Genomic DNA, 114,249 nt, shown 5'->3' with positions numbered 1-114,249 from the left:
GTGCAAAATTCAAAGGCTATGTTCTGAGAATCATCGCCTCAGATGAGTATTTAGCAGCGTATAGCAATGACTCCTACAGCGAGGGTTGGAAGTGGGGAATCCATCCAGGCCAAGCAAAGGTTTTCAAGGACTTCCAAAAGGCGTGCAAGCTCGCCAAACGTCATGGGCAAGCTGACGTTTTTCCTTTGGTTGATACCGGCGGACAGTTCATGGTTTTCGAGCCCCCAACTCGTTGATTGCTCAATCCAACGATTTTTTAGACGCGTCTAAAATTTCGATTTAGAAAGGGCTCTAACCGTGTTTAGCAACAAGCCTATTTAATTAAAGTTGGTGCCAAAAAAATGCTTTTTGAAAAAATCAAGGGGCTCAATAGGCCAAGCCTATTAAGTTGGATGGATTTCCTAGGGCTAATCACGGTAGTTGTGATTTCTGCAATATTCGTGACCTATGGGGTTTGCCGAATTTCCGATATTTTGGATAGCTCTGATTTAATGAAAATAAAGTTTATTGACTGGATTGGAGGTGCGGGGCAGATAGCTACCGCATGTGCTTTCGCTCTAGCTCTAGTTCAATACAGGATCAGCATACGCCAGCAACGGCAGGTTCATATTGCCTCTGAGGCCAAACTTCAAATTGAGCGGATGGTCACGGTTATTAACAGTATTTCGGTGGGTGATAACACTTGCTTGGAAAACATAAGACGATCTCTAACGCTGCTCTCTAACACTGCTGTTGGGTTTGAAGAGCTCTTTGATGCAATGGATGAAGATATTCAGAAGGCTATCGTTAGAGTTCGTTGGCAGGATATGTTTTTCAATGATTTGCGCCATGCCTTATCCGCTCTCGATGGGCGAAGTCTTCTAAAGAATATGAAGATTTTTGACGAGACTTCTCTAGCTTTGGCAATTATAAGGGCCGGAGATGCTGCTGCCCAAATTGGCCCGGCAGAGCTCTTTGCGAAATACACGTTTCTCAACAAGTTGTTCAGTGATCCATATGTGGTATCTAAATTTTCGTTGAAAGGAAGTATCGATTCGCTAGAGAGTTTTTCTCGGCAGTTTCTTGATGACTCTAATTTAAATGATCTTTTATATGGGTTGATTTCACGAGTGGATATTAGGGTCGTCGCACCACTCTTGGCAGCAGCAGAGCCAACCAACCTTAGCCAACTGCTAGTTAAACGAAAGAGCTAGCCAATTTGGTTGGGCTTGAAGCTGCGAGAGAGTGGGTGAAAGTTTAAGTGCATTCGAGGTGGAAATGGCTAATCCGTTTTTAAGTGAGTATCTCGAAAGTGTTAAGCGTCAAAATGCTAAAGGCCGGTGTCTTCACTTTGATTCTGGCGAGCGATGCAAGCAGTTTATCTCCGCCCATTCTATTCAGAAAATGGGGCAGCTTCACAGTATCGCTGAAGAAAACCATATATATAGAATGAATGCAGATATTTCGACGCTAAATAAAACTCAGGGCACTCCAATTCCGAAGCGAGTCGGCATCGGGAAGGCATCTACGTTTCTTGGCTTCTGTAAGGAACACGATAATGCTCTTTTTGAACCAATCGATAATTTTCCTTTGATTCCGGATTTGGAACAGATAGCCCTATACTCATATAGATGCCTTTGTCGTGAATATTTCGTTAAAGAAAATATGGTTCAGGTGTTGAGGAAATCCCTTAGTTCAAAGGGGATGATGCAGCACAACAAATCTTTTATGAATAGCACACTCCTAGGAGCCGATTTGGGCTTTAAAGGGCTGAGGCATCACAAAAGTTATTACGATAGAGCTATGCGAAGCAAAGATTTTGGGGAGTTTCAGTATGTATGCTTCACTTCTGCATCACGCTGCTCACTGCAGCTATCCGGGCTGCTTTATCCGGATTTTGATTTTTTAGGGCAGGTGGTCAATGATTTGAGTGATTGGTCTACGCCGCCAGGATTAATAACGTTCTTTACAGCCCCAACTCGCTCGGGATGGGCATTTGTTTTCGCATGGCACAGCTCTAGTGAATATTATTGCCGACCTTTTATTGGATCATTATTTCAGGGCATTGATAACGGTGCTAATGCGGAAGATCTTATGCTGCGATTCTCCTTCGCGGTTTGTGAGAATCATGCTATCCGGATATCTTGGTGGGATGGGTTGCCAGACTCGAGCAAGAAAGCGGTGCTTAACAAGTTTCGCTTGATGATCCATCCCGATGAGCCAGTTCCACCCGATTATCTAATGAGTGGCTGTGAAGGTTTGGCCGATTGGTCGTTTGATGGTGTGTTGACGAATTTATTTTAAACTCGGTTTTTGGGTAACCCCAACCGGCCTGAGACGGAAGAAGCAGTCAACTGCTCAACCAAACAAGTCCAGTGTAATGGGCGTGACTGCTGGTTGGAGTGGCTCCACTCTCTCGATCAAACCAGGCCCCCTGGTTTTCCGCCTTACCAACAGCTCTGCCCACTGTGTGCCAGTGGAACGATTCCGCCATTAGCACATGATCACGAATCAAGGCTTGAGCACGTTCACTCGTGGTATCTGGATCTATCCACTCACGAGCGTGTTCGGGGCAAAATACAACGGGCTTTCGATGATGCACCTCCTTTAGCCTCACGTCTGACGCCGAAGTGATGATCGCGAATCCATCGCTCTCGGCCTGAGTCAGGCCCTCTGTTACGTGGCAAAGCTCTGCGAAGAACAACGGTCGGCCATCTACGCGAGTGATGTAGTAAGGCTGCTTTTGCTTTGGAGCTGTGGTGGTCTCAAGCCATTCATACCAACCTGATGCTGGCACCAGGGCGCGGTGAGTCCAGATAGCTTTGAAGAATTTCCCTGAGGCGACGGTTTCGGCCTTTGCGTTGATGGCGTGCGGAAATCTTTCCTGAGCCCAGGTCGGTCGCCACCCCCACTTCACGCCTTCGAATTTCAGCCTACCGGCAGAGTTGTGGAGAATCTTTACCTTGTCGGAGGGCGCGATGTTGTAGCGTGCAATAGGGCCTGGCTCGATGAGATTCAGAACCTGCTGCGCAGGCCCAAGCTCAGCGAGAAATGCTGCTGCTTCTTCGATCTGGGTTATCCGTCCGCACATGGTTTCCTCACGCAGTTGGGCGCCAATTCACCGGGTTCTTTGAGCAGTGATACTTCTCTCAGTAGCTGAGAGCTGCTTTGGATACACACAACATGGGTTCAGGGGCTCTAACTCATAGAGCGACTTCTGAGCCTTTTCCTTCTCGCTCTGGAGTCCCTATCTGAGCGCTTTAAGCATTGAGAATGCGGTCGGCGCTCACTTTGCTCAATGTTTAATCCAGGTTGAGAAGAGGTTGGCTAGGCCGACTACGATTTTTATCAAGTCAAGCAGACGATCCAGCCAGGATCTCCCACGGGTATTACCGCGCTCTAAATCTGGTGCAAATTTTTCCGCAGTCTTCCGGGGCTTTTGGGCTCCACGCTGGCTCGAGTGGCCGGAACGGGGGCGACGTTTTTTAACAGGCACGAGAGATACTCCCAATCGAAATAGGTATGGTTTTTTTCGAGGGGGGATATCAGCGAAGGCGGTGCTTGTAGCCGTTCAGCTCAGGGCCATCTAAAAGCAGCGGAGTGCGCAGAATTGCTCGCAGGGCGCGAGCAAGGAGGGCATTAACTTTGGTGAGCGCGTGCAGCGTAAATTTAAGAGCAGCGTTCCAGAACAACAGATGTTGCTGTAGCTGAAAAGCAGAAATGTAGCCGTCGAGGTATTTGAGAGACTCGATAGCCTCGTGAATGCGACCAAGCGCATTACGCAGCCTCTGAGCCTGGACGCCAAAACTAGAGCTAACAGTCGTTTCCCCAAGGTCTGTGTGCACTATGGAGGCGGCTTTGTAGTGTCTTTCTCGCTCTAGCCTCGCGAATTCCACCTTGAGCTCTTCGGTGACGCTATCGAGATCACAAGGTGAATCGTTTGGACTTGCTGTCAGTGAATGATCGTCCATAAGGAGTCTCGTGGATTTTTACCCTATCAACCTTACTCATCCAGATTGATGTAAACAACGCTTTTCGTCGCCGGGTTCAGACCTGACCTTCGCAACACTCCCATCGTGGTCTTGAGCAACAACGATCTGAGGGGTGGAAACTGTTAGTAGTAGTTCCGTGTTCGCAGAGCCACCCCAGCGGCCTTCCTCAATTCAGACGTTACGGCCTTGCTCGTCAACAACGACCTGGCCGTCCTCTTTGACGAAGCGTCCGCGCTGATTCTGTGAGAGCAGGTCTAGCACGGCTTCTGAGGGGCGACACAAACGTGTGCCCAAAGGCGTCACAACGATGGGGCGATTAATCAAGATGGGGTGGGCCATCATGGCGTCGATGAGCTGTTCATCTGTGAGTGTGGAGTCCGCCAGTCCTAGCTCTTCGTATGGCGTGCCTTTGATGCGAAGCAATGCTCGCACTTCGATACCCATATCCGTGATCAGACTGACAAGCGTGGCACGGTCGGGCGGTGTTTTCAGATACTCGATAACTGTTGGCTCTTCTCCGCTATTGCGGATCAGTTCCAGGGTGTTGCGAGAGGTGCCGCACTGCGGGTTGTGGTAAATGGTGATCTGACTCATACGATGAAGCCTCGCAGAAGGAATGCGTTAAATAGAGCGTTGGTTTACCCGCTTAGATAGCTCTTCAGCGGACTCCTTGCGCTCGGAATAACGGTCAACCAGGTAATCCTGACGATCACGTAACAGCAGCGTGAACTTCATCAGCTCTTCCATCACGTCCACGAGACGGTCGTAGTACGAGGACGGTTTCATTCGGCCTGCCTCGTCGAATTCGGTAAATACCTTGGCAACAGAGGACTGGTTGGGGATGGTGAACATCCGCATCCATCTACCCAGCACACGCAGTTGATTGACTACGTTGAACGATTGCGAGCCTCCACAGACCTGCATCACCGCGAGCGTCTTGCCTTGCGTGGGTCGTACGGCGCCGATAGCTAAGGGAACCCAGTCTATCTGCGCTTTGAACACCGCACTCATGGAGCCGTGGCGTTCCGGGGAACACCACACCTGGCCCTCAGACCATTGCATAAGATTGCGCAATTCCGCGACCTTTGGGTGGGTGTCAGGAGCGTCGTCCGGTAGGGGGAGCCCAGAGGGATCGAACACTCTGGTTTCGGCTCCAAACTCTTCCAGTAAGCGAGCTGCCTCCTGAGTTACCAGGCGGCTAAATGAGCGCTCTCGGGTGGATCCATAGAGGAGAAGAATTCGAGGCTTGTGCAGTGACCGTGTGTGCGGCTCCAACTGCTCCAACGATGGAATGTCTACCAGGTCGGCATGCACGTTTGGCAAGGTATCTTGCATATTTACTCCTACTGCGATGCCGCGCGGACACCGCCTTTGTTGAGCGTCAAAGCGTACCGATACGGTTCAATTGCGCTTTAAGTTCTTCAGCACCCATGGTCTTCAGCGGCAGCTCAAGAAAAGCACTTACGCGTTCACGAATTTTGGCGAGCGTGGCTTCAAACGCGGCTGTAATTTCAGCCTCCGATCCTGAGGCTTCTGAAGGGTCGACCAAGCCCCAATGCGCCTTCAGCGCGGGCCCGAAAAAGATGGGGCATGCTTCACCCGCAGCCCGATCACAGACGGTAATCACGATATCGGGAGGCGAGCCTTCGAAAGCGTCAGACGCTTTGCTGCTCAAGCCGGCCGTAGCGATGCCCGCTGCCTCCAGTGTTTGTAGCGCCCGTGGATTAACACGGCCACTTGGAAAGCTTCCTGAGCTGACCGCCTCGACTCCTTCAGGAGCCAGATGGTTGAACAGCCCCTCGGAAAGGATGCTGCGGCAGCTGTTGTGTGTGCACATGAATAAGACTTTCATCAGGCGATCCTTGATTCAGAAACTGAGGCGTATAGCTAGTGCGCAGAGGGTGACGACGAGAATAGGCAAGGTCAGCACGATCCCGGTTTTGAAGTAGTAACCCCAGCTGATCTTGATGTCCTTCTTGGCTAGCACGTGCAGCCACAACAAGGTGGCTAAGCTGCCAATAGGTGTGATCTTCGGGCCCAGGTCACAGCCGATGATGTTGGCGTACACCATGGCTTGCTGGACGACGCCTTCGACTCCAGAGGCGTGAATAGACAGGGCACCTACCAGGACGGTCGGCATGTTGTTCATGATCGAGGAAAGGAACGCGGTCAGAAGCCCTGTGCCGAGTGAGGCTCCCCAGATGCCGTGGCCCGCGAATACGTTGAGAATTTGCGCAATGTGATCCGTCAGGCCCGCATTTTTTAACCCGTAGATGACCAGGTACATCCCCAAAGAGAAAACCACTACCTGCCACGGCGCGCCTTTGAGCACTTTGCCGGTGTCGATGGCATGGCCACGAGCTGCGATCACATACAGGATGACCGCACAGACCGCCGCTACCGCGCTGATCGGAACACCCAGTGGCTCAATCACGAAGAAACCCACCAACAGCACCGCGAGGATCCACCAACCGGCGATGAACGTCGGGCGGTCGCGGATGGCTTCTTCTGGGTGATGCAGTTGTGCAATGTCGTAGGTTCTGGGTAATTCCTTGCGGAAGAACCACATCAGCATGCCCAGCGTCGCCGCCACACTAACCAGATTCACCGGCACCATGACGGATGCGTACTCGCTGAAACCAATGTTGAAGTAGTCGGCAGAAACGATGTTGACCAGGTTCGATACCACCAAGGGCAAGCTCGCGGTATCGGCAATAAATCCTGCCGCCATCACGAACGCCAACGTTGCGGCAGGGGAAAATCGCAGCGCTAACAGCATCGCAATCACGATGGGCGTGAGAATCAAGGCCGCACCGTCATTCGCGAATAGTGCCGACACAGCGGCGCCAAGCAGGATGATAAAAGCGAACAGCTTGCGCGTGCTGCCTTTCCCCCAGCGCGCAACATGCAGCGCCGCCCATTCGAAGAACCCGGCTTCATCAAGCAGAAGGCTGATTATGATCACGGCGATAAACGTCGCCGTGGCGTTCCATACGATGTGCCAAACCTCGGGTATGTCGCCCAGTGTGACTACGCCAGTGAGCAGGGCGAGGACAGCGCCAAAGGTGGCGCTCCAGCCCACGCCTAGACCTCTAGGCTGCCAAATAACCAGGACGATAGTGGCGATGAAGATCAATACGGCAATAAGCATTGCGGTAATCCAGATAGGACGTGAATCAGTTGCAGACAGCTCGACTGCTAGGACGACCATCCATGCTGCATAAGCGCTTGGCCTCGGTCTGAAGCCAGTGCTGATTGGCGTCCACAACGTCTTTTAAAACGGCGGTCACCCACGCGGGCAGTTCAGGATGCAGTCGGTAGTAAACCCACTGACCTTGGCGGCGATCCATTAACAAACCGGCCGAGCGAAGTAGCGCTAGGTGGCGTGAAATCTTTGGCTGACTCAGGTCGAGAGCGGCGGTTAACTCGCACACACACAGCTCTCCTTCACTCACAACGAGGAGGGTGATCTTGGTGCGTGTGTCATCCGCCAGGCACTTGAACAATGCGGTGGGGGTCATGATTTCTGTCATAGATTCTCCGTGATCCACTAACATATGGATAATCGAATATATGACTTTGCAGATATTCAGTAAAGCGAATATCGTGCGGTGAGCGTTGTCTCGCGCCAGCGAGGTGCTAAGGACAAGGGTTAAGGAGGCGCTGTGACAATCCAGGCAATACCAGTTGCTCAAGGGCAATGGCCGCGTCTTCGAGACGCGTTGAAATCCAGCAATTTACCTTCGGACGATATCGAGTTTCCGGGCCGAACCTTTTTTGAGTTCCAACGGGACGGTCAAACAGTCGGATGGGGTGGGTTTGAAAAACACGGAGCTGACGGCTTACTGCGATCCCTGGTCATCGACACGGCCCAGAGATCAAAGGGCTTGGGGGTAGCAGTGCTTCAGCTGATTGAAATGATCGCCGCCGAGCAAGGAATTACTCGACTGCACCTGCTCACGACTACGGCGTCAGGTTTTTTCGAGAGATCTGGATTTGAGGTAAGGGAGCGCGGTTCCGAGCCCGAACTGATTTCGCATACGGAGCAATTCAAAGGCCTTTGCCCAGGGTCGGCTTGCTACATGAGCAAGACATTGCCCCTCGAAAATGGGCCCTAAACATGCTGTCCAAAACAGTGAAAAATCCCAAAAATTGTTAGCGGACGAATTTGTATATAAATCAGCAGCTTAGTGGTTACTATTTGTTAGCGTCATTCAGATACAACGACGGCTTTGTGATTGCTCGTAGCGCCGACGCAAAGCCATTCATCAAGATGGGCTACCCGCGCTGATCGTAGTAACTAATCGGGAAATCGCCACGCCCTGGAGCAATGGACTGAAGCAGGCACGATAAGAAAGTGTTTTTACACACTCTGGGCCGATTGCTGCCGGTCGAGTCCACAGCCAAAAGCAGTAACTGGGAATGGACTTGCTCAGCGCGTATCGAGTAGTGTCTGAAGCGAATTCGTTCGCGCACCCGCACGAGTTAACGTGGCTATCCATCCATGATGCATAACTCATCATACGATCATCCGACCCCGGCAACACCCAGACTAGAAAGGGAAGCAAAGAGGGCAAGGAATGTTATCCATCAAACCCGTGAGCGCGTTACCACACCATTTGGTGTCTGTTTATAGTTAGGCTCAACAAGGATCTTGCGCATGAGTGCACTAAATATAATCTGGACTATAATTAAAAGTTTAATTGCACTTGGAATTTACGCAGGAATGCTTAGCGTTGCAAACACATCACTTGATAAAGTGGTCGTGGCGGGACTAGGCATCATTTACACGACAATAATCTTCTACGGCACAACCATTATTAGAACACAACTGCAAATCTCATTTCAGCAGACCGAGCAATTTCATCGCCTAATCCGCACAATTGATCACTCTGGCGATCTCGAATCCGATGAAACATCCCTCAAAATATCTATCGAAGCAATCAAATCAAAAAATCCAGAATATTATATTAACATTGGCACTACTTTTTTAATTTGGCTTACTTCTGTATCAGTAATCATATTATCGCTATAAGCCTAACAAGTGGCTCAAACCGTTCGCTACGCTCTCTGGGACGGGCTAAAGCCCGCCCATTAACCAAACGTTGGACAATGACCGCTTTGGATAAATTTCTGCTCTTCATGACCGGCAGCTGTTGGCCGCTTGCTGTCTGTGGCGAAAAACGGCAATCGGCAACCAGCAGAATAGTCCGCACTAGCGTTAGGGATCATGCATTTGAGTCATTCACCAATGCGCCTCTGGATCCTGGCACCCCGCCAATATCTGGGCCTTCTCGCTCTCGGAATACTGTGGCTCAACTCCCCCATGCTGGAAGTCATCGCTTACCAAGAAGCGCCCACGCGTTCGCAGGAAATCCCTATCCAGCTCTTCGCGGACTACATCACTGAATAGGTTGGCTGCTTTTGCTAACTCGTGTACAAGCCACACGCACTCCTTTGCCCATGCTCCATGTGCAGCTTGATCTCGTGCGTAGTTAGGATTTCCTGGAATTCTCTTATACGCATGAACACCTAGGTACGCCTTCTGATTCTCTATGTACTCTGCTCTAGGTACGAATCTATCGATCAACTTGGCTGCACAATCAACTAGGTTCAAGATTGAGTGCTTCTCCCGCAGATACTCTGCCGGGTATATAAATTTCTTCGCAGAGAATCTAGCGACCTTCACGCCTTCTACGAATTGCTCTGGCAGCGAAATAAGGTGATCCCACGCAGCCCGCTGTACCCAGAAATCCCACCATTCAAGCATTAAATGACCAGCAACTTCCCTCGCGAGCTCACACAAACTCTGTGCGTCAATACGCGCTTGATCTTCCTGAAATGAGCGCGTCAGAAATGGTCTGTTTGGATCGAGTTTGAATAGCTTGTGAAGTTCTGACTTGCAGCACAGTCCAAACATATTTAGCTCTGGAATTACGACGTTCCATCCGTGCTCAGTACGACAAATTGATGAATCATTGATGCTCACCCATCGAGTTGCACCATCAGTGGGCGTATGAAACACCATAATGACTGGTAGAGAGTACTGGGCCCAGTAATCTAGATCGTCATGCTTGCCATAGTACACAAGCCCCCTTGCAGTCTTGTGTATATAAGATTCTCCGGTTTTAAGCTGCACGCCGATCATTCGGCCCGTAGCTTCAAGGCCATCAATCAACTCTATTTGCGCATCTATTCCCAAGTCGGATACTGAGGTCTCCCTGAATGCCCAGCCCAGCTCTTTTACACAAGCCAGTTGAGCGGCTGCTACGCCAATTCGCTCTGTTGGATCAAACTGCTTCATCAAGCCGCCTCAAGGTTCGTCAGGGAAAGGACTGATCTATTCAGCGCAGAGCCAGCTAAACCTTGCAACCTTCGAAAATCCTCACCCCCAAGCCTCCTTGCTACCCAAGCCCTCCCTCATGAATCTTGCTCAAGTTGTATACGGTACAGTAATATGATTTCGAGTATGCTTTTGACTTAAGCCCAGTAAACATGCGGGAATTACTTTTAACGGTAAGATCAGAGCCCCGTGAATAAAAATCAACAAAATAACTTCGATCTTGGTGGCAATAGATGCCAACCACCGGTCAAAATGCACAAAAATTACACAGAATACGTAATCCTGTAATTACTCATTTACGTAATTATTCAACTATCCAGATGCTCTACAAACGCCCGGCAGTGCAGGTACGTTGTGCTTTGAAATTTGCCGCTGGTAGAAAACTCTGAGCTAGCTATCAGAACTGGGTCTTGAGAGGATATAGGCTAAGAAGCATACAGTTGAGACTTCGGAGTATTACATTATATGCAGTTGACTGAAGACGAGATGCGCAAAGCTCTTGGCCTAGATCCCGAGGTAGAAAGCTCAGTCAAGGAAGACGTAAAGAAGGGAAAGCGGGTATTCCCCACACCCTCATCACCTACAGCGTACGCAAGGCGTCTGGCGGCCCGACCTTCAAGTTCGAATTCAAGTCGCGGTCGATCAGTACGGATATTGCGAAGATGGACGCGGAGAAAGAAATTAAGCGGCAGGGCCTGTTGGTCTGGACTCTGTTAGACGTAGAACATATCTCTTAAAGGCAATACCTAAGCGGCTCCCCCGTGGAGAGGGAGCCGAGGGCAAATCACTGCAGCCAGGATTCCACGGTGTCGGAACCGTGTTTCTCTTTCCAGGCGTTAAGAACCTTGTGGTTACCGCCTTTGGTCTCAACAACTTCGCCGGTTTGCGGGTTCTTGTAGACCTTCACTGCGCGCTCTTTGCGTTGAACGCGAGTTGGAGGAGCGCTGGATTTTGCTTTGGGATCGAGCAGAGCAATTACCGACTTCAGGCTGTAGCCGTATTCGGCCAGCAGATCACGGAGCTTGGTTTCAAACTCGATTTCTTTTTTCAGGCCTTGGTCGTTTTTCAGGCTTTCGAGAGCTGCGAGTTAAGCTCGCGATTTCGGCTTCAAGGCGTTTGTATTCTGCAATTTTGCTCATTTTTATCTCTGCTCGAAGGTAAGTGTAGTGTCGAGATGGTAGCCTATACTTTGGCATCTTTGTAGATCTAAGGTTTTTAGATAGATCCTGATTACGACGTGCTAAGTTTCGTTGGCCAACGCTCCGGAGCGATGCTTTTCTTGAAGCGACGTTCTCTCGGTTTCTAAAGCAGATGCTAATTGTGCTAGGAACTCGCCTTGTTCAGTCAATTTTTTCATTTCCACTAACAATGTATCTTTCATAAATACTGCATAAGTCGCCTTGCCAACATCCTGGCGTATCCCTCCGCGCTTAATGGGATTATCTGCGCTCTTGGTCAAAATTAAAAACATATCCGGGTTTTTCAGTTTTCTCACTACCCAGTGAGCAAAGTAGTTTCGAAACTTTCTATGCATTTCTAGCAAATCTACCAAGTTGCTAAGTGCGGCGCGTATGTCTGCACGTCCATTCCAACTCTCTCCTGAACGCCTGAGGTGTATCAAGACGTCGGCTTCATTAAGTGTAGATGCGAAGTTCTCTTTTTGGCCGGTTCCTATTTCTCGCATCACATCAATCACTCTACGAGCATTGAAATCAGCAATACAGTAGATTTGAATAAATTTTCCGATCAGTAAGAAATCCTTGTTAGAGGGGGTGGATGTACTCTCGAGCCAGTTTTCTTCATTCATGTAAGGCTCAGCAATCGCTTGCAACTGCTCCTCAGAGTATTGAGTTGCTATTTTGCTTCTGCTGGAAGTTAATTTTATGAATTTCAATGCACTACTAAATATTTTCTTAAGCATGATCATTTCTATTCCGTGCAATCAATTAGTTGGCAAATTTCCCATCTATAAAAGATAAGTGTATGTGACTTGGATTTAACTGTGCAGCCATTAACAAGCTAGTACGCGCTTAACTCGTCACCAAGTTTTATGGCCAAATATTCTGGTGCTAATATATCTTTTAAATTTATTTCACTCAGGAATACTGCTTTCAAGGCGAGGATCGTTTCGTCCAGATTGGAATTAGAAGTTTCCATTTTAATAAATACATCCACGCTTATGAGAGTCGGATCATTTTCCATCAATTGAGCTATCGTTAATAGGCTAGGTAAACCGGCTGCACAAAAACGAGGGTTTTTATTCACTGGGACGAATGCGTTACACATACTTAGGCCATCAATTGTGGTTCCTTGGGTCGCTTTCAGGATCTCAGACCTTAGAATGCAAACACCCTGCGGGCTAGGTAAGAAACTGTGTACTGCGCGCTTAATGATCGTGGCACTTTGAGAGCGACTGTTCATCCACAATATCCTTTTCTTGGTTCTATCGATCTAAAGCAGAGAGCGCCATTTGGTGCCTAAGCCATGTTTTTGGGGCCATGTCCGAGGATCGGCAACACGCCAAATGAGGTTGCTACGCTGAGTTAATCAAAACGACAAAACTTACACACCTCAGCATCGCAGGAAATCTCCGTCGAATTGGTACTAGAGATAGAGGGGAAGGCGCTTAAAAACTGTGCAAAAGCGAAAATGCATACCCAAGAGTTTTAGCTGTAGCACCCATATAGCAGCGTAATGTGCAGAAAGTTGGGGGGAAGAAAGTCCTCGGGGTGCCATTCAATATCGCCAGCTACGCGTTGCTGACTTTGATGGTGGCGCAGGTGTGCAACCTGGAGCCGGGCGAGTTCATCTGGACTGGCGGCGACTGCCACCTGTACGCCAACCACTTGGAGCAGGCCGACCTGCAGCTCACCCGCGAGCCGCTGCCGCTGCCGACCATGAAGCTGAACCCGGACGTGAAAGACTTGTTCGCCTTCAAGTTTGAAGACTTCGAACTGCAGAACTACCAGGCCCACCCGCATATTTCGGCGCCGGTTGCGGTGTAAACAGCATCGCGGCTAAAGCCGCTCCCACACATTCACTGTGGGAGCGGCTTTAGCCGCGATTGTTTTTCTACGCCGCCACGCCCGGCAAATACGGCTGCCAGCTCTCCGGCACGTGCTCCAACCGCGGGTAGTTCAGCGCATCCAGTTGCAGGTGCGACAGCACAAACGGCGTATGGCGCATGTTCACGGGCAAGGCGCGAAGCTCGCTCAGCCATAGGCTGACATACGCTGCTTGCGGGTCGAAGCGGCGCGCTTGCAGCAGCGGGTTCAGCGCCTGGCTGCGCACCGGGTCGCAGGCGATACCGGTGAGATAGGCCCAGTTGCCCCAGTTGCTCGCCGCTTCGTAATCCAGCAAATGCTCTTCGAACCAGGCGGCGCCGTGGCGCCAGTCTTGGCGCAGTTCGTTGACCAGGTAACTGGCCACCACTTGCCGCCCGCGCTTGCTGATAAAACCGGTGGCGGCCAGCTCGCGCATGCAGGCGTCCACCAGCGGCATGCCGGTACGGCCCTGGGTCCATTGCAGAAAACGTTCGTCCACGGCGGTCGGTGCTTGTTGCGTGGCCTTCAAGCCGCCAGCCTGGAACAACGCGTCGCCGCGACGCACCAGGGTCCAGCGAAAGAATTCACGCCAGAGCACGGCGCGCCACAGTTCCTGTGTGGAGTCGTTGCGCCCGTACTGCGCTTCATGGCGGCGCAGGTCGGCGACCACACGGCGAACCGACAAGCAGCCGTTGGCCAGCCACGGCGAAAGCTTCGAGGAAAATTCGCTGCCGATCAGGCTGTCCCGCGCCGCTGCGTAGTGCCGTACGTCCTGGCTCTCCCACAGGTAATCGCGTAACCGCGCTTGGGCAGCCACTTCGCCGCCAGAAAACGGGAAGGCACTGTCGGCGATGTAAACCGGCTCGCCCAAACCCAGGTGCGACAAGGTCGGCGGTGGCATCAGCAATTCATTCGCCGCTTCAGGAATCGCCGGCAAACGCTCCGGCGCCGCCAGCGGTTGAAACACCACCAGGCGTTCTTCCATCAACGCGCAGAAGTCGCGGTACACCGCCGGCAGTTGCTCAATGGCGCAGGGCAATTCGTTGGCTTGCAGCAGGCCATGGCCCGCGACTTCCAGCAGCGACGTAGCGCCGAGTTTGGCGCGCACCCGGGCCAGTTCTTCGCGCGCCTCGGGGGCGATTTCCTCGTGGGTAATCACTTCATCTATGGCCAGGCGCTCGGCCAGCAGGGGCAGAATATGTTCCGGTTGGCCCTGTACAACTAACAGGTGTGAGCCGCGCGCGCGCAAGGCGCCATCCAGCGCCAGCAAGCTTTCCAGCAGAAACCGTGCGCGGTGCACGCCAAGGCGGCGGGCGCCCAATGGGCCGGGTTGCAATAGTTTCGGATCGAGCACAAACACCGGCAGCATCCGCTCGGCGCGGGCAGCCGCGTGCAAAGCGGGATGGTCATCCAGACGCAGGTCGTGTTTGAACCACAGAAGTGAGCGGCGCATGCATGATTTCCTTTCAGTGCTAGGCAGCGGTGATCGAGAGCTGGAGCGGGGTTCAGCAACTATAGGTGGGCGTTTAGGTGGGCGTTTGCGTTCCATTGCGCCGCTTGTCTGGCGCTTTTTTCGCCGGGAAACTGACGCTTTGTCCATCCGCGCAGCGGTGGCGCGCGTAAAGCACTAAACTACCGCTCGTTATACCTAGGGCCGCGCGTGAGTGGCAACTAGTCAGCCTTGTCCAAGCGCCGAACGGGATCAACCCGGCCGCTTTTCCCGAGTCTTTTGCGGTATCCGATGAAAAATCTGTTTTTAGCCATCTTCCTTATCGCCCTCGTTGGCTGCAGCAACGGCCTGACCATCGACACGCGCCATCCCTCGCAAAATCAGGATGAGCGTGTTCAGTACGTCATCCTGCATTACACCTCGGCCAGCCTTGAGCGCTCGCTGCAATTGCTGACCCGCGGCGAAGTGAGTAGCCATTACTTGATAGGCGCGGGCCCGGCGACCATCTACCGGCTTGTGGACGAAGACAAACGCGCCTGGCACGCCGGCGAAAGCGAGTGGGAAGGGCGCACGTGGCTCAATTCCACCTCCATCGGCATTGAGCTGGTGAACGCCGGCTACGACGACACGCCGCAAGGTCGCGTCTGGTATCCGTTCAGCGAGCAGCAAATTACTGCGCTGATCGCGCTGCTCAAGGACATCACCGCGCGCAACCACATTGAGCCGCGCCACGTGATCGGCCACAGCGACATCGCGCCGCTGCGCAAACTCGACCCAGGGCCGCTATTCCCCTGGCAGCGCCTGGCCGAGGCCGGTTTTGGTTTGTGGCCCGATGCCAACGCGGTGGCCGAGGCGTTGCCCGCGTTCGAGCAAAACCTGCCTTCAATTGGTTGGTATCAACAGCAACTGGCCCATCTGGGCTACGCCACGCCGCAGAACGGTGAGTTAGACGTGGCCACGCGGCACGTGATCGCCGCGTTCCAGATGCACTACCGGCCGCACCGTTTCGACGGGCAGCCGGATGCGCAAACAGCGGCGCTGTTGGTGGTGCTTAATCGGATGAACCGGCCGAAATAATCGCCGGCTTCAGCGCTTGGGCAAACTCGCCAGCAACCGCGAATCTGCCAGGGCCGCCGTGCGGTGCACCGTCGCCGCCTTGTACTCGGGGTCGCCGATCATGCTCAGAAACGCGTCCTTGGACGGGTAACGCACCAGCAGCAGTTCGTCCCACTGCTCGCTCGCTGGCGCAATCAACGCCACTTCAATGCTCGCCAGTACCTGCACTTCACCGCCCACGCCGCGCACTTTGGTCAGTGCCGTGCGGCTGTAGCGTGCATAGGCTTCGCGGCCGCTGCAGGGGCTGTGCTCGCTGTCGGCGGTGTACTGCGCCTCGGGGTTATAGCGCAGCAGGTTGAGCATCAGAATCGGCGTATCGACCGGCAGCTTTTCGGCGAAGGCAGCCAGTTGTTCGCGGGTCGGATTGATAGCGCTGAGGGGGTTCATGGCGGACTCTCTTATTGTTGTGGTTGAAGCCTTGAGCCGTTACGCCAGCATGTCGGCAACCGTGGTGCGCAGCAGGTCGAGGCTGAACGGCTTGGTGATGGTGGCAACTTTGGCGGTGGTCACGCCCGTCTGGTAATCCTGCGCGGCGTAACCGCTGGCGAACAACACCGGCAGGTTCGGCCGGCGTTCATGGGCGGCGGCCATCAGCTGCTGGCCGGTCATGCCGGGCAGGCCGATGTCAGTCATCAGCAGGTCGATGGGCTGTTCGCTGTTAATGAAGGCCAGCGCATCGGGGCCGTTCTCGGCTTCCAGCAGCTGGTAGCCGAGCTCCTCAAGCACCTCGACGGTGAGCATGCGCACCACGTCGTCATCCTCGACCAGCAGAATGGTTTTATGGCTGTTTTCACTAAGGCTGTCGGGCATGAAACGGTCTCGAATTGGGGGGCAAATAAACAACGAAAATAAATGTGCAACTGCTTGAACGTGCTGCTGACCAAGTCTCTGGCCTTGCGTTTGTCGATCGGCCTCCGTGCGGCGCAAGACTACCGAAGGGTCGACAAACCGGCTACGGTCAGCCGGTCATTTCTCTAGCGTATGTAGGAATAAGCATGCACATTTCCTGGGCTTTACGGCAGAATCCGGAATTTTTACGCAGGGACGGCAAATGAGCGACACCACTGCAATTGACGAAAACAGCTTTCGCCGCATTCTCAGCCGCAACGTCGCGTTGCCGTTGGGCGTGGGCGTTCTCAGTGCGGTCTTCTTTATTGGCCTGGTGTATTACCTGCTTAACGTCTTGCAGTGGGTGGAACACACCGACCGCGTCATCGGTAATACCAACGAGGCGTTCCGCCTGACCGTTGACCAGGAAACCGGCATGCGCGGGTTTTTGATCACCGGCAATGAATCATTTTTGGCGCCGTTCGATATCGCCCGGCCGCGCATTATTTCCGAACTGCAATCGCTCAAAGAACTGGTGGCAGACAACCCGGCTCAGGTTGACCGGCTGCGTCGCCTGGAGGCGTTACAGCAGCAGTGGGCCAAGTTTGCCGATGCGGTGATCGATAGCCGCCGTGCCGGTGAAAACTACCAACTCATCATCTCAAGCGGCCGTGGCAAAGAACTGACTGACGAAATCCGCAAAGGTTTCGACGAAGTTATCGCCACCGAGCAGCAGCTGCGCTTCCAGCGCAACAAAGAAGCCAACAACACGGTGGTGCTGACCATCGCGCTGTACCTGCTGTTCAGTCTGGTGGTCAGCGGCATTCTGGCGTTCATGGGCCGTCGCGAATTGCTCGGCTTGTCCAACAGTTACGCCAAAACCTTGCAGCAGCAACAGCGCAGCGCCGAAGTCATCGAGCAGAAAGCCTGGCTGCGCAACGGCCAGAGCCTGCTGGCGGAGCGGGCGCTGGGCCAGCAAACCCTGGCGCAATTGGGGCAGGGCGTGTTGAGCGAGCTGGCCAGTTATATCGGCACCACCGTGGGCGCGTTTTATGTGCGCGAGCTGGGCGGCGCGTTGAAGCGCGTGGCCACCTACGGTTTCAGTGTCGACCACGATGGCTCGGAGCAAGTAGTGGCCGGCAACGAATCGATGGTCGGCCAAGCGCTGCAAGAGCGCCGCATGATCCGCCTGGACAACCTGCCCCATGCGTACCTCAGCGTGGCGTCGGGCCTGGGCGCCACCTCGCAGCTCAATATCGTGGTGCTGCCGATCATCAGCGACAACGTCGTCAACGGCGTGCTCGAACTGGCGTTTCTGCGCCCGATCACCGACACCGACATCGAGTTTCTGGAAACCATCGCCGGCAACATCGGCACCTCCATCGATGCCGCTAACTACCGTGTGCGCCTGCAGCAGGCTCTGGCCGAAACCCAGCAGCTCAACGAAGAGTTGCAAGTGCAGCAGGAAGAATTGCGCACCGCCAACGAAGAGCTTGAAGAGCAGTCGCGGGTGCTCAAAGAATCCCAGGCGCACCTGGAAAGCCAGCAAGCCGAGCTTGAGCAAACCAACGAGCAACTGGCCGACCAGGCGCAGCGCCTGGAAGACCAGCGCGACTCGCTGGACGAAAAGAACAACGCCCTTGGCGTGGCTCAGCGCGAGCTGGAAGAGCGCGCCCAAGAGCTGCAGCGCGCCAGCCTTTACAAATCCGAGTTCCTCGCCAACATGAGCCACGAGCTGCGCACGCCGCTCAACAGCTCGTTGATTCTGGCCAAGCTGCTGGGCGACAACCCGCACGGCAACCTGACGCCCGAGCAGGTGAAGTTTGCCGAATCGATCTACGCCGCCGGCAATGACCTGCTGCTGTTGATCAACGACATCCTCGACATCTCCAAAGTCGAAGCCGGCAAGCTGGAAGTGCGCCCGCAAAAAATGCCGCTGACCCGCCTGGTCGACAGCCTGCGCACCTTGTTCCAGCCGATTGCGCTGGATAAGCAGCTGGCCTTTGACATTGAGATGGGGCCGGACTTGCCGACGGCGCTGTTTACCGACCAGCAGCGCGTGGAGCAGATTTTGAAAAACTTGCTCTCCAACGCCATGAAGTTCACCGAGAAAGGCCAGGTGACGCTGAGCATCAGCGGCCAGCCAGACGGCCGCGTAGCGTTCGCCGTGAAAGATTCGGGCATCGGCATTCGCGAAGACCAGCAAACCTATATTTTCGAAGCCTTCCGCCAGGCCGATGGCACCACCAACCGCCGCTACGGTGGCACCGGGTTGGGCCTATCGATTTCCCGCGACCTGGCGACCTTGCTCGGCGGCGCCATCAGCGTGGTCAGCGCGCCAGGCAAGGGCAGCACGTTTACCTTGGTGTTGCCGCAGTCGTACGAAGAAGGGCTGGTTATTCAGTCGGTCGCCGACGTTCCGCCACCGCCGCCCGCACCGCTGGTGGTGCCGTCTGCGCCTGTGCCAGCAGCCACCGAGCCACCGGCCATTCCCCGCTTCAACGATGACCGCGAGCAGCTCAAAGAAGGCAGCCGGCGCATTCTGGTGATCGAAGACGAGCCGAACTTCGCGCGGATCCTCTACGACCTTGCCCACGAGCTGAAATACGACTGCCTGGTGGCGCACGGCGCGGATGAAGGCCTGCAGTTGGCCGCGCAGTTCCTGCCAGACGCCGTGCTGCTGGATATGCGCCTGCCCGACATCTCCGGCCTGGCCGCCCTGCAGCGCCTGAAAGACAACCCGCGCACCCGGCACATTCCGGTGCACGTGATTTCCGTCGAAGACCGCATGGAAGCCGCGCTGCAATTGGGCGCCATCGGTTATGCGGTAAAACCGACCACGCGTGAGCACCTCAAAGACGTATTCGCCAAGCTCGAAGCCAAGCTCGCCCAGCAAGTGAAGCGCGTATTGCTGGTGGAAGACGATGCCCTGCAGCGCGACAGTATTTCGCGCCTGATCGGCGATGAAGACATCGAAATCACCGCCGTCGAGTTCGGCCGCGAGGCGCTTGAGTTGCTGCGCAGCACGGTGTTCGACTGCATGATCATCGACCTCAAGCTGCCCGACATGCGTGGCAACGAGCTGCTCAAACGCATGTCTGAAGAAGACATCTGCTCGTTCCCGCCCGTGATCGTCTACACCGGCCGCAATCTGACGCGCGATGAAGAAATCGAGCTGATGAAGTATTCGCGCTCGATCATCATCAAAGGCGCGCGCTCGCCGGAACGCTTGCTGGATGAAGTGACGCTGTTCCTGCACAAGGTCGAGTCGAAGCTGTCCAGCGAGCGGCAGAACATGCTGAAAACCGCGCGCAACCGCGACAAGGTATTTGAAGGTCGGCGCGTGTTGGTGGTCGACGACGACGTGCGCAACATCTTCGCCCTCACTAGCGCCCTGGAACACAAAGGCGCCATCGTCGAAGTGGCGCGCAACGGGCGTGAAGCACTGACTAAGCTGGAAGAGGTCGAAGACATCGACCTGGTGCTGATGGACGTGATGATGCCGGAAATGGACGGCTACGAAGCCACCGCCGAAATCCGCAAAAACCCGCGCTGGCGCAAGTTGCCGGTGATTGCCGTGACCGCCAAGGCGATGAAAGATGACCAGGACCGCTGCCTGCAAGCGGGCGCCAATGACTACCTGGCCAAACCCATCGACCTGGATCGGTTGTTTTCCTTAATTCGCGTATGGCTGCCCAAACTGGAACGCATTTGATGTCACCCGACCGTGATCTTGAGATCGAGCTGCGCCTGCTGATCGAGGCCATCTACCTCAAGTACAACTACGACTTCCGTGACTACAGCGGCGCTTCGTTCAAGCGCCGCGTGCGCCATGCGTTGCAGCAATTCAACTGCAACACCATTACGGCGTTGCAGGAGCGCATCCTGCACGACCCCGGCGCGTTCATGCAGTTGTTGCAGTACCTGACGATCCCCGTCAGCGAAATGTTCCGCGACCCAACCTACTACCTGGCGTTGCGTCAGCAAGTGGTGCCGCTGCTGAAAACCTACCCGTCGGTGAAGGTGTGGGTGGCCGGTTGCAGCACGGGCGAGGAAGTCTATTCGCTGGCGATTCTGCTCAAAGAAGAAGGCTTGCTGGAACGCTCGATCATCTACGCGACGGACATCAATCCACGCTCGTTGGAAAAAGCCGAGCGCGGCATCTTTTCCCTCGACAACATTCGCACCTACACCGAGAACTACCAAAAAGCCGGCGGCCAACGCTCGTTTTCCGACTACTACACGGCGGCCTACGAAGGCGCTTTGTTCGACAGGTCGCTGTGCGAAAACGTGACCTTCGCCGACCACAGCCTGGCCACCGACAGCGTGTTTTCGGAAACCCAGTTCATTTCCTGCCGCAATGTGCTCATCTACTTCAACAAAACCCTGCAAGACCGCGCGTTCGGCCTGTTCCATGAATCGCTCTGCCACCGCGGCTTCCTCGGCCTGGGCAGCAAGGAGAGCCTAGACTTCTCCAGCTACGCCAAACGCTTTGAACCTCTGGTGAAACCCGAACGGATTTTCCGCAAATCATGAACACCGCCGCCCTCGACGACTTGCTGCTTACCCGCGCTCACGCGCTGGAAGCGGTGGTGGTCGGCGCGTCGGCAGGCGGTGTGCAGGCGCTGCTGGCCATATTCAGCGGCCTGGGCGCCGACTACCGCCTGCCCATCATCACCGTGCTGCATTTGCCCGACGACCGTCGCAGCCAGTTGGCCGACGTGTTCCAGGCGCGCCTGGGCATTCGCGTAAAAGAAGCCGAAGACAAAGAGCCCCTACACGGCGGCACGCTGTATTTCGCCGGGGCCGGGTATCACTTGCTGATCGAAAACGACCGCAGCTTTTCCCTCAGCCGCGAAGAACCGCAGCATTTCTCCCGGCCCTCCATCGACGTGCTGTTCGAATCGGCCGCCGATGCCTACGGCCCAGCATTGATGGGCGTATTACTGACAGGCGCCAACGAGGACGGCGCAAAAGGAATGGCAACCATAAAACACTGTGGCGGTCTGACCGTGGTCCAAGACCCCGCAGACGCTCAGGTTGCCACCATGCCCCTAGCGGCGCTGGCGTTGCATCCAGCCGATTTCGTCCTGCCGGTTCCCGGCATACAGGCGCTGCTCGCAGAGTTGAATAGAAGCCCATGCTGACAACCATCGAAACCAAACTGCTGATCGTCGATGACCTGCCGGAGAACCTGCTGGCCCTCGACGCGTTGATCCGCGGTGAAGGCCGTCAGGTTTTTCAAGCCACCTCGGGCGAGGAGGCGTTGGGGCTGCTGCTTCAACACGACTTCGCCCTGGCCATTCTCGATGTGCAGATGCCCGACATGAACGGCTTCGAGCTGGCCGAGCTGATGCGTGGCACGGAAAAGACCAAACATATTCCCATCGTGTTCGTCAGCGCCGCCGGGCGCGAGATGAACTACGCCTTCACCGGCTACGAAAGCGGCGCCGTCGACTTTCTGCAAAAGCCGCTGGATATCCAGGCGGTGAAAAGCAAGGTCACGGTGTTCGTGGAACTGTTCCGCCAGCGTCAGGCCATTAACGAGCAAGTGCATGCCCTGGAGAAAAGCCGCAAGGAGCAGGAAGTGCTGCTCTGCGAACTGCGTGCCGCCCAGGACGACCTCGAACGTGCGGTGCGCATGCGCGACGACTTTATGTCCATCGTCTCCCATGAGCTGCGAACGCCGCTCAACGGCCTGGTGCTGGAAACCCAGCTGCGTAAGCTGCGCCTGAGCAAGGGCGACCTGAGCGCGTTCACCCCCGACAAGCTCAAGACCATGACCGAGCGCGACGAACGTCAGATCAACAGCTTGGTGCGCTTGATCGAGGACATGCTCGACGTGTCGCGCATTCGCACCGGCAAGCTGTCCATCCGCCCGGCCCATTTCGACCTTTCCGCCCTGGTTGGCCGCGTGCTGGAAAACTACGGCGCGCAAATCGCCGCAGCGGGCTGCGAAGTCACCTTGAGCGCGGCGGAACCGGTGGTTGGCCTGTGGGATGAATTTCGTATCGAGCAGGTGGTGGTCAACCTGCTCACCAACGCGCTGCGTTATGGCAATCAGAAGCCCGTGGATTTGCGCGTTTTGGCCACCCCTGAGGGCGCGTGCCTGGAAGTGGAGGACCACGGCATTGGCATATCTGCCCCGGACCTGGCGCGCATCTTCCAGCAATTCGAGCGTGTGTCGTCCAATGGCGTGAGCCAGGGGCTGGGCTTGGGCCTGTTTATCACTGAGCAGATCATTGCCTCGCACCAGGGCACCATCGAAGTGGAAAGCCACTTGGGGCAGGGTTCGCTGTTTCGCGTTTACCTGCCGCTGGAATCTCGCACCGAACCAGACCCCGCCGCGTGAAAAAACGCCGTTTCGCTTAAGCCCCTGCGAAACGGTGATAAGCGGTCGTGCAATTTGCAACCCGGCAAAAACGGCCGTCGTGCAATGTGCAACCGGCCCTTACGAATTTGATTTCTAAGTGATTGATTTTAAAGGGAAAAAAATTCACTTTTAGTTGGCACGACGGCTGCACTTTCAGATTCAAGAAAACTTGATCTGCGATGGAGTCGCCGCCATGAATACCGTACTGAACCTGCTGAGTGCCGCTGCTGTGGTTGTCACTGGTGCATATGCTTCCGCCACGACCTCCGCCCCTGACACCGTTGCCGTTCAGGCGACTGCCAAGGTCAACCATTCCCAACTGCTGAACAAACCGCTGACCGAGCCGCAATGGGCCGAAAGCCCGTTCATGCAGCCTGAGCCGCAAATGGCCCAGACCGCTCCACAAGGCGACGTATTGCGCGGCGCCCAGTGGCTGACCGTCAGCGACGACGTGGAAACCGGCCACACCCCGCAAGCCGCTAACCAGCGCTTTGTATTCTGATTCCCTGAAAGCCGACAAATGACCGGCCGGCCCCGCGCCTGGTTGTCATGAAAGTCGGATTAGTTATGTGTGTATGAGCTTGAGGATGACTGCCATGTCTAAAGCCGCGATGGTCTTGCTGGTACTGGCCTTGGTTTGCTGCGCTGTGGTGCTTTACGCGCCGTTGAGCAATGCGATGCTGGTCGGTGTATTGAAACTGGCAACCGGCTTGCTGGTGGGTATGTTTGTACTGGCCTTGGTATTTGGCCGCCGTATCAAGTTCGACCCGGTGCTGCGCTAAGCACCGATTCCTCGCCACCCCCGCCGACCCCCGCGTACCTTGTAGGAGCGAGCTTGCTCGCGAAGCGGTATTCGCGCCGCCGTAATTCCCGCCTGTTCAACACCCTTCGCGAGCAAGCTCGCTCCTACAGTCCGTTGCAGTCCCCCGCCCAACTTTGACGCTTTCGACAATTCCCCTGTCGTTTTTGCGCGATAGCGGCCAATGCCCAAGGAATATGCTGACCCCCAAAGCGCCGGCAAACGATTCGGCGCAGGTTACTAGAGAGGGGACAGCCTGATGAGCCCAGCCGAGTTGCACGCCGACAGCATCGTTATCGACGGTCTGATCATCGCCAAATGGAACCGTGAGCTGTTCGAAGACATGCGCAAAGGCGGCCTGACCATGGCCAACTGCACCGTCTCGGTATGGGAAGGTTTCCAGGCAACCGTCAACAGCATCGCCGCCAGCCAGAAGCTGATGCGCGAAAACGCCGACCTGGTGATGCCCGTGCGCACCACCGCCGACATCCGCAAAGCCAAGGAACAAGGCAAGACCGGCATCCTCTTCGGCTTCCAGAATGCCCACGCATTTGAAGACCAGATCGGCTACGTCGAGGTGTTCAAACAGCTCGGCGTTGGCATTGTGCAGATGTGCTACAACACCCAGAACCTGGTGGGCACCGGCTGTTACGAGCGTGACGGTGGGCTGTCCGGTTTCGGTCGCGAGATCGTCGCGGAAATGAACCGCGTCGGCATCATGTGCGACCTCTCCCACGTCGGTTCCAAGACCTCCGAAGAAGTCATCCTCGAATCGAAAAAGCCGGTGTGCTACTCGCACTGCCTGCCGTCGGGCCTTAAAGAACACCCGCGCAACAAATCCGATGAAGAACTGAAATTCATCGCCGACCACGGCGGCTTTGTTGGCGTGACCATGTTCGCGCCGTTCCTGGCCAAGGGCATCGACTCCACCATTGACGACTACGCCGAAGCCATCGAATACGTGATGAACATCGTCGGCGAAGACGCCATCGGCATTGGCACCGACTTCACCCAGGGCCACGGCCAGGACTTCTTCGAATACCTGACCCACGACAAGGGCTACGCCCGCCGCCTGACCAGCTTCGGCAAGATCATCAACCCGCTGGGCATCCGCACCGTGGGCGAATTCCCCAACCTCACCGAAACCCTGCTCAAGCGCGGCCATAGCGAACGTGTGGTGCGCAAAGTGATGGGCGAGAACTGGGTGAATGTTCTAGCTGACGTCTGGGGCGAATAACGCCGTTTCCTTCGACCCTCACCCCCAGCCCCTCTCCCGCAAGCGGGAGAGGGGAGCTTAATCGCGATCGGCTCCCTCTCCCGTTTCGGGAGAGGGCTGGGGTGAGGGTAAAAACCTTACCGAATTTCTGGAGCACCACCCATGGCCAAAATCGCCCCGCAACTGCCCATCGAAGTCGACAGCGAAACCGGTGTCTGGACCAGCGATGCGCTGCCGATGCTGTATGTGCCACGGCACTTTTTCGTGAATAACCACATGGGCATCGAAGAGGTCCTGGGCGCCGACGCCTACGCCGAGATCCTCTACAAAGCCGGCTACAAATCGGCCTGGCACTGGTGCGAGAAAGAAGCCGAATGCCACGGCATTGAAGGCGTGGCGGTGTTCGAGCACTACATGAATCGCCTGAGCCAACGCGGCTGGGGCCTGTTCAAAATTCAAGACATCGACCTGGAAAAAGGCACTGCCAGCGTCAAGCTCGAACATTCGGCCTTCGTCTACGTGTACGGCAAGGTCGGGCGCAAGGTGGACTACATGTTCACCGGCTGGTTTGCCGGCGCCATGGACCAGATTCTCGCCGCCAGCGGCAGCAGCCTGCGCACCGTCGCCGAGCAGGTGTATGGCGGGTCGGAAGAAGGGCATGACGATGGGTTGTTTGTCGTGAAGCCGCTCTGAGCTTGCCCTTGTGGGAGAGGCTTTAGCCTCGATGCTTTTGATCTCAAGCACCGAGTAAAGGCCATCGAGGCTGAAGCCTCTCCCACAGTTAGAAGAAAAATATTTGGTCGCCCTTCCGTGAGGTTGCCGTAATGGCTTTTGAATCGATGTTCCAGCCAATTCAAATTGGCAAACTGACCATCCGCAACCGCGTGCTCAGCACTGCGCACGCCGAGGTGTATGCCACCGACGGCGGCATGACCACCGAGCGCTATATCAAGTACTACGAAGAGAAGGCCAAGGGCGGTATCGGCCTGGCGATTTGTGGTGGCTCTTCGGTGGTGGCGATCGACAGCCCGCAGGAGTGGTGGAGTTCGGTGAACCTGTCTACCGACCGCATCATTCCGCACTTCCAGAATCTGGCCGACGCCATGCACAAGCACGGCGCCAAGATCATGATCCAGATTACCCACATGGGCCGCCGCTCGCGGTGGGATGGCTTCAACTGGCCGACGCTGATGTCGCCGTCCGGCATCCGCGAACCGGTGCACCGCGCCACCTGCAAAACCATTGAGGTGGAAGAAATCTGGCGCGTAATCGGCAACTACGCCCAGGCCGCACGTCGTGCCATGGAAGGCGGCCTCGACGGTATCGAACTGTCTGCCGTGCACCAACACATGGTCGACCAGTTCTGGAGCCCGCGCGTTAACAAGCGCACCGATGAATGGGGCGGCGACTTCGAAGGGCGGATGAAATTCGGTCTCGAAGTGCTCAAGGCCATTCGCCAGGAAGTGGGCCCGGATTTCTGCGTCGGCATGCGCATCTGCGGCGACGAATTCCACCCCGACGGCCTCAGCCATGAGGACATGAAGCAGATCGCCAAATACTACGACGACACCGGCATGATCGATTTCATCGGCGTGGTCGGCTCGGGCTGCGACACCCACAACACCCTGGCCAACGTGATCCCCAACATGAGCTACCCGCCGGAGCCATTCCTGCACCTGGCGGCGGGCATCAAAGAAGTGGTCAAGGTGCCGGTGCTGCACGCGCAGAACATCAAAGACCCTAACCAGGCCACGCGCATTCTCGATGGCGGTTACGTCGACATGGTCGGCATGACTCGCGCGCACATCGCCGACCCGCACTTCATCGCCAAAATCAAAATGGGCCAGGTCGACCAGATCAAACAGTGCGTGGGTGCCAACTACTGCATCGACCGCCAATACCAAGGCCTCGATGTGCTGTGCATCCAGAACGCCGCCACGTCCCGCGAATACATGGGCGTGCCGCACATCATCGAAAAAACCACCGGCGTGAAACGCAAAGTGGTGGTGGTCGGTGGTGGCCCAGCCGGTATGGAAGCGGCTCGCGTGGCGGCTGAACGTGGCCACGACGTGACCCTGTTCGAGAAGAAAGACGCATTGGGCGGGCAGATCACCACCGCCTCGAAAGCACCGCAGCGCGACCAGATTGCCGGCATCACCCGCTGGTATCAGCTGGAACTGGCGCGCCTGAAAATCGACCTGCGCCTGGGCACCGGCGCCGACGTGGCGACCATTCAAGACCTGCGCCCGGACGTGATCGTGCTCGCCAACGGCGGCCATCCGTACCTGGAACAGAACGAACATTGGGGCTCGGCCGAAGGCCTGGTGGTCAGCAGCTGGGACGTGCTCGACGGCAAAGTGGCGCCGGCCAAAAACGTGCTGGTGTACGACACCATTTGCGAATTCACCGGCATGTCGGTGGCCGACTTTATGGCCGACAAAGGCTCGCAGGTTGAGATCGTTACCGACGACACCAAACCCGGTGTGGCCATGGGCGGCACCTCGTTCCCCACCTACTACCGCAGCATGTACCCCAAAGACGTGGTCATGACCGGCGACATGATGCTGGAAAAGGTCTACCGCGAAGGCGACAAGTTGGTGGCCGTGCTGGAGAACGAATACACCGGCGCCAAGGAAGAGCGCGTGGTCGATCAGGTGGTGGTGGAAAACGGCGTACGGCCGGACGAAACCTTGTACTACGCCCTGAAAGAAGGCTCGCGCAACAAAGGCCAGATCGACGTCGAAGCGCTGTTCGCCATCAAGCCGCAACCGTGCCTGGGCGAGGCGGGCGAGGGCTACTTGCTGTTCCGCATCGGCGACTGCGTAGCCCAACGCAACACCCACGCGGCGATTTATGACGCGTTGCGGTTGTGTAAGGACTTCTGATGTTTGTCTCCCCTCTCCCTCTGGGAGAGGGGCGGGGGTGAGGGGCTGTTGGGCGAGAAATCAATGTCGCCTGCAACCCTCACCCTAGCCCTCTCCCAGAGGGAGAGGGGATTGAATCGCACTGTTTCCCGGTCCCGCGAAGGAGACCAATGATGTTAAACACCCTTCTGCCCATCCTCCTGTTCGCAGCCCTGCTATTGGCGGTGATCGGCGCGGCCAAGCGCTTTTTCATGTGGCGCCGTGGCCGTGCGGCCGAGGTCGATTGGCTTGGCGGTTTGCTGGCCATGCCCAAGCGCTACATGGTCGATTTGCACCACGTGGTGGCCCGCGACAAATACATCGCCAACACCCACGTTGCCACGGCGGGCGGTTTTATTTTGGCCGCCGTGCTGGCAGTGCTGGTGCATGGCTTTGGCCTGCATAACCGCATCCTCGGTTTCGCCTTGCTCGGCGCCTGCGTGCTGATGTTTGTCGGCGCGCTGTTCGTGGCCAAGCGTCGGCTGAACCCGCCTTCGCGCCTGTCGAAAGGCCCGTGGATGCGCCTGCCGAAAAGTCTGCTGATGTTTGCTGCCAGCTTTTTTATCGCCACCTTGCCAGTGGCCGGCATTCTGCCTGCGGCCTTTGGCGGCTGGGTGCTTGCGCTGGTGCTGGCGATTGGCGTGGCGTGGGGTGTGAGCGAGCTGTTCTTCGGCATGACCTGGGGCGGGCCGATGAAGCACGCCTTCGCCGGTGCCCTGCACCTGGCCTGGCACCGCCGCGCCGAGCGTTTTGGTGGTGGCCGTTCCACTGGGCTGAAAGCCCTCGACCTGTCCAATCCAAACGCTCCTTTGGGCGTGGAAAAACCCACCGACTTCACCTGGAACCAACTCCTCGGTTTCGACGCCTGCGTGCAGTGCGGTAAATGCGAAGCGGCGTGCCCGGCCTTTGCGGCGGGGCAACCGCTGAATCCGAAAAAACTCATTCAAGACATGGTCGTCGGCCTGGCCGGCGGCACCGATGCCAAGTTTGCGGGCAGCCCCTACCCGGGCAAACCAGTGGGCGAACATGCAGGCGGCCCCCATCAACCCATCGTCAACGGCCTGGTCGATGCCGAAACGCTGTGGTCGTGCACCACCTGCCGCGCCTGCGTGGAGGAGTGCCCGATGATGATCGAGCACGTCGATGCCATCGTCGACATGCGCCGCCACCTCACCTTGGAAAAAGGCGCCACGCCGAACAAGGGCGCCGAAGTGCTCGACAACCTGATCGCCACCGACAACCCCGGCGGCTTCAACCCCGGCGGCCGGCTGAACTGGGCGGCGGATTTGAACCTCAACCTGCTCAGCGAAAAACACACCACCGACGTGCTGTTCTGGGTCGGCGACGGCGCCTTCGACATGCGCAACCAACGCACCCTGCGCGCGTTCGTGAAAGTGCTGAAAGCCGCCAATGTCGACTTCGCCGTGCTCGGCCTGGAAGAACGCGACAGCGGTGACGTGGCCCGGCGTCTGGGTGATGAAGCGACCTTCCAGAGCCTAGCCAAACGCAACATTGCCACGCTGGAAAAGTACAGCTTCAAACGCATCGTCAGCTGCGACCCGCACAGCTTCCACGTGTTGAAAAACGAATACGGCGCTCTGGGCGGTCACTACCAAGTGCTGCACCACAGCACGTTTATCGCCGAGCTGATCGCCGCGAAAAAACTCAACCTTGGCCAGCACAAAGGCGGTTCGGTGACCTATCACGACCCGTGCTACCTCGGCCGCTACAACGGCGAATATGAAGCGCCGCGCGACGTGCTGCGCGCCCTCGGTATTGAAGTGAAAGAAATGCAACGCTCGGGTTTTCGCTCACGCTGTTGTGGCGGCGGTGGCGGCGCGCCGATCACCGACATTCCGGGCAAGCAGCGAATTCCGGACATGCGCATGGTCGACATCAAAGAAACCGGCGCCGAGTTGGTAGCCGTGGGTTGCCCGCAATGCACCGCGATGCTGGAAGGCGTGGTCGAGCCTCGGCCGCAGATCAAAGACATCGCCGAGCTGGTGGCAGAGGTGCTGCTGGAGGCGCCGGTGGTGGCGGTTAAGCGCGTGGCGGAGGGAGTGGAATGATGGACCTTCGTTTGCTGTCACCCCCTCTCCCTAACCCTCTCCCGCAAGCGGGCGAGGGGACGAATCGCGCGCGAATTAACTCCCCTCGCCCGCTTGCGGGAGAGGGGCTGGGGGTGAGGGGCCTTAGGCTCTTTCCCGCCCGCCGGAGAACCGTCCATGTCTGACCTCATCCGCCGCAACCCCCACGCCGAGCGCATCGCGCGCAACCGCCTGCACCCGTTGCACGCCACCTTGCAGCGCAGCGAAACCAGTTGGATGGGCCCCAACGGCGTCATCCGCAAGAACCCGCATGCGGTCGGCTTTATCGGCCCCAACGGTATCAAGCGCATCGACCGCAGCGGCGTGCAGCAGGGCGGCACCACCAAGCGCTCCAGCCAGAGCGCCGTGGTGCAACTGCCGTTGCACACGGTGCCGGCGCCGAGCTTTTACATCGTCGTGGTGCCCGACATGGTCGGCGGCCGCCTGACCGCCCACGACCGCGACCTTCTAGGCCTGGCCCACAAGCTCGCCGGCAGCGCAGGCGCCGTGTTGGCCGTGGTATTTGGCGAGCACAAAGAAAACAGTTTCGACACCGCTGGCGTCGATCGCCTGCTGCACCTCGACGGCGCGCTTTACAGCGGCTACGCGCCCGAGCAACAGGTGCAAGCCTTGACCGCCATTGAACGGCAATTCCAGCCGCGCCATTGGCTGCTGCCCGACAGCCGTACCGGCGGCGGCGAGCTGGGGCGTCGCTTGGCGGCGCAGCTGGGCGAACGTCCGGCTACGCGCGTGTGGCAAGTAACTGACGCGCAGTGCATCGGCCGCGCCGGTGCCGGCCAGCAAGACCTGCAACGTCCGCTCGCCCGGCTGATTCTGGCCGCCAGCGAATGCGCCGAGCCGGTCAGCGAAACCCGTCACGAAGCGCAGGTCATTACGCTTGAGCACGACGTCGCCCGTTGCCTGCCGCGTATCGAAGACCTCGGCGCCGTGGCAGTGGACCCCGCGGCAACGCCGATGGCCGAGGCGGAATTTATTTTGTCTGGCGGCAACGGCGTTAAAGACTGGGACCTGTTCCACCGCACCGCCGTCGCCCTCGGCGCCACCGAAGGCGCCTCGCGCGTGGCGGTCGACGACGGCCATATGGCGCGTAACCGCCAGGTCGGCGCGACCGGCACCTGGGTGACGGCGCGGGTGTACCTGGCCGTCGGTATTTCCGGCGCCATCCAACACCTGCAAGGCATCGGCGCCTGCGACAAAGTGGTGGCGGTCAACCTGGACGCCGGCTGCGACATGATCAAACGCGCCGACCTGTCCGTCATCGGCGACTCGGCGGCCATTCTTGCCGCCCTAATCGAACGCATGGCCGCGCACCGCGCCGGAGGCAATCGCGATGCAGCCTAAGCCACTCTCAGTGTTGTGCCTGGTGTCCATCGGCGCCCACCCCACCTCCGGCCGCGCCCGCCGCGCCGAGCAGGATTCCCGTGCCGTCGAGCTTGGCTTGCGCCTGGCCGGCGAGCAGCTGCGTGTGCTGCACGCCGGCGACGCCCAGCAGGAAGCCTTGCGCGCCTACTTGGGCATGGGCCTGAACGAACTCAGCGTGCTGCAACAGCCGGACGGCGCCGACGCGCTGCCCGTGCTGCTCGACTTCCTTAAAGACAGCGAGGCGCAACTGGTACTCACCGGCAGCCAGGCCGAAACCGGCGAAGGTTCGGGCATGTTGCCGTACCTGCTGGCCGAGCAATTGGGCTGGCCACTGGTGGTCGGCCTGGCCGAAGTGGAGAAGGTTGAAAACGGTGTAGCGCAGGTGCTGCAAGCGCTGCCTCGCGGTCAACGCCGGCGCCTGCAAGTGCGCCTGCCGTTTCTTGCCAGCGTCGACAACGCCGCCCCGGTCGCCCGGCAAAGCGCCTTCGGCCCAGCCCGTCGCGGCACCTTGAGCGCCGATGAGGTTGAAGTGCTCGATGATGACTTGCTCGCCAGCGCCACCTTTCAACCGGCACGGCCGCGGCCCAAACGGCTGAAAGTGATCAAAGCCAAAACCGGCGCCGAGCGTATGAAAGCGGCCACGGCCAAGGCCGCAGGCGGGAGCGGCCAGGTCATCAAGGATGTCAGTCCAGAGGAAGGCGCCGAAGCCATATTCAAGCTGCTGCTGGAGGAAGGCGTTATCCGCTGAGTTCGATTTTTACAAATGGTTACGGTTGGCAGGATCAGAAAAAGCCCAAGTTCTTCAATGACTTGGGCTTTTTTTTTTGGGCCGCTCCGCTTAAGGCTATTAGATGCGCTGCCGATACTCGGCTAGTTGGTAAACAGGGCTTATCGCTTTTGTTTCTGGTACCTGAAGGATGCTTTTTATGACGCTTCGCTCGATGAACATAACCCCCCGCGCTTCACTCTCCTTTGGCCTCATCGCTCTGGTGATGTTCTTTCTTGGCGGCTTTGCCTTGCTGCAAATGAGCAGCATGCGTGAGCAGTCTGCGGAAGTGGACCAGTCCTGGCTGCCGAGCGTGCTGGCGCTGAACACCATGAGCGAAAGCGCCTTGCGCTTGCGAACCCTGACCTTGCGGATGCTGCTGGTGCGCGATCCTCAGGCAATCAAAGACAACGAAGCCCGTGCCGAGCAGATGAAAACCGACATGCTCGCCGCGCAGGCGCGCTATGAAGCCTTGCTCGATGGCGGCGATGAGCAGGGTTTGTATGAAACGTTCAGAACGGCGCAGAGCGGTTATTTGCGTGAGCAAGGCCGGGTGGTGGAATTGTCGCGGCAGAACAATATTGACGACGCGGTGCGCATCGTCAGCGGCGAAATGAGCGTGCAAGGCGACGCCATGGCCAAAGCCCTGCGCGCCCTTGGCGAATACAACACCCAAGGCGCCAACAAAGCCGCGGACGAAGCCAGCGCCACATTTTCCAGCGCACGCACGTGGGTCATTATCACCCTGGTCTTTGCCGCTCTGGCCACCGTCGTGCTGGCGATGCTTCTGACGCGCAGCATCGTTCAGCCGTTGACCCGCGCCTTGGGTGTGGCGGAAACCGTGGCGGGTGGCGACCTCACCGAGCGCATCGAGGTGGAAGGTTCGGACGAACCCGCCCGCCTGCTCGGCGCCTTGCGCACCATGCAGCAAAACCTGCGCAACACCATTCAGGGCATCGCCGACTCATCCAGCCAGCTGGCTTCTGCTTCCGAAGAACTGAGCGCTGTGACTGAGAATTCCACGCGCGGCCTGCATCAGCAAAACGACGAAATTGAACAAGCCGCCACTGCCGTCAACGAGATGACCACGGCCGTGGAAGAAGTCGCGCGCAACGCCGTTATTACCTCCGAAGCCTCGCGCGAATCCGACCGCACCACCCAGCGTGGTCGCGAGCAGGTGCTGGAAACGGTGAACTCGATTTCCAGCCTGGCCGACGATGTCACCACCTCCGCCGACCAGGTACTGCAATTGGCAGGCAAGGTGCGCGACATCAGCCAGGTGCTCGACGTGATCCGCTCTATTGCCGAGCAGACCAACCTGCTGGCCCTGAACGCCGCCATTGAAGCCGCGCGCGCCGGTGAAGCCGGGCGTGGCTTTGCCGTGGTGGCCGATGAAGTGCGCGCCTTGGCGCACCGCACGCAACAGTCCACCCAGGAAATCGAACAAATGGTTGGCGGCATTCGCAACGGCGCCGATCAGGCCGTTAATGCCATGCAGAACAGCAACCAGCGCGCGCGCAGCACGCTCGATGTAGCGCGCGGAGCCGGTAGCGCGTTGGACGAAATCGCCGTGGCCATTTCGGCCATCAACGAACGCAACCTGGTAATCGCCAGCGCCTCGGAAGAACAAGCGCAGGTGGCGCGGGAAGTTGACCGCAACCTGACCAACATTCGCGATTTGTCGTTGCAGTCCTCAGCGGGGGCGAATCAAACGGCGGCGGCCAGTCATGAGCTGTCGCGGTTGGCGGTGGGGTTGAATGGGATGGTGGCGAAGTTCAGGGTGTGAATCGGCGTTAAGGCGACAAGCATCGCGGCTAAAGCCGCTCCCACAGAAATTGCAAAACCTGTGGGAGCGGCTTTAGCCGCGATTTTTTTGAGCCGTACCGCAGGGACCTTGTAGGAGCGAGCTTGCTCGCGAAGCTGTTGATCGTTTGCGCACTTCGGTTGGAGATCGCTTTGCGAGCAAGCTCGCTCCTGCAGACGCAAAAACTGCGCGGGAATGACGGTGGTATTTGTCGAGACGTCCGTCATCCCCGCGTAGGCGGGGATCCAGAGTTTACCGGTAACACGCTATTTCGAACCCGAGAGATACCGTCGCCAGGGGTATTACTGGGTCTTGATCCCATACAAATACGGCGCCGGCGCAGCCCCCAAATTGCTCAGCAACCGCTCGCTATACCAGTCGATAAAATTCACCACGCCAAATTCATACGTCTTCGAATACGGCCCCGGCTGATAAGCGGTGGAGTTGATGCCGCGCTGGTTTTCTTCGGCCAGGCGACGGTCCTGGTCGTTGGTGGCGTCCCACACTTGGCGCATGCGCACCGGGTCGTAGTCCACGCCTTCAACGGCGTCTTTGTGCACGATCCATTTGGTGGTGACCATGGTTTCCTGGGCGCTGATCGGCCACACGGTAAACACGATGATGTGGTCGCCCATGCAGTGGTTCCACGAGTGCGGCAAATGCAGGATGCGCATGGAGCCCAGGTCGGGGTTTTTGATGCGGCCCATCAATTTGTTGCAGCCTTGTTTGCCGTCCAGGGTCATCGACACGGTGCCCTTGAGCAGCGGCATCCGCACGATGCGGTTACGCAGGCCGAAGCTGGCGTGGGCGTATGGAATTTTTTCGGCGTCCCAGGCGGCAGCGGAAGCGGCGACGTGGTCTTTGAAGGCCTGGTCGGCGCGCGGGTCGGTGACGTCGTCCCATTCCAGCAAGGTTTTCAGCAGCTCAGGGTGCGAGCCGTTGCAGTGGTAGCACTCGCGGTTGTTTTCGATCACCAGCTTCCAGTTGGCTTTTTCCATCAAGGTGGTTTGCACCGCCACCTTGGTGTTCTCCATGTCGTAGGGCTCCATGTAATGAGCCAGGGTGGAAAGGAATTCATCAATGGCCGGCGGGTTCTCGGCCAGCGACACGAAGATGTAGCCGCCCGCGACTTTCACATGCACCGGCTTGAGGCCGAATTTCTTCATGTCGAAGTCGTCGCCCATTTCGGTGCCCGCATACAGCAGGCGGCCGTCGAGTTCGTAGGTCCACTGGTGGTACGGGCACACCAGCTTGGCGACTTTGCCTTTCTCGCCGGTACACAGGCGCGAGCCACGGTGGCGGCATACGTTGTGGAACGCATTGACCACGCCGTCGGCGCCGCGAATCACCACGATCGGGTTTTTGCCCAATTGGAAAGTCAGGTAATTGCCCTTGGCCGGGATCTCGCAGGTCATGCCGGCGATCAACCATTCCTTGTGGAAAATCTCCTGCATGTCGATATCGAACAGGCGCTCGTCGCTGTAAAACGGCTGCGGCAGCGAATAGGTGCGCTCGCGGTTTTGCAGCATTTCGGCGGTGGCCTTGCGTGCCGGCTCCAGCGGGTCGCCCAAACTCAGGGTGGTGGTATCCATGGCTCTGTCCTCATGGCTGATCGCGGTGTGCGCGCAGCGAAAATTGGCGGTTGGTGTTCACGCAAGGCGCTTGTGTGACGCGCTCTAGATTGAGGTGGAGTGTGGAGTCGGGCGCGTTGATGGCCTTATCCATGGACGACACGGCCGAATCCGTTTCCGACGCGCCAGCCCCGATGGTTGGGGGCTGGTCGCGGTGAGCATGCCGATGTCGCAGATAGGTAAGTGAGCCACTAGGCGCATGCCCACAATCGGCGCCATAGTCCCGGGCACAAGACCCAGGCAACCCTAAGCGTCAGCGGGAGCGAACATGTCCAACACTTTCCTCAATCCGGTCAACACCCAGACCTGGGCCAACGGCCGCCATCTGGTGCGTTGCGTCAAAGTGATCCAGGAAACCTGGGACGTGCGCACCTTCTGCTTTATGGCCGACCAGCCGATCATGTTCTTCTTCAAGCCGGGGCAGTTCGTCACCCTGGAACTTGAAATCGACGGCCAGCCGATCATGCGTTCGTACACCATCTCCAGCTCGCCATCGGTGCCGTACAGCTTCTCGCTGACCATCAAGCGCGTGCCGGGCGGCAAGGTGTCGAACTGGCTGCACGACAACCTGAAAGAAGGCGACGAGCTGCCGGTGCACGGCCCGGTTGGCCTGTTCAACGCCATGGATTACCCCACCGACAAAGTGCTCTACCTCAGCGGCGGCGTGGGCATTACCCCGGTGATGTCGATGGCGCGCTGGTTCTTCGACACCAACGCCAATGTCGACATGGTCTTCGTCCACAGCGCCCGCTCGCCGCGCGACGTCATCTATCGCCGCGAGCTCGACCACATGGCCTCGCGTGTGCGTAATTTCGGTTTGCACATCATTTGTGAAAAGCACGGCGAAGGTGAGCCGTGGGCCGGCTATCGCGGCTACCTAAACCAACCGATGCTGGAACTGATCGCCCCGGACTTTCGTGATCGTGAAATCTTCTGCTGCGGCCCGACGCCTTACATGAACGCCGTGAAACGCCTGCTCGAAGCCAACGGTTTCGATATGCAGCGCTATCACGAAGAATCGTTCGGCGCGACGCCGGCCGAAGACAAAGCCGAAGCCATTGTTAATGCCGAACAAGCCGCCGAAGCGCCGGCGCCGGACGCGGCTGATCTCAATCAGGTGGAATTCACCACCACCGGCAAGAGCATCCGCGTGGCGCCTGGTGAGACCGTGCATGCTGCGGCGGCGAAGCTGGGGCTGCACATTCCCAAGGCTTGCGGGATGGGGATTTGTGGGACGTGCAAGGTGATGAAGACTTCCGGTGAGGTGGAGATGGAGCACAACGGGGGGATTACGGATGAGGATGTGGCGGAGGGGTACATTCTTTCGTGCTGCAGTGTGCCGAAGGGGGATGTGGTGATTGATTATTAAGCGAAGCCCGGCTTAGCCGGGCTGCTTTCGATCGGCGAAAAACCTTCATTAGCGCGTCTGCGCGGAGATCTGTTTCGCGCCTTACGCGCGAGCTTTTCTACCGCGCCCGTTATCAAAACCTCCGTCATCCTCGCGAACGCGGGGATCCAGAATTTCAAGCCGTACACGATAGATCGGCGTAGGTATTCATTACCGCGTGTGCTGAACGTTTTTGTTTCGCGCCTTACGCGCGAGTCACTTTTAGCATTGCCCTAAAAGTAACCAAAAGGTCTAGCTCCTACCTTGGCCTTCCGCTTCGCTCCAGGTCCCCTCATTCCACCGCCATTCCGGAGGCACGGCGAGACGGGCCATCCATGGCCCGACACGCCTCTCGCGGCTCCCGGCCGCTCAACCCCCTCCACGTCGCCTCCATTCGGCCTGCGATGAACGGGGCGGGTAGATCACAAGCCAGATCAAGATCAAACGCGTAGATCACAAACAGATCAAAACCATCGCGGCTGAAGCCGCTCCCACAGGTTGTGCGTCGTCTGTGGGAGCGGCTTTAGCCGCGATTCCTGGAAACGAAAATGGCGCGTCACACGTACGGTTTGTTCATCCTGGAACATTCACTTCAGGCAACACCTGCAATCGCCAAACCCCTGCCTCAACCACCGCAACCTGCTGCCGGTAAAACAATCGCCACTTGCCGTCCCGCTGGGCAAATTCATGTGCTTTGTCCGCCGCTGGCGCCGCCTCGGTAAACCGGCTTTCGCGCTCGGGGTTTCCCTGCCCGGGCCCGGTAATCGGCACGTACCGATTGCGCCCAAGCAAACGCAGCAGGTGCAGTTGGCCGTCGATAAATCCTTGGAAGTGCGCGTCGAGCACATCGTCTTCCAGCCAGTGCAGCGTCTCGCTGCGTGGCTCGGCAATGGCGATGCGGTGCAGGACGGCGGGCGCTTCGGCGAAGGCGATCAGGGCGATAAAGTGGCCGCAGTCGGACACGCGATGGTCGAGCGCCCATTCGCCCGGCAACTGCCAGTCACCGATGCTGCATCGGTAAGCGCGCAAGTCGCCATCGCGGCTGTCGCGCAGGGCTTGCCAGCTTAGGCGTTCACCGCTTTTAAGCGGGGCGCTTTGTAGGAGTAGCGGGGCGTCGTTGAGGGGTAGCAGTAGGTCGACTTCGGGCATTTCGGCGTAGCCCAGTGTCGGTTTGCCGCGACGGGTTTGGCCGGTCACTAGTTCGATTTGGCCGTGGGTGTACGAGGTCACGGGGCCGTGGTCGCGGTATTCCAGGCACGGTTGTGCCCAGTTCATGCGCAGGCGCAGGTGGTCGGTTTCCAGGCCGATAAAGTTCGGTGAGCTGCACAGCGGTTCACGTTCTTTGGGCTGCCAGGTGTTGCTCATCAGGCGCCAGCCGCTGCTGCGTTGCCACAGCCAGAAACCGCTGACGTCGTCGCGGCTGGCGGCGCAGACGAAGGTCTGGCCGTCTTGGCTGAAGACTATGCTCGGGTCGGGTTGCATCAGCATCAGGCCGGTGGCCTGGCCGTCGAGTATCAGTTCGCCCAGCGGGTTGCGCAGCGGTTCCAAGGGGTCGCCCAGGTCCATCAGGCGCTCGGGCAAACAGATGCGCAGTTCAAGCGTCGGCGCCTGAGGCGGCGAGGGCAGTGTGCGGTTCTGGTGGTCGGTTTGCAGGTACTGCCAGTAGCTGTCGGGCAGCCACAGGTCCTGGATGCTGACGAAGGTTTCGACCCGGTTCGCGCCGGCTATCAGCTCGTCAATGTTGGCGCGGTAGGGCGCGTCGGAGGTCAGCGGGCTGACGCGGCCGATCACCTCGGTGCTGCTGACGTGGTCCAGTTCCCAGAACAGGCTGACGCCACAGTGGTGCAGCACGCGCTGTTGGCGGTCGTAGATCAGCAGGCTCCATTCGTTGCGGCTCGGTGCCGGCGACACGAAGTAGCGGCCGTCGCTGGAGAACTGCGCCGATGGGCTGGCGCTGAAGATCACGCTGCCGTCGGGCAGCAGGTAGTCGCACACCACCGGCCCGCCCATGGCGATTTCGCTTTCGCCCAGCAGCCGCACGGGCTCGCCTTCGGGTGTCAGGCGCGGTTCGCCCCCGCCCCAGGCGCTGGCACCGCGAGCGCTGTAGGGGGCGGGCAGTGGCATCAGGTCGGCGTCGCTCTCGCGTTCGACCTGCTTTTCCAGGTTCAGACCGAGGCGTTTTTCCAGGTGGCTGATGAGCAGAATGCCGCCAAAGATCACCAGCACGCCGGCGCAAAAGGCTATCCAAAACGTGGGGATGGCGCGGCCGATGCCGATGGCCAGGCCGAGGGTCCAGAAGAAGTTGAATTGCTGGAGGCGGTAGGGCACGCCGCCGCGGATGCGGTTGGTTAGCCAGGCGATGGGCAGATAGGCCATCCAGCCGAGAAGCCCCAGGGCGAGTGGGGCGAATACGGGGATGAGGATGATGAGGGCGATCCAGCCGAGTTCGAGGAATAGTTCGAGGAACAGGCGGGGGAGGGACTGTATGGATCGGGTGTCCATGAACGTGTTCGGCTCGGGATTCTGGATCCCCGCCTGCGCGGGGATGACGGAGGTTTTTGTTGCGCGTGTGGTAAATCTCGCGGTTTTTGCGGGTGGCCTTTAAGCCTGCATCACCAAGCGAATATCCGCCGCCAATTCGCGTACGCGTTCTTCTTCGGTGTCCCACGAGCACATAAACCGCGCGCCGCCGGCGCCGATGAAGGTGTAGAAGCGCCAGTCCCGCGCGCGCAGGGCTTCGATGGCCGGTTCCGAGAGTTGCAGGAACACGCCGTTGGCTTCCACGGGGAACATCAGGCTCACGCCCGGAATGTCGCTGACCAGCTCGGCCAGCAGGCGTGCGCAGCTGTTGGCGTGGCGGGCGTATTTCATCCACGCGTCGTTTTCCAGCAGGCCGACCCACGGCGCGGAAAGAAAGCGCATTTTCGAGGCCAGTTGGCCGGCCTGTTTGCAGCGGTAGTCGAAGTCTTCGGCCAGTTGTTTGTTGAAGAACAGAATCGCCTCGCCCACGGCCATGCCGTTTTTGGTGCCGCCAAAGCACAGCACGTCGATGCCGGCTTTCCAGGTCAACTCGGCAGGCGAGCAGTCGAGAAAGGCGCAGGCGTTGGCGAAGCGGGCGCCGTCCATGTGCAGGTTCAGGCCCAGCTCGCGGCACGTGGCGCTGATGGCTTTGAGTTCTTCGGGGCGGTACACGCTGCCGATTTCGGTGGCTTGGGTGAGGGTGACCACGCGCGGCTTGGGGTAGTGGATGTCTTGGCGCTTAAGCGCGATTTCGCGAATGGTCGCGGGCGTCAGCTTGCCGTTTTCGGTGCGGGCGGTGAGCAGTTTCGAGCCGTTGGAGAAAAATTCCGGCGCGCCGCATTCGTCGGTTTCAACGTGGGCGGTCTCCGAGCAGATCACGCTGTGGTAGCTCTGGCACAACTGCGACAACGCCAGCGAGTTGGCGGCGGTGCCGTTGAAGGCGAAGTACACCTCGCAGTCGGTTTCGAACAACCGGCGAAAGTGATCCGAGGCGCGGGCCGTCCATTGGTCATCGCCATAGGCACGGTCGTGGCCGTGGTTGGCCTGCGCCATGGCGGCCCAGGCTTCCGGGCAAATGCCGGAATAGTTGTCGCTGGCGAATTGTTGGGTGGTGTCGGTCATGGCGGATTTCCTGGGGCGGCGATGGGCAACACTTTAGCGCGGGTCGGTCTTTTGTGTCGTTCAAAGAGCATCGAGGCTGAAGCCTCTCCTACAGTGGAACGTATTTCATTGTGGGAGCGGCTTTAGCCGCAATGGGTCGTTTGCCGGCTTGGTCAGTTTGAGCATTTTGACGTCGCAAACAGGCATATGGCTGTGCTGGCGATTTCGCAGAATCGCTACACGCACTACCGCTCCGCCTGCCGGAGTGGGCGCCCATAACAATGATGCGGCAGCCGCTGTCGCTGGAGACCGAGATGTTCAGCAAAAACGACCAGATCAAAGGCTATGACGATGCACTGCTGGCAGCCATGGATGCCGAAGAAGCCCGTCAGGAGCACCACATCGAGCTGATCGCCTCGGAGAACTACACCAGCAAACGCGTGATGCAAGCTCAGGGCAGCGGCCTGACCAACAAGTACGCCGAAGGTTATCCGGGCAAGCGTTACTACGGCGGCTGCGAGCATGTGGACAAGGTCGAGCAATTGGCCATCGACCGCGCCAAGGAATTGTTCGGCGCCGACTACGCCAACGTGCAACCGCACTCGGGCAGCCAGGCCAACGCCGCGGTTTACCTCGCCCTGCTGCAAGCAGGCGACACGGTGTTGGGCATGAGCCTGGCCCACGGCGGCCACCTGACCCACGGCGCCAAGGTGAGCTTCTCCGGCAAGCTCTATAACGCGGTGCAGTACGGCATCAACACCGACACCGGCCTGATCGATTACGACGAAGTCGAGCGCCTGGCCGTTGAGCACAAGCCGAAGATGATCATCGCCGGCTTCTCGGCCTATTCGAAAACCCTCGATTTTCCGCGCTTCCGCGAAATCGCCGACAAAGTGGGCGCGTACTTTTTTGTCGACATGGCCCACGTGGCCGGTCTGGTGGCCGCTGGTTTGTACCCCAACCCGCTGCCCTACGCCGACGTGGTGACCACCACCACCCACAAAACCCTGCGCGGCCCGCGTGGCGGTCTGATTCTGGCCAAGGCCAACCCGGACCTGGAGAAGAAATTCCAGGCTGCCGTATTCCCCGGCGGCCAGGGCGGCCCGCTGATGCACGTGATCGCCGCCAAGGCCGTGTGCTTCAAGGAAGCGCTGGAGCCTGGCTTCAAGTCGTATCAGCAGCAAGTGATCGATAACGCTCAGGCCATGGCCAAGGTGTTTATCGAGCGCGGCTACGACGTGGTGTCCGGCGGTACCGACAACCACCTGTTCCTCGTCAGCCTGATTCGCCAGGGCCTCACCGGCAAAGACGCCGACGCCGCCCTCGGCCGTGCCGGCATCACCGTGAACAAGAACGCCGTGCCGAATGACCCGCAGTCGCCGTTCGTGACCTCGGGCCTGCGCATCGGCACGCCAGCGATCACCACACGCGGCTTCAAAGTGGCGCAGAGCGTGGAATTGGCCGGCTGGATTTGCGACATCCTCGACCACCTCGGCGATGCCGATGTCGAGGCGCAGGTGGCCAAGCAAGCCGCTGCCCTGTGCGCGGATTTCCCGGTCTACAAGTGATTTCACCCGACTGATTTACCAACCCTCGCCAGCGGTCGGCGAGGGACGCAGCGAGGAGCACCTCTGATGCAACGTTATTCCGGCTTCGGCCTGTTCAAGCACTCGCTCAGCCACAACGAAAACTGGCAGCGCATGTGGCGCAACCCCACACCGAAACCGGTGTACGACGTGATCATCGTCGGCGGTGGCGGCCACGGTCTGGCCACGGCTTACTACCTGGCCAAAGTGCATGGCATCACCAATGTCGCGGTGGTCGAAAAGGGTTGGCTGGGCGGCGGCAACACCGCGCGCAACACCACCATCGTGCGTTCCAACTACCTGTGGGATGAGTCAGCGCACCTGTACGAACACGCCATGAAGCTGTGGGAAGGCCTGTCGCAAGACATCAACTACAACGTGATGTTCTCGCCCCGAGGCGTTTACAACCTGTGCCACACCCTGCAAGACATGCGCGACTCCGAGCGCCGCGTGAGCGCCAACCGCCTCAACGGTATTGACGGTGAATTGCTGGATGCCAAGCAAACGGCCGCTGAAATTCCGTACCTCGATTGCTCGAAAAACACCCGCTACCCGGTGATGGGCGCCACCGTGCAACGGCGCGGCGGCGTGGCCCGTCACGACGCCGTGGCCTGGGGCTACGCCCGTGCCGCCGACGCCTTGGGCGTGGACCTGATTCAGCAAACCGAAGTGATCGGTTTCCGTAAGGAAAACGGCGTGGTCATCGGCGTTGAAACCAGTAAAGGCTTTATCGGCGGCAAGCGCGTGGGCGTGGTCACGGCGGGTAACTCCGGACACATGGCCAAACTCGCCGGCTTTCGTCTGCCGCTGGAATCTCACCCGCTGCAAGCGCTGGTGTCGGAGCCGATCAAGCCGATTATCGACAGCGTGATCATGTCCAACGCCGTGCACGGCTACATCAGCCAGTCCGACAAAGGCGACCTAGTGATCGGTGCCGGCATTGACGGCTACGTCGGCTATGGCCAACGCGGCTCGTACCCGACCATCGAACACACCCTGCAAGCCATCGTCGAAATGTTCCCGGTGCTCAGCCGCGTGCGCATGAACCGCCAGTGGGGCGGCATTGTGGATACCTCGCCGGACGCCTGCCCAATCATCAGCAAAACCCCCGTGCCCAACCTGTTTTTCAACTGCGGTTGGGGCACCGGCGGCTTCAAAGCCACACCGGGGTCAGGCCACGTATTTGCCGCCAGCCTGGCCACTGGCGAGATGCACCCGCTGGCCAAACCGTTCTCGATGGACCGCTTCCACAACGGCGCCCTGATCGACGAACACGGCGCAGCGGCGGTAGCCCACTAATCAAGGGGGCGTTCCCCTCGCCCGCTTGCGGGAGAGGGTGCCCAAAGGGCGGGAGAGGGGCTTTTAGCTGCGAACGCAAAAACCCTCACCCCCAGCCCCTCTCCCGCAAGCGGGCAGAGGGGAGCCAAGCGGGAACGCGGTAGCAGAACAATCCCCTCGCCCGTTTACGGGAGAGGGTGCCCGAAGGGCGGGAGAGGGGCTGTTAGCGGCGACGCAAAACCCTCACCCCCAGCCCCTCTCCCGCAAGCGGGCAGAGGGGAGCCAAGCGGGAACGCGGTAGCAGAACAATCCCCTCGCCCGTTTACGGGAGAGGGTGCCCAAAGGGCGGGAGAGGGGCTTTTAGCGGCGACGCAAAACCCTCACCCCCAGCCCCTCTCCCGCAAGCGGGCAGAGGGGAGCCAAGCGGGAACGCGGTAGCAGAAAAATCCCCTCGCCCGCTTGCGGGAGAGGGTGCCCGAAGGGCGGGAGAGGGGCTTTTAGCGGCGACGCAAAACCCTCACCCCCAGCCCCTCTCCCGCAGGCGGGCAGAGGGGAGCCAAGCGGGAACGCGGTAGCAGAACAATCCCCTCGCCCGCTTGCGGGAGAGGGTGCCCGAAGGGCGGGAGAGGGGCTTTTAGCGGCGACGCAAAAACCCTCACCCCCAACCCCTCTCCCGCAGGCGGGCAGAGGGGAGCGAAAAACACGAATTCTGGAGGTACGGCCATGCTGCAAATTTTCTGCCCTCACTGTGGCGAGCTACGCGCTGAAGAGGAATTTCACGCGGCCGGCCAGGCGCATATTCCGCGCCCGCTCGACCCCAACGCCTGCACCGACCAGGAGTGGGGCGATTACCTGTTCTTCCGCGACAACCCCCGTGGCATTCACCACGAGCTGTGGATTCACGCCGCCGGTTGCCGCCAGTACTTCAACGCGACGCGCGACACCATCAGCTACGAAATTTTCGAAACCTACAAAATTGGCGAGAAGCCGTCGGTGACCGCCAAACCGAAAGCCAGCGCCGCAGGAGAACAGGCATGAGCCAGATTAACCGCCTGAGTAACGGTGGCCGGATCAACCGTAACCAGCCGCTGACCTTCACCTTCAACGGCACCACCTACCAAGGCTTTGCCGGTGACACCCTGGCCGCCGCGTTGCTGGCCAATGGCGTCGACATCATCGGCCGCAGCTTCAAATATTCGCGCCCTCGCGGCATCGTCGCCGCTGGTGCTGAAGAGCCCAACGCCGTGCTGCAAATCGGCTCTCGCGAAGCCACGCAAATCCCCAACGTGCGTGCCACACAACAGGCGCTGTACAGCGGCCTCGTCGCCACCAGCACCAACGGCTGGCCGAGCGTGAACAACGACGTAATGGGCATTCTTGGCAAGGTCGGCGGCGACATGATGGCGCCCGGCTTTTACTACAAAACCTTTATGTACCCGCAGTCGATGTGGATGACCTACGAGAAGTACATCCGCAAAGCCGCTGGCCTGGGCCGTGCGCCGAAGGAAAATGATCCCGATCGCTACGACCACATGAACCAGCACTGCGACGTGCTGGTGGTGGGCGGCGGCGCTGCCGGTCTGGCCGCTGCGCTGGCGGCTGGTCGTGCCGGTGCGCGGGTGATTCTGGCCGATGAGCAGGAAGAGTTCGGCGGGCAGTTGCTCGACAGCCGCGAAAGCCTCGACGGCCGTCCGGCTGCCGACTGGGTGGCCAAAGCCGTGGCCGAATTGAAAGCCATGCCCGAAGTGCTGCTGTTGCCGCGCGCCACCGTGAACGGCTACCACGACCATAACTTCCTCACCATTCACGAGCGCCGTTTCGACCACTTGGGCGAAACCGCGCCCATGGGTGAGACGCGTCAACGCATGCACCGCGTGCGCGCCAAACGTGTGGTGCTGGCGACCGGCGCCCATGAGCGGCCGCTGGTGTATGGCAATAACGATGTGCCGGGCAACATGCTCGCGGGCGCCATCTCGACGTATGTACGCCGTTACGGCGTGGCGCCGGGCAAACAGCTGGTGCTGTCGACCACCAACGACTTCGCCTACCGCGTCGCGCTGGACTGGCTCGAAGCCGGCCTGAAAGTGGTCGCCATCGCCGACGCTCGCCCAAACCCACGCGGCGCCTGGGTGGAAGAAGCCCGCGCCAAAGGCGTGCGCGTGCTCACCGGCAGCGCCGTGATCGAGACCCGTGGCAGCAAGCGCGTGAGTGCGGCGCGTATCGCCGCCATCGACCCGGTTGCCCATAAAGTCACCAGCCCCGGCGAGTGGCTGGACTGCGACACCGTGGCCACCTCCGGCGGCTACAGCCCAGTCGTTCACCTGGCCTCGCACTTGGGCGGCAAGCCGACCTGGCGCGAAGACCTGCTGGCCTTCGTGCCCGGCGAAGGTTTCCAGAAGCGCGTGTGTGCCGGTGCCGTTAACGGCGTGTTCCAACTCGGCGACGTGCTGGCCGATGGTTTCGAGGCGGGCGTAAAAGCAGCTGGCGAAATCGGTTTTGCACCTGTCACCGGTGAAGTGCCAAACGTGGCCGCGCGCAGTGAAGAGGCGAGCATCGCCTTGTTCCAGGTGCCCCACGAAAAATCCACCGCCCGTGGCCCGAAACAATTCGTCGACCTGCAAAACGACGTCACCAGCGCCGGTATCGAACTGGCCACGCGTGAAGGCTTCGAGTCGGTCGAGCACGTTAAGCGCTACACCGCCCTAGGCTTCGGTACCGATCAGGGCAAGCTCGGCAACATCAACGGGCTGGCGATTGCCGCGCGGTCGCTGGGCATCAGCATCCCGCAGATGGGCACCACCATGTTCCGCCCCAACTACACACCGGTGACCTTCGGTTCGGTAGCCGGGCGCAATTGCGGCGCGCTGTTCGACCCGGTGCGCTACACCGCACTGCACGCCTGGCACCTGGCACAAGGTGCAGAGTTCGAAGACGTGGGTCAGTGGAAACGGCCTTGGTACTTCCCAAAAAACGGTGAAGACCTGCACGCCGCCGTCGCCCGTGAATGCAAAGCCGTGCGCGACAGCGTCGGCCTGCTGGACGCCTCCACCCTCGGCAAAATCGACATTCAAGGCCCGGATGCCCGTGAGTTTCTCAACCGCGTGTACACCAACGCCTGGACCAAGCTCGATGTGGGCAAAGCCCGCTACGGCCTGATGTGCAAAGAAGACGGCATGGTCTTCGACGACGGCGTGACTGCGTGCCTGGCCGACAACCATTTCCTGATGACCACCACCACCGGCGGCGCTGCCCGCGTGATGCAGTGGCTGGAGATTTACCACCAGACCGAGTGGCCGGACCTCAAGGTGTACTTCACCTCCGTGACCGACCACTGGGCCACCATGACCTTGTCCGGCCCCAACAGCCGCAAGCTGCTCAGCGAAGTAACGGACATCGACCTGGACCGCGACGGCTTCCCGTTCATGACGTGGAAAGAAGGCCTGGTCGGCGGCGTGCCGGCGCGGGTGTTCCGTATCTCGTTTACCGGTGAGCTGTCGTACGAAATCAACGTGCAGGCCGACTACGCCATGGGCGTGCTGGAAAAAATCGTCGCCGCCGGCAAGCAGTACAACCTGACCCCGTACGGCACCGAAACCATGCACGTATTGCGGGCCGAGAAGGGCTTCATCATCGTCGGCCAGGACACCGACGGCTCGGTCACCCCGGACGACCTCAACATGGGCTGGTGCGTGGGCCGTACCAAACCGTTCTCCTGGATCGGCTGGCGCGGCATGAACCGCGAAGACTGCGTGCGCGAAAACCGCAAACAGCTGGTTGGCCTGAAACCGGTAGACCCGAAGTTCGTGCTGCCCGAAGGCGCGCAACTGGTGTTCGACACCAAACAGCAGATTCCCATGGCCATGGTTGGCCACGTCACCTCCAGCTACTACAGCGCCAGCCTGGGCTACAGCTTTGCCCTGGCGATGGTCAAAGGCGGCCTGAAACGCATGGGCGAGAAGGTGTGGGCGCCGTTGGCCGATGGCCGTTTCGTGGAAGCGGAAATTTGCAGCTCGGTGTTCTTCGATCCGAAAGGGGAGCAACAGAATGTTTGACTCCCTGAATCACACCCTTAACGCAATGCCGGACGTTTTATTCGCGAGGTCTGTATGACAGCTATCAACGTGTACCAGCAGCGCCCCGAAGCTGGCAAAGCCGAATCGCCGTTGCACCATGCCGGCCTGGCGGACGCCGCCGGCAAAGGCAAAGCCAGCGCCGGCATTCAGCTGCGCGAGCGCAAACTGCTCGGCCACCTGACCCTCCGCGGCGACGGCCACGACGCCGCGTTTGCTGGCGCCGTACACAAAGCCACCGGCCTGGAACTACCCGGCGCGCTGGCGGTAATCAGCGCGGGCGAAACCTCGCTGCAATGGATGGGCCCGGATGAATGGCTGCTCATCGTGCCAGGCGGCACCGAGTTCGACGCCGAGAAAAAACTGCGTGAAGCGCTGGACGGCCAGCACATACAAATCGTCAACGTCAGCGGCGGCCAGACCGTTCTGGAACTGACCGGCACCCACGTACGCGAGCTGCTGAAAAAATCCACCAGCTTCGACGTGCACCCCAACAACTTCCCGGTGGGCAAAGCCGTGGGCACCACCTTCGCCAAGTCGCAACTGGTGATCCGCCACACCGCCGAAAACACCTGGGAACTGCTGGTACGCCGCAGCTTCAGCGACTACTTCTGGCTGTGGTTGCAGGATGCGAGCCAGGAGTTTGGCTTAGCGGTAAAAGCATCGTAGCCCCTGTGGGAGCGGCTTCAGCCGCGATGCTTTTCAAGAGCATCGCGGCTGAAGCCGCTCCTACGCGATTGTCGGTATCTCCCGGAGAACAGCATGAGCCGCACCCCCGATACCTGGATTCTCACCGCTTCCTGCCCGAGCATTCTCGGCACGGTGGATGCGGTGACGCGTTATCTGTTCGAGCAGGGCTGCTACGTCACCGAGCACCACAGCTTTGATGATCGCTTGTCGTCGCGGTTTTTTATTCGCGTTGAATTCCGCCAACCGGAAGTATTCGCCGAGCTGGACTTTCGCGACGGCCTGGCAGCACGCGTGGGCAATTTCGGCATGGACTTCGAGCTGACGCCACCGAACTACCGCAGCAAGGTGGTGATCATGGTGTCCAAAGCCGACCACTGCCTGAACGACCTGCTCTACCGCCAACGCATCGGCCAGCTGCCGATGGACGTGGTGGCCGTGGTGTCCAACCACCCCGACCTCGAACCGCTCGCCCGCTGGCACGGCATTCCCTACCACCACTTTCCCCTCGACCCGGCCGACAAGCCGGCGCAAGAGCGCAAGGTGATGCAAGTGATCGCCGACACCGGCGCCGAGCTGGTGATTCTTGCCCGCTACATGCAAGTGCTGTCGCCCGAGCTGTGCCGCAAGCTGGACGGCTGGGCCATCAACATTCACCACTCGCTGTTGCCCGGTTTCAAAGGCGCCAAGCCGTACCACCAGGCCTACGAAAAGGGCGTGAAGCTGGTCGGCGCCACGGCGCACTACATCAACAACGACCTCGACGAAGGCCCGATCATCGCCCAGGGCGTCGAGCCGGTAGACCACAGCCACTACCCCGAAGACCTGATCGCCAAGGGCCGTGACATCGAATGCCTGACCCTGGCCAAAGCCGTGGGTTTTCACATCGAACGGCGCGTGTTTTTGAACGCCAGCCGGACGGTGGTTTTGTAACCCCATCCGAAGAGGGCATTCCGCTCTGCCTATAGCGGCCTCTTTCGCTTCACCCAACAACCTCCAGTGCAGGGCCGCGCAGTGCGTTTTGGCTGCGCCTTTGTAACCACAACAACAAACGGAGAATCACCTATGTCTGGTAATCGTGGCGTCGTTTATCTCGGCGCGGGCAAGGTCGAAGTGCAGAAAATCGACTACCCGAAAATGCAGGACCCGCGTGGTCGCAAGATCGAGCACGGGGTCATTCTCAAAGTGGTGTCCACCAACATTTGCGGCTCCGACCAGCACATGGTCCGTGGCCGCACTACCGCGCAGGTCGGCCTGGTGCTGGGCCATGAAATTACCGGCGAAGTGATCGAGAAGGGCAGCGACGTCGAGCACCTGAAAATCGGTGACTTGGTGTCGGTGCCGTTCAACGTGGCGTGCGGCCGTTGCCGCTCGTGCAAAGAACAGCACACCGGTGTTTGCCTGACCGTAAACCCGGCGCGCCCTGGCGGTGCTTACGGTTATGTCGACATGGGCGACTGGGTCGGTGGTCAAGCCGAATACGTGCTGGTGCCGTATGCCGACTTCAACCTGCTGAAGCTGCCGGACCGCGACAAGGCGATGGAGAAAATCCGCGACCTGACCTGCCTCTCCGACATTTTGCCCACCGGTTACCACGGCGCCGTCACCGCCGGCGTGGGCCCAGGCAGCACCGTGTACGTAGCCGGCGCCGGCCCTGTCGGCCTGGCGGCGGCTGCCTCGGCGCGCTTGCTGGGTGCGGCGGTGGTGATCATCGGCGACGTCAACCCGGTGCGCCTGGCCCACGCCAAGGCCCAGGGCTTCGAGATTGCCGACCTGTCGACCGACACACCGCTGCACGAACAGATCGCCGCATTGCTGGGCGAGCCGGAAGTGGACTGCGCCGTCGATGCCGTGGGCTTTGAAGCGCGCGGTCATGGTCACGCCGGTGCGCAACATGAAGCGCCGGCCACGGTGCTCAACTCGCTGATGGGCGTGGTGCGAGTGGCGGGCAAGATTGGTATTCCTGGCTTGTACGTTACTGAAGACCCGGGTGCTATCGACCAGGCGGCGAAGATGGGCAGCCTGAGTATTCGTTTTGGTTTGGGCTGGGCGAAGTCGCACAGTTTCCATACTGGGCAGACGCCGACGATGAAGTACAACCGACAGTTGATGCAGGCGATTATGTGGGACCGCATCAATATTGCTGAGGTGGTGGGGGTGCAGGTAATCAGCCTGGATGACGCACCGCGTGGGTATGGCGAGTTCGATGCCGGGGTGCCGAAGAAGTTTGTGATTGATCCGCATAAGACGTTTAGTGCGGCGTGAAGGATGAGGCAGCCTAAGGGCTGCCTTTTTTGTTTTCGGGCGCTTACAGATCGCGTGAATCTGCCCACACCTCCGTCATCCTCGCGCAGGCGACGGTCCGACGATTCGGGATCCAGAGTTTCAAGTCGAACGAGGTGGTCGCACAGACCTCCGTCATTCCCGCGCAGGCGAAGCCCAACGTTCCGCGATCCGAATCCAAACCTCCGTCATCCTCGCGCACGCGGGGATCCAGTATTTCCAGTCGAACGCGGTGGTGGCGCAAACCTCCGTCATTCCCGCGCAGGCGGCGGTCCGACGATTCGGAATCCAGAATTTTGTGTCGAGCCTCAATTTTTGCAGCAGCATTCATTACCGCGGGTGCTGAACGTCTTGTTTCGCGCCTTACGCGCGAGTTTCTTTTGTCAGTCGACACAAAAGAAACCAAAAGGTCTGCCCCTACCTTGGCCTTCCGCTGCGCTCCAGGTCCCCTCCCTCCGTCGCCACTCCGGGGGCACGGCGAGACGGGCCATCCTTGGCCCGACACGCCTTTCGCGGCTCCCGGCCGCTCAACCCCCTACGCGACGACTCCACTCGGCCTGCGATAAACGGGGCGGGTAGATCACAAGCGGTAGATCACAAGCGGTAGGTCACAAGCCAGATCAAAAGCGGTGAATCAAAAGCCACATCAACATCTCGCGGCTAAAGCCGCTCCCACAGGGTGGTGAGCGGGTCTGTAGGAGAGGCTTTAGCCTCGATCTTTTGATCTGGCGGTCCGCTCCAGCCCTCGCCTTAACCACGCCCCTTTTGCGGCATAATCCGGCCCCCCGGGAACATCACCGGTTCCCTCCAGTCCAACCGCTTTCTATTCCCCGCTGAGGTTTTGCCGATGTCTGCTCCCCGTCGTTTGGTGTTGCTGGCTGCGTTGTCTGTGCTGAGTTGCCAGGCGTTTGCGTTCAATTTGAATGATGCGGCGGCGTTGTATTCGGCCAGTCAGGGTGGCAAGGGCGGTGATGCCTCGGCGTCGTTGTTGAGTAATCCGGAGAATTTGCAGTTACTGGCGGCGCTCAAGCAGTTGAAGGTCACGCCGGAGCAGGCGGTGGGTGGCACCGGGGCGATGTTGGGCTTGGCGAAGAATCAGTTGCCGGGTAATCAGTACGGCGAGCTGACGCAAACCGTGCCGGGGTTGCAGAAGTTCGAGGGGGCAAATGGCCTGGCGCAGTTGGGTTCGTTGAGCAGTTTGCTGGGCAAGTCGGCCAGCAAGCCGGTTAGCCCGGATGCCGCAGCGGCGGTGGCGAATGTGAATAACCCGCAAGATCTCAGCGCCGCGTTTGGTGCCTTGGGCATGGACAGCGGCATGATCGGCCAATTCGCGCCGCTGCTGTTGCAGTACCTCGGCCAGCAGGGCGTGGGCAATTCGCTGTTGGGTAATCTCGGCAGCCTGTGGAAGCCAGCCGGCTGATTACGCGGCGGTCTGTTCCTTTTTCATGGCGCTGAGCCGGGCGTCTTTCTCGGCCCAGCGTTCGGAAATCCAGGTCTGCATGTACACGCGAAAGTGCGGGTCGTTCTGGTAGTCGCCTTGCCACAGCGCCGGGTCCATGGGCAGGGTCTGAATGTCGACCACCACCTTGGGCACGCGCCCGCAGAGCAAGTCCCAGAAGCCTGGAATGCGCTCGCCGGGGTAGAACACGGTGATGTCGAGAATGGCGTCCAGTTGCTCACCCAGGCTCGCCAGCACGAAGGCGACGCCGCCGGCTTTGGGTTTGAGCAGGTGCCGATACGGTGATTGCTGCTCGGCCTGCTTGGCCGGGGTGCAGCGGGTGCCTTCCAGGTAATTCACCACGCTCACCGGCAAGTCGCGAAATTTCTCGCAGGCTTGCTGGGTGATGAGCAAATCCTTGCCGGCCATCTCCGGGTGTTTGGCCAGGTAGGCCTTGGAGTAGCGCTTCATAAACGGGTAGTCCAACGCCCACCACGCCAGGCCCAGCAAGGGCACCCAGACCAGTTCCTTTTTCAGGAAAAACTTGAAGAACGGCGCCTTGCGGTTGAAGGCCTGCATCAGTGCAGGAATGTCGACCCAGGACTGGTGGTTGCTGATCATCAGATATGACCGATCCATGCGCAGCTCGGTGTCGCCGCGAATGTCCCAGACCGTGGGCAGGCACAGGGCGAAGATGAATTTGTCGATGTCGGACCAGGTTTCGGCAATCCACACCACCCCGGCCGAGCAGGCGGCGCGCAGTTTTCCAGGCAGGATGAGTTTGAGCAGGGCAAGTACGGTTAACGGGCCGATCAACACCAACGTGTTGAGCAAAAGCAGCAAGGCGACGGTCATACCGGTGAGCAAACGGCGCATGAAGGCTCCTAACTTAGCGCGAGCGGGCCATGATAATCAGGCCTGGCGCGCCGTCCAATACGCCGATTAGAAGTTTGGACCGTCGTACTTTTTGCTGCGCCCGCTACAGTTTCTTCACCTGAACCGGTGTATGAAGGGCCGTTGTCTGCCCTGATGCAGCGCCCCCTTAACTGCCTGGAGTGACCTGATCTGTGAAACCTGTTCTCGCCCTGTTAGCGCTGATGGCGCTGCCGGTTATGGCCGCCGAGCCAACCGTGTATGGCCGCTACGAATACATCAAGCTGCCGGAAATCGACCAGACCTTCAAAGCCAAAATGGACACTGGCGCGCTGACCGCCTCGCTGTCGGCCAAGGACATCGAAACCTTCAAAAAAGACGGTGACGACTGGGTGCGTTTCCGCCTGGCCACCAAAGACGCCAGCGACAAGGTGTACGAACACAAACTGGCGCGCATCAGCAAAATCAAAAGCCGCGCCGACGAAGACGAAGGCGAAGAAAGCGCCGAAGTGGTGAAGCGCCCGGTAGTGGCCATGCGCATGTGCCTGGACGGCACCAGCCGCATCATCGAGGTCAACCTCACCGACCGCAGCAGCTTCAACTACCCGCTATTGATCGGCGCCAAGGCACTGCGTGAATTCGACGCCGCCGTGAACCCGGCGAAGCGGTTTACGGCGGGGCAGCCGAAATGCTGAGGTAAGGGGCTTTATCCGAGATTCTGGATTCCCGCCTGCGCGGGAATGACGGTGATCTTAGAAACCTCGTCATTCCCGCGCAGGCGGCGGTCCGACGATTCGGAATCCAGAATTTTCGTCGTTACGCCTATCCCTCAATGCTAAATTGAGCGCCTTGCCTTCCCGCTGCAGGACGCACATGCCCACCATTCTGTTGGTCGAAGACGAAGCCTCGATCGCCGACACCCTGATCTACGCCTTGCAAAGTGAGGGCTACAGCACCCACTGGCTGACCCTGGCCGGCGAAGCGTTGGCGTATCAGCAAACTAACCCCGCCGACCTGCTAATTCTCGACGTCGGCCTGCCCGACATGACCGGCTTCGAAGCCTGCAAACAGCTGCGCCGTTTTTCCGAAGTGCCGGTGATTTTCCTCACTGCGCGCAACGCCGAAATCGACCGCGTGGTGGGCCTGGAAATCGGTGCCGATGACTACGTCACCAAACCCTTCAGCCCCCGTGAAGTGGCGGCGCGGGTCAAGGCCATTCTCAAGCGCGTGCAACCGCGCGCGCCGGCCGCGCCCGTCAGCGCCTGCGTGTTTTCGGTCGATGCCGAGCGCTTTCAGATTCACTACCACGGCCACCTGCTAGGCCTGACCCGCCACGAATTTCGCCTGCTACACACGCTGGTTGCCCAGCCGCTGCGGGTGTTCAGCCGCGAGCAGTTGCTGGACGCCGCTGGCGTACCGGCCGAAGCCGGCTACGAGCGCAATATCGACAGCCACATCAAAAGCCTGCGCGCCAAGTTGCGCCAGGTAACGGCAGATGCCGAACCGATCCAGACCCATCGCGGCCTGGGCTACAGCATCAAGGTGGACTGATGCCGCTCGGGATCCGGATATTCCTCGTCTACTTCGTGTTCGTCGGCTTGTCTGGCTGGTTTGTGCTGAGCACGGTGATGGACGAAATTCGCCCCGGCGTGCGCCAGACCACCGAAGAAACCCTGGTGGACACGGCCAACCTGCTCGCCGAGTTATTGCGCGATGACCTGCACAACGGCCGCCTCGATCAACAATATTGGCAGGCGCAATTTCAGGCCTACGGGCAGCGCCAACCGCACGCGCAGATCTGGGGCCTGACCAAACGCGAAGTCAGCCACCGCATCTACGTCACCGACGCCACCGGCAAGGTGCTGGTCGACTCCACAGGCGTGGCCGTGGGCCAGGATTATTCGCGCTGGAACGACGTGTTCCTGACCCTGCGCGGCGAGTACGGCGCACGCTCTACGCGCGAGGTCGAGGGCGACCCGGAAACCTCGGTGATGTACGTGGCCGCGCCGATCAAAGACGACGGCAAGATTATTGGCGTGGTGTCGGTGAGCAAGCCGAGCCGCACCTTGCAGCCCTATATCGAGCGGTCGCAGAAGCGCCTGGCGTGGTTTGGCGCCGGGCTGATTCTGCTGGGCTTGCTGGTGGGCGGGCTTCTGTCGTGGTGGCTGAGCGCGTCGCTGCGTCGGCTTACCGACTACGCCCAAGCGGTGTCGGCCGGCGAGCGCAGCCCGTTGCCGGCCTTGCAAGGCGGCGAGCTGAAGCAGCTTGCCGAGGCGCTGGAACACATGCGCAGCGAGCTGGAGGGCAAGGCCTACGTCGAGCGCTACGTGCACACCCTGACCCACGAATTGAAAAGCCCGCTGGCGGCGATTCGCGGCGCCGCCGAATTGCTGGAAAGTGACATGCCGGCGCAGCAGCGCGAGCGTTTCGTCACCAACATTCAAACCGAAAGCGCGCGCTTGCAGCAGTTGATCGAGCGGCTGCTCAACCTGGCACTGGTCGAGCAACGTCAGGGCCTGGACGAGCGCGTGCCGCTGCCGCTGCGTGCGCTGGTGGAGGAGCAATTACAGGCGCAGGCGGCGCGCATCGTCAGCGCTCGATTGCAGGTGGAAAACCAGGTGCCAGATGACGTGCAGGTGCGCGGCGAGCGTTTCCTGTTGCAGCAGGCGCTGGCCAATCTGCTCGACAACGCCCTGGACTTCACCCCGCCCGGCGGCCAGTTGCGTTTTACCGCCGAGCCGCACGACGACACCCTGACCCTGATCGTTTTCAACCAATGCGCGCCGATTCCCGAGTACGCGTTGGCGCGTTTGACCGAGCGTTTTTACTCTTTGCCGCGCCCAACGAGCGGGCGCAAAAGCACCGGCCTGGGCCTCAACTTTGTGCAGGAAGTGGCCAGCCTGCATGGTGGTGCTATAACAATTGGCAACGTCGACGAAGGCGTGGAGGTTCGCTTGAGCCTGCCGCTGGTGCACTAGCAGAAGCCGTTTTCAGCGCTGTAACCGCTCTGCAAAGCCTGTTCAATAGTGTCCAAACAAGCGCGCAAGGCCCGGCGGCCTTGCAGGTGGCACTAAATGTGAAAGCCACTGCGACAACAAGAACGCCACAGGAGTCAGGGTATGAAAACGGTTGCGGAAATCCTCAAGTCAAAAACGCGGAACACCATTTTCAGTGTCACGCCTGACACCTCGGTGCTCGACGCCGTGAAGCTCATGGGCGAGAAAGGCATCGGGGCGTTGGTGGTGATGCAAGGCGAGCAATTGGTCGGCATCGTCAGTGAGCGCGACTACGTACGCAAAATCGCCATGCTCGAACGCGCCTCCCCGGCCACGGTCAGCGAAATCATGACCTCCAAGGTCATTACCGTGAGCCCCAAAGAAGGCAACCGCCACTGCATGCAACTGATGACCGACGGCCACCTGCGCCACCTGCCGGTGATGGACGAGGGCAAGTTGATCGGCTTGTTGTCCATTGGTGACTTGGTGAAAGACATCATTTCCGAGCAGGAGAGTTTGATTAATCATTTGGAGCAGTACATTCGCGGGGAATAGGGGGGGAATAGCGGGGCGGCTGGCCCTCACCCCCGGCCCCTCTCCCGCAGGCGGGAGAGGGGAGCAGAGCAGCTGAGTTTGTTTCCGCAGGCGGGAGAGGGGAGCAGAGCAGTTGAGTTTGTTTTCGGGAGAGGGGAGCTTAATCGCGGTAGTCGCCCAATTCCCTCGCCCGCGCGCGGGAGAGGGTGCCCGAAGGGCGGGAGAGGGCCGCTTTTCGCTTCTCCACACACTCTCCACATTTCCCCCATAACCCCTCCACCGCGCCTCCCCACACTCTCTCCATCCCAACCACATGGAGAGCACCGCGATGAACCGCAGCCTGGGCATCAAACTCGGGGCCATCGGCCTTTTGATTCTGTTGTTGTTAATTCCCCTGTTAATGATCGACGGCCTGATCGGCGAGCGGCAGTCGGCGCGCAATGGCGTGCTCGACAACATCGCCCGCAGCTCCAGCTACAGCCAGCAAATCACCGGCCCCATTTTGGTAGTGCCCTACCGGCAGAAAATTCGCGAATGGAAAACCGCTGAAAAAACCGGCGTGCGCTATCAGGAAGAACGCACGATTTCGAGCCGTCTGTACGTGCTGCCGGAAACCTTCAGCCTCGATGGCGACGTCGGCACCGAGCTGCGTGCCCGTGGCATTTACCAGGCGCGGCTGTTCAAAAGTGACAACCAGATCAGCGGCCATTTCGAAGTGCTGGCCAACTACGGCATCACCGAAGACCTCGCCGACTACCAGTTCGACGAGCCGTTCCTGGCGGTGGGCATCAGCGACATCCGTGGCATCAGCAACGCATTGAAGCTCGACCTCAACGGCCAGAAGCTCGACTTCGAACCCGGCTTCGGCGACGACATGCTGGCCAACGGCGTGCACGCGCCGCTGGGCAAAGTCGACACCACCCGCGACATGAAACTCAGCTTCGGCTTCAACCTGAAGCTGCAAGGCACTTCCAGTTTCAGCGTGGTGCCGGTCGGTCGCGACAGCCAGGTGCAGCTGCATTCGGACTGGCCGCACCCAAGTTTTATGGGCGAGTTTCTACCGGTGGAACGCGAGATTACCGCGCAGGGTTTCAACGCCACCTGGCAGACCAGTTTCTTCGCCACCAACATGGAGCAAGTGCTGCGCGATTGTGTGTCCACCACCAATTGCAGCAGCTTTGATGCGCGCACCTTTGGCGTGAGCTTTGTCGACCCGGTCGACCAGTACCTGAAAACCGACCGCGCGATCAAATACGCCATGCTGTTTATCGCCCTGACGTTTGCCGGCTTCTTCCTGATGGAAGTGCTCAAGCGGCTGGCCGTGCACCCGGTGCAATACGGTTTGGTGGGCCTGGCCCTGGCGATGTTTTACCTGCTGCTGCTGTCGCTTTCCGAACACCTGAACTTCGCCGTGGCGTATGCCGTATCGGCGGCCGCGTGTGTGGCGCTGGTGGGGTTCTACGTGTGCCATGTGCTGCACAGCTGGGTGCGCGGCGCCGGGTTTACGGCGGGGTTGGGCGTGCTCTACGGCGTGCTGTACGTGCTGCTCAGTGCCGAGGATTACGCGCTGTTGATGGGCTCACTGCTGGTGTTCGGCCTGCTGGCTTGCGTGATGCTGCTGACCCGCAAACTCGACTGGTATGGCGTGGGTAAAACCCCCGCTGCCGAGCCGACCCTGACCCTTGAACCTGGCCTGTTGGGGGAATAACGCCATGCGCATCGTCCTGCAACTCGGCGCGTGTCTGGCCTTGGGTATGTTCGTCGCCCTGCTGATTCTGGTGGGCCTGATGTTTGCCCAGCGATTTGACCTCATCAACTTCATCGTTTTGACCGGCAAGCCCCTGGCGCACCTCGCGCTGGCGGTGTTGCCGGAAGGCTTCTGGGTCAGCCTGACCGGCGCCCCCGACGCCATTGAAAACGCCTCGGTGCGCTCGTTTTTGCAAATGTGCGCGGCGCTGGGGCAAGTCGCCCTGCTGGTCGGCGCCGGGCTGTTCCGCATGAGCATGAGCAAATGAGCGGGCATGTGGGGTTGCGAGAAGATGCGCAGGTTGGGCACCAGTTGGCCCGGAGAATCGCGATGCTTTTCGTAGGTTGGGTTGAGCCGCAGGCGAAGCCCAACGATCCGCGTGGTTGTGTACGGCGATAGTGCCGATCAAACCGGCGGCTGAGTCGCCAACATCGAGGGGCGCTGGCTGACGTCGGCGTACCAGGTGGCCAGGGTTGGGAATTGCTGGCGCCAGGCGAATTCGGCTTGGCGGAAGTCGAGGTAACCGAGGGCGCAGGCGATGCCGATGGCGGCCACGTCGAAGCGACTCGGTAACTCGGCGCCAGCCGCTTCTTCGAACTCGGCCAAGGCGCGGACGATTTTTGCCTGCTGAGCGTCGAGCCATTCCGCCCAGTGTTTGTCTTGCGGGCGGGTGGCGAGTTCGTAGCGGATCAGCACCGCCGCATCCATCACCGCATCGGCCAGGGAGGCCAACGTCAGCCGCCGCCAACGGCTGGCACCGTCGCGGGGAATCAGCGGTTCGCCGACGTGCTGGTGGTCGAGGTAATCGACGATCACGCGGCTGTCGTGCAGCAGCGAGCCATCATCCAGACGCAACGCCGGAATCTTGCCCGCCGGGTTATGGGCGATAACGGCGGCGTTGGGGTTAGTCGGGGTGAGCAACACGGTTTCCAGCTCGACACGCTCCTGCTGGCCGGTCTCGTGGAGAACCACCCGCACCTTGCGCACGAACGGCGAGGCGGGGTTGTGGAACAGCTTCATGGTGGCAGCGGACATGGCGCGATTCTCAAGTTAAAGGCAAGGCGCTAACCCTACAGCGCCACGCCGCCAGGCGCCAAGCGCAGGCACGACAGTTGTCGGTTCTGGCCGCAAACGCATCGAGGCTAAAGCCTCTCCCACAGGAAACGAGAAACCTGTAGGAGAGGCTTTAGCCTCGATAGCGGTGGTGCATGTCACGGGCGCCCAAAAGGCCTAAACGCATCGAGGCTAAAGCCTCTCCCACAGGAAATGAGGAACCTGTAGGAGAGGCTTTAGCCTCGATAGCGGTGGTGCGGATAACGAGTGCCTAAGCAGGCTGCTTAAAACTCCAACTGCGCAGAGAACGTCAGGGTGCGTGGGTCGCCCAGGTAGTAGCTGTTCAGCCAGTATTCCTTGTTGGCCAGGTTGCTGACGTTGGCGCGCAAGGTCAGCTTGTTGTCGGCCACCGGCATGGCGTAGCGGGCGCCGAGGTCGAAGGTGGTGAAGGACGGAATGTCGTGGCGGTTGGCTTCATCGGTGTATTGCTTGCCGGTGTAGTAAGCACCGCCCGTCACCGCTACGCCGGGAGTGGCGGTGACATCGTACTCGGCGTACACCTTCGCAAGGCGGGAAGCGACGTTGGTAGGTTTGTTGCCATCATTGGCGGCGTTATTGGTCTTGGCTAACTCAGCGTCCAGCACGGTGACGCCGCCCACCACTGTCAATTCAGGCAGCACCTTGCCGGTGATACCAAACTCGACACCGCGATTCTTTTGGCGTCCGTTTGGCGTGTAGACGAAGTTGGTGATGTAGTTCGGCTTGTCGATATCGAACAGCGCCAGGGTAAACAGCGCGTCGCCCCACGTCGCTTTGGCGCCGATTTCATATTGCTCGCTGACCTCAGGCGGCAGGGCTGTGCCCGGCGTAACACCTTGGGAACCGTTCGGCGCCATGCCACCGCCTTCGAGACCTTCAATGTAGGTCGCGTACGTGGTCAACCACGGCGCCGGTTTGTAGATAAGGGAGATGTTCGGTGAGGTCTTGCTCTTGTCGTATTCGGTAATTCCGCCGCCGTAAATGAAGTCGTTGGCAAAGGTCTCAATGCTGGAATGAGTAACGCCCAGAACAGTCGACCATTGCGGGTTCAGGGTAATTACGTCGCCGATCAGCACGCTGTTGGTTTCACTGGTGGAAGCCAGGCGCTGATCGCCATTGCCGATGCTGTAGCCCGGTTTGGAAACCTGAGGTGTTTGACTCAGTGGCGGTGTGCCGACCACTGATTGCCACTGGTAGGCAAAGTCGATGTGGTCGGTGTATTGGCGAGTGCGGACGTTGTTGCCTTGATAGCCCACGGTAACCTTGTGGTTAAGCGGGCCGGTGTCGAACATCGAGTCGAGGAACAGGTAGGAAGAGGTTTCCTCATTTTCAACCGGAGCGAACGCATACAACGGCTGCGAGTAAGTACCACGCGTGGGTGCGTTGAATGCGTCGATGGTCGGGCCGGTGTAAACGTACTCTTCGGTGTATTCGGCATAAGCAACCGCACCGCGCAGGGTGAAGATGTCATTGATACGCCAGTTGAAGCGCGAACCAACGCGGTCCTGCTCGGTGTCGGAGAATGCCCAGCGTTGGCTGTACAACTTGTCATTGCTGAGGTCGCTGGCGTCCGGGCGACGGCTGTTGCCGTTGGCGTCGTCGGCGATGTACCAGTAGCTATTCAACCCACGGGTTTCGCTCTTCTTGTGCGAAGCATCGAACTGCACCAGCAAGTCATCGCTCACGTTCCAATCCAGCGCCAGGGTGATCATTTCACGCCGACGCTTCTGCATGTCGATGGCGGTCTCGCCGTCTTGCGTCAGCACGTTCAAGCGATAACCAAACACGCCCGCGTCATCGATTGGACCACCAAAATCCCCATGCAGGTAGTAGTTTTCGCCGCCGGCATTGCCCAGGGTCACGCTGTTGTAGCGCTCGGCAGTGGGGCGTTTGAGCACGTAATTGACCAGGCCGCCCGGGTTGCCGGGGCCGTAAAGGAAGCCGCTCAGACCGGTGAGAATCTCGATCTGCTCCATTTCCTCAACGTAGTTGCCAGCGTCGTAGCCGGTGCTAAACCGCAACCCGTCGTTGGCAATGCTCAAGTTCCCCGCGCTGCTGAACCCACGAATGGCCACCGCGCTCGCGTAGCCGGCGTTCTTGGGCGAATACAGCTGAGTAAACGGGTTGCGCTTGAACACGTCGTCGGTGGAGGTGGTTTGGGTGTTTTGCAGCATTTCTTTGGAGACGACGCTGATGGAGTACGGCGTGTCTTGCAGGCTCATGCCGCCGAGCGCGCCGACGTTTTTGATCGATTCGGTGCGGTAGCCGGAGTCGGCGCTGCCATCGAGAATGCCCGAGGCATTGATGTCGGTGGCAGGCAGGGTCATTTCATCGGTCGCAGCCGGCGCCAGACTAAACGTGCCCGCACTATTGGCCACCAACGTCAGCCCACTACCACGCAACGCCTGACGCAACGCCGTTTGCGCGTCGTACTGGCCTTGCACCGGCTGCGCGGTTTTGCCGGCAGTCAGGCTGGGGTCGATGCTCAGCACTACGCCGGCTTGGCTGGCGATCTGGTTCAGGGTGCTGGCCAATGGCGCGGCCGGCAGTTGGTAGCTGCGCACGGCGGCGGTGTCGGCGGCGAGGGCTGGCAGGCTGGCGAATGCCAGGGCAGCGGCCAGTAACGTGGGGCGGAACAAGGTGACGGCGGACTTCGACATTGCGAGCGGCTCCCAAGCAGGAATTAATCTCAATGCCCCTATGCCGAAGCAAAATCAAAAAGTGATAGGGCTGCCTGAAAATATTTTCAGCAGCCGGTTTTTCAGGGTTTTTCCGCGATGGGCGCTGGCACCACGCGCACCCACCAGTCGGTGCGCCGCTCGATTTGCACGGGCAGGCTGGGCGGCAACGCGGCCAGGGCCAGGTCGGTATTGCGCAAGGGGAAACTGCCGCTGATGCGCAAATCGGCCACGCGCGGGTCGGCGCTGAGAAAGCCTTCGCGGTAGTCGCCCAGTTGGTCGAGCAAGTCGGCCAGGCGCATGTTTTCCACCACCAACATGCCGTGGGTCCAGGCGTCGGCGGTGGCCGGTGCGGCGTTCACCTGGCCCAGCGTGTCGGTGGCCATCAGCACTTGCTGGCCTTGCTGGATGACATCTGTTTCAGCTGCCGCTTGCGCAGGGCGCGCGGCTACCGCCGATTGCAACACGATCAGGCGCGTGCCGGTTGGCTCCTGGCGCACCAGAAAGCGCGTGCCCAAGGCGCGCAGTTCGCCGTTGCGGGTGGCGACGATAAAAGGCCGGGCGTCGCCGTGGGCGGTCTCCACCAGAATTTCACCGCTGCGCAGAAAGAGGCGGCGCTGTTGCCGGTTGAAGTCGATGTCCAGCGCGCTGCGGCTGTTGAGGCGCACGGTGCTGTGGTCGGGCAATTCCACTTGGCGCTGCTCGCCCGGCGCGGTGCGCTCGTCGGCCAGCCAGTCACCCAGCGGGCGCTGATGGTGCGCCAGGCTCAGGCCCAGAACCGCGCCGAGCAGAACCCCGAGAATGCCGCCGCTGCGCAGGCGACTTTTGCCCGCACTGGCGGCGCGCACCAGGGCGCGGCGAGCCGGCTGGCTGCTGACGTTGGCGAAGTGTTGATCCAGGCCACTGAGTTGCGCCCAGGCGCGGGCGTGTTCGGCGCTGGCGGCCTGCCACAAATGAAACTCAGCGCGTTCAAGCTCGCTGGCTTCGCCGGAGCCGAGGCACAGCTGCCAGCTGATGGCTTCATCGAGCACCTTGGCCGATACGCTGCTGCGGTTCATGTCGGCTCGCCATACAGCGCGATGTAGCACTGGCGCAAACCCTGCGCGAGGTACTGACGCACGCGCGGTACCGACACCCCGAGGCGCTCGGCGATCTCGGCGTGGCCGAGGTTGTCGATGCGGTTGTAGAGAAAGGCCGCGCGCGCATTGCTCGAAAGCGTGCCGAGCAGGCGGTCGATGGCGCGCAGCGATTCGAGCACCAGGGCTTGTTCTTCGATGTCGGGATGCACGCTTTCCGGCAAGGCGGCCAGTTCATCGAGGTAAGTGCGTTCCAGGGCGCTGCGGCGGAAATAGTCGATCAGCAGGCCTTTGGCGATGGTGGTCAGCAGGGCACGAGGTTCGCGCATCTGCAGGGCTTCGGGTTTTCCGAGAATGCGCACGAACGTGTCCTGGCTGAGGTCTTCGGCCCGGTGTGGGCAGCTCAGGCTTTTACGCAGCCAGCCGAGCAGCCAATCGCGATGATCGCGATACAGCACCCCCGCCAATTCGTGGTTTGTGGATTCCCCAACCGACACAGCACTCACCGCCCAAAAGCAGAACAAACGCGAAATCGAGAATTATTCGCATATGATTGCAGAGAGTGGCGGTGCCTCGCAATTGTTCGCGATCGGTTATTTATGTGGGTCGCTTTGCAGCGCGGTTACAGAGAGGGTCGCTGCTGGCGCCGTTGCCAACGGCTGAGCGCATCGGCCAGCGCGGCCGGGCTGTGCAGCCCTTGCTGGCGGGCGCGGCTGAATAGAATCAGCGCCAGTTCTGCGGTTACCAGCGCGTCGGCACTGGCGTGGTGGCGTTGCTGCACTTGGAGGCCAAAGTGCCCGGTCCAGTCATCCAAGCCGGCCTGACGCAGGGTGATGTCGGGGCAAAGCATCGGCGCCAGGTCGGCCACGTCTAGGAAGCGGTGTTCCAGGCTGTAGCCCAATTCCTGCTTCAACGCTTTGCTCAGCATGTGCTGGTCGAACGGCGCATGGAACGCCAGCAACGGGCTGTCGCCGAGAAACTGCATAAACGCCAGCAAGCCGTCGGCGGGCACCACGCCAGCGGCCAGGGCGCTGGGCGCGATTCCGTGAATGAGCACGCTGGGACTCACCGGCTGCGCATGGCGTTGCAGGGTGCATTCGAACTGCTGACCGAGGTTGATCGCGCCGTCTTCAATCACCACGGCGCCGATGGACAGCACCTGATCGCGCTGCAAACTGAGGCCGCTGGTTTCCAGATCGAGCACCACAAAGCGTTGCTCGCGCAGCGGCACGTCGCGCCATTGGCCCGGCGCGGGCAGTTGCGCGCAGGCGTCCAATAACGGTTGGGCGATGGGCTCGGCGGGGCGGCGGCGCAGCCAGTCGAACGGCATCATGTGTGCAGGCTCACAGCTGATACCGCAGCGCCAGGCTGCTTTGCAGGCGCTGCGCCTGGCGGAACGACTCGCGCAAAATGCGCCGGTCGAGGTGGTTGAGGCTGTCGGGGTCGAGTCGATTTGAATAACGCTGTTGCTGGCGCGCCTGCTGCTGGTGCTGCTGCATGCGGGTTTGCTGAATAAAGTGATAGGCCTCTTGGTACGCGGCGCCGTCGAGTGGGTCGATCACTTCCTTGGCGATTAACTCACGCAAGCGCTGCACCGTATTGCCCGCGCTGATGCCATGGGCCAATGCCAACAGCCGCGCGCCATCCACGAACGGCGTGAGTCCCTGCACTTTTAAATCCAGCGTGTGTTTTTCGCTGCCGCTGCGCGTCACCACAAAATCGCGGAAGCGCCCCACCGGCGGGCGATTGCGCAAGGCGTTGGCGGCCATCATGCGCTGGAAAATTTGGTTGTCCGCCACCTCGATCAGAATCTGCTGGCGCAGCACTTCGCAGCCTTCCACCGGCCCCCACACCGCGCGCAAGTCGAAGTAAATGCTCGAAGCCAACAAATGTTCCGGGCTGGCATCGCGGATAAAACTGCTAAAGCGGCGCGACCATTCCAAGTGCGACAAACACAGCTGCGGGTTGCTGGCCATCACCCCGCCTTTGCACAGGCTGAAGCCGCATTTATCCAGGCTGTGATTAATCCGCTCGGCCAGCGGCAGCAGCTTGCCGCGCTTGATCGCCGCGTCGGCCGCATCGCTGGCCTCGAACAGCATGCCGTTGTCCTGATCGGTGTGCAGCGTTTGCTCGCGGCGGCCTTCACTGCCGAAACACAACCAGGTAAACGGCACGCCCGGGTCGCCCAGTTGCTCGATGCTCAGCTCAATGACGCGGCACACGGTGTGGTCGTTGAGCAGCGTGATGATTTGCGTGATCTGCGTGGACGACGCGCCATGGGCAAGCATGCGCTCGACCAACTGATGAATATCACTGCGCAGCGCCACCAGCGTCTCCAGCCGGTTGGCGTGGCTGATGGTGCGCGCCAGGTGGACCAGGTCGACCCGTTGCAGGGAAAACAGATCGCGCTCGGACACCACGCCGCGCAGCTCGCCGTTTTCCACCAGGCAGACATGGGCGATATGGCGCTCGGTCATGGCGATGGCGGCGTCAAAGGCGCTAGCCATGGGCGGCAGATGGAAGGGAGACGGAATCATCACATCGGCAATCGGCCCGCCCAGGTTTTCCGCCCCGGCGGCGACTACCGAACGCAAATCGCGCAGGGTGAAAATGCCGGTCGGGTGGTGCGCGTTATCGACGATCACAATGCTGCCCACTTGCAGCTCATGCATCAGCCGCACGGCCGCGCTGATGGGCGTGTCGGCGCTGCACGTCACCGGTTGGCGCATCGCCAATTCGCGCAGCGGCGTATCCAGCGAATACTGCGCACCCAGCGTGGCGACAGCCTGGCGCTGCACTTGCTGATTGACCTGATCGAGCAGACTGCTGACGCCGCGCAAGGCAAAATCACGAAACGGCGCAGACAAGGCAAACACCTTGATAAAGGCGTCTTTGCCCAGCAGCAAACAGAAGGTGTCTTCGCCCGCTAAGTGCTCCGTGCGGGTTGCCCGTTCACCCAGCAGCGCCGCCAGCGGAAAGCACTCGCCGGTGGTGATCTCAAACGTGGTCTCCGTACCGCGCCGCGCCGTGTGCGGACGCTCACCGACCACCAGGCCTTGCTTGACGATATAGAAATGCTGAACCGGCCCGCCGCTGGGCTTGAGGATGCTTTCGCCCGCCCCATAAAACCGCAGCTGGCAGTTCTCAAGCACATAGCCCAAGTGGGCGTTTTCCATCTGATTAAACGGCGGAAACTTCTGCAAAAACTCCATCAACCCGAGGATGTTCTGCTGCACCGCCACCTTGCCCGCCTGGGCGAATTCACTGGCCTTGCTCATAACGCTGCGTCCGGACCGTGGCCTTGAATTCATCGGAAGGCCATCGTCGGGAAAATCGGACGGGGGGGCCATGGGACATAAGTCTAGTTGGCGGACGGCTGAACGGCTCGGTGAAAGAACCCCGATTCTCCGAGGTTTTCCCACTCGCATTTTGCGTTTTCGACGCGGCTTAGCGGAACAGAGCTGCGCGAAATGGAACCGCAACCGCTTGGCGTAGCGATCGGTATAGGCGCACCTTTCTGCTCAGACATTTTCCTCAAACAGCCCGTTGGACCACTGATGATCACTAACGCATTCAGCATCGAAGCGCGCTCTTTCAACATTCTGAACGCGGGTGTGGCGAGCCATAATTTTTGGGTGTTGAAAAATGCCGCCGGGGAAAAAATTGCCGAGTTGCATGGCTTGGCGACCGACAGAGTTACCGGAAGGCCGCTGGCCATAGGCACCACCAAACAGCATTCGCTGCGGGCCTGGAGTTTCGTTGAGCCCGATTGGGTGGCGGCCATCGGCGTCGACAACAGCTCGCCGGCATTCAAGAGGAGCAATCTGTATTTGCCCGGACAACGTCAGAAGGTGTTGTTTCAAGGCGCTGCGCAGGAGGCGTATGCACGCTGGCAGGCAGCAGGGCGAGTGTTGGCGGTGATCAATGAACTGGATCTGGATTACCCGCCGTTCGGTGTCGCCGTGTTCGGTAAAACGGTGAATAGCAATTCGATGTTTCGCACGTTCAGGAAACTGATGGGACTGCCGCATTACTATTTTTCCGGCATGTTGCAGCCGGGTATCAGTAACGATGTGCTGCCGCGCGAGGTGATCGAGCGCCTTAAATATTCAGAGTCGGCACCCAGCGAAATGGCGTCACTTGTGCAGTGAGGCTATGAAGCCCAGCGGCTTTCCGCAGATTTGCCCCATAAAAAAACCGCCCAATCAGGCGGTTTTTTTATGCGGTGACGCGGTGCTTACGGCAGGGTGAAAAGCACTTTCACCTTGTCGGTCACGGCAGCCTTGTCGACATAGCCGATGGCGTCCGCTTCGGCGCCCACTTTGGCGACGACGGCAGCGTCATCGGCAACGCTTGGCAGCGGTTGGCCTTTGCCAGTGAACACCAAGCCCGACCAGTACGACTTCAGCTGCGACTCGTTTTTGCTGGCGACGCTGCTGTAGAACTTGTCTTTGGTGGGGTTCCATTCTTTCTGGTCGACGCCTTTGAGCGACTTGTCTTTACCCAGAAAAATGTTGGCCACGTCTGATTGGCTCGGGTTGGCACTGGCGCCAGCATTGACGATCACCGCCACTTCGGCGTGAGCCAGGGTGGCAGCGGCCATCAGGGTGCTGGCATAGAGAGCGCGAATTGCAAACTTCATGGGGGCTCTCCTTAGAATACGAAGTCAACGCCGACGCTGATGATGTCGCCGTCGAAGTTGCGCGAAGGCGTGCCCGCCAGGCCGTTGGTCGCTGAATAGACCGCGTGGTTGTAGCTCTCTTGGGCGTTTTCGACGAACACGCCGCCGTAACCGCCGGTGGTGTCCACGCGCTTGTATTCGCTTTTGACGATCACGGTCGGGGTGACGTTGTAGTTCAGGCCATAGGTCCAGGAAGTCTGACGACCCGCGTCTTCGTCCAACTGGGCGTAAGTGACGTGGGCCAGGAAGTCGCCGAAACGGCGGCCGCCCATCAGGTAGAACGCGTCGGTGCTGCCGGCGTCATCGGCTTCGATGATGCGGCTGGTCCACTCGTTGGCGGTAATCCAGGTGCCGTCGTCGTATTGGTAGCCCACAGAAGTGAATTTGCCCTTCTGCTGGTCCAGCTGATTAAGCGGGATGGTGATACGTGTGCGGAACGGCGTGGTAACCCGGCCGGTGATGTCGGCGTCGATATCGGCTTCGGTGTAGCCGATGCGCACGGTGCCGAAGTCGTTAGTGGCGAGGCTGACGTTGGCGGCGAAAATTTTCTTGTAGTCGATGTCGTAGAGGTCATCGGCGGCGAAAATGTTGCGGTTGACCGCCTGGCCACCCGCAACCTGGAAGCTTACCGAACCGAAGGAAAGCGGCAGGGTGTAAACGGCATCCGCACCTTCATAGTTGCTGACCTGAACCTGGCTGTACACCTCGTCTGGCAGACGCAGCCAGGGGTAGGTGAAGCCGACGTCGAGGGTTTCCGAGTACATGTACACCGGGCTGCGCAGACGACCGGCACGCAGCATCAGGCCGTCGGTGGCTTGCCACGACAAATAGGCCCATTCCAGGTTGGCTTTCCAGTTGTCTTGCTCGGGCTTGAGCGTTGCCTGCACGGTGACGCCGACGGTGTCGGTGAGGCCGTACTGGAACTGGCCGCCGAGCTTGGACAGTTGGTCGCCGCGCCAGGAGTCGTTGGTCTGGCCGTTCACGCCGTAGCTGCGGCCATCGTCTTCACCACCCAGGTGGGTAATGCCGGCGGTGCCGAAACCGTTAAAGCGATATTCGCCTTGGTCCAAGGCAAACGCCGGTGTGCTCGCAAGGCAGGCTGCGAGGGTGAATACTCGAAGTTGGGTCATTCTGGTGCTCTCGTGTTAAACGCGGAATTGGGCCGTAGCGGCGCGCAAATGGTCCCCGGTGCTGACCAACTGCTCGCCAAGGCGTGCGGTCGCATCGGCCCCGTGTGTGGTTGCTTGCGTATCCCTCTGCAACACTTCTGTGTCTTTTTGAATGGAGTTGGAAAGGCCGATCTGCTCCTGGGTGAACTGGGCGATGCCGGCATTCAACTCGTCAATCTGGCGAACAGCCTGGGCGATAGCGTCCAGGGTTTCGGTGGCAGCCACCGAGCGTTCGATACTGGCCTGGGCTTTCTGGCCGTTCTGCGTCATTACGTTCAGCACGCCATTGGCGCTGTTTTGCAGGCGCTGAATAATGTTCTGGATTTCAGCCGTGCTGGCTGCTGTTTTCTGCGCCAGGTTGCGCACTTCGTCTGCCACTACGGCAAAGCCGCGACCTTGCTCGCCCGCCCGCGCGGCTTCAATAGCGGCGTTCAGGGCCAATAGGTTGGTTTGCTCGGCAATGCTGCGAATGACCGTGAGCACCGAGCCCACCTGCTGGGTTTCTTCTTCCAATTGCTCCATGGCCTGAACCGAGCCCATGACGCTACTGCCCAGGTCGCTGATGCTGGAGGACAGGCTGCCGATGTTCTGGCGCGCGCTTTCGGCTTGTTTCGACGCCGCGCCCGCCTCGTGGGAGGCCTGTTGCGAACGCTGCGCCACTTCCTGAATGCTGCCGGTCATGGTGGCAATGTCGCGGCTGATGGAGTCGGTGTGACCCTGCTGCGAGCGGGCGTTTTCTTCGGCGCCCTGGGTTAGCCGGTACAGTTCCTTGGACATATCGCCCAGTGGGCTGGCGGCATTGACGATCTGGCGGATGGTGCCTTGCAGCTTGTCGAGGAAACCGTTGAACAGTTTGATCATCACGCCGATTTCGTCGTTCGTTTCCACCGTTACGCGGCGTGTGAGATCGCCGTCGCCGCTGGCAATGGCTTTCAACGAGTCGATCACGCCATGGATGTTGCTCATGACGCTGCGAATGACCATCACCGAACCGATGCTGACCAGCAAAATGAGCGCGATGCTCAGGCCGTAACCGACGCGAGTGGTGGTGGCATTGTCAGTGCGGGTTTGCGCCAGGCTGGTCTGGAAATCGTCATAGGCGTGGGCGCGAAACTGCTCGCCGGCTTTCTGCGCCAGTTGCAGGTCGTTGGCCATGCGGTCGAGGTTGGCGCGCAGGTCTTCAAAGGCTGTGCCCTTGAGCAGTTGTTCGGTGGCCGAGAAGGCGTTGTCGGCATAGCTCTTTACGGCGGCGGTCCAGGCACGTAACTCATCGCGTCGTTGCGGCTGATCGTTCACCAACGTCTGCAGGGCTTGCTGCTTGACGTTGATTTCGTCGATCACTTTGCGAGCGTCGTTGAGCGTTTCCATTTCGCCGGCCGCAACGGCGCTATTGAGCAGGCCGGGGATACGGGAAAACTGGAAGATCACCGCGTCGGCGTTTTCCAGTGTCGGGTAGCTCTGTTTTTCCAGCGCGACGAGGCGGGTGTCGTTATTGCTCAGTTGAATGCCGGTGTAGACCACGAAGAGCAGCAGGCCGATAAGCGCCACGGCGGGCGGCAGGGAAAGCTTCAACGTCAGCGACATATTTTTGAACATGGACTTGTTTCCAGACTGCGGCAGAGGAAAAGTTTCCAAATGAAACTAATTATCTTTTATTGGTCACGAGCTGACCATTGTATAGGTCGTGGTACATTTTTATCGGCATTTAGCTGGGCGGCTTAAGTTTTCCGTATGCCCGCTGGTCCGGTTGTATGTAGGGCTTTTCCGGGATGGGTGCAGGGCCAGGTGCCATCAGGCAGCTATCGCCGAGGAATACCCATAAAAAAACGCCCCGAAGGGCGTTTTTTTTGTGCCGCTGTCGAGTGAATTACAGGCCGTTTTTGGCTTTGAATTCACGACGACGACGGTGCAGAACCGGCTCGGTGTAGCCGTTCGGTTGCTTGGCGCCTTCGATCACCAACTCCAGGGCAGCCTGGAAGGCGATGTTGTCATCGAAGTTCGGAGCCAGCGGACGGTACAGCGGGTCGTTGGCGTTCTGACGGTCAACCACGGGCGCCATGCGCTTGAGGCTGGCCACAATCTGCTCTTCGCTGGCGATGCCATGGCGCAGCCAGTTGGCGAGCAATTGGCTGGAAATACGCAGGGTGGCGCGGTCTTCCATCAGGCCAACGTCGTTGATGTCCGGCACTTTCGAGCAGCCGACGCCTTGGTCGATCCAGCGCACTACGTAACCCAGAATGCCCTGCGAGTTGTTGTCCAGTTCGTTCTGGATTTCATCTGCAGACCAGTTGGTGTTAGCCGCCAGCGGGATGGTCAGGATGTCGTCAATCGAGGCACGCTCACGCTTGGCCAGTTCGGCCTGACGGGCGAACACGTCAACCTTGTGGTAGTGCAGCGCGTGCAACGCAGCGGCGGTCGGCGACGGCACCCAGGCGGTGTTGGCGCCGGCCAGCGGGTGAGCGATTTTCTGTTCGAGCATGCCGGCCATCAGGTCGGGCATGGCCCACATGCCTTTACCGATCTGGGCGCGACCTTGCAGGCCGGTGGCCAGGCCGATGTCGACGTTCCAGTTCTCGTAGGCGGCGATCCACTTCTCGGCTTTCATGGCGGCCTTGCGCACAACCGGGCCGGCTTCCATGGAGGTGTGGATTTCGTCACCGGTGCGGTCGAGGAAGCCGGTGTTGATGAACACCACGCGCTCGCTGGCGGCTTTGATGCACGCCTTCAGGTTGACGGTGGTGCGGCGCTCTTCGTCCATGATGCCGACTTTCAGGGTGTTGCGTGGCAAGCCCAGAACGTCTTCGACGCGGGTGAAGATTTCGCTGGTGAAGGCGACTTCTTCCGGGCCGTGCATTTTTGGCTTAACGATGTACACCGAGCCGGTACGGGTGTTCTTGCGGCTGGTGTTGCCGTTGAGGTTGTGCACCGCGATCAGGCTGGTGAACAGTGCATCCTGGATGCCTTCCGGAATTTCGTTGCCTTGGGCATCGAGAATGGCCGGGTTGGTCATCAGGTGGCCGACGTTACGCACGAACAACAGGCTGCGACCGTGCAGGGTCAGCTCGCTGCCGTCGGTCTTGGTGTAGACGCGGTCGGGGTTCATGGTGCGGGTGAAGGTGGTGCCGCCCTTGGCCACTTCTTCGGCCAGGTCGCCCTTCATCAGGCCGAGCCAGTTGCGGTAGATGACGGTTTTGTCGTCTGCATCCACGGCGGCTACGGAGTCTTCGCAGTCCATGATGGTGGTCAGCGCCGCTTCCATCAGCACGTCTTTCACGCCGGCCGCGTCGGTCTGGCCGATGGGGCTGGAGGCGTCGATCTGAATTTCGAAGTGCAGGCCGTTGTGCTTGAGCAGCACGGCTACGGGTGCATTGGCCGGACCTTGGAAACCGATCAGTTGCGCATCGTCGCGCAGGCCAGTGTTGCTGCCGCCTTTGAGGCCGACCACCAGCTTGCCGTCGATGATTTTGTAGGCGGTGGAATCAACGTGCGAGCCGGCAGCCAGCGGCGCGGCGTCGTCCAGGAACGCGCGGGCGAAGGCGATTACCTTGTCACCGCGAACCTTGTTGTAGCCCTTGCCTTTCTCGGCGCCGCCTTCTTCGCTGATCGCGTCGGTGCCATACAGCGCATCGTAGAGCGAACCCCAGCGGGCGTTGGAAGCGTTGAGGGCGAAACGCGCGTTCATCACCGGCACTACCAGCTGCGGGCCGGCCATGTGGGCGATTTCTTCATCGACGTTTTGGGTGGTGGCTTGGAAATCTGCAACTTCTGGCAGCAGGTAACCAATGTCTTGCAGGAAGGCTTTGTAAGCCACGGCGTCATGCGCCTGACCAGCACGTGCCTGGTGCCAGGCGTCGATCTTGGCCTGCAACTCATCACGTTTGGCGAGTAGTGCGTGGTTCTTCGGTGCGAGGTCATTGATGACGCTCTCTGCACCTTTCCAGAACTGCTCGGCAGAAATCCCGGTGCCGGGAATAGCTTCGTTGTTTACGAAGTCGAACAGGACTTTGGCGACCTGCAGGCCACCGACTTGAACGCGCTCAGTCATTACTTGCCTCTCTGCTCAGCTCTTAGCTGTACTCAATAGCTCACTGCGGATAGCCCTGTACGGACCCGGCGTTGGCCGTCTTGTAGTCCGAGGCGCGGCATACTACATCATGATCGGTGGAAAATCAGCGGGCATGCGTCGAACTGCGACCAGCTATGGCCTCGGCAGTCACAACGGGGGCGCGGATGTTCTCAAAAAAGTGCGCTTTTGTTCCACAAAAATCTTCGTTTCGTACACGATTTTGTAGTGTTACTACCTTTTTCGCCTTGCTCGACAGCGCTCGTAGGCTTTTGCCTATACTCGCGCAAGCCCTTTAGGAGCGCCATGTATGCCCGTTCACGCCGTCCAAACCCGCGACCTTGACGACCTCGCCTCGTTGTTCGCCGGTTATCTTGAGTTCTATCAGGTGCCGCGTCCGCTGGATGAGATTCGAGGCTTTCTCGCCGCTCGTCTGCATAAGGGTGATTCCACCGTATTACTGGCGCGTGACGAGGCCGGTGCGGCCCAGGGCTTCGTGCAGCTTTATCCCTTTCATTCCTCTTTGGCCCTGGCGCCTGCGTTGTTGCTCAGCGATTTGTTCGTAAGCCCGTCGGCCCGCCGCCAAGGTGTAGGCGAACTGCTGATGAACGCTGCCCGCGCCCATGCCGAAGCAAGCGGCGCCTGCGGCTTGCAGTTGGAAACCGCGAAAACCAATCTGGCTGGCCAGGCGTTGTACGAAAGCCTGGGTTATGTGAAAGACGAGGTGTACCTGACCTACTGGCTCAGCCTGACCTGACAGCGCTTTTTGTAGGAGCCAGCTTGCTGGCGAACCCTGCAATCACCGATTTCGAATTGCGTTCGCCCCTTTCGCCAGCAAGCTGGCTCCTACGATGTGGCGGACGCCGCGTTAATCACAGCAAGGAGTTAACCGTGAAGCATTTGGTGTTGACCGTAATTGCCGAAGACCAGCCCGGTTTGGTGGAAAAGATCGCCAGCTGCATTTCAACCCACGGCGGCAACTGGTTGGAGAGCCGCATGTCGCGCATGGCCGGGCAGTTCGCCGGCATTCTGAAAGTGAGCGTTCCCGCCGAAGCGCACCACGATCTGGTCGCCGCGTTGCAAGCCTTGGATGGCCAGGGCATTCGCGTACTGCTGGCTGAAAGCGGTCTCGACCCGGCGCACGCGTGGAAGCCGATTTTGCTCGACCTGGTAGGCAACGATCGGCCCGGCATCGTGCGCGATATCACCCGCGTGCTCAGCGAGCTAGAGGTGAACGTGGAGAGTCTGGTTACCGATGTAGTGCCGGCGCCCATGAGCAACGAGCCGCTGTTTCATGCCGAGGCGACGCTGGCGGTTCCGCTGAGTTTGTCACTCGATGTGCTACAGGCGCGGCTGGAAACACTGGCCGATGACTTGATGGTTGAGCTGGTGTTGCGCAGCGAGGAATAACCTCGGCTGCGCGATGCCGGTCAGGCGACGGGCAGTTTGCTGCGCTGCAAACTGCGCCAGGCGTCGACGCTATACACAGCAAGCGCCGCCCAGATAAAGGCGAAGGCGGTCAGCGTGCTTGGGCTCAGGTGTTCACCGAACAGCAAGGTGGCTTGCAGCAATACCAGCGTCGGCGCCACGTATTGCAGGAAGCCCAGCGCCGCATAGGGCAAGTGCCGCGCCGCTGCGTTGAAGCACAGCAGCGGCACCAGCGTTACCGGGCCGGCCGCCGCCAGCCATAGCCACTCAGTACTGGCCCAGAAGTCCGGTTGCCGGCTCAGCGCGTCCGGGCTCAGCAACAGCCAGCCAATGGCGAAGGGCACCAACAACCAGGTTTCCACCACCAGCCCCGGCAGTGCGGCAACAGGCGCCTGTTTGCGGATCAGCCCGTAAAACGCGAACGACAGCGCCAGCATCAGCGAAATCCACGGCACATGGCCGGCCAGCCATAGCTGCTGCGCCACGCCAATACTCGCCAGCGCCACCGCCAACCATTGCAGGCGCCGTAAACGCTCGCCCAATAACACCATGCCCAGCAGCACGTTGATCAACGGATTGATGTAGTAGCCGAGGCTGGCGTCGAGCATGTGGCCGTTGTTTACGGCCCACACATAGGTCAGCCAATTGGCGGCAATCAGCGTACCGCTGGCGACCAGTACGCCAAATCGACGCGGGTTGCTGCGCAGCTCGCTGAACCAGCCCGGATGCTTCCACACCAGCAACAACAGCACGCCAAACAACGCCGACCAAAGCACGCGGTGCACGATGATTTCCAGCGCAGGCACCTGCGCGATGGCTTTGAAGTACAGCGGGAACAGGCCCCAGATGGTGTAGGCGCAAATGCCGAGTAGATACCCGCGGCGCGGGTTGGCGCTGGTCATGGAAGTCCTTGGTGAAAAACGCAGGGGCTCATTCTAGTCAGCCCGCTGGCATCTGTCCGACCTAGCGATTGCGGCTGTGCGAAATAGCTCGATTCCGCGAGGCAGTGGTTGGGCATTGCTCCAGGACAACTACAGCGACGGGTTGATGGCCTGCAATGGCCGGCAAACTCAATCGCTGATGGAGCTTGCAATGAACCACATCAAATCGCTGGTAATGGCCGTCGCGCTTGGCTTGGCAGGCACGGTAATGGCAGACGGGGCCGACAACTTGCACCGCCTGAAGGTTGACCTGGTGGCGCCACCGCAGATTCATACGCACCAACAAGTCGACACCGGCGCGCCGAAGGTGGTGCAGTTTCGAATGACTATCGAAGAGAAAAAAATGGTCGTCGACAACCAGGGCACCACCTTGCAGGCGATGACCTTCAACGGCTCGATGCCCGGCCCAACCATGGTGGTGCATGAGGGCGATTACGTTGAGCTGACGCTGGTAAATCCGGCGACCAACAGCCTGGCGCATAACATCGATTTTCACGCCGCCACCGGTGCCCTGGGTGGCGCCAAGTTGACCTTCGTTTCGCCAGGCCAGGAAACCGTGCTGCGCTTCAAAGCCGACCGCAGCGGCACCTTTGTTTATCACTGCGCGCCCGAGGGCATGGTGCCGTGGCATGTGGTGTCGGGCATGAGCGGCACGCTGATGGTGCTTCCGCGTGAGGGGCTCAAAGACCCGGCGGGCCAGGCCTTACACTACGACCGCGCGTACACCATTGGCGAGTTCGACCTGTATATCCCGAAAGGACCGGACGGCAAGTACAAGGAATACCCCAACGCCATCGCCAGTTACGCCGACACCCGCGCGGTGATGCGCACCCTGACGCCCAGCCATGTGGTGTTCAACGGCCGCGTCGGCGCCCTGACTGGCGAAAACGCCATGACCGCCAAGGTCGGCGAAACCGTGCTGTTTATCCATTCCCAAGCCAACCGCGACACGCGCCCGCACCTGATTGGCGGCCACGGCGATTGGGTGTGGGAAAACGGCAAGTTCGCCAACCCGCCGCAGAAAGACCAGGAAACCTGGTTTATTCGCGGCGGCTCAGCTGGCGCTGCGCTCTACACCTTCAAGCAACCCGGCATCTACGCCTACGTGAACCACAACCTGATCGAAGCCATGGAACTGGGTGCTGCCGGCCATGTGAAGGTGGAGGGCGAGTGGAATAGCGACCTGATGGAGCAGGTGAAAGCGCCCGGCCCGATCGCCAAGGCTCAGTAATAGGAGGCGCTATGGAACACTCGGAAACAGTGGTGTTGGGCCTGCTAATGGCCTTGGGCGTCGGCGGGCCGGCGCCGGAGCGCGAAGATAGTTGGGTACAGGTGCCGGCTGGCGTAGCGCGCTATCAGTTGCCGGCCGCCTCGGCTCCGGTGGTTGAGAGCGTGGCGGCGTTCAGCATCATGCGTCGCCAAGTGAGCCGTGCTGAATACACCGCGTGCGTGCGCGCTAAACGCTGCGCGGCGCTGGATAAACCTGGGCGCAAACGTGCCGATCAGCCGGTGGTTGGTATCAGTTGGGTGGATGCGACCGCTTACGCAAGCTGGCTATCGGCGGTGACGGGCGAGACTTACCGGCTTCCGCGATACGGCGAGTGGCTGCAGGCGGCGGGGCACTCGTATGTCGATGGCCCCCCTATCAAAGACGACCCGCGCAACCCGGCACGCCGCTGGCTCGAGGAGTACGAGCGGGACGCCCAGCGCAGCGCGCCATCATTGAAGGTGCAGCGTTTCAGTGAGCAGGCCTCAAGCCCCAGCGGTTTGGTGAGCATTGCCACGAACGTGTGGGAATGGACCAACACGTGTTTTTCCGCTGGCGCGGGTGGGCAGGATTTTTGCGGCATTCATATCGCGGCGGGGCGCCATCCGAGTGCGCTGTCAGACTTTATTCGCGACCCAGTGAGCGGGGCGTGCTCGGTGGGCACGCCGCCGACCTATGTCGGGCTTCGGCTGGTGCGCGAGTCGCGCTAATCAGAACAGCCGCAGCGGCTCTTCCTGTAGCGCCGAGAGCTGCTCGCGCAACACCAGAATCTGCTCGCCCCAATAACGCTCGGTGCCAAACCAGGGAAAGCTCATGGGAAACGCCGGGTCATCCCAGCGCCGTGCGAGCCACGCGCTGTAGTGCATCAAACGCAGGGTGCGCAGGGCTTCAATCAGTGGCAATTGGCGCGGGTTGAAGTCATGGAATTCCTGATAGCCGTCCACCAATTCGGCCAACTGGCCGAGGCGCTCGTGGCGGTCGCCGGCCAGCATCATCCACAAGTCTTGCACCGCCGGACCCATGCGGCAGTCGTCGAGGTCGACGATATGAAACACCTCATCGCGGCACATCATGTTGCCGGGGTGGCAGTCGCCGTGCATGCGGATAGCGGTATAGGGCGTGGCGGCGTAAAGGTCTTCCACCCGCTTGAGCGCGTCGCGCGCGACCGACTCGTAAGCCGGCAGCAAGCTCTTGGGAATAAAACCGCCGTCCAGCAAGGTGGCCAGCGACTGGTGGCCAAAGTTCTGCACGCTCAGCTCGTCGCGGTGTGCGAAAGGCTTGCTGGCGCCGACGGCATGCAGGCGGCCGAGCAGTTGGCCTAGGCGATACAGCTGATCGAGATTGCCCGGTTCAGGCGCCCGGCCCCCACGGCGGGGGAACAAGGTGAAGCGAAAACCTTTGTGCTCGAACAGTGTTTGCTCGTTGTGCACCAGTGGCGCGACCACGGGCACCTCGCAATCAGCCAACTCAGCGGTGAAGGCGTGTTCTTCGAGAATCGCCGCGTCCGTCCAGCGCGCCGGGCGGTAGAACTTGGCAATCAGTGGCTGGCCTTCGTCGATGCCCACTTGGTACACGCGGTTTTCGTAACTGTTGAGCGCCATGACGCGCGCATCGCTGAGAAACCCGATGCTTTCTACGGCATCCAGAACCAGGTCGGGGGTGAGTTCAGCAAACGGGTGGCTCATGGGACGTTCCTGGCGGCGTGGGGCGCCAGTGTACGCTCAGCGGCGCGCCAAGCGTTGGGCTCAGGCTGTTTCGCCGGGTTTCGGGGTGCGTGCCAGGCAGTACACATCCACGCGCCGCGCCCCGGCTTTCTTCAGCAAACCCGCCAGGCTGTTCGCGGTGGCGCCGGTAGTGAGCACGTCATCTATCAGGGCCAGGTGTTTGCCGGCGACTTGCCCGGCATCGTCGAGCACGAACGCGTTGCGTAAGTTGCGTTGCCGAGCGGTGGCGTCGAGCGCCTGCTGGGCGTCCGTCTCGCGTACGCGGCAAAGCAAACGAGCGTTCACCGGCACGTTTAGGCGCGGCTCAAGCCAGTTGGCGAGCATGCCGGCCTGGTTGAAACCGCGCTGTCGCAACCGCTGTTTGCCCAGTGGCACCGGCAGCAATAAATCCGGGCGTGGTAAGCCGGCGGCGAAGGCATTTTGCAGGTGGTGTGACAAAAGCTGACCCAGCAGGCGTCCCACAGGCCACTTGCCGTGGTGCTTGAACTGCGTAACCAGCGTGTCGATGGGAAAGCTGTAGCGCCAGGGTGAGACCACCTGATCGAACTGGGGCGGCTTTTTCTGGCAATCGCCGCAGATCAAACCCTGATTTGGCGAGAGCATGGGCAGGGGCATGGGCAGGGGCAGCGCGCACCGGATGCAGCAGTTGTCGAGCCACGCAAGGTCCGCTTCGCACGCATTACACAGTGAGCGCTGGCCGCTAACCGGCCCGTCGCACAGGAAGCACGGCTGATCATTATTTAACCACTTGTAAACCACTTTCCAGTTGGCGGGTTGACAGCGCATTTTGCTTCCTTAACTATGCCGAACATCCATACCGCGCTTGTGGACATTGTCTGATTCACCGCTTGCGCATGACTACAAGAAGGACTGCTCATGAGCGCCACCACTTCTCCTACCCTGCGTCACGACTGGTCCCTCGCTGAGGTTAAGGCACTTTTTCAACAGCCCTTCAACGACCTGCTGTTCCAAGCCCAAACCGTTCACCGCGCGCATTTCGACGCCAACCGCGTGCAGGTGTCGACCTTGCTGTCGATCAAAACCGGCGCCTGCCCTGAAGACTGCAAGTACTGCCCGCAATCCGGCCACTACAACACCGGCCTGGATAAGCAAAAGCTGATGGAAGTTCAGAAGGTTCTGGAGGCGGCGGCAGAAGCCAAGGCCATCGGTTCGACCCGTTTCTGCATGGGCGCTGCGTGGAAACACCCCTCAGCTAAAGACATGCCCTACGTGCTGGAAATGGTGAAAGGCGTGAAAGCCCTGGGCCTGGAAACCTGCATGACCCTGGGCAAGCTCGACAAAGAGCAAACCAGCGCCCTGGCCGAGGCGGGCCTGGATTACTACAACCACAACCTCGACACCTCGCCCGAGTTCTACGGCAGCATCATCACCACCCGCACCTACGGCGAACGCCTGGAAACCCTGGCCTACGTGCGTGATGCCGGCATGAAGATCTGCTCGGGCGGCATTCTGGGCATGGGCGAGTCGCTGGACGACCGCGCCGGCCTGCTGATTCAACTGGCCAACCTGCCGGAGCACCCGGAATCGGTGCCGATCAACATGCTGGTAAAAGTGCAGGGCACGCCGCTGGCCAACGCCGAAGACGTGGACCCGTTCGACTTCATTCGCATGCTGGCGGTGGCGCGCATTCTTATGCCCAAATCCCATGTGCGCCTGTCCGCTGGCCGTGAGGCGATGAACGAGCAGATGCAAGCGCTGGCCTTCTTCGCTGGCGCCAATTCGATTTTCTACGGCGAGAAACTGCTGACCACCGCCAACCCGCAAGCCGACAAAGACATGCTGCTGTTCAGCCGCCTGGGCATCAAGCCCGAAGCGCGCGAAGAGCACGCGGACGAAGTGCATCAGGCTGCCATCGAGCAGGCACTGATCGAGCAGAAGAGCAGCGAGCTGTTCTACGACGCTGCCTCGGCCTGATTGTCCTTTCCCGCGCCGCCCGGCCTTTTCCGGGCGGCGCGTTTTTATTGCCGAGCTTTGATTCGCCATGAGCTTCGACCTCTCCGCCCGCCTGGCTGCCCGCCGCGCCGACAACCTCTATCGCCACCGCCCACTGCTGGAAACCCCGCAGGGGCCGGACGTGGTCGTCAACGGCAAGCGTTTATTGGCCTTCTGCAATAACGACTACTTGGGCTTGGCCAACCACCCCGACGTGATCGCCGCCTGGAAAGCCGGCGCCGAGCGCTGGGGTGTGGGTGGCGGTGCGTCGCATTTGGTGATCGGCCACAGCACGCCGCACCACGAGCTTGAAGAGGCGCTTGCCGACCTCACCGGCCGGCCGCGCGCGCTGCTGTTTTCCACCGGGTACATGGCCAACCTCGGCGCTGTTACCGCGTTGGTCGGGCAGGGCGACACGGTGCTGGAAGACCGCCTCAACCACGCTTCCTTGCTCGACGCGGGCCTGCTCAGCGGCGCGCGCTTTTCCCGCTACCTGCACAACGACGCCGAAAGCCTGTGCGTGCGCATCGCCCGCTCGGACAAGAAAGAGCCGGCCGGCAACACCTTGGTAGTCACTGACGGCGTGTTCAGCATGGACGGCGACATCGCCGACCTGCCGGCCCTGGCCGCCACCTGCAAAACCGCTGGCGCCTGGCTGATGGTCGACGACGCCCACGGCTTCGGTCCGCTGGGCGCCAATGGCGGCGGCATCGTCGAGCATTACGGTTTGAGCCTGGAAGACGTGCCCGTGCTGGTTGGCACCCTGGGCAAGGCTTTCGGCACGGCGGGCGCTTTCGTCGCTGGCAGCGAAGAGCTGATCGAAACCCTGGTGCAGTTCGCAAGGCCCTACATCTACACCACCAGCCAGCCGCCCGCGCTGGCCTGCGCCACCCTGCAAAGCCTTAAATTGCTGCGCAGCGAGCACTGGCGACGTGAACACCTGAACAGTTTGATCAGCCAATTCCGCCGTGGCGCGCAAGCGTTGGGGCTGGAGTTGATGGACAGCTTTACGCCGATTCAGCCGATCGTGATTGGCGATGCCGGGCGTGCGGTGCGTCTGTCTGAGATGCTGCGTGAACGCGGTTTGATGGTCACCGCCATTCGCCCGCCCACCGTGCCCGCTGGAAGCGCGCGACTGCGGGTGACCTTGTCGGCCGCCCACAGCGAGGCGCAGGTGCAGCAATTGTTGAATGGGTTGGCGGAGTGCTGGCCGTTGTTGGGGAACCCTAATGAGTAATTCACTGGTGCTGTTGCCGGGGTGGGGCTTGGGAATCGAGCCATTGGGCATCCTGCAAATCGCCCTGGAGTGCGAGGAAAATGACCTGCAGGTTCAGCTCGAGCCGTTGCCGGAAATTGATTCGAGCGTGCCGGGGCACTGGCTGGACGAACTCGATGCACGGTTGCCGGACGGTTGCTGGTTGGGTGGCTGGTCACTGGGTGGCATGCTCGCCACCGAGCTGGCAGCCCGTCGCCAACATCGCTGTGCGGGACTGATTACCATGGCGAGTAACAGCCGTTTCGTCGCCAGCGAAGACTGGCCCCACGGTATGCCGGCCGAAGACTTTGCCGATTTCATGCAGCGCTGCGAGAAGAATCCTGCCGGCACGCTGCGGCGCTTTGCGCTGCTCTGCACCAAAGGCGGAGACGAAGCGGACCACTATGCGAAATTGATCGTCAGATCTGCTCCTTCCCCCGCCGTTAACAGCTTGATCAACGGCTTGCACGTACTCGCGGCACTGGATATTCGCGAGGCAATGACGACGTTCAAGGGCCCGCAGTTGCACATGTTTGGCGACAGCGACGCGTTGGTGCCAGAAGGGGCCGCCAGCGCTAGTCATCCGGAGATCCGTTTCATGGGCGGCTGCCACGCGTTCCAAATGGAGCAGGCCGGTCCGGTGGCCGAGGAAATATGCCGTTTTTGGCGGCGCCATGATGGTTGATCGGTCAGCGAGCGCCTTGCCCGACAAACGCCAGGTTGCCGCCTCGTTCTCCCGCGCAGCCGCCAGCTACGACAGCGTCGCCGAGCTGCAACGCGCCGTTGGCAATCACCTGCTGGAACAGTTGCCGGCAGCAATGGCCCCGGCTGATTGGCTGGATATTGGCTGCGGCACCGGCTATTTCACCCGTGCACTGGGCGAGCGGTTTGGTGCCGGGACCGGCATGGCGCTGGATATCGCCGAGGGCATGCTGCAACACGCGCGGCCACTGGGCGGCGCGCAGCATTTTATTGCCGGCGATGCCGAGCACTTGCCGCTGCGCGCCGCCAGCCGCGACCTGCTGTTTTCCAGTCTGGCGGTGCAATGGTGCGGCGACTTCGCGGCGGTGCTGAGTGAAGCCAAACGCGTACTGCGCCCAGGCGGCGTGCTGGCCTTCAGCAGCCTGTGCGTTGGCACGCTGCAGGAATTGCGCGACAGCTGGCAGGCGGTGGACGGTCATGTGCACGTCAACCGGTTTCGCCAGTTCAGCGACTACCAACAGTTGTGTGCCGACAGCGGCTTGCGCGTGCGCAGCCTGAATGTGCTGCCCCACGTATTGCATTACGCCGACGTGCGCAGCCTGACCCATGAACTCAAAGCCCTCGGCGCCCACAACCTCAACCCTGGCCGGCCCGGCGGGTTGACCGGGCGGGCGCGAATTCTGGCGCTGATCGAAGCCTACGAGCAGTTCCGCCAAGCGCAGGGCTTGCCGGCGACTTATCAGGTTGTGTACGCCGTGTTGGAAAAGGAAGGTTGAGATGAGCGCTGCATTTTTTATCGCTGGCACCGACACCGAGGTCGGCAAAACCACGATCGCCGCCGGGCTGCTGTGCGCCGCTCGCCGCCAGGGCTTGAGCACGGCGGCGTGCAAGCCGGTGGCGTCCGGTAGCGAGAACACCGCCGACGGACTGCGCAATAGCGATGCGCTTGCGCTGCTCGGCCAGTGCTCGTTGCCGCTCAACTACAACGAGGTCAACCCGCTGGCCTTCGCGCCGGCCATCGCCCCGCACTTGGCGGCGCGTGAAGCGGGTGTCGAGCTGACGGCGGCAGCGTTGCTGGCGCCGGTGCGTCATGTGCTCGACCAAGGCGCGGATTTCACCGTGGTGGAAGGTGCTGGCGGCTGGCGCGTGCCGCTGGGCGATGGTGGCTTTTTATCCGACCTACCGATAGCGCTGGGCTTGCCGGTGATTCTGGTGGTGGGCGTGCGCTTGGGCTGCATCAATCACGCCGTGTTGAGCGCCGAGGCGATTGAGCGAGACGGCCTGAAATTGGCCGGCTGGGTGGCGAATATTGTTGACCCGGAAACCTCACGGCTCGATGAAAACCTGGCCACTTTGACCGAGCTGCTGGCCTCGCCGTGCCTGGGTCGCGTGCCGCGTTTGGCTGACGCCGCCGCCGAAAGCGTGGCAGTTCATCTGCACCTGGCGCATTTGGCGCTATAAACAGCGGCGCTCCCATAGCCTTTTGGTTGTACGTTTATTAAGCGCGATCTGCTTAAATTGGCGTCAGAATTTTCTCTTTGTCGAGGTCTGCGATGGAAATCTCGGGTAGTGCTTTCAGCTCCGGGTTAAGCACCGTGCAATCTGGCCAGCGCCGGATTGATCAGGCGGCGTCCGAAATCGCGAGCAATTCCGTCACGCGCAACTCCGATGCAGCCGACACGGCTGACAACTTGGTGCAACTGAGCGTCGGTAAAACCGAAGCCCAGGCCGGCGCGAAAGTGATTGAAACCAGCGACGAGGTGCTCGGCACCTTGATCGACATTCGTGCCTGATTCCTTGACCGCCTGACTCTGTCGGCGGTTGGCCCTTCGCGGGCTCGTTTTATTCGGGCGCTGAGAAAAGCCCATGCAAATCGGCAGTGCTGCGCGTTATCCGCTGTTACCGCAGGCTTCGCCCACGCCGAGCCCGTCTTCGCTTGCCGACGACACGCCTTCGGCGCTCCCCTCTGACACAACCTCTGCGTCTTCTCCCTCCACCACGGTGACGTTGTCCGCCGATGGCAAGCGCTTGGCGGCGGCTGATGAAAAGCCTGGTGACGCCGCACAGGACGGCGGCGCCGCTAAGGGCGACGCAGCAAATGCCCAGCAAGTACAACTGGATCGCCAGAAGATTTCCGAATTGTCGAGCCGAGACTCCGACGTTCGCGCCCATGAGGCTGCCCATGCCTCAGTAGGTGGCGCGTATGCTGGCTCGCCCAGTTACACCCTGCAGCGCGGGCCGGACGGCAAGGCGTATGCAGTAGGCGGCGAAGTGGGCATTGACGTGAGCGCAGTGGCCAACGACCCGGCAGCCACTATCAGCAAAATGGAAGTGGTGATGCGCGCGGCCTTGGCGCCGGCAGATCCTTCCGCCCAAGACCTCCGCGTAGCGGCGCAAGCCCAGGGGCTGGCATCGGCGGCACGCGCGGAGCTGGCGCAGCAACGTCGCAATGAGAACGTGGAACGGGCTGAAGAAAAGAACGCCGAAGACGACAAAGACAGTACGGCTGACGATGCGGCCAAGCCGGCCGACGCGGCGGCATCGCTTCAGGTGTATCAGAGTATTGCTTCGCCCACAGAAGCCGCGCCGCAGATAGAGGCGTTTGCCTAGAAGGCTGTAGGGCGATGCTTGACAAGGTATCAGCGTAAACGTATGTTTCAAACGCCTGTTTGATTGCTGGGCTGAATCCTAGCCGCCGGGCAATCGAGAGAGATCTCGCACGAGACCGCCAAGCCGGTCACCCATCTAGGACCCATCGTAGAGGTTACCGCTATGCCTGATTACAAGGCCCCCTTGCGTGATATTCGTTTCGTACGCGACGAGTTGCTCGGCTACGAAGCGCACTATCAAAGCCTGCCGGCTTGCGCAGATGCTACCCCGGACATGGTTGATGCCATTCTCGAGGAAGGCGCCAAGTTTTGTGAGCAAGTGCTGTCGCCACTGAACCGCGTTGGCGATCTGGAAGGCTGCACCTGGAGCGAGTCCGGCGTTAAAACCCCGACTGGCTTTAAAGAAGCCTACAAACAATACGTAGAAGGCGGCTGGCCAAGCCTGTCCCACGACGTAGAGCACGGCGGCCAAGGCCTGCCAGAGTCTCTGGGTCTGGTACTGAGCGAAATGGTCGGCAGCTCGAACTGGTCGTGGGGCATGTACCCAGGCCTGTCGCACGGTGCGATGAACACCATCTCCGAGCACGGCACGCCTGAGCAGCAGCACACCTACCTGACCAAGCTGGTTTCCGGCGAGTGGACCGGCACCATGTGCCTGACCGAGCCGCACTGCGGCACCGACCTGGGCATGCTGCGTACCAAAGCTGAACCGCAAGCGGACGGCTCGTACAAAGTTTCTGGCACCAAAATCTTCATTTCCGCTGGCGAACACGACATGGCCGACAACATCGTCCATATCGTTCTGGCCCGCCTGCCCGACGCGCCGCAAGGCACCAAAGGCATTTCGCTGTTCATCGTTCCCAAGTTCAACGTGAACGAAGACGGCAGCGTCGGCACCCGTAACGCCGTTTCCTGTGGCTCGCTCGAGCACAAAATGGGCATCCACGGTAACGCCACCTGCGTGATGAACTTCGACGGCGCCACCGGTTACCTGATCGGCCCAGCGAACAAAGGCCTGAACTGCATGTTCACCTTTATGAACACCGCTCGTTTGGGTACCGCGCTGCAAGGTCTGGCGCACGCTGAAGTTGGCTTCCAGGGTGGTTTGAAATACGCCCGTGAACGTCTGCAGATGCGCTCGCTGACTGGCCCGAAAGCGCCGGACAAAGCCGCTGACCCGATCATCGTGCACCCCGACGTTCGCCGCATGCTGCTGACCATGAAAGCGTTCGCCGAAGGCAACCGCGCAATGGTCTACTTCACCGCTCAGCAAGTGGACATCGTCAAATACAGCCAGGACGAAGTAGCCAAGAAGAAGGCCGATTCGCTGCTGGCTTTCCTGACGCCAATCGCTAAAGCCTTCATGACCGAAGTGGGTTTCGAAGCCGCTAACCACGGCGTGCAAATCTACGGCGGCCACGGCTTTATCGCTGAGTGGGGCATGGAGCAGAACGTTCGCGACAGCCGCATTTCCATGCTGTACGAAGGCACCACCGGTATCCAGGCGCTCGACCTGCTGGGCCGTAAAGTGCTGCAAACCCAAGGCGAAGCACTCAAAGGCTTCACCAAGATCGTGCACAAGTTCGTGCAGACCAACGAAGGTAACGAGGCAGTTGCCGAGTTCACCGCTCCGCTGGCCAAGCTGAACAAAGAGTGGGGCGAGCTGACCATGAAGGTCGGTATGGCCGCCATGAAAGATCGCGAAGAAGTGGGTGCTGCTTCGGTCGACTACCTGATGTACTCCGGCTATGTCTGCCTGGCGTACTTCTGGGCCGACATGGCCCGTGTAGCCGCTGAGAAGCTGGCTGCCGGTACCGCCGAAGAAGCGTTCTACAAAGCCAAGCTGCAAACCGCGCGCTTCTACTTCCAGCGCATCCTGCCGCGCACTCGCGCGCACGTTGAAGCCATGCTGTCCGGCGCCAACAACCTGATGGACATGGCCGAAGAAGACTTCGCGCTGGGCTACTAAGTCGTAGCTCGCTCCACCGGTTGAAAAAACCGCTCGCCTGCAAAGGCGGGCGGTTTTTTTATGGGCGGGTTTTGGCTGACTGTGGGAGCGATAGGGCGGTATTCCGATTAGCTGCGGTGCGTTCATGTGTAGAACAAAAGCATCGCGGCTGAAGCCGCTCCCACAGAAAGAAGTCCGCTCGGCTCCCAATAAGAGGATTTTGCGACAGGAATCGGTGCCGAACGCGCGGGAAATAGGCAAAATGCCACCGGTTCGCCGCCACTTTCTGACGGCCCGTGGAACAGTGTCGTGCATCGCCTTAAAGCCGTTCGCCTCAGCCATTTCCTTCCTTCGTTGCTGCTGTTAGTGGCAGGGATGGCGGCTGCCAGCTTGCCGGTGCTGAACGAGTTCTTCACTTCGCTGTTCAACGTCTTGCCCACGCTGCTGCTGATTCTCGGCGGCGCGTTCTGCCTGATCTATTCCCGCCAGCGCGAGCTGTTTCTACTGGTGGTGGTCTACGGCGCTTACTTTCTGCTCGACACCCAAGCCGACTTTTTCCGCACCACCGGCAAGGCGCGGCCTGAGACGGCATTGGTGTTTCACCTGTGCAGCCTGTTGTTGCCGCTGCTCTACGGCATTTACGCGGCCTGGCTGGAACGCACCCACTTGGTCCGCGATCTGGTGGCACGTTCCGCCGTGCTGCTGGCTGTCGGCGCCGTGGTGCTCGGCCTGGCGCAGCGCTATCCGGAGGGCATGCTCGAATGGTTGGCGCAGATTCGCTGGCCGTCGCTGCACGCCGAATGGATGAGCCTGGTGCAGCTGGCGTATCCGCTGTTTGTCTTGGCGTTTATCGGGCTGATCGTTCAGTACATCTATAAGCCGCGCCCGCTACACGCCGCGCAGCTCGTTGGCCTGGTCGGCCTGTGCTGGATGCTGCCGAAAACCTTCCTGCTGCCCCACGGCCTGAACGTGATGAGCAGCGAAGTCATGCTGATTCTGGCCGTGGCGGTGGCACACGAGGCTTACCAAATGGCCTTTCGCGACGAACTCACCGGTTTGCCGGGCCGTCGCGCGCTCAACGAACGCTTGCCTCGCTTGGGCCGCAACTACGTGATTGCCATGGCCGACGTCGATCACTTCAAGAAATTCAACGACACCCACGGCCACGATGTCGGCGACCAAGTGCTGCGCGTGGTCGCCAGCCAGTTGCGAAAAATCGGTGGCGGCGGCAAGGCGTATCGCTACGGCGGGGAGGAATTCACCCTGGTGTTTTCCGGCAAGACGCTGGACGAATGCAAACCGCACCTGGAAGAAGTGCGCCAGGCCGTTGAGCGCTACGTGATTCAACTGCGCGACAAAGGCAGCCGTCCGCAGAACGACAACAAGGGCAAACAGCGGCGCGGCGCGGCGGCGGCCACCAGTGTGTCGGTGACCGTGAGCATTGGCGTGGCCGAAAAAGAAAGTGAGCAGCGCACGCCTGAAGAAGTAATCAAAGCCGCCGACCGTGCGCTTTACGCGGCCAAGGCGGCGGGGCGCAACTGCGTGATCCAGCACGGCCAAAACCGTCGCGGCGCGGTGCGCGTGGCAAGTCCTACTTTATAGGCGCGCCTGCTTATAGGCGCGCATTCAGCGCGCGCAACGTCATTGTCCCAGGCAACGGGCCGGCAGTAGCGTGTCGGTCTCGATGACGCGCTCGCGTCCCTGCCTAGGAGAACGTCCATGCCCGAATACAAGGCTCCCCTGCGCGATATGCGCTTTCTGGTCGACGAAGTGTTCGACTTCCACGCTGGCTACGCGGCCATGGGCGCCACCGACGCCTCGCCGGACATGGTCAACGCCATTCTTGAAGAAGGGGCGAAGTTCTGCGAGCAGGTCATCGCGCCGCTGAACCGCTCCGGCGACGAAGAAGAATGCACATTCGATAACGGCGTCGTCACCACGCCCACCGGTTTTAAAGAAGCCTTCCAGCAATTCGCCGAAGGCGGCTGGATGAGTCTGTCGGCCGACCCAACTTACGGCGGCCAAGGCCTGCCGCACTCGCTGGGCTTGCTATTCAGCGAAATGATCGGCTCCAGCAACTACGCCTGGGGCATGTACCCCGGCCTGACCCAAGGCGCCATGGCGGCCATTCACGCCCACGGCACCGAAGAGCAGAAACAGACCTACCTCACGCAGATGACCGAGGCCAACTGGACCGGCACCATGTGCCTGACCGAAGCGCACTGCGGCACCGACCTGGGCCTGATCAAAACCCGCGCCGTGCCCCAAGCCGACGGCAGCTACTCGCTGACCGGCAGCAAAATTTTCATCTCCTCGGGCGAGCACGACCTCAGCGACAACATTGTGCATCTGGTGCTGGCCAAGCTGCCGGATGCACCGGCGGGCACCAAAGGCATTTCGCTGTTTATCGTGCCGAAATTCCTGCCAGCCGCCGATGGCAAATCCGGAGAACGCAACGCGGTTTCCTGCGGCTCTATCGAACACAAAATGGGCATCAAAGGTTCGGCCACCTGCGTTATCAACTTCGATAACGCCAAGGGCTACCTCATCGGTGAGATGAACAAGGGCCTGAACTGCATGTTCACCATGATGAACCATGCGCGTTTGGGCACCGGCATGCAGGGCCTTTGCCTGGGTGAGACCAGCTACCAGGGCGCACTGAAGTACGCCACCGAGCGTTTGCAGATGCGCTCGCTGACCGGCGCCAAGGCCCCGGAAAAATCCGCCGACCCGATCATCGTTCACCCCGACGTGCGCCGCATGTTGCTGACCATGAAAGCCTTCAACGAAGGCAACCGCGCGCTCGCTTATTTCTGTGCGCAGTTGCTTGATGAATTGCATGCTGAGAGCGAGGAGCAACGTCAGCAAGCCGAAGACTTGCTGGCCTTCCTCACGCCGATTTGCAAAGCCTTCATGACCGAGACCGGGTTGGAAGTCACCAACCACGGCATGCAAGTTTTCGGCGGCCACGGCTTTATTCGCGAATGGGGCATGGAGCAACTGGTGCGCGACTGCCGCATTGCGTTGTTGTACGAAGGCACCAACGGCATTCAGGCCCTCGACCTGCTCGGCCGCAAAGTGCTCGGCAGCCAAGGCAAATTGCTGCGTGGTTTTACCAAGCTGGTGCACAAATTCTGCGAAGCCAACGCCAGCCACCCGCAGCTGCAGGGTGCGTTCAACCAACTCGCCACGTTGAATAAAGAGTGGGGCGAGCTGACCACTAAAGTCGGCATGGCCGCCATGAAAAACCCGGACGAAGTCGGCGCCGCCGCGACCGACTATCTGATGTATTCCGGCTACGTGGTGCTGGCCTACTTCTGGCTGCGCATGGCCGTTGTGGCGCAAGAGAAAATCGACGCCGGCAGCGGTGATGCCGAGTTCTACAAAGCCAAGCTGGCGACGGCTGACTTCTATTTCAAGCGCCTGCTGCCCCGCACCCTGGTGCACCGCGCTGGCGTAGAAGCGGGCAGCGAAAGCCTGATGCAACTGAGCGCCGAGCAGTTCGCGGGCTAAGCGCCTAGGCTGGAAGGGAGCCCGCCTTTATGGCGGGCTTTTCTTTTTAAGAGCATCGCGGCTGAAGCCGCTCCTACACCACTGCACAATCCTGTAGGAGCGGCTTTAGCCGCGATGGTCTTGATTTTTTTGCAGCAAAAACCGCGTGACTGTGGCGTGACTATCCGGTCCCACCATGACCCTATGTGTCTGAAAAGTTGTTCGGGTAAACTCCGAGGCCTGCGTCATACCGGCCTTTAGGCCGCATCGTTGGATCGTTCGAGGATCACTACCATGGCCGACTACAAAGCTCCCCTGCGCGATATGCGTTTCGTCCTCAATGAAGTGTTTGAGGTCTCCAAACTCTGGCAACAACTGCCTGCGCTGGCGGAAGTCGTCGATGCAGATACGGCCGAGGCGATCCTCGAAGAAGCCGGCAAGGTCACTGCAAAAACCATCGCCCCGCTCAACCGTAGCGGCGATGAAGAAGGCTGCAGCTGGAACAACACCGTGGTCACCACCCCGGCGGGTTTCCCTGAGGCTTACAAAATTTACGGCGAAGGCGGCTGGGTTGGCGTAGGCGGTGACCCGGCTTACGGCGGCATGGGCATGCCCAAAGTGCTAGGCGCGCAGGTTGAGGAAATGCTCAACGCCGCCAACCTGTCGTTCGGCCTGTACCCGATGCTGACCGCCGGCGCCTGCCTGTCGATCAACGCCCACGCCAGCGCCGAGCTGAAAGAAACCTACCTGCCGAACATGTATTCCGGCGTTTGGGCCGGCTCCATGTGCCTGACCGAGCCGCACTCGGGCACCGACCTGGGCATCATCCGCACCAAGGCCGAGCCGCAGGCTGACGGCTCGTTCAAAGTCACCGGCACGAAGATTTTCATCACCGGCGGCGAGCACGACCTGACCGAAAACATCATCCACCTGGTGCTGGCAAAACTGCCGGACGCGCCAGCGGGCTCCAAAGGCATCTCGCTGTTCCTGGTGCCCAAGTTCATGGTCAATGCCGACGGCAGCCTGGGCGAGCGCAACACCCTGTCGTGCGGTTCCATCGAGCACAAGATGGGCATCCAGGGTTCGGCCACCTGCGTGATGAACTTCGACGGCGCCACCGGTTACATCATCGACGGCCCGAACAAAGGCTTGGCGGCCATGTTCACCATGATGAACTACGAGCGCCTCGGCGTTGGTATTCAAGGCCTGGCCGCTGGTGAGCGTTCGTACCAGAGCGCCATTGAATACGCCCGCGACCGTCTGCAAAGCCGCGCGCCGACCGGCCCGGTTGCCAAAGACAAAGTGGCCGACCCGATCATCGTGCACCCCGACGTGCGCCGCATGCTGTTGACCATGAAGGCCAGCAACGAAGGTGGCCGCGCGTTCTCCACTTACGTGGCCATGCAGCTCGACACCGCCAAGTTCAGCGAAGACCCGACCACGCGCAAACGCGCCGAAGAGTTGGTGGCCCTGCTGACGCCAATCGCCAAAGCGTTCCTGACTGACCTCGGTTTGGAAACCACCGTGCACGGTCAGCAGATTTTCGGCGGCCACGGCTTTATTCGTGAGTGGGGCCAAGAGCAACTGGTGCGCGACGTGCGCATCACGCAAATCTACGAAGGCACCAACGGCATCCAGGCGCTCGACCTGGTGGGCCGCAAAATCGTCGGCAGCGGCGGCACGTTCTACAAGCACTTCGCTGACGAAGTGAAAGCCTTCATCGGCAGCGCCAACGGCGAGATGGCGGAGTTTGTTGAACCGCTGAAAGCGGCCATCGCCAACCTCGACGACCTCACCGTCTGGCTGCTCGACAGCGCCAAGTCGAACCCGAACGAAATCGGCGCGGCGTCGGTGGAATACCTGCACGTGTTTGGCTACACCGCTTACGCCTACATGTGGGCGTTGATGGCGCGCGCGGCGCTGGGCAAAGAAACCCAGGACGAGTTCTACGCCAGCAAACTGGGCACCGCACGCTTCTACTTCGCCCGTCTGCTGCCGCGTATTCACTCGCTGACAGCGTCGGTAAAAGCCGGTAGCGAGTCGCTGTACCTGCTGGATGCTGCGCAGTTCTGATGGTCGTTTCGCGTTAACAAAAAGCCCCGCCGATGCGGGGCTTTTTTTATCGTAGCCAGATCGCTTTTGTAGGAGAGGCTTTAGCCTCGATGGGGCTTGGCAGGTCCACAAGCATCGCGGCAGATCGAAATGCCGCCCAACTGCGCCACAGGGTCGGATTACTCCTGAGTCAGCTGTTCCGCCGCCGCCGGCGCGTCGATAAACCGATTGCGCGTGCCTTGCAACGCTTCAATCTGATCGTTGCGCGCTTTTTCCTCGGCGTCCGGCGGATCGAGCTGGCTCCAGCGCTTGTACATTTGCAGTTGGCCCACCACCGGCAAGCCGTACTCGCTGCGCATGTAAAAGATCGCCCGCGCGACGTTGCCTTTGGCCGAATCCGGCGGCTCGATCAGTTGGAAGCTGGCTTTCAATTGGCAGCCGATATCGCTGAATTTGCTCGACACGTCATCGCCCAATTCGCCGAATTGCGCGTTGCGGCGCGCCAGTTCGACCAGGGTCAGGGCGGGGTACATGTTGTGCAGGTCGCTCAACATATAGGGATATTGCGGGTTGGCTTCGGCGCACTGGCTATCGGTGACGCAGCGCAAGGCCGATTTTATCTGCTTGGCCGTGTAGACCAGGCTCGCGGCCACCTGCCCGCGTTCGCTCACAAACGGCTTGGCGCAATAGAGCGTGGTACCGCCTTTGGGGTAGAGCTGCTTCCAGAAGAATTGGTCGACGGCGATCTTGGGGTCAGCCAGCTGGTTTTGTCCGCCGGCTGAGGCGCCGCCACTCATGCAAACCGATAAACCAGCCAGGGCAACTGCTACTGCGCGCATGAGACATGAACCCCAAAGTACTGCATGGACGGCGGCGTGGTTTTTAGATTTTGTAGGACAATGCGAGTCTAACAAGAGCCCGTTCGCAAAATAAAGCAGACCTAAGGCATGGTTTAAACCTTTGTAAGCCAAAGCTTACAAAGCGTGCTGCTTATCGCCGCTACCGCAGGTAATAACGCCTCGTTATTCTGTTGCACATGGACGTTGTGCACGGAAGCGCCAAGGAACCAACACGGATACGCTGGATTTCCACCAGGATGGTGGATGACTACGGATGTCAGGACACAGTCTGCAAAGCCCCGCCTCGGCGGGGTTTTCTTTTTTCTGCCTTTCTGTTTTCACTGCGCTTTGTTGAGCGTAATGAAAAACACCGGCGCAAGGCCGGTGCTTTTTGAAACGTCTGACGGCTACGCCAATCCCAGGGCGTTTTGCTGCGCTCGACGGTTTCTGACCACGGTCGCGGTAATCACCAGCGCCAACAGAATGACCGCCAGCACCGCCGACGAGCCGATAGTGCCGAAGTCCAGCCCACCTTTTTCGTGCGGCTTGGTCAGCACGTCGCCCAACGTCGCGCCGAACGGGCGAGTCAGTACAAACGCCAGCCAGAACAGCAGCACCGACGAAATGCGCGTGTAGAAGTGCGCAAGCACCACCACGCCAATTGCCCCGCCGATAAGCAGCGCGCCGCCGGCAAAGCCCAGGCCCGAGTCGTCCGCCAGGAAATCGCCCAGCGCCGTGCCCAGCGTGTTGGAGAACAGAATGGCGACCCAGTAGAACAGCTCACCTTTGGTGGTGTTCACCCGGTCTACCGACAGCGAGCCTTCGCTCCAGCGCCAGGTGGCCAAGGTCACGACCAGCAAGGTAACGAGCAGCGCCGAACCGGTGGCGTAACCGAGGCCGAGGGTGCGGTCCATGAAATCGGACATCGTGGTGCCCGCCGTGCTGGTGGAGAGAATGACCAGCCAATACAGCATGGGGTGGTAGGTTTTGGCTTTGAGCTGACCGATGAGCGTCACCAGAAACGCGGTGATCAAAATCATTGAGCTGATGGCGTAGCCGACGTTAAGGGTCATCGACAGCAAGTCGCCGGCGGTTTCGCCCAGCGTCGTTGCACAAATTTTCATCACCCAGAAGGCCAGGGTGATCTGCGGAAGTTTATTCATCGGCGTGCATCCTGAGAGGCGTTGGAGTACGAGTGCGCACGCCGGACGAGCCCCTATCGGACAGTCGTTACGGCATGTTTCCGAGCGCAGGATGCAAAGGCGAGGGTGAAAAGAAGGTCAACGGCACATGAAAAATTCGTGGAAGGCGTGGCGGCCGGCTCGTTGCGAGCAGACCGCCGCGTGGCGCATCAGCCCTTGCTATGCAGCGCAACCCACTGGGCGTAGGTGTTGATGAACTTTTGCAGGAACGGTTTGATGCCATCGCTCAGCGTACCGTCTTCGCTGAAAAAACTGCCGGCGCCACCCAGATAAGCTTCTGGCTGCTGGAGCATGTGCACGTCGAGAAACACCATGGACTGGCGCAAATGATGGTTGGCGCCAAAGCCACCGACCGCACCGGGGGACGCGCTGACCACCGCACCGGCCTTGCCGCTGAACGCGCTTTGGCCATACGGGCGCGAGCCGACGTCGATGGCGTTTTTCAGCGGCGCTGGTACCGAGCGGTTGTATTCCGGGGTGATAAACAGCAGCGCATCGGCGCCTTTTACCTGGTCACGAAAAACGGTGTAGGCGGGCGGTGCCGGCGTGACGTCGATGTCTTCGTTGTACAACGGCAAGTCGCCAATCTCGACGATTTCAAGCTTCAACGAGGCGGGCGCCAGGTCCGCCAATGCCAGGGCCAGTTTGCGGTTGATCGAGGCTTTACGCAGGCTGCCGACCAGCACGGCGACGCGGTGAACTTTGCTCATGGTGACTCCTTGGTTGAGGCGAACGGATGAACAGCTTGCAACTATAGCCAGCCATCGCCCAAACGCCTGTGACAGACCGTTCAGTTGACCCCGAACACGCTAAATAAGTCGGCCACAAACGCCTTCTGCGCTTCGCTGGGCTGGCGACCGCGATGACTGCCCACATGGAACTGCACGGCAAAGCCCAGGCTGTGCGGTAGCACCGCCCTCAGCTGGCCACTCGCGACCCACGGCGCGGCGACATGAGTGGGCAGATAACCCAAGTGCGCGCCCGACAACACGAACGCCAGCGAGCCCTCAACCTGCTCGCTACGCGCGCTGCTATTGGCCGACTGCCAGGGTTCGTCCAGCTGCAAAAAACGGTAGGGATGGTGCACGCCGTCCTGGTCATGCAAGTCTTCCAGCCGCAGCTTCTTGCGCTCGAACAACGGATGGCCGCGCCCGCAATACAGCGCCTGGTCTTCGCTGAATAACGGACGGTGCTCAATGGCTGGCTGGGCCCCGGAGAAATAACCGACGGCCAGATGCAACTGATCGTGCAGCAGACGACGCTCCAATTCAGCCGGCGTGGCGCTGAGCAATTCGATATGCACCGCCTGATTACGCTGGCGAAACAAGCGAATGGCGCTGCCGAGGCGGTCGAGAGTGCTCGGGTCCAGCGCCTCGGAAATGCCGATGCGCAGCTCGCCCAATAGCTTGTCCGCCATGCCCTGCGCTTCGCCCTTGAACACCTCGATGGCAGCGAACAACTTGCGCGCCGCCAGCACCACTTCTTCGCCCTTGGGCGTCAGGCGAAAGCCCGCTTTGCCGCGCTCGCACAAGCGAAACCCCAAGCGCGTTTCCAGCTTGGCCATCTGCGTGCTGATGGTCGATTGGCCGATGCCCAGCTCACCCTGCGCCGCACTAAAGCCGCCGCTTTCCGCCACGGTCATAAACAGCCGCAGCAGTTGTAAATCGAGGTCTCGTACTTGGCTGAGCATGGCGGCTCCAAACATTGATGGGCATCGATGCCAGGTTACATCACTTTGCATTTATTCAACGCAAAGGCCGGCGCAGTATCCCTCCCATCCAGAGCCTCCTGGCGCCGCGAAGAACGCGAAGCGCCCCTGCGAGAGGAGCGGTCCACCGTTATCTGCCGGAGGAGCTTGAACCATGCGAATTTCCACCTGCGCCTTAGTGCTTGCCGCCACGTTGCCGCTGCATCTGCATGCCGAAGACAAGGCGCTGAACATCTACAACTGGTCCGACTACATCGGCCCTCAAGCGCTAAAAGGCTTCCAGGCCGAGACCAGCATTCAAATCAAGTACGACGTGTTCGACAGCCCCGAAGCCCTGGACAGCAAATTGCTCACCGGCGGCAGCGGCTACGACCTGGTGTTTCCCGCCTCAAGCGGCCTCGCGCGCGCCGTGAAGGCCAAAGCGCTGCAGCCCATCGACGCCGCGAGCTTGTCGCTGTACCCGAACCTGGACGCTGAGCTGCTGGCCAAACTTGCCACCTCCGATCCCGGCAACCGCTACGGCGTGCCGTTCACCTGGGGCACGGTTGGCTTGGGCCTTAATAAAGAAGCGGTGACCAAACGGCTGGGCGGCGACGTGCCGCTCAACACCCTGGATGTGCTGTTCAAACCCGAGTACGCCAGCAAGCTCAAAGACTGCGGCATCGCGGTGCTCGACTCGCCGCAAGAAGTGATCAGCATCGCCCTCAACTACCTGGGCCACGACCCTTACAGCACCGAACCGGCCGATTTGAAAGCGGTTCAGCAACTGCTCGCCGGGCTGCAGCCCAACGTGCGCTACGTGGCGTCCGGCCGGCAGATCGACGACCTGGCTAAAGGCGAAATCTGCATGGCGCTGAGCTACAGCGGCGATGCCGCTACCGCCGCCGCCCGGGCCGTGGAAGCCAAGCAGCCCTTTGAAGTGGTGTACCGCATTCCGCGCGAAGGCACGCTGGTGTGGTTCGACACCATGGCCATTCCGGTAGACGCCCCGCATCCCAAAGCAGCGCTGGCCTTTATCAACTACATGCTGCGGCCCGAAGCCATCGCCGAAGTCACCAACACCGTGTACTTCGCCAACGCCAACAGCGCGGCGACCGCGCTGGTTGACCCCGCCGTGGCGGCCGACCCCGACATTTACCCGCCTGCCGAGATTCGCGCGCGGCTCTTCAGCGAACACCTGCAACCGCTGGCCGCACAGCGTGAACGCACACGCCTGTGGACCGCCTTTCGCACCCACTACTAAGGAGCACCGCAATGGACCAAGCCTCACGCAACGACCAGGCGCTTACCCGCGAGAGCCTGTACGGCACGGCGGCGGAATCGACCTACGGCGGCATCACCAGCTTTATGCGCCGCCGCTACAGCCGCGACCTGTGCGGTGTGGATGTAGTCGTCAGCGGCGTACCGTTCGACACCGCCACCACCAATCGCCCCGGCACGCGTTTCGGCCCGCGCGCCATTCGCGCCGCTTCCACGCAAATGGCCTGGGCCCGGCATTTCCCCTGGGAATTCGACCCGTTCGACGAGCTGGCCGTGATCGACTACGGCGACTGCGATTTCGACCATGGCCAGCCGCAGCTAACCCCCGGCGCCATCGAAGCCCACGCCGACGAAATTCTGGCCGCAGGCTGCGCCATGCTGACCTTGGGTGGCGACCACTTCATCAGCTACCCACTGCTCAAAGCCCACGCCAAAAAACACGGCGCGCTGTCGCTGATCCACTTCGACGCCCACAGCGACACCTGGCCCGACGAGGAGGTGCAGCGCATCGACCACGGCACCATGTTTTTCCACGCCGCCCGCGAAGGCTTGGTCGACCCGGCGCGCTCCGTGCAGATTGGCCTGCGCACCACCAACGACGACGTGATGGGCTTCCAGGTACTCGACGCCCCGCACGTGCACCGCCACACGCCCGAGCAGATCGCCGAACAAATCCGCGCGCGCGTCGGCGACCATCCGGTGTACCTGACCTTCGACATCGACTGCCTCGACCCGGCCTTCGCCCCCGGCACCGGCACGCCGGTGTGCGGCGGCTTGACCAGCCATCAGACGCTGGAAATCCTGCGCGGTTTGCGCGGCATCAACCTGGTGGGCATGGACGTCGTCGAAGTGGCGCCGCCCTACGACCATGCGGAAATAACCGCGCTGGCAGGTGCGACCATCGCCATGGAAATGCTTTGCCTGTACGCGGCGAAACATACGCACAAAGGTTGAGAAAAGACTTAGGTTGAACCAGACACGAGCGTGGCAGGTCGGTTATGGGGTACGTTTTTCCACTTTAAAAGGAACCTGAATCATGGACCTGATCCGCATCCTGATTGCCATTCTGCTGCCGCCGCTGGGCGTCTTCCTGCAGGTCGGTTTTGGCGGCGCGTTCTGGCTGAACATCCTGCTGACGTTGTGCGGCTACATTCCGGGCATCGTTCACGCCGTGTACATCATCGCCAAGCGCTAAAACCGTTCCGGCACAAAAAAGCCCCGCAGCGAGCGGGGCTTTTGCGTTTTTGGGTGGCTGTTACAGCGTGGGCTGGATGTCGCCGGCGTCGTCCGCCAACAGCCCCAACGAGAAACCGGAAATCGACGCAATGGTGCCGCGCCACAGCAAGCCCTCGCTCGCCGGCATTTGCCCGGAGGGCGTACTCAACTTGGCATCTTTCAAATGCAGATACTGCACAGGCGGCGGCGTTTCGCCATCGGACTTCGGCAACCGCGACTTACCCAACTCGGCATAGTGCGCGCGCAACCGATCGGCATCAGCCGCTGGCCACGAGCTGGAAAATGACTCACCGAACAACTGGAAATACTGTTCAACGCTGATCAAGATTCCCGAAATCATGCCCGCTGGCGTCGACAAGGTGACGCCCACTTGCAGATCGGTCTCATTGGTCAGCCGCACCAGATCCTGCAAAAACCAGTCAGTGGTTCGACCGTGCCAGGCCAGGTCCTTCATCACCGGATCGACCAGATCGTCGGCCACTTGCTGATGCCAGCTTGGTTTTGCATTGTCCTGAGTCATCTTCGCTCCATGCTGCCGATGAGGGCAGATTAGTCATTACGGGTGTCTTGTTATAAGCCCAGTGTAGGCAATGCCCCACGCACTAAGCCAATTCTGCCGTCAGACCATTACATCAATAGAGTTACCGAGATTCGGCGGATTACTCGGCAGCGCCGACAACTCAGGAATCGCCTCAATCAACGCCATCGCGCTTTCCGACTGAATATCCAACGTCTTATTCAGAATCTTGATCGACACATCAGAAGCAGTCTTCGCCATCTGCGCGCTCGAAGCGGCTGCGGCAACGCTTGAAACATCCATACAGACCTCCGGATTTTTCCATCCTACAAAGTCGACTGATCCGCGCGGCGCTTAGTTCAACTCCAGGTGCGGCGGGCGGGCAGTGTTGAACAGGGGTTATCGGCAGGGGAGGAGGGGGCTGGAGGGGCCGTCTGTCGTGGGGCGCAAAGGGACGGGTTTGTGAACTTGGGATGCCGCACGGAGCAAGCACTATAGGCGCTCAGCACCTTCCGCCAACGCCTGGGCGGGGCCGGTAATGCGCTCGACGCTTTGCTGGTGCTGGAACTCCAGCGCCTGTTCCTGCAGCCAGGTGCAGAACGCTTGAATCTGCGGGCGGTTGGCCAGTTTTTTTAGAAATACGGCATAGACGCCGTCATCCTCGACCACGTCGTTGAACAACGGGATCAGCCGCCCGCGCGCCACGTCTCCGGCCACCAGAACGTGACGCCCAAGGGCCACGCCTCTGCCGTTGAGCGCCGCCCCCACTATTAAATCCGCCTGGTTGAAACGGTAGCCACCGCTGCAATCCACATGGCGCACACCCCGTTCCGTTAACCAGCTTTGCCAGGATGTGGCGAGCTTGGCGTGGGGCAGGGAATCGTGCAGCAGCACGGTGCGGCGCAGGTCGCCGGGTTCCCGCAGGTCTACTTGCTGCAGCAGCGCCGGGCTGATTACCGGGTAGATATAGTCGCGAAACAGCAGATGCTGTTCCGTTGCCGGTTGCTCTGCCTTGCCGTGGCAAATGCCGATATCGACGATTTCGTTGTGGAAGTTTGGCTCGGCAAACTCCGCGATCAGATGCAGCGCAATGTGCGGATGCTTGCTATGGAAGTCGTGCAGCCGCGGCATCAGCCAGCGGTTAGCAAAGGACGGCATGCAATACACCGTGAGCTTGCTTTGCTGGCTACGGGTGTCGATATCTCCCAGGGTTTCGCTGAGCATCCCCAGCGCCGAATGCACCGCCGGATACAACTGGGTGCCGGGCTCGGTGAGCAGCAGTTGGCGGGTGCGCCGCTCAAACAGTTTGTAGCCCAGGCGATCTTCCAACTGAATGACTTTCTGGCTCACGGCGCTTTGTGAAACGCACAACTCATCGGCAGCCAGCGTGAAGCTCAGGTGCCTGGCAGCGGCCTCGAAATAGCGCAGCGCTTCAAGTGGCGGAAGGCGAATGGACACACAAGCTCCTAGGGCGAAATAGAGCGCGCGTGTTGGTGGGCTCTGGCGAGACTTAACCTGAGCACGCAACGTGCCAAGCCTTTGAGCACCGGCCGGAGCGAGCGGGCCGGCCGGCCACGTCCTGCTTACTGAAAAGGCGCTGCGCCAACATGGGGCATTAGCCCACCTTATGCATGGTTATTAGGAGATACAGTTTGTTGCGCCCCGAGCCGCTGCTCGAAGATGACTCCAGCCTTCCAACCAAGCCGTCCACCGCCGGAGCATGTGCGTATGACCCCCAGGACCGTTTCTCCCCTGAAAAAACTGCTGTGCATGGCGGGCCTGTTACTCGCCGCCGCCCATGCCCAGGCTGACCTCCTTGACGAGATCAAGAGCCGTGGCGAAATCGTGGTCGCCACCGAAGCGCGCTACGCGCCGTTTGAAATGCTTGAAGACGGCAAGATCGTCGGCTACGGCAAAGACATGCTCGACGAAATTCTCAAAGACTTGCCCGGCGTGAAGCTCAAGCAACTGGACTTGCCATTTCAGAGCATCCTCGCCGGCTTGAACGCCAAGCGGTACGACATTGTTGTGACCTCGTTGATGATCACCCGCCAACGCCTCGATGCGTACGCATTCACCAACCCCATTTCCGACGCTTCGGTCGCCATCCTCAAACGCAAGGCGGACGACAGCATCAACAGCCCGGCAGACATGGCAGGCAAGATCATCGGCGTGCAAGCCGGCTCTGCGCAGGGCGCGGCGGTACGCAAATTCGAGAAAGAAGTGCTGGCACCCAAGGGACAGAAAGTCGCCGACATAAAGGAATTCACCGATTACAACGAGGCCTACGCCGCCCTGGCTTCACGCCGTGTCGACATCGTGCCGCAGGCCCTGCCCAACCTGTCTTCGGTGGTGAAATCGCGCCCGGACATGTTCGCCATTGTGCAACCGCCTTTCGGCGACAAGAGCTACTACGCCTGGGCGGCACGCAAAGAGGCGGAGTCAGCATCGTTGGTGGCCTTCTTCAACGCCGGAATCCTCAAGCTGCAGAAGAGCGGCAAGCTCGCCGAGCTGCAGATGAAGTGGTTCGGCTTCACCATGGATGTGCCTGAGGGCGTGCTGCCCGAGCCGCTGAATTAACGCACCGCATCCGCCTCTGTCCGGGCTGCTGCGCTGGCCGCCCGGTTTACCTTCCTGTTGGAGCCAGGCCATGAGCGCCGATCCGAAAACCCAGCCGCGCTACACCGGCATCGCGACCTTCATGCGCACACCGTTCAGCCCACAGTTGGCGGATGTAGACATCGCCCTGGTAGGCATTCCCTTCGACGGCGGCGTTACCAATCGTCCCGGCGCGCGCCACGGCCCGCGTGAAGTGCGCAACCAGTCGAGCCTTATGCGCATCATCAACCAGGCCACCGGCGTTGCCCCATTCGAGCTTTGCCGTGTCGCCGACGTCGGCGATGCCGTACCGGAAAGCCCTTTTGAATTAACCGCGGCGCATGACGCGATCCAGGCTTTCTACGAACCGCTCTGCGCCGCCGGCATCGTGCCGCTGTCGGTGGGTGGTGATCACTCCGTAACCCTGCCGGTGCTAAGAGCCCTGGCGAAAAACGGCCCGTTGGCGCTGGTGCATTTCGACGCCCACTGCGACACCGGAGACTTCTACCTGGGCTCGCGTTTCCACCACGGCTCGCCCTTTAAAGTGGCGGCCGAGGAAGGCCTGATCGACCCGCTGAAAACCATCCAGATCGGTATTCGCGGCAGCATCACCGACCGCGATATCTGGAAGTTCAGCTACGACAGCGGCATGCGTGTGGTCAGCATCGAAGAGTTCTATCAACTGGGGCTGCCAGCGGTAATAGCCGAAATTCACCGCGTGGTGGGCGACAGTCCGGTGTACGTCACATTCGATGTCGACGGCCTCGACCCCGTGTACGCACCCGGCACGGGCACACCGGAAATTGGTGGCTTCACCACCTTCGAGGCGCAACAAATGATGCGCTCGCTAGCCGACCTCGACATTGTGGGCGGCGACGTGGTGGAGGTTTCACCGCCCTTCGACCCCAGCGGCAACACCGCCTTGGTGGGCGCCACGATGCTGTTCGAGTTGCTGTGCGTGACCGCCGTGGCCTGGCAGCGCCGCCAAGGTGGCGCTGAGGCGCGCGCATGTTCGACCTGAGTGTCGTGCTCGGCTACCGGGGCGAGCTACTGCATGGCCTATGGATGACGGCCTGGATTTCCGCGCTGGCCATCGTGCTCGGGTTCGGCATCGGCGTGCTGGCCGGGGTCGCGCGCGTGTCAGGCCACCCGGTCGCGCGCGCCGTCGCAAGCTTCTACATCAGCGCCTTGCGCGGCACGCCCCTGCTGGTGCAACTGGCCGTGATCTTCTTCATGTTGCCGCTGATCGGGATAAACCTGCCGGCGTTACCCGCCGCCATTCTTGCTCTGGCACTCAACAGCGGCGCTTCCCAGGCCGAGATCTTGCGCGGCGGCTTTGAAACCCTGCCGCGTGGGCAGACCGAGGCCGCCTGGGACATCGGCCTCGACCGCTGGCAGATCCTCCTGCACGTGCAACTGCCGCAAGTGGTGCGTGCAACGATTCCGGCGCTGGTAAACGAAACCATCGACATCATCAAAAACTCGTCGCTGATCTCCACCATCGCCGTCACCGAATTGATGCGCATCGCCCACACCTATTCCTCTACCACCTATAGGCCGCTGGAGTTCTTCACCGCCGCAGGCCTGCTGTATTTGCTGCTGACCTTGAGCGTCAGCCACGGCGGCAAGTACCTGGAAAAGCGGCTGAGCACGCGCTGATGGACGGCCTATGAACCTGCACCTTTATGTGAGCTACGGCCCGCTGCTGCTGCAAGGCCTGCTTTTTACGCTGCTGGCCAGCGCCGGCGCGCTGCTGATCGGGCTTCTGTGGGGTTTGCTGTTGTGCCTGCTCGGACAACTGAATAACTGGCTGACGCGCCTGGTCTACCAGCTCTACGTCACCTTGTTTCGTGGCACGCCGCTTCTGGTGCAGATCTACCTGGTGTTCTACGGCGGGCCGTTTATTGGCATCGAACTCAGCGCACTGCAAGTTGGCATCGGCGGTCTGGGGCTCTACAGCGCCGCGTACTTCGCAGAAATCTTTCGCGGCGGTTTCTTGAGCGTACCGCCAGGGCAAATCGAGGCCGCCCGCGACCTGGGATTTTCCCGCTGGCAAGTACTAACCCACGTAAAACTGCCCCACATGCTCGGCCTGATCCTGCCGTCGATCGTCAATCAGACCATCTTGCTAGTGAAGGAGTCGGCCATTCTCTCAATCATCACCGTGCCGGAAATGATGAGCGCCGCCAGCCGCATGTCCACCGAGACCTTTTCCTTCATCGAACCCTACCTGTTTCTAGGCCTTACCTACTGGCTGATCACCTTCGCACTGGCGCGCACCGCGCGGCTGCTGGAACGGCGCACTCGGCGCTACCTGCCTGGAACCTGAGGATATTGCATGCGTGAACTAGGCAAACCGGTCATCAAACTGGTGGACGTGAAGAAAAGCTTCGGCAGCAATGCCGTGCTCAAAGGCATCAGTCTGGATGTGCACAAAGGCGAAGTGATGTGCATCATCGGCGGCTCAGGCTCGGGCAAAAGCACCCTGCTGCGCTGCATCGACTTTCTTGAAACCTACGACGGCGGCGAAGTGCAAGTGCAGGGTCGGCTGATCGGCTACGGCTCCGACCCTGCCGGCAACCTCACCCGGCTTCCCGAATGGGTCGTGCAAAAAGACCTCGCCAACGTCGTCATGGTGTTCCAGCAATTCAACCTGTGGCCGCACAAAACCGTGCTCGAAAACGTCATGGCACCCCTGCGCCTAGTCAGCCGCATGGACGCCGCAACCGCCAAGACCAAAGCTCTCGAAGTCCTGGACAAAGTCGGCATGGCCCACAAAATCGACGCCTACCCCAACACCCTTTCAGGCGGCCAGCAACAACGCGTCGCCATCGCCCGGGCGCTTGGCCGCGAGCCGAAAATCATGCTCTTCGACGAACCCACCTCAGCGCTCGACCCGGAACTGGTCGGCGAAGTGCTAAAAGTCATGCGCACCCTCGCCGCCGATGGCATGACCATGGTCATCGTCACCCACGAAATGGGCTTTGCCGCGCAGGTAGCCGACAAGGTAGTGTTTTTGGCAAATGGAATGATCGAAGAACAAGGAGCGCCGGCGGACCTGTTCAACCGGCCGCAGTCGGCGCTGTTGAAAAGCTTTTTGGCGACGTGGGCGGAGAGGAATGTGGGATTTGTGGGGTGATAGGGAAGCCGGAAGGGACGAAGGCTGGAGAGATCTGCAGAAACGAAAAAGCCGCGCATTCAGCGCGGCTTTTTATTTGGTGGGCCCACACGGACTTGAACCGTGGACCAAAGGATTATGAGTCCTCTGCTCTAACCAACTGAGCTATAGGCCCTCAGAAGTGCGGCGGATTATACCGGTGCGGTTTGCTGTGTGCCAATTGCGTGGCGCGGGCTTAGGAAAGTACTTGCGAACTTGTCAGGGGTTACCGGGCGGCTGAGGAGGAAGCCTTGGATCTGTTCGCAGCCTTCGTCTATGAGGAAACGCTCTTGCGCGGGCGTCTCTACGCCTTCGGCGACCAGGGTGAGTTGCATGCTGCGGCCCAAGGCGATGATAGCGCGGGTGATGGCGGCGTCGTGGGGGTCGTCGGGCAGGCCGCGGACGAAGGATTGGTCGATTTTCAACGTGTCCAACGGCAGGCGTTTCAGGTAGCTGAGGGACGAATAGCCGGTGCCGAAGTCGTCGATGGCGATCAAGACGCCCAACCGTTTGAGGTCGTGGAGGATGGTCAGCGCCTCGTCGGTCTGATTCATGATGAAGTTTTCGGTGATTTCCAGCTGCAGCATGTGGGGCTGCAATTGGTGTTCGGCGAGCAGGTCGGCGATGCGCTGCACCAGGCGCGGTTGGCGCAGTTGGGCGCCGGCGAGGTTGACGGACATCGGGCCGAACGGCAGGTGGTGGCGCTGCCATTCGCCCATTTGCTGGCAGGCCTGGGCGAGCACCCAATCGCCGATGGGCAGGATCAGGCCGTTGTCTTCGGCGAGTGAGATGAAGCGTTCCGGCGAGACGGTGCCGAAGACCGCGCTGTGCCAGCGCAGCAGCGCTTCTGCGCCGACGATCTGGCGGTCGGCGAGCGATTGTTTGGGTTGGTAGTGCAGGCTCAGTTCGTTGCGTTCGATGGCGCGGCGCAGTTCGTTTTCCAGGGCGATGCGGGCGGTGGCTTGCTGGGTTAGGTCGCTGGTGTAGAGCTCGGCGCGGTTGCGGCCTTTGGCTTTGGAGCGGTACATGGCGGCGTCGGCGTTTTTGATTAGGGTGGCGACGTCGCTGCCGTCTTGGGGGAACAGGCTCGCGCCGATGCTGGCGGTGATAAAGAATTCGTGACCATCCGCTTGGAACGGTGCGCTCAGGCAGGTGAGTAATTTCGCCGCTACGCGCTCGGCATCCGCCGGTTCATGCAGGCCAGGAAGCAGGATGATGAATTCATCGCCGCCCAGCCGTGCCACGGTGTCGATGTCGCGCAGTTGGTTGCGCAGGCGCTGCGCGGTGTCTTGCAGCAGCAGGTCGCCGACGGGGTGGCCTAGGCTGTCGTTGATGTGTTTGAAACGGTCGAGGTCGAGAAATAACACGGCGCCCAGGCACGGCGTGGTTTGTGCGTCGGCAAGCATGGCTTGAAGGCGGTTTTCGAATAGCAGGCGGTTGGGCAGGCCGGTGAGGGAGTCGTGGTGGGCTTGGTGGTCGAGCTTGTCTTGGGCGTGTTTGAGTGAGGTGATGTCGGCAAACACGGCGACGAAATGGGTGATCCGTTCGTCATCGTTGCGCACGGCGCTGATGGTCAGCCATTGCGGATACAGCTCGCCGTTTTTGCGTTTGTTGCAAATCTCGCCTTGCCAGTGACCGGCAGCATCAAGCTGGTGCCACATGGCGGCGTAAAAGGCGCTGTCATGTTGGCCCGAGGCGAGCAGTTGCGGGGAGCGCCCGAGCGCTTCGGCTTCGCTGTAGCCGGTGATTTCGGTGAAGGCGCGGTTGACGGCGGTTATGCGCTGTTGGGTGTCGGTGATCAGCACGCCTTCAGCCGTGCTCTCAAACACGGTGGCGGCGAGCTGGAGTTTCTCTTGGGTGCGGGTGCGTTCGGTGACGTCGCGGGCGATGGTCAGTACGCAGTGTTCGCCTTTGATTTGCATGCTCTGCATCGAAATTTCGCACAAGCGCAGCTCATCGTTCTTGCCTCGAATAGCCGCGGTGTAATCGCGCACGGTGCCGATTTCTTGCAGCTGTTGCATCACGGTGCTGCGGTCGAGCGGGTTGTGCCACAGGCCCAGGCCGAGCGTGGACTGGTTGGTGGCGTCGCTGCTGGTGTAGCCGGTCAGGCTGGAGAAACCTTCGTTCACCTCCAGAATCAGGCCGTCGCGCATGCGCGTAAGCAGCAAGCCGTCGGGTGAAGCGTGAAAGGCTTTGGCGAATTTCTCTTCGGAGGATTGCAGCTCTTCCTGAGTTTTCTTCACTTGGCTGATGTCGCGCACCACGATGACGAGCGCTGGCGTGTCGGCAAGTTGGAATTGTTGCGCGGAAATAAGACCGGTAAAGAACTCGCCGTTTTGGCGGCGGAAAAGCATTTCGAGGTTGCGCAGGCTGTCGTGTTGCAGCCGTTGCAAGACGGTTGGACCCGCGTCGGCAGTGCCCCACAAGTTGAGTTCTGTGCCGTTCTTGCCGATGGCCTCGGCGGCGGGAATGCCGGTGTGCAGCTCGAAGGAAGGGTTCACCTCCAGCAAGCGACCATCGTCGCGGCGGGCAATGATCAGCACGTCTGGGCATTGCTGAAACACGGAGGCAAATTTTTGTTCGGACAGGCGCAGGGCTTGCTCGATCTGTTTGGTTTCGGTGACTTCAACCATCACGCCTCGCAGCACGGTAGCGCCACGGTGTTCGATCAAGGTAACGATGTCGTGAATCCAGACCAGGCGGCCATCGGCGGCGTACACGCGGTAGTCAACGGTGTGGTCGCGGCCGGCGTCTGTCTCCTGACGGCGGTAGGCGAGGGTGCGTTCGCGGTCTTGCGGGTGCAGCGCATTTGCCCAGAAGCCTGGGGTCTGCCAGTCGCTCAGCGGGTAGCCAAACAGTTTTTCGGCATGGGGCGAGACGTAGGAATAGCAGAAGTCTTCACGGCTGGCTTCCCAGGTGACTGCCGACAAGCATTCCACAAGGCTGCGGTAGTGCTGTTCGCTGTTACGAAGCGCCAATTCAAGAGCAGCGCGTCGGTTGATTTCACTGCTCAGTCGCCGGTTTACAGCGACCACGATAATCAGAACGAGCAGCAGAGCGAGTAGGCCGGGTACGGCAACCACCAGGGTTTTTCGCCACACGCTGCGCTGGTCCAGAACGCCGCCGAGCCAGTGTTCCTGCATGGCTTCGATTTCGCTGCTGCTCATGTCGGCGAACAATTTGTCGAGGATGTTGACCAAAATCGCCTGGTCTTTCGGCGCGGCCATTGATAGCTGGTAGCGGTAGGGCGTTTCGCCGGTGATGGCGATGCCTTCGAGTTTGAGCTGGCGCAAGCCCCAGACGCTGGAGGCGAGGTCGCCCACCAGCGCGTCAGCTTGGCCCGTGCCCACGGCTTGCAGCGCCGCGGCGACGTTAGCGACGGGCAGCAAGTTCAGATCCGGGTGGCGGCTTCGCAGAATTTCGTGGGGCGCGTAGTTTTCGACAACCGCGATTTTCAGCCCGTACAGGTCTTTGAGTTCGTGAGGTTGGGCACCGCCGTTGCGGGCGAGGATCACGATGGGGAAGTCGAGATAGGGGCGGGTGAAGCTCAGGTAGCCCTGGCGCTCGGGTGTGGACATGGCGCCGGGTAAGAGATTGATGGTGCCAGCCCGGGCCTGGTCGAGTACTTCGCTCCAGGTGCTTGGCTCGTACGTCTCCATTTTTACGTTTAGGCGTTTTTCGATCAGGGCAATGTAGTCGGCGGCCAATCCTTGATATCGGCCTTGTTCGTCGCGGTATTCGAAGGGTGGCCAAGTGGCGTCGACGCCCATGCGCAAGGTTGGGTGGGCCTCAAGCCAGGCCTGCTCCTCTGACGTCAGGGTGAATGCCTGGGCGGGCGCGCACCAGTAGGCCAAACACAGCAGAAGAGTGGCAAACAGTCGCGGCATGACCCGGCCTCAAAACAGCGTAGGGATTGATGTGCCGAGTGTAGCTGTGTGGCGGGTTGCCAGCATCCAAAAAGCAAAACCCCCGGACCAGGCCGGGGGTTTTATTTGCGCTTCAGTAACGGGTTTTCGTTGGGTAACGAATTACTCGTCGAGGAAGGAGCGCAGGTGCTCGCTACGCGTTGGATGACGCAGCTTGCGCAGCGCCTTGGCTTCGATCTGCCGAATCCGCTCGCGGGTTACATCGAACTGTTTACCAACCTCTTCGAGGGTGTGGTCGGTATTCATGTCGATGCCGAAGCGCATGCGCAGTACTTTGGCTTCACGAGCAGTGAGGCCGGCCAGTACTTCGCGGGTCGCTTCTTTGAGGCTTTCTACCGTGGCGACATCAATGGGCGACTGCATGGTGGAGTCTTCGATGAAGTCACCCAGATGGGAGTCTTCATCATCGCCAATCGGTGTTTCCATGGAGATCGGCTCTTTCGCGATCTTCAATACCTTGCGGATTTTGTCCTCAGGCATTTCCATGCGCTCGCCCAGTTCTTCCGGAGTAGGCTCGCGGCCCATTTCCTGAAGCATCTGACGCGAGATGCGGTTTAGCTTGTTGATCGTCTCGATCATGTGCACCGGAATACGGATGGTGCGGGCCTGGTCGGCGATCGAGCGAGTGATCGCCTGACGGATCCACCAGGTTGCATAAGTCGAGAACTTGTAGCCGCGACGGTATTCGAACTTGTCCACCGCTTTCATCAAGCCGATGTTGCCTTCCTGGATCAAGTCGAGGAATTGCAGACCGCGGTTGGTGTACTTCTTGGCGATCGAAATCACCAAACGCAAGTTCGCTTCAACCATCTCTTTCTTCGCGCGGCGGGCTTTCGCCTCACCGATCGACATGCGACGGTTGATGTCTTTGATTTCAGCCAGTTTCAAACCGGTTTCAGCTTCCAGGGCAACCAGTTTTTGCTGGCAGCGCAGGATGTCGGCTTGCAGGCGGCCAATGGCTTCAGCGTATTTGCTTTTGCCTTTGGACAGCTGCTCAGCCCAGCTTTCGTCGATTTCGTGGCTCGGGAACTGACGCAGGAAGTCGGCACGCGGCATACGGGCATCACGCACACACAGCTGCATGATGGCGCGTTCTTGTGCACGCAGACGCTCAAGGGCATCACGAACACGAGTAACCAGCGCATCGAATTGCTTCGGAACCAGCTTGATCGGCATGAACAGGCTGGCCAGTTCAGCGAGTTCGGCCATGCCTTGCTTGCTGTCGCGACCGTGCTTTTTCAGCACCTTTTTAGCTTTTTCCAGTTGGTCGGCTACGGCCCCGAAGCGCACGCGTGCAACTTCTGGATCCGGGCCGCCATCACCTTCTTCTTCGTCTTCGCTGTCACCGTCGGCTTCTTCGTCTTCGGTTTCAGGCTCGGCGGCAGCTGCGCCGTCTTTGATAACCGGGACGGGCACTTCGGCCGGCGCGGCAATGCCGTCATCCGGGTCGATGTAGCCGCTGAGGACTTCGGCCAGACGGCCGCCCTCGGTAGTGACGCGGGTGTATTCGGAAAGAATGCTGTCGACAGTGCCTGGGAAATGGGCGATAGCGCCCATGACTTCACGAATGCCTTCCTCGATGCGTTTAGCGATTTCGATCTCGCCTTCGCGGGTCAGCAATTCGACCGTACCCATTTCGCGCATATACATGCGCACCGGGTCGGTGGTACGGCCAATATCGGTTTCTACCGCAGCCAAAGCAGCGGCTGCTTCTTCGGCGGCCGCTTCGTCGGTATCGGCTTCAGCCAATAGCAGAGCGTCCGCATCCGGAGCACTCTCGAATACGTTGATCCCCATGTCATTGATCATGCGGATGATGTCTTCCACCTGTTCCGGATCTGAAATATCCTCCGGCAGGTGGTCGTTGACCTCTGCGTAAGTCAGGTAACCCTGCTCACGACCACGGCTGATCAACTCTTTAAGGCGGGACTGTTGTTGCGCTTTTCCGGACATAACACCCTATCCACTGAAGGTCTTGGCGGGCAAAAAACAAGCCGAGGATTATACCAGAGCTGAGACCTCACGCGCCAGTTGAGGTCGGGGTGACGGGAGTTGCAGTGCGACTAAGGAGGCCGCGAAGTTGCTCTTTTTCCTCTGCGCTGAGCTCACTTTGACGAGCTTTGCGCAGCAAATGTTCCAGGCTGCGCTCACGTTGGCGTGCAGCCAGACTAGTTATAGTGTCGAAAAACTGTTGTTCAAGGTTGTCAGCGTCAATCAGCCATTCCTTTTCCGCCAACGCCTTCAATAAACGTCCCTGCTCAGTTCCATGCCACCGTGCAATCAGCTGCAGCGAGCGCAATTTCGGATTTTTCTGCATGGCGCCGAGCAGCGCGACGAGCAATTGTGCATAGGTGTCGTTTTCGGCAGCGAAGTGGCTGGCCTCTTCCACCTTCTCGGCCAGTTGCGGGTGATGCAGCAGCGTGCGCAGCGCGGTAAGCGTCGGAGATTCTACGGGTGCCGCAACGCGCGGTCCGCGGGGGAAATCATCGCGGTCGCGATCACCTTTTTTGCTCCAGCTTTTTTCCCATTTCTTGCCGCCCTGGCCTTTTCCCTTGAACCCCGTCTTCGGCTGCCATGCTTGCTCAGGCTGCGGCGCGTATTGCTCCTGGCCGTAGTCGGCTGGCGCGTCGAAATAAGCGCTGGGGTCGTATTGCGGCGCCTCGTCCATTTCGTAATGCGGGTGCGAATTCGAGGGTGCTTGCGGTGCGCTGACCGGATTGTGAGGCGCAGGATTCAACTGCTGAATGCTCAGGCCGGTAATTTCGGTCAGCCGCTGGCGCATCAAGGTTTTCAGGTTGGCGCCGGGGATCTTGTCGATGAGCGGCGCGGCTAGGGTCGCCAAGTGCGCCTTGCCTTCCAGCGAGCGAGGGTCGGCTTCTTGCGTCAATTGCTGGAAAAAATAGTCGGCCAGTGGCTGCGCCTGTTGGTTGATTCGCGCGCGGAACGCGTCGGTGCCTTCGGCGCGCACTAAGGTGTCGGGGTCTTCGCCTTCGGGCAGAAACAGGAAGCGCGCGCGGCGGCCGTCTTGCAGGCTGGGCAGCGTGGCTTCAAGGGCGCGCCATGCGGCGCTGCGGCCAGCTTGGTCGCCGTCGAAACAAAACAGCACGCTGGGCACGATGCGGAACAGGCGCTTGAGGTGTTCTTCGCTGGTGGCCGTGCCAAGCGTGGCGACGGCGTTGCGCAAGCCTTGCTGGGCTAAGGCGATAACGTCCATGTAGCCCTCGACGACCATTATTTCATCCAGGTCGCGATTGCTTTTGCGCGCCTCATACAGGCCGTACAGCTCCTGGCCTTTATGAAAAACCGGGGTTTCCGGCGAGTTCAAATACTTGGGTTTGTCGTCGCCCAGTACGCGGCCACCAAATGCGATGACACGGCCACGGCTGTCGCGGATGGGAAATATCACCCGGTCTCGAAAGCGGTCGTAGCGTTTGCCGCTGTCGGCGTTTTCGATCAGCAGGCCGGCTTCGATCATCGCTTTCTGTTGCAGCGTGTCGGTGGCCAAGTGCTTGAGCAAATTGTCCCAGCCGGGCGGGGCGAAACCGAGGCCAAAGTCGCGGGCAATTTCGCCGGAAAGACCGCGTCCTTTCAGGTAGTCGACAGCGGCTTTGCGGGTTGGATGGCTTTTCAACGCCTGGCGGTAATACTCGGCGGCGGCTGTCAGTAGCGGGTACAGCGGCGAGTCGGTCGGCTGGCGCGGTTTATGGTTGCCACTCCGTCCGCCCTCTTCACGAACCACTTCCATGCCGGCGCTTTTGGCCAGGTCTTCCACGGCCTGGACGAAGTCCAGATTGTCGTGGTCCATGATAAAACCAAGGGCGTTGCCGCCGGCCCCACAGCCGAAGCAGTAGTAGAACTGCTTGTCGGGGCTGACGCTGAACGAGGGCGTCTTCTCTTTGTGGAAGGGGCAGCAGGCGCTAAAGTTTTTCCCGGTTTTCTTCAGTTGCACGCGCGAGCTGACCACGTCGACGATGTCGGTGCGGTTGAGCAAGTCGTCAATGAAGCTTTGGGGAATAAGCCCGGCCATGGCGCTCTCGAAGTCGTCGAATCGCCGGCATTGCTGTCGGGATTTCAGGTGTTCGGAAATAGATGCAAAGCGCGTCTCGGCGCACGAAGCGGCGAGGGGCTAATCATGCCAATTGTTGGTGATCGGCTCTACAGGCCTTTTAACTGCGGGGCGGGCGGAATATGCATCCGCAAAAACGCGAAAAAGCGAGGCTTATCGCGGCTGCCTAAACAACCTGGATAACTTCGCTAATGCGTTTGGAGCGTTTGTGCTATCGATTTTGCCGGCAGCCCGGCTTGCGGCCGGGCGTGGCAAAACAGGCGGCGTCAGTCTGCGTATTAGTACAGACGAACGGCGCGGCGCTGTTCGCGCTGCACTTTCTTGGCGTGGCGCTTAACTGCGGCTGCAGCTTTGCGTTTGCGCTCGGAAGTTGGTTTCTCGTAGAACTCGCGGCTGCGAACTTCGGCCAGAACACCGGCTTTTTCACAGGAGCGTTTGAAGCGACGCAGAGCTACGTCGAAGGGTTCATTCTCTTTAACTTTGACGGCTGGCATCCAGAGCTACCTTCATTCATTACCGGGGTAGACGTACTCGTTGCAAACTGAGCTGGAGGACGTCGGTTTTTAAGGGTTGCGGATGTTAACGCCTCATCGCCAGGAATGCAAAGCCTCTGATCGAAAACCGCTAGGCGGCGTTAAGGACGGCGATTATCATGCGCGCCTTCGAAATTGCCCAGTCTGAAGGGAAAACCCATGCTCGTGCTGGGACTAGAAACCTCTTGCGATGAAACCGGCGTTGCCTTGTACGACAGCGAGCGCGGCTTGCTGGGTGATGCCTTGTTCAGCCAAATCGACCTGCATAAAGCCTACGGCGGCGTGGTACCGGAGCTCGCCTCGCGCGATCACGTCAAGCGCATGCTGCCGTTGATCCGCGAAGTGCTGGAGCAATCCGGTTGCGCCACCCACGACATCGACGCCATCGCCTACACCGCCGGCCCTGGCCTGGTCGGTGCGCTACTGGTCGGTGCTTCCTGCGCCCAGGCGCTGGCGTTTGCCTGGGACATTCCGGCGCTTGGCGTACACCACATGGAAGGCCACTTGCTGGCGCCGATGCTGGAAGAAACGCCGCCGCAATTTCCGTTTGTTGCCCTACTGGTTTCAGGCGGTCATACGCAGCTGGTGCGTGTTGATGGCATCGGCCAATACCAGTTGCTCGGTGAGTCGCTGGATGACGCGGCCGGTGAGGCCTTCGACAAGACCGCCAAACTTATCGGTCTTGGTTATCCCGGTGGCCCTGAAATCGCCCGTATGGCCCTTAACGGCGTGGAGGGGCGTTTCGTTTTTCCTCGCCCGATGACCGATCGCCCAGGCCTGGATTTCAGCTTCAGCGGCCTGAAAACCTTCGCCCTGAACACATGGCTGCAATGCCGCAATGCTGGCGACGACGGCGAGCAAAC

The 114,249-nt window shown here is 60.0% G+C and carries 100 protein-coding genes, 1 tRNA gene and 2 pseudogenes (2 of these 103 running past the window's edge); 60 read left to right on the top strand and 43 right to left on the bottom strand.

From position 1 onward, the window contains the following. From ACZZZU_RS13335 to ACZZZU_RS13325, 3 genes are all read left to right on the top strand, one after another. Positions 1-236, top strand: partial view of a hypothetical protein gene (locus ACZZZU_RS13335; protein WP_463550871.1) — the end only. It extends 385 nt beyond the left edge of the window; the window shows 236 of its 621 coding nt (coding positions 386-621); its start codon lies beyond the left edge, outside the window; the stop codon is at positions 234-236. Between the two features lie 105 nt (positions 237-341). Next, positions 342-1,193 carry a hypothetical protein gene (locus ACZZZU_RS13330; protein ID WP_463550870.1) on the top strand — a complete coding sequence of 284 codons (852 nt, stop codon included), beginning with the start codon at positions 342-344 and terminating at the stop codon, positions 1,191-1,193. A 64-nt stretch (positions 1,194-1,257) separates the two neighbouring features. Next, positions 1,258-2,283 carry a hypothetical protein gene (locus tag ACZZZU_RS13325; RefSeq protein ID WP_463550869.1) on the top strand — a complete coding sequence of 342 codons (1,026 nt, stop codon included), beginning with the start codon at positions 1,258-1,260 and terminating at the stop codon, positions 2,281-2,283. 46 nt (positions 2,284-2,329) lie between these two features. On the opposite strand, the gene ACZZZU_RS13320 is transcribed toward ACZZZU_RS13325, so the two are convergent. The 7 genes from ACZZZU_RS13320 to ACZZZU_RS13290 form a co-directional block, all read right to left on the bottom strand. Further along, positions 2,330-3,070 (bottom strand): SOS response-associated peptidase, encoded by a 741-nt coding sequence (locus ACZZZU_RS13320; RefSeq protein WP_463550868.1) that lies wholly within the window; start codon positions 3,068-3,070, stop codon positions 2,330-2,332. 454 nt (positions 3,071-3,524) lie between these two features. Then, complete coding sequence (locus tag ACZZZU_RS13315) at positions 3,525-3,950, bottom strand: hypothetical protein (RefSeq protein ID WP_463550867.1); 426 nt, start codon at positions 3,948-3,950, stop codon at positions 3,525-3,527. A 192-nt stretch (positions 3,951-4,142) separates the two neighbouring features. Continuing rightward, positions 4,143-4,565, bottom strand: coding sequence for an arsenate reductase (glutaredoxin) (gene arsC / locus ACZZZU_RS13310; RefSeq protein ID WP_463550866.1), 423 nt, complete (start codon positions 4,563-4,565; stop codon positions 4,143-4,145). Positions 4,566-4,592: 27 nt separating this feature from the next. Next, positions 4,593-5,306: an arsenical resistance protein ArsH gene (gene arsH, locus ACZZZU_RS13305; RefSeq protein ID WP_463550865.1), complete on the bottom strand. Its 714-nt coding sequence runs from the start codon at positions 5,304-5,306 to the stop codon at positions 4,593-4,595. Positions 5,307-5,352: 46 nt separating this feature from the next. After that, positions 5,353-5,823: an arsenate reductase ArsC gene (locus ACZZZU_RS13300; protein ID WP_463550864.1), complete on the bottom strand. Its 471-nt coding sequence runs from the start codon at positions 5,821-5,823 to the stop codon at positions 5,353-5,355. A gap of 15 nt (positions 5,824-5,838) precedes the next feature. Continuing rightward, positions 5,839-7,122 carry an arsenic transporter gene (locus tag ACZZZU_RS13295; RefSeq protein ID WP_463550863.1) on the bottom strand — a complete coding sequence of 428 codons (1,284 nt, stop codon included), beginning with the start codon at positions 7,120-7,122 and terminating at the stop codon, positions 5,839-5,841. Between the two features lie 25 nt (positions 7,123-7,147). Next, the gene (locus tag ACZZZU_RS13290) at positions 7,148-7,504 is read right to left on the bottom strand and encodes a metalloregulator ArsR/SmtB family transcription factor (protein ID WP_463550862.1); all 357 of its coding nucleotides are present in this window, start codon (positions 7,502-7,504) and stop codon (positions 7,148-7,150) included. A 132-nt stretch (positions 7,505-7,636) separates the two neighbouring features. Between ACZZZU_RS13290 and arsN2 the strand changes: the two genes are divergently transcribed. Beyond that, positions 7,637-8,089, top strand: coding sequence for an arsenic resistance N-acetyltransferase ArsN2 (gene arsN2 / locus ACZZZU_RS13285; RefSeq protein ID WP_463550861.1), 453 nt, complete (start codon positions 7,637-7,639; stop codon positions 8,087-8,089). 542 nt (positions 8,090-8,631) lie between these two features. Next, entirely contained in the window at positions 8,632-9,006 is a 375-nt protein-coding gene (locus ACZZZU_RS13280; protein ID WP_463550860.1) for a hypothetical protein, read from the top strand. A gap of 210 nt (positions 9,007-9,216) precedes the next feature. On the opposite strand, the gene ACZZZU_RS13275 is transcribed toward ACZZZU_RS13280, so the two are convergent. From ACZZZU_RS13275 to ACZZZU_RS13260, 4 genes and pseudogenes are all read right to left on the bottom strand, one after another. After that, entirely contained in the window at positions 9,217-10,275 is a 1,059-nt protein-coding gene (locus ACZZZU_RS13275; protein ID WP_463550859.1) for a DUF4365 domain-containing protein, read from the bottom strand. Positions 10,276-11,098: 823 nt separating this feature from the next. Then, positions 11,099-11,453, bottom strand: a pseudogene (locus ACZZZU_RS13270) (histone-like nucleoid-structuring protein, MvaT/MvaU family). A gap of 101 nt (positions 11,454-11,554) precedes the next feature. Further along, positions 11,555-12,241: a hypothetical protein gene (locus ACZZZU_RS13265; protein WP_463550858.1), complete on the bottom strand. Its 687-nt coding sequence runs from the start codon at positions 12,239-12,241 to the stop codon at positions 11,555-11,557. 92 nt (positions 12,242-12,333) lie between these two features. Further along, positions 12,334-12,735: a hypothetical protein gene (locus ACZZZU_RS13260; RefSeq protein ID WP_463550857.1), complete on the bottom strand. Its 402-nt coding sequence runs from the start codon at positions 12,733-12,735 to the stop codon at positions 12,334-12,336. 302 nt (positions 12,736-13,037) lie between these two features. Here ACZZZU_RS13260 and thyA point away from each other — a divergent pair. Then, positions 13,038-13,319: pseudogene (thyA, locus tag ACZZZU_RS13255) on the top strand (thymidylate synthase); the annotation flags it as partial. A gap of 67 nt (positions 13,320-13,386) precedes the next feature. Here the strand turns inward: thyA and ACZZZU_RS13250 are convergent. Beyond that, on the bottom strand, positions 13,387-14,811 hold the full coding sequence (locus tag ACZZZU_RS13250; protein WP_463384158.1) for a DASH family cryptochrome: 1,425 nt from the start codon (positions 14,809-14,811) through the stop codon (positions 13,387-13,389). A gap of 288 nt (positions 14,812-15,099) precedes the next feature. On the opposite strand from ACZZZU_RS13250, the gene ACZZZU_RS13245 reads away from it, so the two are divergent. Next, positions 15,100-15,885, top strand: a complete 786-nt coding sequence (locus ACZZZU_RS13245; RefSeq protein ID WP_463384157.1) for an N-acetylmuramoyl-L-alanine amidase — start codon at positions 15,100-15,102, stop codon at positions 15,883-15,885. A gap of 9 nt (positions 15,886-15,894) precedes the next feature. On the opposite strand, the gene ACZZZU_RS13240 is transcribed toward ACZZZU_RS13245, so the two are convergent. After that, the gene (locus ACZZZU_RS13240) at positions 15,895-16,311 is read right to left on the bottom strand and encodes a DUF1330 domain-containing protein (RefSeq protein WP_463550856.1); all 417 of its coding nucleotides are present in this window, start codon (positions 16,309-16,311) and stop codon (positions 15,895-15,897) included. A 39-nt stretch (positions 16,312-16,350) separates the two neighbouring features. Next, the gene (locus ACZZZU_RS13235; RefSeq protein WP_463384155.1) at positions 16,351-16,734 is read right to left on the bottom strand and encodes a response regulator; all 384 of its coding nucleotides are present in this window, start codon (positions 16,732-16,734) and stop codon (positions 16,351-16,353) included. Between the two features lie 241 nt (positions 16,735-16,975). Here ACZZZU_RS13235 and ACZZZU_RS13230 point away from each other — a divergent pair, with 241 nt between their 5' ends. From ACZZZU_RS13230 to ACZZZU_RS13170, 13 genes are all read left to right on the top strand, one after another. Then, positions 16,976-20,467: a response regulator gene (locus tag ACZZZU_RS13230; RefSeq protein WP_463384154.1), complete on the top strand. Its 3,492-nt coding sequence runs from the start codon at positions 16,976-16,978 to the stop codon at positions 20,465-20,467. Continuing rightward, positions 20,467-21,288, top strand: a complete 822-nt coding sequence (locus ACZZZU_RS13225; RefSeq protein ID WP_122492068.1) for a CheR family methyltransferase — start codon at positions 20,467-20,469, stop codon at positions 21,286-21,288. The genes ACZZZU_RS13230 and ACZZZU_RS13225 overlap by 1 nt, the downstream gene beginning before the upstream one ends. Then, positions 21,285-21,899 carry a chemotaxis protein CheB gene (locus ACZZZU_RS13220; RefSeq protein ID WP_463550855.1) on the top strand — a complete coding sequence of 205 codons (615 nt, stop codon included), beginning with the start codon at positions 21,285-21,287 and terminating at the stop codon, positions 21,897-21,899. Before ACZZZU_RS13225 ends, ACZZZU_RS13220 begins: the two co-directional genes overlap by 4 nt. Next, positions 21,893-23,104, top strand: coding sequence for a hybrid sensor histidine kinase/response regulator (locus tag ACZZZU_RS13215; RefSeq protein ID WP_463550854.1), 1,212 nt, complete (start codon positions 21,893-21,895; stop codon positions 23,102-23,104). Before ACZZZU_RS13220 ends, ACZZZU_RS13215 begins: the two co-directional genes overlap by 7 nt. 214 nt (positions 23,105-23,318) lie before the next feature. Next, the gene (locus ACZZZU_RS13210; protein ID WP_122492065.1) at positions 23,319-23,627 is read left to right on the top strand and encodes a hypothetical protein; all 309 of its coding nucleotides are present in this window, start codon (positions 23,319-23,321) and stop codon (positions 23,625-23,627) included. A 94-nt stretch (positions 23,628-23,721) separates the two neighbouring features. Further along, entirely contained in the window at positions 23,722-23,907 is a 186-nt protein-coding gene (locus ACZZZU_RS13205) for a PA3371 family protein (protein ID WP_163016479.1), read from the top strand. Between the two features lie 276 nt (positions 23,908-24,183). Beyond that, complete coding sequence (locus tag ACZZZU_RS13200; RefSeq protein WP_463384151.1) at positions 24,184-25,161, top strand: dipeptidase; 978 nt, start codon at positions 24,184-24,186, stop codon at positions 25,159-25,161. Between the two features lie 141 nt (positions 25,162-25,302). Continuing rightward, on the top strand, positions 25,303-25,833 hold the full coding sequence (locus ACZZZU_RS13195; protein ID WP_122492062.1) for a DUF5943 domain-containing protein: 531 nt from the start codon (positions 25,303-25,305) through the stop codon (positions 25,831-25,833). 131 nt (positions 25,834-25,964) lie between these two features. Next, positions 25,965-28,025, top strand: coding sequence for a dimethylglycine demethylation protein DgcA (gene dgcA / locus ACZZZU_RS13190; protein ID WP_463550853.1), 2,061 nt, complete (start codon positions 25,965-25,967; stop codon positions 28,023-28,025). 152 nt (positions 28,026-28,177) lie between these two features. Further along, positions 28,178-30,112, top strand: coding sequence for a dimethylglycine demethylation protein DgcB (gene dgcB, locus ACZZZU_RS13185; protein WP_463550852.1), 1,935 nt, complete (start codon positions 28,178-28,180; stop codon positions 30,110-30,112). Positions 30,113-30,268: 156 nt separating this feature from the next. Next, a complete protein-coding gene (gene etfA, locus ACZZZU_RS13180) occupies positions 30,269-31,492 on the top strand; it encodes an electron transfer flavoprotein subunit alpha (protein WP_463550851.1) in 1,224 nt (407 codons plus the stop codon). Continuing rightward, a complete protein-coding gene (etfB, locus tag ACZZZU_RS13175) occupies positions 31,482-32,261 on the top strand; it encodes an electron transfer flavoprotein subunit beta (protein ID WP_463550850.1) in 780 nt (259 codons plus the stop codon). The genes etfA and etfB overlap by 11 nt, the downstream gene beginning before the upstream one ends. 178 nt (positions 32,262-32,439) lie before the next feature. Further along, positions 32,440-34,065: a methyl-accepting chemotaxis protein gene (locus tag ACZZZU_RS13170; protein ID WP_463550849.1), complete on the top strand. Its 1,626-nt coding sequence runs from the start codon at positions 32,440-32,442 to the stop codon at positions 34,063-34,065. A gap of 320 nt (positions 34,066-34,385) precedes the next feature. Here the strand turns inward: ACZZZU_RS13170 and gbcA are convergent, their stop codons facing one another. Next, positions 34,386-35,675, bottom strand: coding sequence for a glycine-betaine demethylase subunit GbcA (gene gbcA, locus ACZZZU_RS13165; RefSeq protein WP_463384146.1), 1,290 nt, complete (start codon positions 35,673-35,675; stop codon positions 34,386-34,388). Between the two features lie 307 nt (positions 35,676-35,982). Between gbcA and gbcB the strand changes: the two genes are divergently transcribed. Further along, a complete protein-coding gene (gene gbcB, locus ACZZZU_RS13160; protein WP_463550848.1) occupies positions 35,983-37,083 on the top strand; it encodes a glycine-betaine demethylase subunit GbcB in 1,101 nt (366 codons plus the stop codon). A gap of 591 nt (positions 37,084-37,674) precedes the next feature. Here the strand turns inward: gbcB and ACZZZU_RS13155 are convergent. Both ACZZZU_RS13155 and ACZZZU_RS13150 read right to left on the bottom strand, forming a co-directional pair. Then, positions 37,675-39,603 carry a ferredoxin gene (locus ACZZZU_RS13155; RefSeq protein WP_463550847.1) on the bottom strand — a complete coding sequence of 643 codons (1,929 nt, stop codon included), beginning with the start codon at positions 39,601-39,603 and terminating at the stop codon, positions 37,675-37,677. Between the two features lie 99 nt (positions 39,604-39,702). After that, on the bottom strand, positions 39,703-40,743 hold the full coding sequence (locus ACZZZU_RS13150; protein ID WP_122492054.1) for a threonine aldolase family protein: 1,041 nt from the start codon (positions 40,741-40,743) through the stop codon (positions 39,703-39,705). Positions 40,744-41,036: 293 nt separating this feature from the next. Between ACZZZU_RS13150 and glyA the strand changes: the two genes are divergently transcribed. The 8 genes from glyA (at position 41,037) to ACZZZU_RS13110 (ending at position 52,046) form a co-directional block, all read left to right on the top strand. Further along, complete coding sequence (glyA, locus tag ACZZZU_RS13145; RefSeq protein ID WP_463550846.1) at positions 41,037-42,290, top strand: serine hydroxymethyltransferase; 1,254 nt, start codon at positions 41,037-41,039, stop codon at positions 42,288-42,290. 66 nt (positions 42,291-42,356) lie between these two features. Further along, positions 42,357-43,607 (top strand): sarcosine oxidase subunit beta family protein, encoded by a 1,251-nt coding sequence (locus tag ACZZZU_RS13140; RefSeq protein ID WP_122451680.1) that lies wholly within the window; start codon positions 42,357-42,359, stop codon positions 43,605-43,607. Positions 43,608-44,309: 702 nt separating this feature from the next. After that, positions 44,310-44,624, top strand: coding sequence for a sarcosine oxidase subunit delta (locus ACZZZU_RS13135; RefSeq protein WP_122492052.1), 315 nt, complete (start codon positions 44,310-44,312; stop codon positions 44,622-44,624). After that, entirely contained in the window at positions 44,621-47,638 is a 3,018-nt protein-coding gene (locus tag ACZZZU_RS13130; RefSeq protein ID WP_463550845.1) for a sarcosine oxidase subunit alpha, read from the top strand. Before ACZZZU_RS13135 ends, ACZZZU_RS13130 begins: the two co-directional genes overlap by 4 nt. Positions 47,639-47,692: 54 nt before the next feature. After that, complete coding sequence (locus ACZZZU_RS13125; RefSeq protein ID WP_463550844.1) at positions 47,693-48,325, top strand: sarcosine oxidase subunit gamma; 633 nt, start codon at positions 47,693-47,695, stop codon at positions 48,323-48,325. 93 nt (positions 48,326-48,418) lie between these two features. Beyond that, entirely contained in the window at positions 48,419-49,276 is an 858-nt protein-coding gene (gene purU, locus ACZZZU_RS13120; RefSeq protein ID WP_463550843.1) for a formyltetrahydrofolate deformylase, read from the top strand. Between the two features lie 132 nt (positions 49,277-49,408). Further along, the gene (gene fdhA / locus ACZZZU_RS13115) at positions 49,409-50,608 is read left to right on the top strand and encodes a formaldehyde dehydrogenase, glutathione-independent (protein ID WP_108094902.1); all 1,200 of its coding nucleotides are present in this window, start codon (positions 49,409-49,411) and stop codon (positions 50,606-50,608) included. Between the two features lie 865 nt (positions 50,609-51,473). Next, entirely contained in the window at positions 51,474-52,046 is a 573-nt protein-coding gene (locus tag ACZZZU_RS13110; RefSeq protein WP_463550842.1) for a DUF2780 domain-containing protein, read from the top strand. Here the strand turns inward: ACZZZU_RS13110 and ACZZZU_RS13105 are convergent, their stop codons facing one another. Next, entirely contained in the window at positions 52,047-52,940 is an 894-nt protein-coding gene (locus tag ACZZZU_RS13105; protein ID WP_463550841.1) for an acyltransferase, read from the bottom strand. 191 nt (positions 52,941-53,131) lie between these two features. On the opposite strand from ACZZZU_RS13105, the gene rloA2 reads away from it, so the two are divergent. The 6 genes from rloA2 to ACZZZU_RS13075 all read left to right on the top strand — a co-directional run bounded on the left by rloA2 (position 53,132) and on the right by ACZZZU_RS13075 (position 58,482). After that, positions 53,132-53,632 carry a retropepsin-like aspartic peptidase RloA2 gene (rloA2, locus tag ACZZZU_RS13100; protein ID WP_122492046.1) on the top strand — a complete coding sequence of 167 codons (501 nt, stop codon included), beginning with the start codon at positions 53,132-53,134 and terminating at the stop codon, positions 53,630-53,632. A 178-nt stretch (positions 53,633-53,810) separates the two neighbouring features. Then, complete coding sequence (gene creB, locus ACZZZU_RS13095) at positions 53,811-54,488, top strand: two-component system response regulator CreB (RefSeq protein WP_463550840.1); 678 nt, start codon at positions 53,811-53,813, stop codon at positions 54,486-54,488. Continuing rightward, positions 54,488-55,915 carry a two-component system sensor histidine kinase CreC gene (creC, locus tag ACZZZU_RS13090; RefSeq protein WP_463550839.1) on the top strand — a complete coding sequence of 476 codons (1,428 nt, stop codon included), beginning with the start codon at positions 54,488-54,490 and terminating at the stop codon, positions 55,913-55,915. Before creB ends, creC begins: the two co-directional genes overlap by 1 nt. 141 nt (positions 55,916-56,056) lie before the next feature. Beyond that, on the top strand, positions 56,057-56,488 hold the full coding sequence (locus ACZZZU_RS13085) for a CBS domain-containing protein (protein WP_463384135.1): 432 nt from the start codon (positions 56,057-56,059) through the stop codon (positions 56,486-56,488). A 307-nt stretch (positions 56,489-56,795) separates the two neighbouring features. Further along, on the top strand, positions 56,796-58,175 hold the full coding sequence (gene creD, locus ACZZZU_RS13080) for a cell envelope integrity protein CreD (protein WP_463550838.1): 1,380 nt from the start codon (positions 56,796-56,798) through the stop codon (positions 58,173-58,175). Positions 58,176-58,179: 4 nt separating this feature from the next. Continuing rightward, entirely contained in the window at positions 58,180-58,482 is a 303-nt protein-coding gene (locus tag ACZZZU_RS13075; protein ID WP_463550837.1) for a hypothetical protein, read from the top strand. Between the two features lie 137 nt (positions 58,483-58,619). On the opposite strand, the gene ACZZZU_RS13070 is transcribed toward ACZZZU_RS13075, so the two are convergent. The 6 genes from ACZZZU_RS13070 to ACZZZU_RS13045 form a co-directional block, all read right to left on the bottom strand. Further along, the gene (locus tag ACZZZU_RS13070) at positions 58,620-59,249 is read right to left on the bottom strand and encodes a glutathione S-transferase N-terminal domain-containing protein (protein ID WP_463550836.1); all 630 of its coding nucleotides are present in this window, start codon (positions 59,247-59,249) and stop codon (positions 58,620-58,622) included. 302 nt (positions 59,250-59,551) lie between these two features. Next, on the bottom strand, positions 59,552-61,966 hold the full coding sequence (locus ACZZZU_RS13065; RefSeq protein ID WP_463550835.1) for a TonB-dependent siderophore receptor: 2,415 nt from the start codon (positions 61,964-61,966) through the stop codon (positions 59,552-59,554). Between the two features lie 101 nt (positions 61,967-62,067). Then, positions 62,068-63,042 (bottom strand): FecR domain-containing protein, encoded by a 975-nt coding sequence (locus ACZZZU_RS13060; protein ID WP_463550834.1) that lies wholly within the window; start codon positions 63,040-63,042, stop codon positions 62,068-62,070. Then, the gene (locus ACZZZU_RS13055) at positions 63,039-63,557 is read right to left on the bottom strand and encodes an RNA polymerase sigma factor (RefSeq protein WP_463550833.1); all 519 of its coding nucleotides are present in this window, start codon (positions 63,555-63,557) and stop codon (positions 63,039-63,041) included. Before ACZZZU_RS13055 ends, ACZZZU_RS13060 begins: the two co-directional genes overlap by 4 nt. A 125-nt stretch (positions 63,558-63,682) precedes the next feature. Next, positions 63,683-64,393 (bottom strand): 3'-5' exonuclease, encoded by a 711-nt coding sequence (locus ACZZZU_RS13050; protein ID WP_463550832.1) that lies wholly within the window; start codon positions 64,391-64,393, stop codon positions 63,683-63,685. 10 nt (positions 64,394-64,403) lie between these two features. After that, on the bottom strand, positions 64,404-66,338 hold the full coding sequence (locus ACZZZU_RS13045) for a putative nucleotidyltransferase substrate binding domain-containing protein (protein ID WP_463550831.1): 1,935 nt from the start codon (positions 66,336-66,338) through the stop codon (positions 64,404-64,406). 192 nt (positions 66,339-66,530) lie between these two features. On the opposite strand from ACZZZU_RS13045, the gene ACZZZU_RS13040 reads away from it, so the two are divergent. Beyond that, positions 66,531-67,211, top strand: coding sequence for a hypothetical protein (locus tag ACZZZU_RS13040; protein WP_463550830.1), 681 nt, complete (start codon positions 66,531-66,533; stop codon positions 67,209-67,211). A gap of 86 nt (positions 67,212-67,297) precedes the next feature. On the opposite strand, the gene ACZZZU_RS13035 is transcribed toward ACZZZU_RS13040, so the two are convergent. The 4 genes from ACZZZU_RS13035 to ACZZZU_RS13020 all read right to left on the bottom strand — a co-directional run bounded on the left by ACZZZU_RS13035 (position 67,298) and on the right by ACZZZU_RS13020 (position 72,955). After that, positions 67,298-67,702: a phosphate ABC transporter substrate-binding protein gene (locus ACZZZU_RS13035; protein ID WP_122451660.1), complete on the bottom strand. Its 405-nt coding sequence runs from the start codon at positions 67,700-67,702 to the stop codon at positions 67,298-67,300. Between the two features lie 11 nt (positions 67,703-67,713). Then, entirely contained in the window at positions 67,714-68,871 is a 1,158-nt protein-coding gene (locus tag ACZZZU_RS13030; protein WP_463550829.1) for a hypothetical protein, read from the bottom strand. 15 nt (positions 68,872-68,886) lie between these two features. Then, entirely contained in the window at positions 68,887-70,506 is a 1,620-nt protein-coding gene (locus ACZZZU_RS13025) for a methyl-accepting chemotaxis protein (protein WP_122451658.1), read from the bottom strand. A gap of 271 nt (positions 70,507-70,777) precedes the next feature. Continuing rightward, positions 70,778-72,955: a malate synthase G gene (locus ACZZZU_RS13020; protein WP_463550828.1), complete on the bottom strand. Its 2,178-nt coding sequence runs from the start codon at positions 72,953-72,955 to the stop codon at positions 70,778-70,780. Between the two features lie 328 nt (positions 72,956-73,283). Here ACZZZU_RS13020 and ACZZZU_RS13015 point away from each other — a divergent pair, with 328 nt between their 5' ends. Further along, the gene (locus tag ACZZZU_RS13015) at positions 73,284-73,730 is read left to right on the top strand and encodes a GNAT family N-acetyltransferase (protein WP_122492030.1); all 447 of its coding nucleotides are present in this window, start codon (positions 73,284-73,286) and stop codon (positions 73,728-73,730) included. Between the two features lie 134 nt (positions 73,731-73,864). Further along, the gene (locus ACZZZU_RS13010) at positions 73,865-74,383 is read left to right on the top strand and encodes an ACT domain-containing protein (RefSeq protein WP_122492029.1); all 519 of its coding nucleotides are present in this window, start codon (positions 73,865-73,867) and stop codon (positions 74,381-74,383) included. Between the two features lie 20 nt (positions 74,384-74,403). On the opposite strand, the gene rarD is transcribed toward ACZZZU_RS13010, so the two are convergent. Next, positions 74,404-75,303 carry an EamA family transporter RarD gene (gene rarD, locus ACZZZU_RS13005; protein WP_463550827.1) on the bottom strand — a complete coding sequence of 300 codons (900 nt, stop codon included), beginning with the start codon at positions 75,301-75,303 and terminating at the stop codon, positions 74,404-74,406. Between the two features lie 190 nt (positions 75,304-75,493). Between rarD and nirK the strand changes: the two genes are divergently transcribed. Together nirK and ACZZZU_RS12995 are read left to right on the top strand one after the other, a co-directional pair. Continuing rightward, on the top strand, positions 75,494-76,573 hold the full coding sequence (nirK, locus tag ACZZZU_RS13000; protein WP_463550826.1) for a copper-containing nitrite reductase: 1,080 nt from the start codon (positions 75,494-75,496) through the stop codon (positions 76,571-76,573). Positions 76,574-76,584: 11 nt separating this feature from the next. Beyond that, on the top strand, positions 76,585-77,319 hold the full coding sequence (locus tag ACZZZU_RS12995; RefSeq protein ID WP_463550825.1) for an SUMF1/EgtB/PvdO family nonheme iron enzyme: 735 nt from the start codon (positions 76,585-76,587) through the stop codon (positions 77,317-77,319). On the opposite strand, the gene ACZZZU_RS12990 is transcribed toward ACZZZU_RS12995, so the two are convergent. Together ACZZZU_RS12990 and ACZZZU_RS12985 are read right to left on the bottom strand one after the other, a co-directional pair. Then, positions 77,320-78,294: a serine/threonine protein kinase gene (locus ACZZZU_RS12990; protein WP_463550824.1), complete on the bottom strand. Its 975-nt coding sequence runs from the start codon at positions 78,292-78,294 to the stop codon at positions 77,320-77,322. A gap of 60 nt (positions 78,295-78,354) precedes the next feature. Further along, a complete protein-coding gene (locus ACZZZU_RS12985; RefSeq protein ID WP_463550823.1) occupies positions 78,355-79,119 on the bottom strand; it encodes a double zinc ribbon domain-containing protein in 765 nt (254 codons plus the stop codon). A 90-nt stretch (positions 79,120-79,209) separates the two neighbouring features. Between ACZZZU_RS12985 and bioB the strand changes: the two genes are divergently transcribed. The 11 genes from bioB (at position 79,210) to ACZZZU_RS12930 (ending at position 92,365) form a co-directional block, all read left to right on the top strand. Next, a complete protein-coding gene (bioB, locus tag ACZZZU_RS12980) occupies positions 79,210-80,268 on the top strand; it encodes a biotin synthase BioB (RefSeq protein ID WP_463550822.1) in 1,059 nt (352 codons plus the stop codon). 67 nt (positions 80,269-80,335) lie between these two features. Beyond that, the gene (bioF, locus tag ACZZZU_RS12975) at positions 80,336-81,523 is read left to right on the top strand and encodes an 8-amino-7-oxononanoate synthase (protein WP_463550821.1); all 1,188 of its coding nucleotides are present in this window, start codon (positions 80,336-80,338) and stop codon (positions 81,521-81,523) included. Beyond that, positions 81,516-82,226, top strand: a complete 711-nt coding sequence (locus ACZZZU_RS12970) for an alpha/beta fold hydrolase (protein WP_463550820.1) — start codon at positions 81,516-81,518, stop codon at positions 82,224-82,226. Before bioF ends, ACZZZU_RS12970 begins: the two co-directional genes overlap by 8 nt. Beyond that, positions 82,216-83,019: a malonyl-ACP O-methyltransferase BioC gene (gene bioC, locus ACZZZU_RS12965; RefSeq protein ID WP_463550819.1), complete on the top strand. Its 804-nt coding sequence runs from the start codon at positions 82,216-82,218 to the stop codon at positions 83,017-83,019. The genes ACZZZU_RS12970 and bioC overlap by 11 nt, the downstream gene beginning before the upstream one ends. 1 nt (position 83,020) lies before the next feature. Beyond that, entirely contained in the window at positions 83,021-83,704 is a 684-nt protein-coding gene (gene bioD, locus ACZZZU_RS12960) for a dethiobiotin synthase (RefSeq protein WP_463550818.1), read from the top strand. Between the two features lie 92 nt (positions 83,705-83,796). Continuing rightward, the gene (locus ACZZZU_RS12955) at positions 83,797-84,036 is read left to right on the top strand and encodes a hypothetical protein (protein WP_122492018.1); all 240 of its coding nucleotides are present in this window, start codon (positions 83,797-83,799) and stop codon (positions 84,034-84,036) included. Positions 84,037-84,109: 73 nt separating this feature from the next. After that, a complete protein-coding gene (locus tag ACZZZU_RS12950; protein ID WP_463550817.1) occupies positions 84,110-84,853 on the top strand; it encodes a putative metalloprotease CJM1_0395 family protein in 744 nt (247 codons plus the stop codon). Between the two features lie 162 nt (positions 84,854-85,015). After that, the gene (locus ACZZZU_RS12945) at positions 85,016-86,821 is read left to right on the top strand and encodes a phenylacyl-CoA dehydrogenase (protein ID WP_463550816.1); all 1,806 of its coding nucleotides are present in this window, start codon (positions 85,016-85,018) and stop codon (positions 86,819-86,821) included. 288 nt (positions 86,822-87,109) lie between these two features. Continuing rightward, positions 87,110-88,402: a GGDEF domain-containing protein gene (locus tag ACZZZU_RS12940; RefSeq protein WP_463550815.1), complete on the top strand. Its 1,293-nt coding sequence runs from the start codon at positions 87,110-87,112 to the stop codon at positions 88,400-88,402. Between the two features lie 117 nt (positions 88,403-88,519). Beyond that, a complete protein-coding gene (locus ACZZZU_RS12935; protein ID WP_463550814.1) occupies positions 88,520-90,313 on the top strand; it encodes an acyl-CoA dehydrogenase C-terminal domain-containing protein in 1,794 nt (597 codons plus the stop codon). A gap of 273 nt (positions 90,314-90,586) precedes the next feature. Next, the gene (locus tag ACZZZU_RS12930; RefSeq protein WP_463550813.1) at positions 90,587-92,365 is read left to right on the top strand and encodes an acyl-CoA dehydrogenase C-terminal domain-containing protein; all 1,779 of its coding nucleotides are present in this window, start codon (positions 90,587-90,589) and stop codon (positions 92,363-92,365) included. A 158-nt stretch (positions 92,366-92,523) separates the two neighbouring features. Here the strand turns inward: ACZZZU_RS12930 and ACZZZU_RS12925 are convergent, their stop codons facing one another. From ACZZZU_RS12925 to ACZZZU_RS12910, 4 genes are all read right to left on the bottom strand, one after another. Next, complete coding sequence (locus ACZZZU_RS12925; protein WP_463550812.1) at positions 92,524-93,183, bottom strand: endonuclease; 660 nt, start codon at positions 93,181-93,183, stop codon at positions 92,524-92,526. Between the two features lie 407 nt (positions 93,184-93,590). Beyond that, the gene (locus ACZZZU_RS12920) at positions 93,591-94,346 is read right to left on the bottom strand and encodes a COG4705 family protein (protein WP_463550811.1); all 756 of its coding nucleotides are present in this window, start codon (positions 94,344-94,346) and stop codon (positions 93,591-93,593) included. Positions 94,347-94,534: 188 nt separating this feature from the next. Further along, on the bottom strand, positions 94,535-95,095 hold the full coding sequence (locus tag ACZZZU_RS12915) for an NADPH-dependent FMN reductase (RefSeq protein WP_463550810.1): 561 nt from the start codon (positions 95,093-95,095) through the stop codon (positions 94,535-94,537). Positions 95,096-95,175: 80 nt separating this feature from the next. Further along, positions 95,176-96,075, bottom strand: coding sequence for a LysR family transcriptional regulator (locus ACZZZU_RS12910; protein ID WP_463550809.1), 900 nt, complete (start codon positions 96,073-96,075; stop codon positions 95,176-95,178). Positions 96,076-96,247: 172 nt separating this feature from the next. Here ACZZZU_RS12910 and ACZZZU_RS12905 point away from each other — a divergent pair, with 172 nt between their 5' ends. The 3 genes from ACZZZU_RS12905 (at position 96,248) to ACZZZU_RS12895 (ending at position 98,548) form a co-directional block, all read left to right on the top strand. Beyond that, the gene (locus ACZZZU_RS12905; protein ID WP_463550808.1) at positions 96,248-97,336 is read left to right on the top strand and encodes an extracellular solute-binding protein; all 1,089 of its coding nucleotides are present in this window, start codon (positions 96,248-96,250) and stop codon (positions 97,334-97,336) included. Between the two features lie 11 nt (positions 97,337-97,347). Continuing rightward, positions 97,348-98,307 (top strand): agmatinase, encoded by a 960-nt coding sequence (gene speB / locus ACZZZU_RS12900; protein WP_463550807.1) that lies wholly within the window; start codon positions 97,348-97,350, stop codon positions 98,305-98,307. Positions 98,308-98,389: 82 nt separating this feature from the next. Beyond that, positions 98,390-98,548: a YqaE/Pmp3 family membrane protein gene (locus tag ACZZZU_RS12895; RefSeq protein ID WP_074939855.1), complete on the top strand. Its 159-nt coding sequence runs from the start codon at positions 98,390-98,392 to the stop codon at positions 98,546-98,548. Between the two features lie 60 nt (positions 98,549-98,608). Here ACZZZU_RS12895 and ACZZZU_RS12890 read toward each other — a convergent pair whose 3' ends face one another. The 3 genes from ACZZZU_RS12890 to gcvA all read right to left on the bottom strand — a co-directional run bounded on the left by ACZZZU_RS12890 (position 98,609) and on the right by gcvA (position 100,564). Beyond that, the gene (locus ACZZZU_RS12890; protein WP_122492006.1) at positions 98,609-99,109 is read right to left on the bottom strand and encodes a hypothetical protein; all 501 of its coding nucleotides are present in this window, start codon (positions 99,107-99,109) and stop codon (positions 98,609-98,611) included. Positions 99,110-99,208: 99 nt separating this feature from the next. Beyond that, the gene (locus ACZZZU_RS12885) at positions 99,209-99,409 is read right to left on the bottom strand and encodes a YjfB family protein (protein WP_122492005.1); all 201 of its coding nucleotides are present in this window, start codon (positions 99,407-99,409) and stop codon (positions 99,209-99,211) included. Between the two features lie 189 nt (positions 99,410-99,598). Continuing rightward, positions 99,599-100,564, bottom strand: coding sequence for a transcriptional regulator GcvA (gene gcvA, locus ACZZZU_RS12880; RefSeq protein ID WP_463550806.1), 966 nt, complete (start codon positions 100,562-100,564; stop codon positions 99,599-99,601). A 270-nt stretch (positions 100,565-100,834) separates the two neighbouring features. Here gcvA and ACZZZU_RS12875 point away from each other — a divergent pair, with 270 nt between their 5' ends. The 5 genes from ACZZZU_RS12875 to ACZZZU_RS12855 all read left to right on the top strand — a co-directional run bounded on the left by ACZZZU_RS12875 (position 100,835) and on the right by ACZZZU_RS12855 (position 104,843). Continuing rightward, positions 100,835-101,686 carry a transporter substrate-binding domain-containing protein gene (locus ACZZZU_RS12875; RefSeq protein ID WP_163016475.1) on the top strand — a complete coding sequence of 284 codons (852 nt, stop codon included), beginning with the start codon at positions 100,835-100,837 and terminating at the stop codon, positions 101,684-101,686. Positions 101,687-101,756: 70 nt separating this feature from the next. Beyond that, positions 101,757-102,725 (top strand): agmatinase, encoded by a 969-nt coding sequence (speB, locus tag ACZZZU_RS12870; protein WP_463550805.1) that lies wholly within the window; start codon positions 101,757-101,759, stop codon positions 102,723-102,725. Next, on the top strand, positions 102,713-103,363 hold the full coding sequence (locus ACZZZU_RS12865; RefSeq protein ID WP_463550804.1) for an amino acid ABC transporter permease: 651 nt from the start codon (positions 102,713-102,715) through the stop codon (positions 103,361-103,363). Before speB (ACZZZU_RS12870) ends, ACZZZU_RS12865 begins: the two co-directional genes overlap by 13 nt. Before the next feature lie 10 nt (positions 103,364-103,373). Next, on the top strand, positions 103,374-104,033 hold the full coding sequence (locus tag ACZZZU_RS12860) for an amino acid ABC transporter permease (protein ID WP_463550803.1): 660 nt from the start codon (positions 103,374-103,376) through the stop codon (positions 104,031-104,033). 9 nt (positions 104,034-104,042) lie between these two features. After that, a complete protein-coding gene (locus ACZZZU_RS12855) occupies positions 104,043-104,843 on the top strand; it encodes an amino acid ABC transporter ATP-binding protein (RefSeq protein WP_463550801.1) in 801 nt (266 codons plus the stop codon). A gap of 77 nt (positions 104,844-104,920) precedes the next feature. Here ACZZZU_RS12855 and ACZZZU_RS12850 read toward each other — a convergent pair. The 5 genes from ACZZZU_RS12850 to rpsU all read right to left on the bottom strand — a co-directional run bounded on the left by ACZZZU_RS12850 (position 104,921) and on the right by rpsU (position 113,347). Next, positions 104,921-104,997, bottom strand: a tRNA-Ile gene (locus tag ACZZZU_RS12850). A 16-nt stretch (positions 104,998-105,013) separates the two neighbouring features. After that, positions 105,014-108,748 carry an EAL domain-containing protein gene (locus tag ACZZZU_RS12845; protein WP_463550800.1) on the bottom strand — a complete coding sequence of 1,245 codons (3,735 nt, stop codon included), beginning with the start codon at positions 108,746-108,748 and terminating at the stop codon, positions 105,014-105,016. Positions 108,749-108,889: 141 nt separating this feature from the next. After that, positions 108,890-110,740 (bottom strand): RNA polymerase sigma factor RpoD, encoded by a 1,851-nt coding sequence (gene rpoD, locus ACZZZU_RS12840; RefSeq protein ID WP_122491993.1) that lies wholly within the window; start codon positions 110,738-110,740, stop codon positions 108,890-108,892. A 67-nt stretch (positions 110,741-110,807) separates the two neighbouring features. Further along, positions 110,808-112,814: a DNA primase gene (gene dnaG, locus ACZZZU_RS12835; protein ID WP_122491992.1), complete on the bottom strand. Its 2,007-nt coding sequence runs from the start codon at positions 112,812-112,814 to the stop codon at positions 110,808-110,810. Between the two features lie 317 nt (positions 112,815-113,131). Beyond that, entirely contained in the window at positions 113,132-113,347 is a 216-nt protein-coding gene (gene rpsU / locus ACZZZU_RS12830) for a 30S ribosomal protein S21 (protein WP_002551877.1), read from the bottom strand. Positions 113,348-113,545: 198 nt separating this feature from the next. Between rpsU and tsaD the strand changes: the two genes are divergently transcribed. Continuing rightward, on the top strand, positions 113,546-114,249 hold the 5' portion of the coding sequence (tsaD, locus tag ACZZZU_RS12825; RefSeq protein WP_463550798.1) for a tRNA (adenosine(37)-N6)-threonylcarbamoyltransferase complex transferase subunit TsaD. The gene runs 322 nt beyond the window's last position; 704 of the gene's 1,026 nt are visible here — the first part of the coding sequence; the start codon lies at positions 113,546-113,548; its stop codon lies beyond the right edge, outside the window.

It is taken from the genome of Pseudomonas sp. AC136, assembly GCF_979258585.1.
Note: the sequence above shows the minus strand (reverse complement) of the source record. Positions and strands in the feature narration are given on the sequence as shown.

Coding starts and splice junctions, on each gene's coding strand:
- ACZZZU_RS13225 (WP_122492068.1), top strand. CDS start 20,467: ATGTCACCCGACCGTGATCTTGAGATCGAGCTGCGCCTGCTGATCGAG.
- ACZZZU_RS13085 (WP_463384135.1), top strand. CDS start 56,057: ATGAAAACGGTTGCGGAAATCCTCAAGTCAAAAACGCGGAACACCATT.
- ACZZZU_RS13315 (WP_463550867.1), bottom strand. CDS start 3,950: ATGGACGATCATTCACTGACAGCAAGTCCAAACGATTCACCTTGTGAT.
- ACZZZU_RS12905 (WP_463550808.1), top strand. CDS start 96,248: ATGCGAATTTCCACCTGCGCCTTAGTGCTTGCCGCCACGTTGCCGCTG.
- ACZZZU_RS13050 (WP_463550832.1), bottom strand. CDS start 64,393: ATGATGCCGTTCGACTGGCTGCGCCGCCGCCCCGCCGAGCCCATCGCC.
- gbcA (WP_463384146.1), bottom strand. CDS start 35,675: ATGGATACCACCACCCTGAGTTTGGGCGACCCGCTGGAGCCGGCACGC.
- ACZZZU_RS12865 (WP_463550804.1), top strand. CDS start 102,713: ATGTTCGACCTGAGTGTCGTGCTCGGCTACCGGGGCGAGCTACTGCAT.
- ACZZZU_RS13075 (WP_463550837.1), top strand. CDS start 58,180: ATGCGCATCGTCCTGCAACTCGGCGCGTGTCTGGCCTTGGGTATGTTC.
- speB (WP_463550807.1), top strand. CDS start 97,348: ATGGACCAAGCCTCACGCAACGACCAGGCGCTTACCCGCGAGAGCCTG.
- ACZZZU_RS13035 (WP_122451660.1), bottom strand. CDS start 67,702: ATGAAGTTTGCAATTCGCGCTCTCTATGCCAGCACCCTGATGGCCGCT.
- creC (WP_463550839.1), top strand. CDS start 54,488: ATGCCGCTCGGGATCCGGATATTCCTCGTCTACTTCGTGTTCGTCGGC.
- ACZZZU_RS12935 (WP_463550814.1), top strand. CDS start 88,520: ATGCCCGAATACAAGGCTCCCCTGCGCGATATGCGCTTTCTGGTCGAC.
- fdhA (WP_108094902.1), top strand. CDS start 49,409: ATGTCTGGTAATCGTGGCGTCGTTTATCTCGGCGCGGGCAAGGTCGAA.
- ACZZZU_RS13265 (WP_463550858.1), bottom strand. CDS start 12,241: ATGATCATGCTTAAGAAAATATTTAGTAGTGCATTGAAATTCATAAAA.
- ACZZZU_RS13245 (WP_463384157.1), top strand. CDS start 15,100: ATGAAAAATCTGTTTTTAGCCATCTTCCTTATCGCCCTCGTTGGCTGC.
- ACZZZU_RS13200 (WP_463384151.1), top strand. CDS start 24,184: ATGAGCCCAGCCGAGTTGCACGCCGACAGCATCGTTATCGACGGTCTG.
- ACZZZU_RS12855 (WP_463550801.1), top strand. CDS start 104,043: ATGCGTGAACTAGGCAAACCGGTCATCAAACTGGTGGACGTGAAGAAA.
- ACZZZU_RS13295 (WP_463550863.1), bottom strand. CDS start 7,122: ATGCTTATTGCCGTATTGATCTTCATCGCCACTATCGTCCTGGTTATT.
- ACZZZU_RS13205 (WP_163016479.1), top strand. CDS start 23,722: ATGTCTAAAGCCGCGATGGTCTTGCTGGTACTGGCCTTGGTTTGCTGC.
- ACZZZU_RS12890 (WP_122492006.1), bottom strand. CDS start 99,109: ATGACTCAGGACAATGCAAAACCAAGCTGGCATCAGCAAGTGGCCGAC.
- ACZZZU_RS13240 (WP_463550856.1), bottom strand. CDS start 16,311: ATGAACCCCCTCAGCGCTATCAATCCGACCCGCGAACAACTGGCTGCC.
- ACZZZU_RS13280 (WP_463550860.1), top strand. CDS start 8,632: ATGAGTGCACTAAATATAATCTGGACTATAATTAAAAGTTTAATTGCA.
- ACZZZU_RS13220 (WP_463550855.1), top strand. CDS start 21,285: ATGAACACCGCCGCCCTCGACGACTTGCTGCTTACCCGCGCTCACGCG.
- ACZZZU_RS13250 (WP_463384158.1), bottom strand. CDS start 14,811: ATGCGCCGCTCACTTCTGTGGTTCAAACACGACCTGCGTCTGGATGAC.
- ACZZZU_RS13290 (WP_463550862.1), bottom strand. CDS start 7,504: ATGACAGAAATCATGACCCCCACCGCATTGTTCAAGTGCCTGGCGGAT.
- ACZZZU_RS13140 (WP_122451680.1), top strand. CDS start 42,357: ATGCAACGTTATTCCGGCTTCGGCCTGTTCAAGCACTCGCTCAGCCAC.
- dgcB (WP_463550852.1), top strand. CDS start 28,178: ATGTTAAACACCCTTCTGCCCATCCTCCTGTTCGCAGCCCTGCTATTG.
- ACZZZU_RS13210 (WP_122492065.1), top strand. CDS start 23,319: ATGAATACCGTACTGAACCTGCTGAGTGCCGCTGCTGTGGTTGTCACT.
- glyA (WP_463550846.1), top strand. CDS start 41,037: ATGTTCAGCAAAAACGACCAGATCAAAGGCTATGACGATGCACTGCTG.
- ACZZZU_RS13045 (WP_463550831.1), bottom strand. CDS start 66,338: ATGAGCAAGGCCAGTGAATTCGCCCAGGCGGGCAAGGTGGCGGTGCAG.
- ACZZZU_RS13235 (WP_463384155.1), bottom strand. CDS start 16,734: ATGCCCGACAGCCTTAGTGAAAACAGCCATAAAACCATTCTGCTGGTC.
- ACZZZU_RS13300 (WP_463550864.1), bottom strand. CDS start 5,823: ATGAAAGTCTTATTCATGTGCACACACAACAGCTGCCGCAGCATCCTT.
- gbcB (WP_463550848.1), top strand. CDS start 35,983: ATGTCCAACACTTTCCTCAATCCGGTCAACACCCAGACCTGGGCCAAC.
- ACZZZU_RS12915 (WP_463550810.1), bottom strand. CDS start 95,095: ATGAGCAAAGTTCACCGCGTCGCCGTGCTGGTCGGCAGCCTGCGTAAA.
- ACZZZU_RS12895 (WP_074939855.1), top strand. CDS start 98,390: ATGGACCTGATCCGCATCCTGATTGCCATTCTGCTGCCGCCGCTGGGC.
- ACZZZU_RS13230 (WP_463384154.1), top strand. CDS start 16,976: ATGAGCGACACCACTGCAATTGACGAAAACAGCTTTCGCCGCATTCTC.
- ACZZZU_RS13030 (WP_463550829.1), bottom strand. CDS start 68,871: ATGACCCAACTTCGAGTATTCACCCTCGCAGCCTGCCTTGCGAGCACA.
- ACZZZU_RS12885 (WP_122492005.1), bottom strand. CDS start 99,409: ATGGATGTTTCAAGCGTTGCCGCAGCCGCTTCGAGCGCGCAGATGGCG.
- dgcA (WP_463550853.1), top strand. CDS start 25,965: ATGGCTTTTGAATCGATGTTCCAGCCAATTCAAATTGGCAAACTGACC.
- ACZZZU_RS12925 (WP_463550812.1), bottom strand. CDS start 93,183: ATGCGCGCAGTAGCAGTTGCCCTGGCTGGTTTATCGGTTTGCATGAGT.
- ACZZZU_RS13325 (WP_463550869.1), top strand. CDS start 1,258: ATGGCTAATCCGTTTTTAAGTGAGTATCTCGAAAGTGTTAAGCGTCAA.
- rarD (WP_463550827.1), bottom strand. CDS start 75,303: ATGACCAGCGCCAACCCGCGCCGCGGGTATCTACTCGGCATTTGCGCC.
- ACZZZU_RS12985 (WP_463550823.1), bottom strand. CDS start 79,119: ATGCGCTGTCAACCCGCCAACTGGAAAGTGGTTTACAAGTGGTTAAAT.
- creD (WP_463550838.1), top strand. CDS start 56,796: ATGAACCGCAGCCTGGGCATCAAACTCGGGGCCATCGGCCTTTTGATT.
- ACZZZU_RS13320 (WP_463550868.1), bottom strand. CDS start 3,070: ATGTGCGGACGGATAACCCAGATCGAAGAAGCAGCAGCATTTCTCGCT.
- etfB (WP_463550850.1), top strand. CDS start 31,482: ATGCAGCCTAAGCCACTCTCAGTGTTGTGCCTGGTGTCCATCGGCGCC.
- ACZZZU_RS13125 (WP_463550844.1), top strand. CDS start 47,693: ATGACAGCTATCAACGTGTACCAGCAGCGCCCCGAAGCTGGCAAAGCC.
- rpoD (WP_122491993.1), bottom strand. CDS start 110,740: ATGTCCGGAAAAGCGCAACAACAGTCCCGCCTTAAAGAGTTGATCAGC.
- ACZZZU_RS13110 (WP_463550842.1), top strand. CDS start 51,474: ATGTCTGCTCCCCGTCGTTTGGTGTTGCTGGCTGCGTTGTCTGTGCTG.
- ACZZZU_RS13060 (WP_463550834.1), bottom strand. CDS start 63,042: ATGAACCGCAGCAGCGTATCGGCCAAGGTGCTCGATGAAGCCATCAGC.
- ACZZZU_RS13155 (WP_463550847.1), bottom strand. CDS start 39,603: ATGGACACCCGATCCATACAGTCCCTCCCCCGCCTGTTCCTCGAACTA.
- dnaG (WP_122491992.1), bottom strand. CDS start 112,814: ATGGCCGGGCTTATTCCCCAAAGCTTCATTGACGACTTGCTCAACCGC.
- bioC (WP_463550819.1), top strand. CDS start 82,216: ATGATGGTTGATCGGTCAGCGAGCGCCTTGCCCGACAAACGCCAGGTT.
- nirK (WP_463550826.1), top strand. CDS start 75,494: ATGAACCACATCAAATCGCTGGTAATGGCCGTCGCGCTTGGCTTGGCA.
- ACZZZU_RS12990 (WP_463550824.1), bottom strand. CDS start 78,294: ATGAGCCACCCGTTTGCTGAACTCACCCCCGACCTGGTTCTGGATGCC.
- ACZZZU_RS13065 (WP_463550835.1), bottom strand. CDS start 61,966: ATGTCGAAGTCCGCCGTCACCTTGTTCCGCCCCACGTTACTGGCCGCT.
- purU (WP_463550843.1), top strand. CDS start 48,419: ATGAGCCGCACCCCCGATACCTGGATTCTCACCGCTTCCTGCCCGAGC.
- bioB (WP_463550822.1), top strand. CDS start 79,210: ATGAGCGCCACCACTTCTCCTACCCTGCGTCACGACTGGTCCCTCGCT.
- ACZZZU_RS13040 (WP_463550830.1), top strand. CDS start 66,531: ATGGAACCGCAACCGCTTGGCGTAGCGATCGGTATAGGCGCACCTTTC.
- ACZZZU_RS12970 (WP_463550820.1), top strand. CDS start 81,516: ATGAGTAATTCACTGGTGCTGTTGCCGGGGTGGGGCTTGGGAATCGAG.
- ACZZZU_RS13105 (WP_463550841.1), bottom strand. CDS start 52,940: ATGCGCCGTTTGCTCACCGGTATGACCGTCGCCTTGCTGCTTTTGCTC.
- ACZZZU_RS12845 (WP_463550800.1), bottom strand. CDS start 108,748: ATGCCGCGACTGTTTGCCACTCTTCTGCTGTGTTTGGCCTACTGGTGC.
- etfA (WP_463550851.1), top strand. CDS start 30,269: ATGTCTGACCTCATCCGCCGCAACCCCCACGCCGAGCGCATCGCGCGC.
- ACZZZU_RS12955 (WP_122492018.1), top strand. CDS start 83,797: ATGGAAATCTCGGGTAGTGCTTTCAGCTCCGGGTTAAGCACCGTGCAA.
- ACZZZU_RS12910 (WP_463550809.1), bottom strand. CDS start 96,075: ATGCTCAGCCAAGTACGAGACCTCGATTTACAACTGCTGCGGCTGTTT.
- ACZZZU_RS13015 (WP_122492030.1), top strand. CDS start 73,284: ATGCCCGTTCACGCCGTCCAAACCCGCGACCTTGACGACCTCGCCTCG.
- ACZZZU_RS12860 (WP_463550803.1), top strand. CDS start 103,374: ATGAACCTGCACCTTTATGTGAGCTACGGCCCGCTGCTGCTGCAAGGC.
- arsC (WP_463550866.1), bottom strand. CDS start 4,565: ATGAGTCAGATCACCATTTACCACAACCCGCAGTGCGGCACCTCTCGC.
- ACZZZU_RS13025 (WP_122451658.1), bottom strand. CDS start 70,506: ATGTTCAAAAATATGTCGCTGACGTTGAAGCTTTCCCTGCCGCCCGCC.
- ACZZZU_RS13215 (WP_463550854.1), top strand. CDS start 21,893: ATGCTGACAACCATCGAAACCAAACTGCTGATCGTCGATGACCTGCCG.
- ACZZZU_RS12875 (WP_163016475.1), top strand. CDS start 100,835: ATGACCCCCAGGACCGTTTCTCCCCTGAAAAAACTGCTGTGCATGGCG.
- creB (WP_463550840.1), top strand. CDS start 53,811: ATGCCCACCATTCTGTTGGTCGAAGACGAAGCCTCGATCGCCGACACC.
- ACZZZU_RS13170 (WP_463550849.1), top strand. CDS start 32,440: ATGACGCTTCGCTCGATGAACATAACCCCCCGCGCTTCACTCTCCTTT.
- ACZZZU_RS13135 (WP_122492052.1), top strand. CDS start 44,310: ATGCTGCAAATTTTCTGCCCTCACTGTGGCGAGCTACGCGCTGAAGAG.
- ACZZZU_RS13260 (WP_463550857.1), bottom strand. CDS start 12,735: ATGAACAGTCGCTCTCAAAGTGCCACGATCATTAAGCGCGCAGTACAC.
- ACZZZU_RS12995 (WP_463550825.1), top strand. CDS start 76,585: ATGGAACACTCGGAAACAGTGGTGTTGGGCCTGCTAATGGCCTTGGGC.
- ACZZZU_RS13070 (WP_463550836.1), bottom strand. CDS start 59,249: ATGTCCGCTGCCACCATGAAGCTGTTCCACAACCCCGCCTCGCCGTTC.
- arsH (WP_463550865.1), bottom strand. CDS start 5,306: ATGCAAGATACCTTGCCAAACGTGCATGCCGACCTGGTAGACATTCCA.
- ACZZZU_RS13150 (WP_122492054.1), bottom strand. CDS start 40,743: ATGACCGACACCACCCAACAATTCGCCAGCGACAACTATTCCGGCATT.
- ACZZZU_RS12950 (WP_463550817.1), top strand. CDS start 84,110: ATGCAAATCGGCAGTGCTGCGCGTTATCCGCTGTTACCGCAGGCTTCG.
- ACZZZU_RS13275 (WP_463550859.1), bottom strand. CDS start 10,275: ATGAAGCAGTTTGATCCAACAGAGCGAATTGGCGTAGCAGCCGCTCAA.
- ACZZZU_RS13330 (WP_463550870.1), top strand. CDS start 342: ATGCTTTTTGAAAAAATCAAGGGGCTCAATAGGCCAAGCCTATTAAGT.
- ACZZZU_RS13195 (WP_122492062.1), top strand. CDS start 25,303: ATGGCCAAAATCGCCCCGCAACTGCCCATCGAAGTCGACAGCGAAACC.
- ACZZZU_RS13130 (WP_463550845.1), top strand. CDS start 44,621: ATGAGCCAGATTAACCGCCTGAGTAACGGTGGCCGGATCAACCGTAAC.
- ACZZZU_RS12930 (WP_463550813.1), top strand. CDS start 90,587: ATGGCCGACTACAAAGCTCCCCTGCGCGATATGCGTTTCGTCCTCAAT.
- bioF (WP_463550821.1), top strand. CDS start 80,336: ATGAGCTTCGACCTCTCCGCCCGCCTGGCTGCCCGCCGCGCCGACAAC.
- ACZZZU_RS13020 (WP_463550828.1), bottom strand. CDS start 72,955: ATGACTGAGCGCGTTCAAGTCGGTGGCCTGCAGGTCGCCAAAGTCCTG.
- rpsU (WP_002551877.1), bottom strand. CDS start 113,347: ATGCCAGCCGTCAAAGTTAAAGAGAATGAACCCTTCGACGTAGCTCTG.
- ACZZZU_RS12945 (WP_463550816.1), top strand. CDS start 85,016: ATGCCTGATTACAAGGCCCCCTTGCGTGATATTCGTTTCGTACGCGAC.
- ACZZZU_RS12920 (WP_463550811.1), bottom strand. CDS start 94,346: ATGAATAAACTTCCGCAGATCACCCTGGCCTTCTGGGTGATGAAAATT.
- bioD (WP_463550818.1), top strand. CDS start 83,021: ATGAGCGCTGCATTTTTTATCGCTGGCACCGACACCGAGGTCGGCAAA.
- speB (WP_463550805.1), top strand. CDS start 101,757: ATGAGCGCCGATCCGAAAACCCAGCCGCGCTACACCGGCATCGCGACC.